The organism is Candidatus Pantoea symbiotica (assembly GCF_056491525.1).
On sequence record NZ_JBSZHR010000002.1, the window covers coordinates 1,836,977 to 1,952,319 of the forward strand.

104 protein-coding genes (2 of these 104 running past the window's edge) are annotated in these 115,343 nt (G+C 54.6%); 52 read left to right on the plus strand and 52 right to left on the minus strand.

Features of this window, described 5'->3' with window-relative positions; genetic code table 11:
• Positions 1–387: the 3' portion of an RES family NAD+ phosphorylase gene (locus tag ACXIZX_RS09130; protein ID WP_179450809.1), read on the plus strand. Its footprint begins 114 nt before the window's first position; 387 of the gene's 501 nt are visible here — the last part of the coding sequence; the start codon falls outside the window, past its left edge; it ends in the stop codon at positions 385–387.
• A gap of 56 nt (positions 388–443) precedes the next feature.
• Here the strand turns inward: ACXIZX_RS09130 and ACXIZX_RS09135 are convergent, their stop codons facing one another.
• Complete coding sequence (locus tag ACXIZX_RS09135; protein ID WP_479404020.1) at positions 444–1,706, minus strand: acid phosphatase; 1,263 nt, start codon at positions 1,704–1,706, stop codon at positions 444–446.
• A gap of 75 nt (positions 1,707–1,781) precedes the next feature.
• A complete protein-coding gene (locus ACXIZX_RS09140; RefSeq protein ID WP_176970470.1) occupies positions 1,782–2,021 on the minus strand; it encodes a hypothetical protein in 240 nt (79 codons plus the stop codon).
• A gap of 250 nt (positions 2,022–2,271) precedes the next feature.
• Between ACXIZX_RS09140 and hpxO the strand changes: the two genes are divergently transcribed.
• Positions 2,272–3,429, plus strand: coding sequence for an FAD-dependent urate hydroxylase HpxO (gene hpxO / locus ACXIZX_RS09145; protein ID WP_008104182.1), 1,158 nt, complete (start codon positions 2,272–2,274; stop codon positions 3,427–3,429).
• Positions 3,430–3,453: 24 nt separating this feature from the next.
• On the opposite strand, the gene dcp is transcribed toward hpxO, so the two are convergent.
• From dcp to guaD, 5 genes are all read right to left on the minus strand, one after another.
• Positions 3,454–5,502 carry a peptidyl-dipeptidase Dcp gene (gene dcp / locus ACXIZX_RS09150; RefSeq protein ID WP_479404021.1) on the minus strand — a complete coding sequence of 683 codons (2,049 nt, stop codon included), beginning with the start codon at positions 5,500–5,502 and terminating at the stop codon, positions 3,454–3,456.
• A 72-nt stretch (positions 5,503–5,574) separates the two neighbouring features.
• Positions 5,575–6,357 carry a xanthine dehydrogenase accessory protein XdhC gene (gene xdhC / locus ACXIZX_RS09155; protein ID WP_479404022.1) on the minus strand — a complete coding sequence of 261 codons (783 nt, stop codon included), beginning with the start codon at positions 6,355–6,357 and terminating at the stop codon, positions 5,575–5,577.
• Positions 6,344–8,710: a xanthine dehydrogenase molybdopterin binding subunit gene (gene xdhB, locus ACXIZX_RS09160; RefSeq protein WP_479404023.1), complete on the minus strand. Its 2,367-nt coding sequence runs from the start codon at positions 8,708–8,710 to the stop codon at positions 6,344–6,346. Before xdhB ends, xdhC begins: the two co-directional genes overlap by 14 nt.
• Complete coding sequence (xdhA, locus tag ACXIZX_RS09165) at positions 8,700–10,142, minus strand: xanthine dehydrogenase small subunit (RefSeq protein WP_479404024.1); 1,443 nt, start codon at positions 10,140–10,142, stop codon at positions 8,700–8,702. Before xdhA ends, xdhB begins: the two co-directional genes overlap by 11 nt.
• The gene (gene guaD, locus ACXIZX_RS09170; RefSeq protein WP_179450801.1) at positions 10,139–11,467 is read right to left on the minus strand and encodes a guanine deaminase; all 1,329 of its coding nucleotides are present in this window, start codon (positions 11,465–11,467) and stop codon (positions 10,139–10,141) included. Before guaD ends, xdhA begins: the two co-directional genes overlap by 4 nt.
• A gap of 385 nt (positions 11,468–11,852) precedes the next feature.
• On the opposite strand from guaD, the gene ydfG reads away from it, so the two are divergent.
• Entirely contained in the window at positions 11,853–12,599 is a 747-nt protein-coding gene (gene ydfG, locus ACXIZX_RS09175) for a bifunctional NADP-dependent 3-hydroxy acid dehydrogenase/3-hydroxypropionate dehydrogenase YdfG (protein WP_008104194.1), read from the plus strand.
• Between the two features lie 82 nt (positions 12,600–12,681).
• Here ydfG and ACXIZX_RS09180 read toward each other — a convergent pair whose 3' ends face one another.
• Positions 12,682–13,008 (minus strand): YnfA family protein, encoded by a 327-nt coding sequence (locus ACXIZX_RS09180; protein ID WP_218889112.1) that lies wholly within the window; start codon positions 13,006–13,008, stop codon positions 12,682–12,684.
• Between the two features lie 133 nt (positions 13,009–13,141).
• On the opposite strand from ACXIZX_RS09180, the gene ACXIZX_RS09185 reads away from it, so the two are divergent.
• Positions 13,142–13,477 carry a DUF1283 family protein gene (locus tag ACXIZX_RS09185; protein WP_179450799.1) on the plus strand — a complete coding sequence of 112 codons (336 nt, stop codon included), beginning with the start codon at positions 13,142–13,144 and terminating at the stop codon, positions 13,475–13,477.
• Between the two features lie 52 nt (positions 13,478–13,529).
• Complete coding sequence (locus ACXIZX_RS09190; RefSeq protein ID WP_179450798.1) at positions 13,530–13,826, plus strand: DUF1161 domain-containing protein; 297 nt, start codon at positions 13,530–13,532, stop codon at positions 13,824–13,826.
• A gap of 31 nt (positions 13,827–13,857) precedes the next feature.
• Here the strand turns inward: ACXIZX_RS09190 and ACXIZX_RS09195 are convergent, their stop codons facing one another.
• Complete coding sequence (locus ACXIZX_RS09195) at positions 13,858–15,318, minus strand: MDR family MFS transporter (RefSeq protein WP_479404025.1); 1,461 nt, start codon at positions 15,316–15,318, stop codon at positions 13,858–13,860.
• Positions 15,319–15,704: 386 nt separating this feature from the next.
• Between ACXIZX_RS09195 and ACXIZX_RS09200 the strand changes: the two genes are divergently transcribed.
• From ACXIZX_RS09200 to osmV, 4 genes are read left to right on the plus strand one after another with little or no spacing between them, the layout of a single operon-like run.
• Positions 15,705–16,421, plus strand: a complete 717-nt coding sequence (locus ACXIZX_RS09200) for an ABC transporter permease (RefSeq protein ID WP_008108907.1) — start codon at positions 15,705–15,707, stop codon at positions 16,419–16,421.
• Positions 16,422–16,437: 16 nt separating this feature from the next.
• Complete coding sequence (locus ACXIZX_RS09205; RefSeq protein WP_479404027.1) at positions 16,438–17,364, plus strand: glycine betaine ABC transporter substrate-binding protein; 927 nt, start codon at positions 16,438–16,440, stop codon at positions 17,362–17,364.
• Positions 17,365–17,373: 9 nt separating this feature from the next.
• Entirely contained in the window at positions 17,374–18,021 is a 648-nt protein-coding gene (gene osmW, locus ACXIZX_RS09210; protein ID WP_008108902.1) for an osmoprotectant ABC transporter permease OsmW, read from the plus strand.
• Positions 18,021–19,157 carry an osmoprotectant ABC transporter ATP-binding protein OsmV gene (gene osmV / locus ACXIZX_RS09215; RefSeq protein WP_061718847.1) on the plus strand — a complete coding sequence of 379 codons (1,137 nt, stop codon included), beginning with the start codon at positions 18,021–18,023 and terminating at the stop codon, positions 19,155–19,157. The genes osmW and osmV overlap by 1 nt, the downstream gene beginning before the upstream one ends.
• A 140-nt stretch (positions 19,158–19,297) precedes the next feature.
• Here osmV and ACXIZX_RS09220 read toward each other — a convergent pair whose 3' ends face one another.
• The 4 genes from ACXIZX_RS09220 to ACXIZX_RS09235 all read right to left on the minus strand — a co-directional run bounded on the left by ACXIZX_RS09220 (position 19,298) and on the right by ACXIZX_RS09235 (position 23,905).
• Positions 19,298–20,671, minus strand: a complete 1,374-nt coding sequence (locus tag ACXIZX_RS09220; protein ID WP_154156195.1) for a nucleobase:cation symporter-2 family protein — start codon at positions 20,669–20,671, stop codon at positions 19,298–19,300.
• Positions 20,672–20,849: 178 nt separating this feature from the next.
• Positions 20,850–21,554: a dethiobiotin synthase gene (gene bioD / locus ACXIZX_RS09225; protein WP_179450796.1), complete on the minus strand. Its 705-nt coding sequence runs from the start codon at positions 21,552–21,554 to the stop codon at positions 20,850–20,852.
• Positions 21,555–21,656: 102 nt separating this feature from the next.
• Positions 21,657–22,874, minus strand: a complete 1,218-nt coding sequence (gene mlc / locus ACXIZX_RS09230) for a sugar metabolism global transcriptional regulator Mlc (protein ID WP_179450794.1) — start codon at positions 22,872–22,874, stop codon at positions 21,657–21,659.
• A gap of 134 nt (positions 22,875–23,008) precedes the next feature.
• The gene (locus ACXIZX_RS09235) at positions 23,009–23,905 is read right to left on the minus strand and encodes a LysR family transcriptional regulator (protein ID WP_061718843.1); all 897 of its coding nucleotides are present in this window, start codon (positions 23,903–23,905) and stop codon (positions 23,009–23,011) included.
• 94 nt (positions 23,906–23,999) lie between these two features.
• Here ACXIZX_RS09235 and ACXIZX_RS09240 point away from each other — a divergent pair, with 94 nt between their 5' ends.
• The 3 genes from ACXIZX_RS09240 to ACXIZX_RS09250 all read left to right on the plus strand — a co-directional run bounded on the left by ACXIZX_RS09240 (position 24,000) and on the right by ACXIZX_RS09250 (position 27,232).
• The gene (locus ACXIZX_RS09240) at positions 24,000–25,256 is read left to right on the plus strand and encodes an MFS transporter (RefSeq protein ID WP_179450792.1); all 1,257 of its coding nucleotides are present in this window, start codon (positions 24,000–24,002) and stop codon (positions 25,254–25,256) included.
• 168 nt (positions 25,257–25,424) lie between these two features.
• Positions 25,425–25,682, plus strand: a complete 258-nt coding sequence (locus ACXIZX_RS09245; protein ID WP_008108886.1) for a hypothetical protein — start codon at positions 25,425–25,427, stop codon at positions 25,680–25,682.
• Between the two features lie 365 nt (positions 25,683–26,047).
• Positions 26,048–27,232 (plus strand): sugar transporter, encoded by a 1,185-nt coding sequence (locus tag ACXIZX_RS09250; protein WP_061718841.1) that lies wholly within the window; start codon positions 26,048–26,050, stop codon positions 27,230–27,232.
• 83 nt (positions 27,233–27,315) lie between these two features.
• Here the strand turns inward: ACXIZX_RS09250 and bhsA are convergent, their stop codons facing one another.
• Complete coding sequence (gene bhsA / locus ACXIZX_RS09255; protein ID WP_479404028.1) at positions 27,316–27,573, minus strand: multiple stress resistance protein BhsA; 258 nt, start codon at positions 27,571–27,573, stop codon at positions 27,316–27,318.
• Positions 27,574–27,868: 295 nt separating this feature from the next.
• Here bhsA and ACXIZX_RS09260 point away from each other — a divergent pair, with 295 nt between their 5' ends.
• A complete protein-coding gene (locus ACXIZX_RS09260; RefSeq protein ID WP_479404029.1) occupies positions 27,869–28,522 on the plus strand; it encodes a TetR/AcrR family transcriptional regulator in 654 nt (217 codons plus the stop codon).
• 67 nt (positions 28,523–28,589) lie between these two features.
• Here the strand turns inward: ACXIZX_RS09260 and rhaM are convergent, their stop codons facing one another.
• The 4 genes from rhaM to rhaB are packed head-to-tail and all read right to left on the minus strand — an operon-like array spanning position 28,590 to position 32,468.
• Entirely contained in the window at positions 28,590–28,904 is a 315-nt protein-coding gene (gene rhaM, locus ACXIZX_RS09265) for an L-rhamnose mutarotase (RefSeq protein ID WP_008108878.1), read from the minus strand.
• A complete protein-coding gene (gene rhaD, locus ACXIZX_RS09270; protein WP_479404030.1) occupies positions 28,894–29,736 on the minus strand; it encodes a rhamnulose-1-phosphate aldolase in 843 nt (280 codons plus the stop codon). Before rhaD ends, rhaM begins: the two co-directional genes overlap by 11 nt.
• Before the next feature lie 10 nt (positions 29,737–29,746).
• Entirely contained in the window at positions 29,747–31,003 is a 1,257-nt protein-coding gene (locus tag ACXIZX_RS09275; protein ID WP_008108874.1) for an L-rhamnose isomerase, read from the minus strand.
• Positions 30,996–32,468 carry a rhamnulokinase gene (gene rhaB, locus ACXIZX_RS09280; RefSeq protein WP_179450784.1) on the minus strand — a complete coding sequence of 491 codons (1,473 nt, stop codon included), beginning with the start codon at positions 32,466–32,468 and terminating at the stop codon, positions 30,996–30,998. Before rhaB ends, ACXIZX_RS09275 begins: the two co-directional genes overlap by 8 nt.
• A 290-nt stretch (positions 32,469–32,758) precedes the next feature.
• On the opposite strand from rhaB, the gene rhaS reads away from it, so the two are divergent.
• Both rhaS and rhaR read left to right on the plus strand, forming a co-directional pair.
• On the plus strand, positions 32,759–33,580 hold the full coding sequence (gene rhaS / locus ACXIZX_RS09285) for an HTH-type transcriptional activator RhaS (RefSeq protein ID WP_008108870.1): 822 nt from the start codon (positions 32,759–32,761) through the stop codon (positions 33,578–33,580).
• Between the two features lie 15 nt (positions 33,581–33,595).
• Entirely contained in the window at positions 33,596–34,462 is an 867-nt protein-coding gene (gene rhaR, locus ACXIZX_RS09290; protein WP_008108868.1) for an HTH-type transcriptional activator RhaR, read from the plus strand.
• 25 nt (positions 34,463–34,487) lie between these two features.
• Here rhaR and rhaT read toward each other — a convergent pair whose 3' ends face one another.
• Complete coding sequence (gene rhaT, locus ACXIZX_RS09295) at positions 34,488–35,522, minus strand: L-rhamnose/proton symporter RhaT (RefSeq protein WP_008108866.1); 1,035 nt, start codon at positions 35,520–35,522, stop codon at positions 34,488–34,490.
• A gap of 366 nt (positions 35,523–35,888) precedes the next feature.
• Between rhaT and ACXIZX_RS09300 the strand changes: the two genes are divergently transcribed.
• The 3 genes from ACXIZX_RS09300 to aldA all read left to right on the plus strand — a co-directional run bounded on the left by ACXIZX_RS09300 (position 35,889) and on the right by aldA (position 37,964).
• Complete coding sequence (locus ACXIZX_RS09300) at positions 35,889–36,212, plus strand: hypothetical protein (protein WP_008108864.1); 324 nt, start codon at positions 35,889–35,891, stop codon at positions 36,210–36,212.
• 14 nt (positions 36,213–36,226) lie between these two features.
• A complete protein-coding gene (locus ACXIZX_RS09305; protein WP_008108862.1) occupies positions 36,227–36,325 on the plus strand; it encodes a YoaK family small membrane protein in 99 nt (32 codons plus the stop codon).
• Between the two features lie 202 nt (positions 36,326–36,527).
• Positions 36,528–37,964, plus strand: a complete 1,437-nt coding sequence (gene aldA, locus ACXIZX_RS09310; protein ID WP_479404031.1) for an aldehyde dehydrogenase — start codon at positions 36,528–36,530, stop codon at positions 37,962–37,964.
• A 41-nt stretch (positions 37,965–38,005) separates the two neighbouring features.
• Here the strand turns inward: aldA and ACXIZX_RS09315 are convergent, their stop codons facing one another.
• Both ACXIZX_RS09315 and ACXIZX_RS09320 read right to left on the minus strand, forming a co-directional pair.
• A complete protein-coding gene (locus ACXIZX_RS09315) occupies positions 38,006–39,280 on the minus strand; it encodes an MFS transporter (protein ID WP_179450777.1) in 1,275 nt (424 codons plus the stop codon).
• Positions 39,277–40,698, minus strand: coding sequence for a M20 family metallopeptidase (locus tag ACXIZX_RS09320; protein ID WP_479404032.1), 1,422 nt, complete (start codon positions 40,696–40,698; stop codon positions 39,277–39,279). Before ACXIZX_RS09320 ends, ACXIZX_RS09315 begins: the two co-directional genes overlap by 4 nt.
• A gap of 148 nt (positions 40,699–40,846) precedes the next feature.
• On the opposite strand from ACXIZX_RS09320, the gene ACXIZX_RS09325 reads away from it, so the two are divergent.
• On the plus strand, positions 40,847–41,773 hold the full coding sequence (locus ACXIZX_RS09325) for a LysR family transcriptional regulator (RefSeq protein ID WP_479404033.1): 927 nt from the start codon (positions 40,847–40,849) through the stop codon (positions 41,771–41,773).
• Position 41,774: 1 nt separating this feature from the next.
• Here ACXIZX_RS09325 and ACXIZX_RS09330 read toward each other — a convergent pair whose 3' ends face one another.
• Positions 41,775–43,370 (minus strand): ABC transporter substrate-binding protein, encoded by a 1,596-nt coding sequence (locus ACXIZX_RS09330; RefSeq protein WP_479404865.1) that lies wholly within the window; start codon positions 43,368–43,370, stop codon positions 41,775–41,777.
• Between the two features lie 126 nt (positions 43,371–43,496).
• Between ACXIZX_RS09330 and pepT the strand changes: the two genes are divergently transcribed.
• Positions 43,497–44,723 carry a peptidase T gene (gene pepT, locus ACXIZX_RS09335; protein WP_479404034.1) on the plus strand — a complete coding sequence of 409 codons (1,227 nt, stop codon included), beginning with the start codon at positions 43,497–43,499 and terminating at the stop codon, positions 44,721–44,723.
• A 403-nt stretch (positions 44,724–45,126) separates the two neighbouring features.
• Here the strand turns inward: pepT and ACXIZX_RS09340 are convergent, their stop codons facing one another.
• Together ACXIZX_RS09340 and ACXIZX_RS09345 are read right to left on the minus strand one after the other, a co-directional pair.
• The gene (locus tag ACXIZX_RS09340) at positions 45,127–45,906 is read right to left on the minus strand and encodes a transporter substrate-binding domain-containing protein (RefSeq protein ID WP_061718829.1); all 780 of its coding nucleotides are present in this window, start codon (positions 45,904–45,906) and stop codon (positions 45,127–45,129) included.
• 16 nt (positions 45,907–45,922) lie between these two features.
• Positions 45,923–47,089 carry a methionine aminotransferase gene (locus ACXIZX_RS09345; protein ID WP_479404035.1) on the minus strand — a complete coding sequence of 389 codons (1,167 nt, stop codon included), beginning with the start codon at positions 47,087–47,089 and terminating at the stop codon, positions 45,923–45,925.
• A gap of 126 nt (positions 47,090–47,215) precedes the next feature.
• On the opposite strand from ACXIZX_RS09345, the gene ACXIZX_RS09350 reads away from it, so the two are divergent.
• Positions 47,216–48,058, plus strand: coding sequence for a LysR substrate-binding domain-containing protein (locus ACXIZX_RS09350; protein WP_179450763.1), 843 nt, complete (start codon positions 47,216–47,218; stop codon positions 48,056–48,058).
• On the opposite strand, the gene ACXIZX_RS09355 is transcribed toward ACXIZX_RS09350, so the two are convergent.
• The gene (locus ACXIZX_RS09355; RefSeq protein ID WP_061718826.1) at positions 48,055–49,722 is read right to left on the minus strand and encodes a methyl-accepting chemotaxis protein; all 1,668 of its coding nucleotides are present in this window, start codon (positions 49,720–49,722) and stop codon (positions 48,055–48,057) included. The two genes, ACXIZX_RS09350 and ACXIZX_RS09355, sit on opposite strands and share 4 nt — an antisense overlap.
• 213 nt (positions 49,723–49,935) lie before the next feature.
• On the minus strand, positions 49,936–51,453 hold the full coding sequence (locus ACXIZX_RS09360; protein WP_479404036.1) for a carboxylesterase/lipase family protein: 1,518 nt from the start codon (positions 51,451–51,453) through the stop codon (positions 49,936–49,938).
• 192 nt (positions 51,454–51,645) lie between these two features.
• On the opposite strand from ACXIZX_RS09360, the gene ACXIZX_RS09365 reads away from it, so the two are divergent.
• A complete protein-coding gene (locus tag ACXIZX_RS09365) occupies positions 51,646–52,080 on the plus strand; it encodes a DoxX family protein (RefSeq protein WP_061718824.1) in 435 nt (144 codons plus the stop codon).
• Between the two features lie 54 nt (positions 52,081–52,134).
• Here the strand turns inward: ACXIZX_RS09365 and hglS are convergent, their stop codons facing one another.
• Together hglS and ACXIZX_RS09375 are read right to left on the minus strand one after the other, a co-directional pair.
• Positions 52,135–53,472 carry a 2-oxoadipate dioxygenase/decarboxylase HglS gene (gene hglS / locus ACXIZX_RS09370; RefSeq protein WP_479404037.1) on the minus strand — a complete coding sequence of 446 codons (1,338 nt, stop codon included), beginning with the start codon at positions 53,470–53,472 and terminating at the stop codon, positions 52,135–52,137.
• Positions 53,473–53,560: 88 nt separating this feature from the next.
• A complete protein-coding gene (locus ACXIZX_RS09375; RefSeq protein ID WP_061718823.1) occupies positions 53,561–54,895 on the minus strand; it encodes an MFS transporter in 1,335 nt (444 codons plus the stop codon).
• A gap of 321 nt (positions 54,896–55,216) precedes the next feature.
• On the opposite strand from ACXIZX_RS09375, the gene ACXIZX_RS09380 reads away from it, so the two are divergent.
• Positions 55,217–56,137 carry a LysR substrate-binding domain-containing protein gene (locus ACXIZX_RS09380; RefSeq protein WP_479404038.1) on the plus strand — a complete coding sequence of 307 codons (921 nt, stop codon included), beginning with the start codon at positions 55,217–55,219 and terminating at the stop codon, positions 56,135–56,137.
• On the opposite strand, the gene smrA is transcribed toward ACXIZX_RS09380, so the two are convergent.
• On the minus strand, positions 56,134–56,700 hold the full coding sequence (gene smrA / locus ACXIZX_RS09385) for a DNA endonuclease SmrA (protein WP_479404039.1): 567 nt from the start codon (positions 56,698–56,700) through the stop codon (positions 56,134–56,136). The genes ACXIZX_RS09380 and smrA overlap by 4 nt on opposite strands.
• A gap of 296 nt (positions 56,701–56,996) precedes the next feature.
• On the opposite strand from smrA, the gene ACXIZX_RS09390 reads away from it, so the two are divergent.
• Together ACXIZX_RS09390 and uspE are read left to right on the plus strand one after the other, a co-directional pair.
• The gene (locus tag ACXIZX_RS09390) at positions 56,997–57,749 is read left to right on the plus strand and encodes an FNR family transcription factor (protein WP_008106391.1); all 753 of its coding nucleotides are present in this window, start codon (positions 56,997–56,999) and stop codon (positions 57,747–57,749) included.
• Between the two features lie 118 nt (positions 57,750–57,867).
• Positions 57,868–58,824, plus strand: coding sequence for a universal stress protein UspE (gene uspE, locus ACXIZX_RS09395; RefSeq protein WP_008106394.1), 957 nt, complete (start codon positions 57,868–57,870; stop codon positions 58,822–58,824).
• A gap of 78 nt (positions 58,825–58,902) precedes the next feature.
• Here uspE and pntB read toward each other — a convergent pair whose 3' ends face one another.
• Entirely contained in the window at positions 58,903–60,291 is a 1,389-nt protein-coding gene (gene pntB, locus ACXIZX_RS09400; RefSeq protein WP_479404040.1) for a Re/Si-specific NAD(P)(+) transhydrogenase subunit beta, read from the minus strand.
• 11 nt (positions 60,292–60,302) lie between these two features.
• Positions 60,303–61,832 (minus strand): Re/Si-specific NAD(P)(+) transhydrogenase subunit alpha, encoded by a 1,530-nt coding sequence (gene pntA / locus ACXIZX_RS09405; RefSeq protein ID WP_479404041.1) that lies wholly within the window; start codon positions 61,830–61,832, stop codon positions 60,303–60,305.
• A gap of 539 nt (positions 61,833–62,371) precedes the next feature.
• On the opposite strand from pntA, the gene ydgH reads away from it, so the two are divergent.
• Together ydgH and ACXIZX_RS09415 are read left to right on the plus strand one after the other, a co-directional pair.
• A complete protein-coding gene (gene ydgH, locus ACXIZX_RS09410; protein WP_008106399.1) occupies positions 62,372–63,328 on the plus strand; it encodes a DUF1471 family protein YdgH in 957 nt (318 codons plus the stop codon).
• A gap of 224 nt (positions 63,329–63,552) precedes the next feature.
• Positions 63,553–64,944 carry an amino acid permease gene (locus ACXIZX_RS09415; RefSeq protein WP_479404042.1) on the plus strand — a complete coding sequence of 464 codons (1,392 nt, stop codon included), beginning with the start codon at positions 63,553–63,555 and terminating at the stop codon, positions 64,942–64,944.
• Here the strand turns inward: ACXIZX_RS09415 and ACXIZX_RS09420 are convergent.
• Positions 64,941–65,354 carry a hypothetical protein gene (locus ACXIZX_RS09420; protein ID WP_008106403.1) on the minus strand — a complete coding sequence of 138 codons (414 nt, stop codon included), beginning with the start codon at positions 65,352–65,354 and terminating at the stop codon, positions 64,941–64,943. The two genes, ACXIZX_RS09415 and ACXIZX_RS09420, sit on opposite strands and share 4 nt — an antisense overlap.
• Before the next feature lie 176 nt (positions 65,355–65,530).
• Between ACXIZX_RS09420 and rstA the strand changes: the two genes are divergently transcribed.
• From rstA to ACXIZX_RS09450, 6 genes are all read left to right on the plus strand, one after another.
• A complete protein-coding gene (gene rstA / locus ACXIZX_RS09425) occupies positions 65,531–66,256 on the plus strand; it encodes a two-component system response regulator RstA (protein WP_008106404.1) in 726 nt (241 codons plus the stop codon).
• Positions 66,253–67,563 carry a two-component system sensor histidine kinase RstB gene (rstB, locus tag ACXIZX_RS09430; RefSeq protein WP_008106406.1) on the plus strand — a complete coding sequence of 437 codons (1,311 nt, stop codon included), beginning with the start codon at positions 66,253–66,255 and terminating at the stop codon, positions 67,561–67,563. The genes rstA and rstB overlap by 4 nt, the downstream gene beginning before the upstream one ends.
• Positions 67,564–67,575: 12 nt before the next feature.
• A complete protein-coding gene (locus ACXIZX_RS09435; RefSeq protein ID WP_479404043.1) occupies positions 67,576–69,063 on the plus strand; it encodes a carboxypeptidase M32 in 1,488 nt (495 codons plus the stop codon).
• Positions 69,064–69,233: 170 nt separating this feature from the next.
• Positions 69,234–69,710 (plus strand): acid resistance repetitive basic protein Asr, encoded by a 477-nt coding sequence (gene asr / locus ACXIZX_RS09440; protein ID WP_008106410.1) that lies wholly within the window; start codon positions 69,234–69,236, stop codon positions 69,708–69,710.
• Between the two features lie 80 nt (positions 69,711–69,790).
• A complete protein-coding gene (ydgU, locus tag ACXIZX_RS09445; protein WP_455843913.1) occupies positions 69,791–69,871 on the plus strand; it encodes a small membrane protein YdgU in 81 nt (26 codons plus the stop codon).
• Positions 69,872–69,987: 116 nt separating this feature from the next.
• Entirely contained in the window at positions 69,988–70,794 is an 807-nt protein-coding gene (locus tag ACXIZX_RS09450) for a trypsin-like serine peptidase (protein WP_061718815.1), read from the plus strand.
• Positions 70,795–70,843: 49 nt separating this feature from the next.
• Here the strand turns inward: ACXIZX_RS09450 and hrpA are convergent, their stop codons facing one another.
• Positions 70,844–74,740 carry an ATP-dependent RNA helicase HrpA gene (gene hrpA / locus ACXIZX_RS09455; RefSeq protein WP_479404044.1) on the minus strand — a complete coding sequence of 1,299 codons (3,897 nt, stop codon included), beginning with the start codon at positions 74,738–74,740 and terminating at the stop codon, positions 70,844–70,846.
• Positions 74,741–74,970: 230 nt separating this feature from the next.
• Here hrpA and azoR point away from each other — a divergent pair, with 230 nt between their 5' ends.
• The 3 genes from azoR (at position 74,971) to ACXIZX_RS09470 (ending at position 77,126) form a co-directional block, all read left to right on the plus strand.
• Entirely contained in the window at positions 74,971–75,570 is a 600-nt protein-coding gene (gene azoR / locus ACXIZX_RS09460) for an FMN-dependent NADH-azoreductase (protein ID WP_008106416.1), read from the plus strand.
• A 146-nt stretch (positions 75,571–75,716) separates the two neighbouring features.
• Positions 75,717–76,418, plus strand: a complete 702-nt coding sequence (locus ACXIZX_RS09465) for a GNAT family N-acetyltransferase (RefSeq protein WP_479404866.1) — start codon at positions 75,717–75,719, stop codon at positions 76,416–76,418.
• Between the two features lie 48 nt (positions 76,419–76,466).
• Positions 76,467–77,126, plus strand: coding sequence for an NAD(P)H-binding protein (locus ACXIZX_RS09470; RefSeq protein WP_479404045.1), 660 nt, complete (start codon positions 76,467–76,469; stop codon positions 77,124–77,126).
• A 5-nt stretch (positions 77,127–77,131) separates the two neighbouring features.
• Here ACXIZX_RS09470 and ACXIZX_RS09475 read toward each other — a convergent pair whose 3' ends face one another.
• From ACXIZX_RS09475 to ACXIZX_RS09490, 4 genes are read right to left on the minus strand one after another with little or no spacing between them, the layout of a single operon-like run.
• A complete protein-coding gene (locus tag ACXIZX_RS09475) occupies positions 77,132–78,445 on the minus strand; it encodes an MFS transporter (protein WP_479404046.1) in 1,314 nt (437 codons plus the stop codon).
• 37 nt (positions 78,446–78,482) lie between these two features.
• A complete protein-coding gene (locus ACXIZX_RS09480) occupies positions 78,483–78,803 on the minus strand; it encodes a YdbL family probable chaperone protein (protein ID WP_008106428.1) in 321 nt (106 codons plus the stop codon).
• Between the two features lie 11 nt (positions 78,804–78,814).
• Positions 78,815–79,003, minus strand: a complete 189-nt coding sequence (locus ACXIZX_RS09485) for a YnbE family lipoprotein (protein WP_008106429.1) — start codon at positions 79,001–79,003, stop codon at positions 78,815–78,817.
• Positions 79,000–81,618: a YdbH family protein gene (locus tag ACXIZX_RS09490; RefSeq protein ID WP_479404047.1), complete on the minus strand. Its 2,619-nt coding sequence runs from the start codon at positions 81,616–81,618 to the stop codon at positions 79,000–79,002. Before ACXIZX_RS09490 ends, ACXIZX_RS09485 begins: the two co-directional genes overlap by 4 nt.
• 171 nt (positions 81,619–81,789) lie before the next feature.
• Between ACXIZX_RS09490 and ACXIZX_RS09495 the strand changes: the two genes are divergently transcribed.
• Positions 81,790–82,782 carry a 2-hydroxyacid dehydrogenase gene (locus ACXIZX_RS09495; RefSeq protein ID WP_258143387.1) on the plus strand — a complete coding sequence of 331 codons (993 nt, stop codon included), beginning with the start codon at positions 81,790–81,792 and terminating at the stop codon, positions 82,780–82,782.
• A 16-nt stretch (positions 82,783–82,798) separates the two neighbouring features.
• Here ACXIZX_RS09495 and ACXIZX_RS09500 read toward each other — a convergent pair whose 3' ends face one another.
• The gene (locus ACXIZX_RS09500; protein ID WP_061718809.1) at positions 82,799–83,071 is read right to left on the minus strand and encodes a putative hemolysin; all 273 of its coding nucleotides are present in this window, start codon (positions 83,069–83,071) and stop codon (positions 82,799–82,801) included.
• A 189-nt stretch (positions 83,072–83,260) separates the two neighbouring features.
• Here ACXIZX_RS09500 and ACXIZX_RS09505 point away from each other — a divergent pair, with 189 nt between their 5' ends.
• Together ACXIZX_RS09505 and nifJ are read left to right on the plus strand one after the other, a co-directional pair.
• Positions 83,261–83,917, plus strand: a complete 657-nt coding sequence (locus ACXIZX_RS09505) for an MgtC/SapB family protein (protein WP_008106437.1) — start codon at positions 83,261–83,263, stop codon at positions 83,915–83,917.
• A gap of 138 nt (positions 83,918–84,055) precedes the next feature.
• Positions 84,056–87,583, plus strand: coding sequence for a pyruvate:ferredoxin (flavodoxin) oxidoreductase (nifJ, locus tag ACXIZX_RS09510; RefSeq protein ID WP_479404048.1), 3,528 nt, complete (start codon positions 84,056–84,058; stop codon positions 87,581–87,583).
• A gap of 183 nt (positions 87,584–87,766) precedes the next feature.
• On the opposite strand, the gene ACXIZX_RS09515 is transcribed toward nifJ, so the two are convergent.
• From ACXIZX_RS09515 to ACXIZX_RS09525, 3 genes are all read right to left on the minus strand, one after another.
• Positions 87,767–87,967 (minus strand): DUF2767 domain-containing protein, encoded by a 201-nt coding sequence (locus tag ACXIZX_RS09515; RefSeq protein WP_479404049.1) that lies wholly within the window; start codon positions 87,965–87,967, stop codon positions 87,767–87,769.
• A gap of 203 nt (positions 87,968–88,170) precedes the next feature.
• Positions 88,171–90,405: a S8 family peptidase gene (locus tag ACXIZX_RS09520; protein WP_479404050.1), complete on the minus strand. Its 2,235-nt coding sequence runs from the start codon at positions 90,403–90,405 to the stop codon at positions 88,171–88,173.
• A gap of 5 nt (positions 90,406–90,410) precedes the next feature.
• Positions 90,411–91,517, minus strand: coding sequence for an AAA family ATPase (locus ACXIZX_RS09525; RefSeq protein WP_479404051.1), 1,107 nt, complete (start codon positions 91,515–91,517; stop codon positions 90,411–90,413).
• A 370-nt stretch (positions 91,518–91,887) separates the two neighbouring features.
• Between ACXIZX_RS09525 and ttcA the strand changes: the two genes are divergently transcribed.
• A complete protein-coding gene (gene ttcA / locus ACXIZX_RS09530) occupies positions 91,888–92,823 on the plus strand; it encodes a tRNA 2-thiocytidine(32) synthetase TtcA (protein ID WP_479404052.1) in 936 nt (311 codons plus the stop codon).
• 51 nt (positions 92,824–92,874) lie between these two features.
• Here ttcA and ACXIZX_RS09535 read toward each other — a convergent pair whose 3' ends face one another.
• The 3 genes from ACXIZX_RS09535 to ACXIZX_RS09545 form a co-directional block, all read right to left on the minus strand.
• Positions 92,875–93,021, minus strand: coding sequence for a hypothetical protein (locus tag ACXIZX_RS09535; protein ID WP_179450727.1), 147 nt, complete (start codon positions 93,019–93,021; stop codon positions 92,875–92,877).
• Between the two features lie 255 nt (positions 93,022–93,276).
• A complete protein-coding gene (zntB, locus tag ACXIZX_RS09540; protein ID WP_008106446.1) occupies positions 93,277–94,260 on the minus strand; it encodes a zinc transporter ZntB in 984 nt (327 codons plus the stop codon).
• Positions 94,261–94,396: 136 nt separating this feature from the next.
• Positions 94,397–96,016, minus strand: a complete 1,620-nt coding sequence (locus ACXIZX_RS09545; RefSeq protein ID WP_061718806.1) for a peptide ABC transporter substrate-binding protein — start codon at positions 96,014–96,016, stop codon at positions 94,397–94,399.
• Between the two features lie 210 nt (positions 96,017–96,226).
• On the opposite strand from ACXIZX_RS09545, the gene mpaA reads away from it, so the two are divergent.
• Positions 96,227–96,940: a murein tripeptide amidase MpaA gene (mpaA, locus tag ACXIZX_RS09550; protein ID WP_479404053.1), complete on the plus strand. Its 714-nt coding sequence runs from the start codon at positions 96,227–96,229 to the stop codon at positions 96,938–96,940.
• Here the strand turns inward: mpaA and ycjG are convergent.
• Positions 96,909–97,895: an L-Ala-D/L-Glu epimerase gene (gene ycjG, locus ACXIZX_RS09555; RefSeq protein ID WP_479404054.1), complete on the minus strand. Its 987-nt coding sequence runs from the start codon at positions 97,893–97,895 to the stop codon at positions 96,909–96,911. The genes mpaA and ycjG overlap by 32 nt on opposite strands.
• Before the next feature lie 143 nt (positions 97,896–98,038).
• Here ycjG and tpx point away from each other — a divergent pair, with 143 nt between their 5' ends.
• The 3 genes from tpx to ACXIZX_RS09570 all read left to right on the plus strand — a co-directional run bounded on the left by tpx (position 98,039) and on the right by ACXIZX_RS09570 (position 102,242).
• Entirely contained in the window at positions 98,039–98,542 is a 504-nt protein-coding gene (gene tpx / locus ACXIZX_RS09560; RefSeq protein WP_008106454.1) for a thiol peroxidase, read from the plus strand.
• 287 nt (positions 98,543–98,829) lie between these two features.
• Positions 98,830–100,209, plus strand: coding sequence for a glycoside-pentoside-hexuronide (GPH):cation symporter (locus ACXIZX_RS09565; protein ID WP_479404055.1), 1,380 nt, complete (start codon positions 98,830–98,832; stop codon positions 100,207–100,209).
• The gene (locus tag ACXIZX_RS09570; protein WP_479404056.1) at positions 100,206–102,242 is read left to right on the plus strand and encodes a glycoside hydrolase family 31 protein; all 2,037 of its coding nucleotides are present in this window, start codon (positions 100,206–100,208) and stop codon (positions 102,240–102,242) included. The genes ACXIZX_RS09565 and ACXIZX_RS09570 overlap by 4 nt, the downstream gene beginning before the upstream one ends.
• Positions 102,243–102,387: 145 nt before the next feature.
• Here ACXIZX_RS09570 and tyrR read toward each other — a convergent pair whose 3' ends face one another.
• The 7 genes from tyrR to pspA all read right to left on the minus strand — a co-directional run bounded on the left by tyrR (position 102,388) and on the right by pspA (position 108,208).
• A complete protein-coding gene (gene tyrR, locus ACXIZX_RS09575; RefSeq protein WP_008106462.1) occupies positions 102,388–103,953 on the minus strand; it encodes a transcriptional regulator TyrR in 1,566 nt (521 codons plus the stop codon).
• A 213-nt stretch (positions 103,954–104,166) separates the two neighbouring features.
• Complete coding sequence (locus tag ACXIZX_RS09580) at positions 104,167–105,240, minus strand: YcjF family protein (RefSeq protein WP_179450721.1); 1,074 nt, start codon at positions 105,238–105,240, stop codon at positions 104,167–104,169.
• Positions 105,237–106,634, minus strand: a complete 1,398-nt coding sequence (locus ACXIZX_RS09585) for a YcjX family GTP-binding protein (protein WP_154193556.1) — start codon at positions 106,632–106,634, stop codon at positions 105,237–105,239. The genes ACXIZX_RS09580 and ACXIZX_RS09585 overlap by 4 nt, the downstream gene beginning before the upstream one ends.
• Positions 106,615–106,863 (minus strand): phage shock protein PspD, encoded by a 249-nt coding sequence (gene pspD / locus ACXIZX_RS09590; protein WP_007888070.1) that lies wholly within the window; start codon positions 106,861–106,863, stop codon positions 106,615–106,617. Before pspD ends, ACXIZX_RS09585 begins: the two co-directional genes overlap by 20 nt.
• 47 nt (positions 106,864–106,910) lie before the next feature.
• Complete coding sequence (gene pspC, locus ACXIZX_RS09595) at positions 106,911–107,258, minus strand: envelope stress response membrane protein PspC (RefSeq protein ID WP_008106469.1); 348 nt, start codon at positions 107,256–107,258, stop codon at positions 106,911–106,913.
• Complete coding sequence (pspB, locus tag ACXIZX_RS09600; RefSeq protein WP_007888081.1) at positions 107,255–107,482, minus strand: envelope stress response membrane protein PspB; 228 nt, start codon at positions 107,480–107,482, stop codon at positions 107,255–107,257. Before pspB ends, pspC begins: the two co-directional genes overlap by 4 nt.
• 60 nt (positions 107,483–107,542) lie before the next feature.
• The gene (pspA, locus tag ACXIZX_RS09605) at positions 107,543–108,208 is read right to left on the minus strand and encodes a phage shock protein PspA (protein WP_008106471.1); all 666 of its coding nucleotides are present in this window, start codon (positions 108,206–108,208) and stop codon (positions 107,543–107,545) included.
• A 164-nt stretch (positions 108,209–108,372) separates the two neighbouring features.
• On the opposite strand from pspA, the gene pspF reads away from it, so the two are divergent.
• The 8 genes from pspF to fabI all read left to right on the plus strand — a co-directional run.
• Positions 108,373–109,371 (plus strand): phage shock protein operon transcriptional activator, encoded by a 999-nt coding sequence (pspF, locus tag ACXIZX_RS09610; protein WP_479404057.1) that lies wholly within the window; start codon positions 108,373–108,375, stop codon positions 109,369–109,371.
• A 136-nt stretch (positions 109,372–109,507) separates the two neighbouring features.
• Complete coding sequence (locus tag ACXIZX_RS09615) at positions 109,508–109,684, plus strand: hypothetical protein (RefSeq protein WP_154156280.1); 177 nt, start codon at positions 109,508–109,510, stop codon at positions 109,682–109,684.
• A gap of 152 nt (positions 109,685–109,836) precedes the next feature.
• Positions 109,837–111,459 carry an ABC transporter substrate-binding protein SapA gene (sapA, locus tag ACXIZX_RS09620; protein ID WP_479404058.1) on the plus strand — a complete coding sequence of 541 codons (1,623 nt, stop codon included), beginning with the start codon at positions 109,837–109,839 and terminating at the stop codon, positions 111,457–111,459.
• Between the two features lie 2 nt (positions 111,460–111,461).
• Positions 111,462–112,427 carry a putrescine export ABC transporter permease SapB gene (sapB, locus tag ACXIZX_RS09625; RefSeq protein WP_008106480.1) on the plus strand — a complete coding sequence of 322 codons (966 nt, stop codon included), beginning with the start codon at positions 111,462–111,464 and terminating at the stop codon, positions 112,425–112,427.
• Positions 112,414–113,304, plus strand: coding sequence for a putrescine export ABC transporter permease SapC (gene sapC / locus ACXIZX_RS09630; protein ID WP_008106482.1), 891 nt, complete (start codon positions 112,414–112,416; stop codon positions 113,302–113,304). The genes sapB and sapC overlap by 14 nt, the downstream gene beginning before the upstream one ends.
• Positions 113,304–114,299 (plus strand): putrescine export ABC transporter ATP-binding protein SapD, encoded by a 996-nt coding sequence (gene sapD, locus ACXIZX_RS09635; RefSeq protein ID WP_479404059.1) that lies wholly within the window; start codon positions 113,304–113,306, stop codon positions 114,297–114,299. The genes sapC and sapD overlap by 1 nt, the downstream gene beginning before the upstream one ends.
• Before the next feature lie 2 nt (positions 114,300–114,301).
• Entirely contained in the window at positions 114,302–115,105 is an 804-nt protein-coding gene (gene sapF, locus ACXIZX_RS09640; RefSeq protein WP_179450717.1) for a putrescine export ABC transporter ATP-binding protein SapF, read from the plus strand.
• Between the two features lie 128 nt (positions 115,106–115,233).
• Positions 115,234–115,343, plus strand: the start of a protein-coding gene (fabI, locus tag ACXIZX_RS09645; RefSeq protein ID WP_007892455.1) for an enoyl-ACP reductase FabI. Its footprint extends 679 nt past the window's final position; 110 of the gene's 789 nt are visible here — the first part of the coding sequence; the start codon lies at positions 115,234–115,236; its stop codon lies beyond the right edge, outside the window.

The window sequence follows — 115,343 nt, forward strand, 5'->3', positions numbered from 1 at the left end:
TGGAATCCGCCCGGCATTAAAACGGTTTACCTCAGCAGCTCAAAGGCACTCGCCACGCTGGAACTGGTGGTGCATGCCGGTAAAGCGATGCTGGAGAAGAGCCGCTTTGTGATTTTTACCCTGCCGATCCCTGAGAGCGAAATCATGGCGCTGGACAGCAGTAAGCTGCCCAGCGATTGGCAAAAGTATCAGCAGCAGGAAGAGACGCAAGCGATTGGCGCCGCGTTCCTTGATTTGCAAGGCGGCTTTCCTTTGCTGTTGACGGTACCCAGCATTTTGACCGGTGAAGACAACGCCATTCTCAATCCCGACCATCCCGCCGCCGCCGCCCTCTTTGCACAAGCCACTTCAGCGCCCTTCGCGCTTGATCGTCGGATTAAAGCGTGACGAGAGTTTTTGTAGGGTGCGCATTCATGCGCATCTGGTCACCATAAATGGCGACCCTACAAAGTCGGTTTCGCTAAAGCAAATGCCGCCGTTAAATCGACACGTTGCCAGAATGACTGATCCGCACTGTTGCCGGACAGCGGATAACCGTTTGGCAGCGCGCTTTTCACCATCAGGCTACGAATCTGCGCATCAGACAGCTGCGGCAACGCGGTCTTCAGCAGGATCTCCGCGCCCTGCGGAACTTTAACTGGCGTGTTCTGCACATTGGCTTTCGGCAGGTTGTAGCTCATGGTGAAACGATAGAACTGCTTCATTGCAGGTGAACGATAAGGATCGTCCTTGCCATCGCTGCGCGCACATTCTGCCAGCGACGTTCCGCACTCTTTCTCTAGCGCGGCACGCAGCTGGTCACGCGCTTCACTAAACAGCGCCTGATAGCGCGCATCGTTGAGATAATTTGCCACGTTGCGTTGCGCCACCATGCGCGAACCCATCACATCCAGCGGGTAATGCACGCCCAATACTAAACGCGAATAACCGTAGCGCGCGCCGCGTGTTACCAATGCTTCAAAACGTTCCGGCACCATTTCGGCCAGTAACAAAGCATCGGTATAACCGGTATTGGTGTGGCCGCTCGGGAAAGCGCCGCCGTCGGCGGTGTAACGCACATTGTCTTTAACCACCACATCGTCCGGCACCAGATGAATGCTGTTGCCCTCACGCAGGAATGGTCGCGGATAGTTAAAGTGTTTCTTAGCTGCGCTGGTGCTGACTTCACTGGCTTTGATCAACGCCGCCGCTTTGCCGATCTCACCTTTATCGTAAGCCGCGAGGAAGGCTTTGCCGAGACGCGGGCCGAGCGCATCAGAGAGGAAATAGAGATAGCTGATCGCTTCCGCATCGGCCAGTGCCTGATGACGCACATTTTGCGTGGCATTCAGGTTGATGTTGGTGACGGTGGCTTGACTGGCATCAAGCACGCTGGCGGGTAACGCGCTAAAGCCCGACAGCAGCGCAATTCCGGCCTGCTGGTTCTCTTTAGTTTTGAAATCGTAGCCGCTGTTTTTCAGCCACTGCTTGTCAGCTTGTTTCGCGTTCTGTTTAGCTTTTTCCAGTTGCTCGCGCGTCAGCTTGCTGCTATCGCCTTGCAGCGCCTGACGTTCAGCTTGCAATGATTGCTGCTCGAGATCGCTATAAGCGGGGGTGGAACCGGTGGAGGTTAAGCCTGCCAGCGCGGCCGCGTCGGGCAGTGAAACCGCATGTGCCTGCTGTGCCAGCAGAAGAACCGTTGCAATCAGTGTGAAGCGGGTTTTCATTATTTTCCCCTGTTATCAAAATATTACCTTGCCGGGGAAACACGCTAGCACTCGGTTATGACAGATTTATTTCACTTAACGACACTGACTGGCACAGTTTTGTACGCAAATTTGTGCTAATGAGCCGCAGCCGCCGTTATTGTCGTTTTTGCACTGTGATTGCTGCACATAACAGTTCTGCTGACAGGCTGAAACATCGCACTTGGCGGCAATCGGCGTCAGTTGGACCACCGGCGCTTTTCGTTCCGGCTGCCATTGTGGTTGTGCCAGCACGCTGACGCTAAACAGCAAGGCAAAAGCCATTATCCATTTCATGATTGAGTCCTCGCAGGAAGAGTGTAAAGAGTATGGCTGCTGCGGCGCCAATTACCATGCTGAAACAATCGATTCATTGCTCTCTACAAATTGCCCTCATTCAGTGCGCGGGCGTGCGCCACCGTAGTGCAGGATTGTAAGAGAGAATGCTTCTGTATCAATTTAAAATCAGAGAGATAGCTTCAATTCGACTTATCCGCGAATCTGGTACAAAAGTTGCAGTCTCTTATGCATAGCAAAGGAGACGGATATGAAAGCGATTGTAATTGGCGCGGGCATTGGCGGTATGAGTGCTGCGATTGCGCTGGAGAAAGCGGGTTTTGACACCGCGGTATTTGAAGCAGTGAAAGAGATGAAGCCGGTGGGTGCGGCGATCTCCATCTGGCCCAACGGCGTGAAATGCCTCAATGCGTTGGGCATGAAAGAGCCGCTACGCGCACTGGGCGGCAACATGGCGTTTATGGCCTATAACGATGCGCACAGCGGCAGCACGCTAACCCGCTTCAGCATGGAACCGCTGGTGCAACAGGTGGGTGAATATCCCTATCCGGTGGCGCGCGCTGAATTGCAGGCGATGCTAATCGATACCTACGGACGTTCGCGCATTAGCTTTGGCAAACGCGTCTCGCAGGTTGAGCAAACTGAACATGGCGTCACCGCCTGGTTTGATGATGGCAGCCAGGCCGAAGGCGATTTCCTGATTGCCGCCGATGGCACGCACTCGGTGATCCGCCACTATGTGCTGGGCGAAAGCGTCGAACGTCGTTACGCCGGTTACGTCAACTGGAACGGCCTGGTGACGATTGATGAAGCGATTGCGCCCGCCGATCAGTGGACCACTTTTGTCGGCGAAGGCAAACGCGTGTCGCTGATGCCGGTCAGCGACAACCGCTTCTACTTCTTCTTTGATGTCCCGCTGCCAAAAGGCTTGTCGGAAGATCGCGCAACGCTGAAAAGTGACCTTAAAGGCTACTTCAGCGGCTGGGCCGAACCGGTGCAGCGCCTGATAGAGCGCCTCAATCCGGAAACCACCAACCGCGTGGAAATCCACGATATCGAACCGTTTAGCCGTTTCGTTAAAGGTCGCGTGGCGTTGCTGGGCGATGCAGCACACAGCACCACGCCGGATATCGGGCAAGGCGGTTGTGCGGCGATGGAAGATGCAGTGGTGCTGGCGCAGACGCTGGCGTCACACTCTTTGGGGATTGAGGATGCGCTGTTGCGCTATGAAAGCCGTCGCGTGGAGCGCACCAAAGACTTGGTGTTGAAGGCCCGTAAGCGCTGTGATGTTACCCATGCGAAAGATGCGGAAGTGACGGCGGCGTGGTATGCGGATTTGAAAAACGAAACCGGCGAGCGGGTGCTGGCCGGTATGTGCGATACGATTGAAGGCGGACCGTTCGGTTGAATCAGGTCGCCATCAATGGCGACCCTACGATTCTAATCCACGGTTTTTCAGCATTGGGCCGATCTCCGGCTCTTTGCCGCGCCACGCCAGCCACAGATGCTGCAAATCGGTGCTGTTACCGCGTGACAGAATATGATCGCGGAACTGCTGACCGTTTTCTCGCGTTAATCCCCCGCGTTCGACAAAGGCTTGATAGCCATCATCGGCTAACATCTGCGTCCAGATATAGGCGTAATAACCGGCTGCATAACCGCCGCCCCAGATATGACGGAAATAGCTGGAGCGATAGCGTGGAGGAACGGCCGCCAGCGCAATGTTTTCGGCAGCCAACGCCTGTAATTCAAAGTGGCTGACGTCCTGCGGATTGTCATGCGTGGTCAGTGAATGCCACTGCAAATCCAGCAGCGCTGCGGCCAGCAGCTCGGTCATGTCGTAGCCTTTGTTGAACTTCGCGGCGCGTACCATTTTGTCGCGCAGCTCGGCAGGCATCGCCTCACCGGTTTTGTAGTGGCGCGCATAGTTGGCAAACACCGCTTCGTTGCTGGCCCAATGCTCATTAATCTGCGACGGGAACTCGACAAAGTCGCGCGGCGTGGCGGTGCCCGACAAGCTCGGATAGCGTTGCGTGGCGAACAAGCCGTGTAGCGCATGACCAAATTCGTGGAACAACGTGATCACTTCATCCCAGCTCAGCAGCGCTGGCTGGCCTGCCTGCGGCTTGGTGTAGTTGCACACGTTGTAGATCACCGGCTTAGTGCCTAGCAGCGTGGTTTGGTCAACGAAATTACTCATCCACGCGCCACCGCTTTTGTTATCACGTTTGAAGAAGTCGGTGTAGAACAGCGCCAGCGGCGTGTCGTCAGCATCGAAAATCTCGTAAACGTTAACGTCCGGATGGTAAACCGGCAGATCGTGGCGTTGGCTAAAACGAATACCAAACAGCTGGCTGGCCGACCAGAACACGCCCTTTTCCAGCACATTATTCAGCTCAAAGTATGGGCGGATTTGACTCTCATCCAGCGCGTATTGGGCTTTACGCACCTGCTCAGCGTAGAAATTCCAGTCCCAGACGCGCAGCGGGAAACTGTGATGTGAGGCTTCAATCGCCTGCTGAATATCGGCGGCTTCGCGTTCGGCGCGGGCCCGCGCGGCAGGAACGATATTGCGCATAAAGGCAAAAGCCGCTTCCGGCGTTTTCGCCATCTGATCCTGCATGCTCCACTCGGCATAGGTTTTGAAGCCGAGCAGACTCGCCTGCTGCGCGCGTAGTTGCGCCATACGTAACACGATGTCGCGCGTGTCGTTATCATCGCCCTGCTCGCTGCGCGTTAGCGCCTGCTGGAACAGCGCTTCACGCGTGGCGCGCACTTCCAGCGCTTGCAGCGCCGGTTGCTGCGTGGTGTTTTGCAGCGCAATCAGCCATTCGCCGTGTAAACCGCGCGCTTCGGCCGCCGCTTTGGCGTGCGCCAGCTCTTCCTCGCTTAATCCGGCCAGCGCCGCAACATTGCTAACTACATAAGCACCGGCTTTGGTGGCGGCCAGCAACTTGTTGCCAAAACGGGTGCTGAGGCTTGCCAGCTCCTGATTGCAGGCACGAAGCTGGGTTTTATCCGCATCGCTGAGGCTGGCACCGGCCAGCTGGAAATGCTGCCAGGTGACTTCCGCCAGACGCATCGCTTCAGCATCCGGACACTGCGATCCGCGATGCTGGTAAACCGCATCGAGGCGAGCAAACAGCTGGCTGTTCAGGCAGATTTCATCATTGAGCGCGGTCAGCTGCGGGGTAATCAATTCATCGATTTCCTGCAAACGATCGCTGGTGTTGGCGGAAGTCATGGCGCCAAACACCAGATTTACGCGCTTCAGTAACTGGCCGCTGCGCTCCAGCGCTTCATAGGTATTGGCAAAGGTTGGCGCGTCAGGATTGCTGGCGATCGCCGCCACTTCGCGCCGTTTCTCTTCAATACCCGCTTCCAGCGCCGGCAGAAAATCCTCTTCCTGAATCTGGTCAAATGGCGGGGTTTGATACGGCAAGGTGCTGGCGGTGAAAAACGGATTGGCTCGTGAATTCATTATCGCTCCTGATAATCAGCAACGCCGCACAGCGGCGGCGGGATGTTTCTATCCTGGCAGTTTCCTCGTCACTCAACAACTTATCGCCTGCTGCTGATAAACGCTGATGATTTCCCCCGCCACCGCCACGGCAATTTCCGCCGGTAACTTGCCCTTCACATCCGCTAAACCAATCGGGCAGCGCAAACGTGCGAGAGAATCTGCCGCAATGCCTTTGCCCTCTAAGCGATAACGAAAACGCTGGGCTTTGGTAGCTGAACCAATCACACCGGCATAGCGAAAATCGCCGCGCCGCAAGATCGCTTCGCTGAGCGCCAGATCGAGCGGATGATCGTGCGTCATCACCACAAAGTAGCTGTCGGGCGCGGCTTCCCGCACGCAGTCGATCGGATCTTCAACCTGGCGCACCGTTACGCCGGGCGGCACGGCACGAAACTGCGCGGCGCGACTATCAATCCACGTAATATGGCACGGCAAGGTCGCAAGCAGATTCACCAGCGCCTGGCCGACGTGGCCTGCGCCGTACACCTGGATTTCCGGCTGCTGCTGCATCAGCGGTTCAAACAGCAAAGTGGCGTGACCACCGCAGCATTGGCCGAGGCGCGCAGCCAGCGCAAACTCTTCACTGCGTGGTTGGCTGCAGCGCTGCTGCAGCATCTCACGCGCCTGCGCAATGCATTGGTACTCAAGATGCCCGCCGCCAATAGTAAGAAAGGTGTCATTGGCGCTGACCACCATTTTGCTGCCGCGATCGCGCGGCACGGAGCCCCGCTCGCTGAGCACGGTGATTAACACGCAGCTTTCGCGTTTCTCCCGCAAGGTGTGTAACACGCTGATCCAGTCATGATAAATCATGGTCCGCTCCTGATAAGCGCTGAATCCCCCAGAACACCCGCTCCGGCGTGGCCGGCGCGTCCAGCTGCGGATGGCGACAATAGTTATCGACGCTGGCAACCGCATCCTGCAACGCACACCACACGGCGATGCCCAACATAAACGGTGGTTCGCCGACGGCTTTGGAGTGGAATACCGTGTCCTGCGGATTCTTGCGATTCTCTACCAGCGTGACGCGCAAATCGCTCGGTACATCGCTGATCGCCGGGATTTTGTAGCTGGCCGGGCCATCGGTGAGCAATTTGCCCTTGTCGTTCCACACCAGCTCTTCGCAGGTGAGCCAGCCCATGCCCTGCACAAAACCGCCCTCAACCTGGCCGATATCAATCGCCGGATTCAGCGATGCGCCCACGTCATGCAAAATGTCGGCGCGCAGCAAACGGTATTCGCCGGTCAGCGTATCCACCAGCACTTCACAGCAGGCCGCGCCGTAAGAGAAGTAATAGAACGGCTTGCCGCGTCCGGCGGCGCGATCGTAATGAATGCCCGGCACTTTGTAGAACCCGGTGGCGGAAAGCGGCACCTGATTGAGCCACGCTTGCTGCGCCACCTGGGCGAAGGTGAAGTGTTTCTCGCCAACGCGCACAATGCCGTTACTGAAATGCACCGCTTCGGCAGCGCATTGATGTTGCTGGCACAGCATCTCGGTTAAGCGATCGCGCAGGATTTGTGCGGCATTCTGCGCCGCTTTGCCGTTGAGATCGGCCCCGCTGGACGCCGCAGTTGGCGAGGTGTTGGGCACTTTGCCGGTATCGGTGGCGGTGACCTGAATCTGACTGATATCAATCTGCAGCACTTCCGCCACAATCTGCGCCACTTTGGTATTTAAGCCCTGACCCATTTCGGTGCCGCCGTGATTGAGCTGCACCGTGCCATCGGTGTAGATCAAAATCAGCGCGCCGGCCTGATTGAGGAAGCTGGAGGTAAATGAGATGCCGAATTTCACCGGCGTCAGCGCCAATCCGCGTTTCATAAAACGGTTGCTGGCGTTAAACGCGCTGATTTCGGCACGGCGCGCGGCGTATTCGCTGCTGGTTTCCAATTGCGCGGTCATCTCATCCAGCAGATTGTCTTCCACATGCTGGTGGTAATGAGTGATGTTGCGATCGGTTTTGCCGTAATAGTTACGTTTGCGCAGCTCAAGTGGATCGAGGCCCACTTCGCGCGCGACGTGATCCATGATCTGCTCAATCGCCACCATGCCTTGCGGCCCGCCGAAGCCACGATACGCAGTGTTCGAAGCGGTATGCGTGCGGCAGCGATAGCCGGTAATCAGCGCATCACCGAGGTAATACGCGTTATCGGCGTGGAACATCGCGCGATCGACAATCGATCCGCTGAGATCGAGCGAATAACCGCAGTTGCCAGCCAGATCGATCTTCACACCGCAGAAGCGACCGTCGTCATCGACGCCGACATCGTAGCGGACAAAAAACGGATGGCGTTTGCCGGTGATCTGCATGTCGTCGCGGCGCGCCAGGCGCATTTTCACCGGTTTACGCAGCTGACGCGCGGCGATGGCACACAAACACGCCACGCCCGCCGCCTGGGTCTCTTTGCCGCCAAAGCCGCCGCCCATACGCCGCATATCAATGGTAACTTTGTTCATGGTGATGCCCATAACTTCCGCCACCAGCTTCTGCACTTCAGTGGGGTTTTGCGTCGAGGAGAACACCTGCAAAGTGTCATCTTCGCCGGGGATCACCAGCGCCGTCTGGGTTTCCAGATAGAAATGTTCCTGACCGCCGATGTGAAATTTACCCTGAATACGCCGCGACGCCCGCGCCAGCGCGGCTTCGGCATCACCGCGTTGGTGAATATGCGGCTGCTGCACAAAGAAGCGTTGTTCCAGCGCTTCACGTACGTCGAGCACTGCGGGCAGCGCTTCATACTCAACAATTGCCGCTGCAGCACCGGCACGCGCTGCTTCCGGTGAATCAGCCGCGACGGCAATCACGATCTGACCGAAATATTCGATTTTGTCCTGCGCCAGCAGCGGATCGCCGGGTTCCAGCGGACCGACATCATTGAGGCCTGGCACATCACGCCAGGTTAGCACGCTGACCACGCCCGGCACCGCGTAGCACGGCTGCACATCCAGTTTGGTGATGCGCGCATGCGCGTGCTCGCTTAGTCGTGGACAGAGATGCAGCAATCCCGGCAGATCGGGCTTGTCGTCGATATACAGCGCCTCACCGGAGACATGTTTGTCGGCACTTTCATGTTTGTTGCTGCGCCCCACGCCCGTTTGCATGCCAGTGGCGAACTGGGTTTTCAGCAGCGTTTCGTTCAGTTCCGGACGGTTATGAGACATAGCGCGACACCTCAGTAATGGTCAGCTCACCAGACGCTTGTGCGTAGTAGCGGCGCAACAGATTGCGCGCCACCTGCAGGCGATAATCGGCGCTGGCGCGGAAATCACTCAGCGGCTGGAAATCAACGCTCAATGCGGCGCAGGCTTTTTCGATGGCGCTGAGATTCAGCGGCTGGCCCAGCAATTGTGCCTCAGCCGCCAGCGCACGCTTCGGCGTGGCGGCCATGCCACCAAAAGCCAGTCGTGCCTCCACAATCAACCCTTCCTTGATTTGCAGATTGATGGCGGCAAACACGGCGGAAATATCATCATCCAGCCGTTTCGCCACCTTCCACGCAGTAAAGTTGGGTGACACCGTCACTTTAGGAATGGTGATGCTGCGAATGAATTCCCCCGGCAACAAAACCGTTTGGCGATACGCGGTAAAGAATTGATCGAGCGGGACTTCTCGCTGCTTGTCGCCCTGCTGCAAAACCAGACGCGCATTCAGTGCCAGCAGCATGGGCGCGCAATCACCAATCGGCGATGCGTTACCAATGTTGCCGCCAAGCGTGCCCTGATTACGGATTTGCAACGAGGCAAAACGCTCCAGCATGCTGCTAAACGCCGGAATGTGCTGCGCTAAAAACTGATAGCAATGATGCAATGAAGCGGCAGCACTGAGATAAAGATGTGTTTCATCTTCGTGGCAGACCTTCAACTCATCGACCTGCTCCAGCGCAATCAATAGCGGCAAGCGCTTATATTGCTGGGTAATTTGCAGCGTTAAATCGGTGCCACCGGCCACCAAACGGGCTTCGGGATGTTGCTGATAGAGATCGGCGAGCTGCGCTAGCGTTTTTGGCAGATAGCAGCGGCTGCCCGCGGCTTCGATAATCTGGACTTCTGTGTTGCTGAGCGCCTGTAAACGCTGCACTAGCGCGGGTGCATTGGCGCTGAAGGCATCCGCAACAGGTTGTTCGCATGCCTGCTGAGCCGCATCCATGATCGGACGATAGCCGGTACAGCGACACAAATTGCCCGCCAGCGCCTGTTCCGCCTGATGACGGTTCCAGCCAGCACTGTTTTTCTGCAGGGTAAACAGCGACATCACAAACCCCGGCGTGCAGTAACCGCATTGTGAACCGTGGCAATCGACCATCGCTTGCTGCACGCTGTGCAGTTCGCGCCCCTGCTTGAGATCTTCCACCGTGATCAGTTGCTTGCCTTGCAGGCTACTTACCAGCGTTAAACAGCTGTTGACCGCCTGATACTGCATCTCTCCATCCACCACTTTACCGAGCGTGACGGTGCAGGCACCACAGTCGCCAGAGGCACAACCCTCTTTGGTGCCGCGACGCTGCTGCTGGCCGCGCAGGTAGTTAAGCACGGTGAGATTGGGATCGATCTCGCGTTCGGTGACTAAACGATCGTTGAGTAAGAACTGGATCATGCGATTTGCTCCTCACTTTCGCGCTGCCAAACCGGCTTGCCGCTCACCCAGGTCTGCGCAATGTTGCGGTCGTCGCCGAGCGTCATCATCACAAACAGCCGCTCCCAGATATCTTTACTGTTGGCGTTACGCAGCTTCTGCAGCGGCGACACGGCCGGATCGAGCACGACAAAATCGGCCTCTTTGCCGGGATTGAAGTTGCCGATAACGTCATCGAGATCGAGCGCGTGCGCGCCGCCTAAGGTGGCGTGATAGAACGCTTCACAGGCGCTGAGTTTGTACTGCTGTAGCTGGCCGACTTTGTACGCTTCGCCCAGCGTTTGCAGCAGATTAAAGGTGGTGCCTGCGCCAACGTCGGTGCCAATGCCCATGCGCACGCCCTGCTGCCAGCAGCGTTTGATGTTGAATAAGCCGCTGCCGAGGAACAGGTTTGACGTCGGGCAGAAGGCTATTGATGAGTCGGTGTCATGCAGGCATTGCCATTCTGTATCTTCCAGATGCAGACAGTGCGCAAACACGCTGCGTTTGCCGGTGAGTTGATGATGATGGTAGACATCAAGGTAGCCCGCCCGCTCCGGGAATAACGCTTTTACCCAGGCGATTTCCTGCTGGTTTTCACTTAAGTGCGTGTGCATCCAGACGTCAGGGAACTCCTCGCGCAGTTGACGCACTTTGTCCAGCAGTTCGGGCGACGAGGTCGGCGCAAAGCGCGGCGTAAGCGCATAGCTCAGGCGACCGCGCTGATGCCAGCGTTCAATCAGTTCACGCGTGTGCTGATAGCTCTCTTCCGGCGTTTCGGTCAGGTATTCCGGTGCGTTGCGATCCATCATCACTTTGCCAGCGATGAGCCGCATATCCAGCTGCTGTGCCGCGCTGAACAGGGAATCCACCGACTGCTTATGCACGGTGCCGAACACCAGCGCTGTTGTCGTGCCGTTCGACAACAGCTGATGCAGGAAGAACGCCGACATTTTTGCCGCGTGATCGGGACAGTGATATTGGCTCTCCACCGGGAAAGTGTACTGGTTGAGCCACTCCAGCAACTGTTCGCCAAAGGCGCCGATCATCTCGGTTTGCGGATAATGGATATGGGTATCGATAAAGCCGGGCACGATCAGTTTGCCGCGCAGATCGGTGACGCGTGTGTGATCGACGCGCCCTTCCGCAATTTGCCAGCTTTCAAGGCTGACCACTTTGCCGTCACGCAGCGTTAATAAGCCATCTTCGAGATAGCGCGCGTTGGCAGCGATGTCGTCTGGCTGCGCGGCCAGAGCGGTGAAATCAAAGAAGCTGGCGCGCAGCAGCGTTTCGGGTGCGTAAGGCATAATGGTTCCTTGGTGCTTTTTTTATTAATGCAGGTGATTGCCTTAAAGATAGTTTGCAAAGCGCATGCCAATGCAAAGAACAAAAAATACTGTTTACTTTCAATATAATAGGTTGATCTTGCAGGTTTGTGTGTCAAGCTTAGCTGGCAAACGTATGCGCAACCGGTTGCCTGGGTTCGCAAACGGTTGCGATTTAACATTGCGGTGAGTTTTGCCTGATATGGCGAATTTATTGCCCGCAAACGTGCGTCTTTGTGGTGCGCTGATGCACTCGCAATGTGCAGGAAAAATCCTGCAACAAGCTGCCTTTGGTTTTCATGAGCATGGGTTCGAGGTTAATGCTAAGGTGTGGCTGATAACCTGAAATCGTTTAAGGAACAGTGAGATGATTATTTTTGTTACTGGCGCAACTGCTGGTTTTGGTCAAAGTATCACCCGCCGCTTCATTGCTACAGGTCATAAAGTGATCGCCAGCGGACGTCGCGCTGAGCGCTTAAAAGAGTTGAAAGATGAGTTGGGCGATAACCTGTATACCGTTCAGCTGGACGTGCGTAATCGCGCCGCCATCGATGAAGTGATTGCCTCCCTGCCCGCTGAATGGCGCAATATTGATGTGCTGGTGAACAATGCTGGCCTGGCGTTGGGTGTTGAACCGGCGCACAAAGCCAATATTGAGGACTGGGAAAATATGATCGACACCAACAACAAAGGTTTGGTGTACATGACGCGTGCGGTGCTGCCTGCCATGGTTGAGCGCAACGTCGGTCATATCGTGAATATCGGTTCGATTGCGGGCAGCTGGCCCTATCTGGGTGGCAACGTGTATGGCGCGACCAAAGCGTTCGTGCGCCAGTTCAGCCTGAATCTGCGTACCGACCTGCACGGCACCGCGCTGCGCGTGACCGATATCGAGCCAGGTTTGGTGGGCGGCACCGAGTTCTCTAACGTGCGCTTCAAGGGCGATGACGATAAAGCGGGCCAGGTTTACGAAGGCACCACCGCGTTAACGGCGGAAGATGTGACCGAAGCGGTCTATTGGGTGACGACGCTGCCGAAACACGTCAACATCAATACGCTGGAGATTATGCCGGTAACGCAAACCACCGCAGGATTGAAAGTGCATAAAGGTTAAGGTGATTTTGTAGGGTGCGCATTCATGCGCACCAGGTCAACCTCAATGCGAGTGAGGTCGCCATTAATGGCGACCCTACGATTTAGGTGCGACCCCAACCTGTCACGATAATCAACATGCCGCTAAAGGCGACCAGCGCGCCAACCCAATCCCATGTACTGAGTTTTACGCCATCCACCACGCGCAGCCAGATCAATGCCGTCAACACGTATACGCCGCCATAGGCCGCATAGACGCGCCCGCTCGCGGCGGGATGCAGCGTCAACAACCAAACAAACAGCGCCAGACTCGCTGCGGCGGGCACCAGCAGCCAGGCCGTCATGCCCTTCTTCAACCATAGCCACGGCAGGAAACAGCCAACAATTTCCGCTATCGCAGTGATAAAAAACAGCAAGGCGGTTTTTACCAGCATAGAAAATCTCTCACTAAGCTAAACAAAGCGCTCACCGCTGGTGAGCAAAGAAGCAGCGATGATATACTAGCGCCCATGGTTGTTACAGCCGCGATCCCGGCTGTGCTGGTGTTAACTGAAGGAAATGACGATGAAAAAACTGTTATCCGCCCTGTTGGCGACCGTGGTGACGTCGAGCCTGTTAATGGCTGCGCCAATTGCGTCGGCCAAAACCGATCGCCTGATCATTGAAGATGGCAGCAGCGCCTCCAGCAATGAAGCCGCTCGCCAGAGTAAAGAGCAGTGGAACGATACTAAAAATCTGCGCAACAAGGTCAATACGCGCGTTGAGAAAGAGTTCGATAAGACGGATAAAGCTTTTGATACCCGCGACTCCTGCGAAAAGAGCTACAACGTTAACGCTTATTGGGAACCGAATACGTTGCGTTGCCTCGACCGCCGCACCGGACGTCCACTTGCACCCTAATCGTTTATCGCTGCTATAGTTTTGACAGGATTTCTGACCAAAGGAGTGAATGATGAAAAAACGTAATGCAGTGCTGCTGATGGCGATGTTGTCGCTGCCGGTTTTGGCGCAGGCTTCTTGTGAAAGTGTCAAAGCGGACATCAGCAAAAAAATCATTAATAACGGCGTCGCCGAATCGGACTTCACGCTGGATATCGTGGCCAATGATCAAGCCGATCAGACTGGCGGCCAGGTTGTGGGTCATTGCGAGAACGACACACAGAAAATCGTCTACAAGAAAAATGGCCGTGATGGCGACAGCAACGTGCCAGACGGCGCAGGCAGCTCTCAGGATGCGCCCGCGCAGTAACCCTTCGGGCGGCTCTCTGGCCGCCCTGCTTTTACTCCACTTCCGGCCTTTGCCGCGGCATCATCCACGCCACCCACAGCGTTAACAGCGCAATCAGCAACGACACCACAAACACCCAATGTAATGAGCTGGCGATTTGTCCGGTCCAGTCATGCAATGTCGCTTCCGGTAGCGCCTGGCGACTTTCGTGCGACATGATTTTCTGCATCGGATCGTCGGCCTGCGGCAAACGCAGCGACAAGTTCAGGTTCAGTACCGCACCCAACAACGCGGTACCAATTGCTGAGCCGATCATGCGGCTGAACATGATTGATGCGGTGCAAATGCCGCGAATGTCGTAATGCGCATGGTTTTGCACCGATACCAAAAACGTGGTGCTGGTCATGCCCATGCCGGTACCAATCACAAAGGCGGTGAAGCCCGCCTGCATAATCGAGCTATCGCTGCGCAGTAACAGCAGCAACGCACTGCCAGCAATTAGCAGCAGCGCTCCCAACTGCGCGGTGAAGCGATAGGAGGTGATAAGCATTAATCTGCCGCTTAAGGTGCTCGCCAGCGGCCAGCCAATCGACATCATCGCCAGTGCGCTGCCGGCCTGCAGCGGCGTGCCGCCGGTGATGCCCTGAATCCACGTTGGCAGAAACGCGCTGATGCCCATCATGCTGGCACCGATAATCAGGTTACCGATGTTACCAGCGACAATGAGCCGACTGCGCCAGATCTCCAGCGGAAACAGCGGTGCATCGGCACGCTGTTCATGATGTTTTAAACGCCAGGCGGCGATGACTGCCAGCAGCAGGAACGGTAGCAACCAGAAGCCGAGCACTTCAGCCTGCAACAACGCGACTAATAATGCCGTCACGCAGATCATCAGCCAGCAGCTGCCGGTGAGATTGAGCGTGGTGGCCTGATTTTGCTCACGCGATGGAAGGAAGCGCGCCAGCAGCAGCATGGCGACCGCGCCAATCGGTACGTTAACCCAGAAAATCACCGACCAGTTAAAGTGCTGCACCAGCCACGCGCCGCTCAATGGGCCAATAATTGCCGCCACGCCCCAGACGCTGGAGAGCCAGCCTTGTACGTTGGCGCGTTCACGCGGCGAATAGACGTCAGCCACAATGGTGGAGGTCAGCGGCATAATTGCGCCGGCACCTAAACCTTGAAAAGCACGAAACAGAATCAGCCACGTCATGCTGTGGGCGAATCCGCACAGAATTGATCCCAGCAGGAACAGCGAAACGCCAATAAACAGCAGCCGCTTGCGGCCCCACATGTCCGCCAGCCGGCCATACAAGGGCACGCTGACCGCTTGTGTCAGTAAATAGATGGAAAATACCCAGCCAAACTGCGAAAAGCCGCCAAGATCGGCAATGATGGTCGGCATCGCGGTGGCCACGATGGTGACTTCAATCGCCGCCATAAACATAGCGAGCATGCAGCCGATGAGAATCCAGTGGCGATGTTCCGTGTTCAATTCTGCAGTTTCAGTCATACGTCTCCCTAATTTCTAACAAGGCTAGCTGAAAATTCACCAGACCAGTTTCCTCTGCGTGCGCCCCATCTGTGACGACGTCACTTATTTCGATGAAAATTTTTTATTGTCGGATGATGCCTTATTCCATGCGGGTTAGATGCGGTTTTTGATTATTTCTATCTGTCTGATTTTGCCGCAGAAACTGGCGCTTATCGACAAGCATTGCTATAAGTCTAAGCGGTGCTTTCCAGTTATTCACTGAAAAAGCATCTGCTAATAGTCATTTTAACTGCAATTTAACGGGGTGAAGGATTTTCGTATGTGTGCGTTTTTGACACTGCGCCGCCATCCTGGGAATGACATCACCACATCGAACGATTTTTTGAATCAGGGAGACACTGGCTATGCAAAATGCATCGCTCGCCCGCCGCGCTGGGCTGGCTCTGCTCGCAATTGTTGCGGTGATTGCCCTGCTTGTTTGGGGGCTGGGGCTGAATACGCTGCGCGACCGCCGGGAGGATTTGATTTATCTCGGGCAGCAGCATCTATTTTTGGTGTTTTGGTCAATGTTCTTTGCGCTGCTGGTGGGGATTCCCAGCGGGATCCTGCTGAGTCGTCCGTTTGCCCGTCGCTGGGCAGAGTACGTGATGCAAATCTTCAACGTGGGTAACACGTTGCCTCCGCTGGCGGTATTGGCGCTGGCGATGGTGATTGTCGGTATCGGCGATCGTCCCGCGCTGATTGCCCTGTTCCTCGCCTCGCTGCTGCCGATTGTGCGTAATACTTTTGCCGGTTTAAGCGCGGTACCGCCGTCGCTAATCGAAGCCGCCAACGGTATAGGTATGACGAAGTTTCAGCGTTTGCGTCAGGTGGAAATTCCTAATGCGCTGCCGGTGATTCTGGCAGGCGTGCGCATCGCCACGGCGATTAACGTCGGCACAGCGCCATTGGCGTTCCTGATCGGCGCCAGCAGCTTTGGTGAACTGATCTTCCCCGGCATCTACCTCAACGACTTCCCTACGCTGATCCTCGGCGCCGTGGCAACCGCGCTGGTTGCGCTGGTGCTCGACATGCTGCTTGCAGCATTGGGACGTTATCTCAGCCCGCACTCTGCGGCTTAACACAAGGAGTTTTGTGATGGCCACTGCCAATAAGCTGGCGCGCTGGGTAAAACGTACTGCGCTGGCACTCACCGCGACGCTGGCAATCAGCCAAAGCGCCGCTGCCGCAACACCAATCACCATGGCAACCAAGAGCTTTACCGAGCAGCACATCCTCTCCGCGATGACGGTGATTTGGTTGCAGAAGAAAGGTTTTCAGGTGATCCCCAAAACCAACATCGCTACCACCATCGGTCGTAACGCGATGATCAATAAACAGATTGATATGACGTGGGAATACACCGGCACCTCGCTGATCATCTTTAACCACATCAATAAGCCGATGTCGACGGAAGACGCCTATAAAACGGTAAAACAGCTGGATGCGAAGTTGGGACTGGTTTGGCTTAATCCGGCACCGATGAACAATACCTATGCGTTTGCTATGCAACGCGATCGTGCGGAGAAAGAAGGCATTAACACCATGTCGCAACTGGTGGCGAAGCTGGAAGAGGTGCGCAAGAACGATCCGGATCATAACTGGAAACTGGGTTTGGACCTGGAGTTCTCAGGCCGTTCCGATGGCCTGAAGCCGTTGCAGAAAGCCTACAACATGCCGCTCGATCGTCCGCAGATTCGCCAGATGGATCCCGGTTTAGTCTACAACGCGATTCGCGATGGCTTTGTTGATGCGGGTTTGATCTACACCACCGATGGCCGTGTGAAAGGGTTTGAACTCAAAGTGTTAGAAGATGATAAGCACTTCTTCCCGAGTTACAACGTCACGCCGGTGTTGCGTCAGGATGTGCTGGAGAGCCATCCAGGCTTGGATACGGCGCTTAATCAGCTTTCCGCATTGATTAATGACGAAGCGATCACCGAGATGAACAAACGTGTCGATATTGATCATCAGTCGCCGCAACAGGTGGCGCGTGATTTCCTTCAATCTAAGAACATGCTGTAAGGAGGCGCTGTGGATACCTTGCATTACATCATGAATAACTGGCACACCTTGATGTCGCTCACCTGGCAACATACCTGGCTGGTGCTGGTCGCGGTGGGTTTCGCCATTATCGTTGGCGTGCCGCTGGGCATTTTGATTGTGCGCTTTAAATGGCTGGCTACGCCGGTGCTCGGCATCGCCACCATTGTGTTAACCATTCCAACCATTGCGTTATTTGGTTTGATGATTCCTCTGTTTTCAATGATTGGTCAGGGCATTGGCGCCCTTCCCGCGATTACTGCGGTGTTTCTCTACTCGCTGCTGCCGATTGTGCGAAACACCCACACCGCGCTGGAAAATCTGTCTCCCGGACTGCGCGAAGCCGGTCGCGGGATTGGCATGACTTTCTGGCAGCGTCTGCGCTGGGTGGAAATTCCGATGGCGCTGCCGGTGATTTTTGGCGGTATCCGTACGGCGGTGGTGATGAACGTCGGTGTGATGGCGATTGCCGCCGTGATTGGTGCGGGCGGTTTGGGCCTGCAACTGCTAGACGGTATCAGCGGCAGCGATGTGCGCATGCTGATTGCCGGTGCCTTGATGATTTGTTTGCTCGCGATTGTGCTTGATTGGCTGCTGCACCGTTTGCAGTCGGCGCTGACTCCTAAGGGGATTCGATAATGATAAAACTGGAAAACCTGACGAAAACCTTTACGCAAAAGAACGGCACGTCTCTCAATGCCGTGGATAACGTCAGCCTGGAAGTGCCTGCCGGAGAAATGTGTGTGCTGCTCGGCCCATCGGGTTGTGGCAAAACCACCACGCTGAAGATGATTAACCGCCTGATTCCCTCCTCAAGCGGCAGAATCTTGATCAATGGTGAAGATACCAGCGGACAAGATACCGTTACCCTGCGCCGCAATATTGGTTACGTAATCCAGCAGATTGGTCTGTTTCCGAACATGACCATCGAGGAGAACATTACCGTGGTGCCGCGCATGCTGGGCTGGGATAAGAAGCGTTGCCGCGAACGCGCTACTGAATTGATGAGCATGGTGGCGCTCGATCCGACCAAGTTCCTGCATCGCTATCCGCGTGAAATGTCCGGCGGTCAGCAGCAGCGTATTGGCGTGATTCGCGCATTGGCAGCTGACCCACCGGTATTACTGATGGATGAACCTTTCGGCGCGGTCGACCCGATTAACCGTGAAGTGATTCAGAACGAATTCCTGGAGATGCAGCGTCAGTTGAAGAAGACCGTGATGCTGGTTAGCCATGATATTGATGAGGCGCTGAAGCTCGGTGACCGCATTGCAGTGTTTGGTCAGGGCAAAATTGTGCAGTGCGCCAGCCCGGATGAGCTGTTAGCCAAACCAGCGAACGACTTTGTTGGCTCCTTTGTCGGGCAAGACCGTACGCTGAAACGTTTGTTGCTGGTGCAAGCTGGCGATGTCACCGATCAGCAGCCGACCATCACCGTGCAGCGTAATACGCCATTGCAGGACGCTTTCGCTACCATGGACGATAACGATATGCGCTCGGTTACGGTGGTCGATGAAGATGGCAAGCCACTGGGATTTGTGAAGCGTCGTGAAGCGCGCGGATCCACGGGCCGCTGCGAAGAGATGCTGCATACCTTTAAAGTGACCGGCAAAGCGGAAGAGAATCTGCGCGTGGTGCTGTCGAAGCTGTATGAGCACAACACGGTGTGGATGCCGATCGTCGATGAGGAAGGTCGTTATAGCGGTGAGATATCGCAGGATTACATTGCCGATTATCTCAGTTCTGGACGTACGCGCCGTCGATTGAATCCATAAACCGCACGATACTTGAAACGCAGGAAGAGGCGGCAGAGGAGTAAAGTGTCCCGCGCCATGGATGGCGCGGGCCAAGCCCCAGGGATGGTTTATGGCGTCTTTACGATCTGCCGCCTCTTCTTGCGTATGCACCCTGCACGTTAATGCGACTCCTCAGCCGTTTTTGCTGCTACCGCTTCGTTACGCTCTGAAGGCAGCACGACATTCAAAATAATCGCCAGCATCCCGCCGGTGGTGACCGCGTGACCAAACAGGTTGCTAATCAGCGTGGGGAACTGTTTCAGCACATCAGGCACTGCTTCAACACCTAAGCCGATACCAAACGACACGGCAACAATCAGCATCTCGCGACGGCCAAGCGGCGTTTGCGTCATCACGCGGATACCGGCCGCCACCACGCTACCAAACATCACGATGGTCGCGCCGCCTAGCACCGGCGGCGGAATCTGCTGCAGCATGGTGCCAATCGCCGGGAACATACCAAGCAGCACCAGCATCACGCCGATAACCATGCCAACGTACCGGCTGGCGACGCCGGTCATCTGGATGACGCCGTTATTTTGCGCAAAGGTGGTGTTGGGAAATGCCGAGAATACGGCGGCGAGCAAACAGCTGATGCCATCGGCAAAAATACCGCCCTGCATGCGGCGCTCAAACGCTTCGCCTTCAATCGGCTGCTGCGACAACATGCAGTTCGCCGTGAGGTCGCCTACCGCTTCAATCACGGCAATCACCGATACCAGCGCGATGGGAATGAAGATGGTCCAGTCAAAGGCAAAACCAAAGCGGAACAGTTCTGGCAACACCAGCCACGGCGTATCGCCCATTGGTTTGAGGGTGAGATGACCGGTTAACGCTGCGGCGATACAGCCCGCAGCAATGCCGGCAACCACGGCAACCAGCCGCGTCCAGCGATTTTGCGAACGGTTAAGTACAATAATCACCAGCAGCGTCAAGGCGCCGAGCGCCAGATTGCCGGGTGCGCCAAAATCGCTGGCGTTATGGCCACCAGCCCAATCGGTGATGCTGACTTTGATCAGGCTGATGCCAATCAATGTGATCACGGTGCCGGTGACCACCGGCGTCAACACTTTGCGCAATGGCGCGATGCAGCGGCTGATTAACATCGGAATCATCGCCGCCACCAGGTTACAGCCAAAGATCATCGCCATGATCTCTTCAGGCGATCCGCCGCGCGCTTTGACCATTAACCCGCCCGACAGAATCACACCAAGAAAGGCAAAACTGGTGCCCTGCAGGCAGATCATACCGGCACCAATGCCCATAAAGCGACGCGCCTGCAGGAAAGTACCCAGACCGGAAACCAACAGCGACATACTGATCAGATAAGGGATCCACGCTTGTAATCCCAAAACGGAACCAATAATCAGCGGCGGCGTAATAATGCCGACGACGCTGGCCAGCACATGTTGCAGTGCGGCACAAAATGCAGGCAATGGACCGATGCGGTCATTCAGCCCATACAACAAACCTTTCTCATCTGATTGCGACATACAGGTGCTCCGGCAAGATATTCATCAGAGCAGCTGATGCATGAATCACGCCAGAGAAGAGTGTTCAATAAAATGCAGGGAGTAAAGGATTGAATAATAGAGGAATTAATTCGTTAAAAGGATGGCTGAATCTGAATCATTAGATTCAGCCATTGATCATTTGCGGCAATTTGTTTCATCAGGCCGCAGGCTTTGCACTGTTGTCGTGCGTAAAATTCTCATTGAGCAGCGAAATATCCAGATAACCGCTCAATTCCCGCTGCTCTGCACGCGGCAGGTAAGGCAACTCGCCTAATAAAGGTGCACCTAGCTTGCCGCTCAAAACATCAATAATTTCAGCGTAATGCGCCAGGCCGGGATTAATACGGTTTGCTACCCAACCCGCCAGTTGCAATCCATCCTGCGCAATGGCTTCGGCGGTCAGTAAAGCATGGCTGATGCAACCTTCCTTAATGCCCACAACCAGCACAACCGGCAAATGCTCCTGCCGCACCCAATCGGATAAAGGCTGCAAGTCGTTCATTAAACTGCGCCAGCCGCCGGTGCCTTCCACCACCACGCGTGCCGCGCGCGCCTGCAAATCTTTCAGACTGCGAGTGAGTAACGGATAATCAATGCGCTGTGTCGGGCTGGTGCTGATTTCATCCTCTTCCAAAGCGATAGGATTAACGGCGGAATAAGTGAGAGTGACGCCCGAAACCTGCTGCAACAGCAGTGCATCTTTATTACGTAAGCCTTCGGGTGTGCGCTGCGCGCTTTTGGCGACAGGTTTGAAACCTGCGGCGCAGATATTCGCCTTGGCAAAGCACTGTAATAACGCGCGAGATACCACGGTTTTACCCACCGCGGTGTCGGTACCGGTGACAAAAAGCGTTTTCACCATTCTCCTCCTTCATTGAAGCGATGTGTAACGTGCGAAGGAGGCAGTTTAAGGAAATGTTTTCGCGGGCAGATTGCGTTAGGACAAACTTAAGGCGAGCTGTAATTATCCCTGCAACAGTTTTACCAATAAATGGCCGCTATAAAGCGCGTCTTTTATCAGGGCTGCACCGCCAAAAGTACCGGGATCGCTGAAAGCCGTTGGTGTGAGCTGGATTTCACTGCTGTAAGCGGGCAACGCCTGCTGACGAATGGTACTGCTCACCGCAGGGAACAGCACATCGGCGGCTTGATTTAGCGGCGAACCGATAAGAATTTGTTGAGGATTAAAGATGTTAACCATCATCGCCAGCATCCTGCCAATATGATGTCCGACGCCAGCAATAACATCACGCGCCAGACGATCGCCCTGCTGTGCGGCGGCGCATAAGCTCTCAATCGTCAGCGGTGCCTGATGCAATAAACTGTCCGGCTGCGATGGCAAGCGCTGGGCAGTGAGAGTAAGCAAGCTTCCGATGCTGGCGACGGTTTCCAGACAACCATTATTGCCGCAATAACATTGCTGGCCGTAAGGATCGATTTGCGTATGACCAATCTCCACTAGCGTACGACCATTTTTATGCAGCAGTTGTCCGCCGCTGATCACGCCCGCGCCGACGGTTTCATCGATCACAATCTGAATCACATGCTGTGCGCCGCTGGAAGCACCAAACAGTGCTTCGGCTAACGTCCAGGCAGAAATATCATGCTGCACGAATACCGGCAAACCGGTGCGTTGCGCCAGCGTTTCTCCCAGCGGCATATCCTGCACGTCGTAACCCGGCATACGATGTACCACGCCAGAAGCCGCGTTGATCAATCCCGGCAAAGTAATGGCGATGGCGGTCAAACGCTCCAGCTTGCTTTGATGACGAATAAAGAAGTCATTCACCAGATCCAGCAAGGTTTGCAGCAGCGGTTTTTCGGCGCTGGCGTGCAGCGGCAAGCGATCTTCCTGCAGCGCGCGGCTGCTGAGATCGCGCAGCGTCAGCGTAATGTATCCGGGCTGAATGCGTACGGCGAGATAGTGCCAGGCAAGCGTATCAAGGATCAAACCAATCGCTGGACGACCGCGACTGCCCGGTTCCTGAAATTCGGTTTCCTGTACCAGATGGGCATCGAGCATTTCACGCACGATTTTGGTAATGCTGGCGGGTGCTAACTGGGCACGTTTAGAAAGCTCAATACGCGAAATCGGGCCGTAAAGGTCAATCAGTCGGTAAACCACACCTGCGTTGGTCTGTTTTATCTGATCAATATGACCAGGTTGACTGTACAGATTCACGCCCTGCTCCCATTATTTTCGCGCTTCTAAATAAACAGCAGCTATGGTGATGCAGATTGACCAGCAGCGTCAAATATTTGATTAGAAATGTGATTTATCGCACATAAAGTTTATGCCCTGCTTCACCCGCTGGTTCAATTCTCCGCGTTTTGGAGCATCAGCGACATCATATTGGTCATTTGTGCCGTCGGTTCTCGCGTCGCCGACCAGACCAGCCAAACTTCAGAAATCGCGTCGCTTTCCTGCAAAGGGATCCACACCACATCGGCCAAACGCGCACGGCGGAACGATGCCGGCAGAATCGACACGCCGAGTCCGGTCGCCACCAACCCCAGAATGGTCATCGCCTCGCCCACTTCCTGAGTAATAAAAGGTTTGATTTGATACCGATGCAGCAGCGCCAGGATCTCACCGTACAACGCGGTGCCGCCTTGCGGATCGAAAAATACAAACGGCTCGTTGGCTAACGCCTGAATGGAAATCGACTCCGCATCGGCCAGCGGATGCGCCCAATGCACTACCGCGCACAGCGGCTCACGCAGTAACACGCGATGCTGCAGATCGCTAGGCAGCGGCGTATTGCGCATCACACCGAGATCCAGCCGGTCGTCATGAAGGGGCGCAAGCTGCTGGCGCGTGTTGTTTTCCTGCATATGAATGTGCACTTGCGGCCAACGCTGGCGGAATTGATACAACGCATCTGAAACCAAACCAGTAAACGGCGCTGACGAGGTAAAGCCAATGCGCAACTCGCCTTCCTGACCGGTGTGCACGCGTGCGGCGCGGCGCGCTGCCTGTTCAACCTGCAACAAAATGCCACGCGCATCCTGCAAAAACAGCGCGCCAGCAGGCGTGATCTGTACGCTGCGATTGGTGCGGGTAAACAGCTGCGCGCCAATTTCCTGTTCCAGCTGCTGAATCTGCTGGCTCAACGGCGGTTGCGAAATATTCAGGCGCTGCGCAGCGCGGCCAAAATGCAGCTCCTCCGCGACAGCAATGAAATAGCGTAGATGTCGTAATTCGACATTCATATTTTAAACGTCTCATTTGAGATTATTAATATATTGTACAACCTATTAACCCTTTCCTACAGTAACGCCATAATGGTTCAAACGAGGATGTTCCGTGAGTCGCTCTTCCCAGGCGGTGATACTCGATGAAGACGAGTTGTCCGTAAAGCCTGCTTCAGCTGCAACCCCTTCAGAATGGATTGAACGCGGATCGCCGCAGTTTATGCGCGTGACGCTAGCGCTGTTCTCCGCTGGTCTTGCCACTTTCGCCTTGCTGTATTGCGTACAGCCGATTCTGCCGGTGCTTTCGCAGCAGTTTGGCGTTTCTCCGGCGCAAAGCAGTATTTCTCTCTCGCTCTCCACCGGCTTAATGGCGTTAGGATTGCTGTTTACTGGGCCGCTGTCGGATGCAATTGGCCGTAAATCGGTGATGGTTACCGCGCTGTTGCTCGCCGCCATCTGCACCTTGATTTCCGCTACCATGAGCAGCTGGCAAGGCATTTTGCTGATGCGCGCGCTGATAGGTTTATCTCTGAGCGGGGTTGCGGCGGTTGGTATGACCTATCTGAGTGAAGAGATTCACCCACGCGTTATCGCCTTTTCCATGGGGCTGTATATCAGCGGTAACTCGATTGGTGGCATGAGCGGACGCCTGTTAACTGGCGTATTGACCGATTTCTTCTCGTGGCGTGTTGCGGTGGGTGTTATTGGTTGCTTCGCGTTGGCGGGCGCGCTGATGTTCTGGAAAATTCTGCCTGCATCTCGTCATTTCCGCCCGGCGTCGCTGCGCCCGCGCAGTTTATTAATCAACTTCCGTCTGCACTGGCGCGATAAAGGTCTGCCGCTGCTGTTCGCAGAAGGCTTCCTGCTGATGGGCGCGTTCGTCACGCTGTTCAACTACATCGGGTATCGCCTGTTAAGTTCGCCGTGGTCACTGAGCCAGGCGGTGGTCGGATTGCTGTCGGTGGTGTATCTGACTGGTTCATGGAGTTCACCAAAAGCGGGCGCGATGACCAGCCGCTTTGGGCGCGGTCCGGTGATGATCGGTGCAACAGCAATAATGCTGGCGGGATTGCTGCTGACGGCGTTTAACTCGCTGTGGCTGATTTTGCCTGGCATGATGCTGTTCACCGCCGGATTCTTTGCGGCACACTCGGTTGCCAGCGGCTGGATTGGCCCGCGCGCGCGCCGTGCTAAAGGCCAGGCATCGTCACTTTATCTGTTCAGTTATTACGTCGGTTCCAGCGTGGCCGGTACCTTGGGCGGCGTGTTCTGGCACAGCTACGGCTGGATGGGCGTAACACTATTCATTAGCCTGCTATTATTAATGGCTTTGCTGGTCGGCTGGCGTTTGCAGTGCCGGAAACTGTAATACCTTTCATCTGTCAAACGGGGCTAATGCGCCCCGTTCTCATCTCAAGTGTATGCCATACGGCGATCTCACAGTCCCAGATAAAACAAAACGGCTATTCGTCGCTATAATTCATTCCATTCCAACAATAGTTAGACTTTTTTTATTTCACAGCAATGAGGTCGTTAGATGGGACTCTATTATTACGTCGATAAGCACGCCGGCTATAACGACAACCATGTAGTACATGCAACGGGATGCCCGTTTTTACCCACTGATGAGGCACGCCGTTTTCTTGGTACATTCTACACGCCAAATGCCGCCATCCAGCAAGCACGTAAATTTTATGCCAGCGCGCTGGGCTGCGAGCACTGTTGTCCGGTTGGGGTAAAAAAAAACATGACGACTCAAAATAGCGTGGCACTAAAACACATGGTGAGACTCTGATAATCATGATTTGAGAGTGGTAAGGTGCCCCCGCTATTTTGTTAAGCACCGCTGAGGCGTTTCATAATAACTATAAATTTAAGTGTAATAATAACTGGACCTTAAGACGTTCATTGCGGCGTCAGGTCCAGTCGCCTCTTCCCTGATTTCATCACTCCTGATTACTCTCGCCTTCATACCAGAAAGCGTAATAACCTCAGGCTATTAACAACGCCTTCCACGATAAAAAATAATCAGTAATAAAAGCCCGACAAACGGTTTCCCTTCGCTCATTAATGCTCCACAATAGCGGCAATTTGTGACTCCGGTCACTTTCTGGGGTGCCTTTTCGCCCTTTCACTCGCCGTCTGACAGATTTGAACTCCATGCAATCTACTACTGTTTCCCGTAAAACGGCCTGGCTACGCGTTGTTCTGCTGGCTATTGCTGCTTTTGTCTTTAACACCACAGAATTCGTGCCTGTCGGTCTGCTGTCAGATATCGCCGCCAGCTATGACATGAAGACTGCCGATGTTGGCATCATGTTGACCATCTATGCGTGGGTCGTCGCACTATTGTCGCTGCCGTTGATGCTACTGACGCGCAATATCGAGCGTCGCCTGCTGTTGGCCGTGTTGTTCATCGTGTTTGTCGCCAGCCATGTGCTCTCGTCTGTGGCATGGGATTTCACCTCGCTGGTGATCTCGCGCATTGGTATTGCCTTAGCGCACGCGGTGTTCTGGTCAATTACTGCTTCGCTGGCCATTCGCGTGGCGCCTGCGGGTAAGAAAACTCAGGCGTTGAGTATGCTGGCAACCGGTACCGCGCTGGCAATGGTGCTGGGCGTACCAATTGGGCGCATCGTCGGTCAATATCTTGGCTGGCGCACCACCTTCGGCATGATAGGTTTGTCTGCATTGGTGTTGCTGATTTTGCTGATGCGCATCCTGCCGCGTCTGCCAAGCGAACATACCGGTTCACTGAGCAGCGTGCCGATGCTCTTCCGTCGTCCGGCGCTGGTAGCAATGTACGTTCTGGTTACAGTGGTGGTGACGGCGCATTACACCGCTTATAGCTACATCGAACCGTTCATGCAGGTGGTTGCCAATGCGGATGATAATTTCACCACCCTGCTTTTACTGCTGTTCGGATCGGCGGGCATCATCGGCAGCGTGTTGTTCAGTACGCTGGGCAATAAATTCCCGTCGGCGATGCTGATCGCCGCGATTGCGATGATCACGCTAAGCATGGGCTTGCTGGTGTTTGCCGCCGTACGTCCCGCTGCGATCACCGTACTGTGCATCGTTTGGGGCATGGCAATGATGATGATTGGTCTGGCGATGCAGGTGCGCGTGCTGGCGCTGGCGCCGGATGCTACCGACGTCGCAATGTCGCTGTTCTCTGGTATCTACAACATCGGAATCGGCGCAGGTGCGCTGCTGGGTAACCAGGTCAGTTTGCATATGCAAATGTCGGACGTCGGTAACGTCGGCGGCATTATTGGCCTTGTTGCACTGTTCTGGTGTATCGCTATCTTCCGCCGCTATCCTCAGTTGCGTTCCAACGGATAAGAAAAAAGGCTTCAGAAGGGTTATCTTCTGAAGCCTTTTATTCACTTCTTACAGAATGCTTAATCGCACTCCGCTCAATTCTCTTAGTTATAAATTACTGCTGTGCCATTTAGCTTGTTGTTGCCAGAGGTCGAAGTGATGCGGAATGACTTTGCTCCGGCAGCATTGGCCTTTTCCGATAGCTGATTCTCCAGCGATGTCAGGTTGGTGCTACCTGATGCGCTAACCACACCAATTTGCTGTTGATCGAGTGGCGCTTCGTTTACCAGGTCTGCAGCCATGCTACCAAACGCGATTGAGGATAATGCTACAGCGGCCAGGGTCAGTTTGATGCTTTTCATAATTTTGCTCTCTTAAACAGATGAATTAGGTTCGGTCGCGATTAAGTTAACAACCGTTAATTAAATGCTACTGCCGAAAGGGTGCGCGCGTCAATCATTTTATTAACGGTCATTATTTTAATCGGAAGTGGCGTGATTATGGGCTTCCCAGCCCTTTTCGACTTATCCATTTGGGTGCTTTCGACAGTTAAAAGCACAAACGGGCAAAGACGAACAGGCTCATTCCGGGCTGCGCTTGCATATTTATTTAATGATCGGTAATTTAATTGGGTGTTTCTAAGCTTTGAGGTGCCCAATGACAGAATTGATCGATGTAGTGAACAGGAAAACGCGCGGTCGCCCGAAAGTGTTTGATCGCAATGATGCCCTGGACAAGGCATTGATGTTGTTCTGGGCGCATGGTTATGAAGGCACGTCCTTGTCCGAATTGGTTAACGCAACCGGCGCGAAAGCCCCAACCCTTTATGCTGAGTTTGAGAATAAAGAGGGTTTATTCCGTGCGGCGATGCAGCGATACATTGAAACCTTCAGCGCACAACGCAACGCAGTGCTGAACGATGATGCATCAGACGTGAAAACGGCAATTGAAGCCTATTTTCGGGCAACCGCCGCGTGCTTCACAGAATGTGATAAGCCAGCAGGCTGTTTCTTCATTTGTACGTCGAGCGCGCTCTCTTCCGGCTCGGAAGAAGTGGCGCAAATGCTGGCGCAGCAGCATCATGCGCAGGAATCAGCGTTAAAAGCTTTCCTTGATACCCGGCAGCAGCGCGGCGAGTTACCGCAATGTGCCAATAGTGCAACCTTAGCTAGCTATCTGGCGTGCTTACTTCAGGGAATGTCGGTACGTGCTCGTGAAGGAGCTAATCGTGAGGATCTTGACCAGATTGTGGATACGCAGATGGCAATCTGGCCCGCTCTGGCGGGATATTGTGAGTTGAGCACCAAATAAATTTCAGGCCGACTTCCCTTTCGGCCTGAAATTATTGCCTCAATACGAATAGTGAGACGAGCGAGCGTTAAGGCAGGAAAAACATCGGTTTTAACGCCGCGCTCACCGGACTGTTATCCGGATTCGATGGCATTAAATCCTTCATGGATGCCCACCAACGCTGACACACTTCCGTTTTTGCCACGGCTTCCCAGCGCGCTTCAGACTCAATTTCTACACTGGCAAACAGCAGATTGCGTTCAGCATCAAGCCAGATAGCGTAATTGTGCGCGCCATGCGCTTTTAACGTCTCGGCCAGCTCCGGCCAAATTGGCGTGTGACGGCGCAGATACTCATCGTGGCAGTGTGCATGCACCTGCATCACAAAGGCTTTACGCAACATCGCTGCGCTCCGCCTGCAGAGCGGCTTGCCACGGCTTAACGTTGAAGCGTTCACCCAGCGCGATCAGTTGCTCAGTGGTGATGCTTTGACGAATGCCACCCATCGACAGCGCTTTCACCACCACTTCGGAGGATTTCTCCGCAGTGTCGATCAGGCCAAAGGTCTCATCGAGGTTTGGACCGGCGCCAAAGATGCCATGGAACGGCCACATCACAATGCTGTGGTTTGCCATCGCGTCTGCTGTTGCCTGGCCGATTCCGTCAGTGCCTGGCACCATCCACGGCAGAATACCGACGCCATCCGGGAACACCACCAGACACTCGGTACTGCCTTCCCACAGCAGGCGTGTAAAGCGTGCGGAATCCAGATCGACCACATAGCTCAGCGCCATAAAGTTGGTGGCGTGACAGTGCATGATCACGCGATCAATGCCGTTTGAGACCTGCTTGCGCACGCTGTGTGACTGGAAGTGAGCTGCCAGCTCTGACGTTGGCAGGCCACCGTTACTCAAGCCCCAGTGGATTTTGTATGACAAGCCTTTGTCATCGACCTGCAACAGAGCCAGACAATCAGCCGGGTCGATCTGTACATTACGGAAAAACTTACCCGATCCGGTGACCAGGAACCAATCATTGGCCAGTGCTGGAGCAGGTTTGGTCAGCTCAATACAGCGCGGCTCAGCATAGAAATCACCGGCGAAATCTTTAACTTCTTCCGGCAGTAAACGTAAGCTGACGTTGCCGCCGTTACGCTCATCCCAGCCCTTCAACCACATGTCGCTGGTCGCTTTAACCATTCCCTGAACAAAAGCGGAAGAGAGAATATTTTGCATGGTGTGTCCCTTAACGTTGACGCAGTGTTTGTTGTTCATAATGACGGACTTCGCTCAGCCAGCTGGCATCAGCAGGGACATCGTGGCGCAGACACCAGGCTTCCCACACCGCTTGCCACGGCAACGATTTTTGTTCTTCCAGCATCGCCAGGCGACCGGTGTAATCCCCTTCGTTCTCTAGCTTGCGTAACTGATCGGTAGGTTCCAGCAGCGCACGCAGCAACGCTTTTTTGGCATTGCGTGTACCAATCACCCACGCTGCGATGCGGTTGATAGACGCATCAAAGAAGTCGAGACCGATATGCACCTTGTCGAACAGCTTGTGGCGCGCGATCTCGGTGGCGATAGCCTGGGTTTCATCGTCGAGAATCACCACGTGATCACTGTCCCAGCGCACCGGACGGCTTACGTGCAGCAGCAGACGCGGCACATAAAGCATCGCCGTGGAGATCTTGTCGGAAATTACTTCGGTTGGATGGAAGTGGCCGGCATCGAGAGTTAGTGCGGTCTGGCGGCTGCTGGCATAACCCAGGCAGAATTCATTGGAGCCCACGGTGTAGCTTTCTGCACCGATACCAAAAAGTTTGCTCTCTACCGCATCGATGTGATGCGCAGGGTTGAGCTTTTCACTGATTACTTCATCAAGCGCACTTGCCAGGCGTTGACGCGGTGCAAGGCGATCGACGGTGAGATCTTTCATTCCATCCGGCACCCAGATGTTCATAACAGATGCAGTACCCAGTTGCTCACCAAAGTGTGCCGAGATGCGACGGCTGGCCTTGCAATGATCGATCCAGAACTGGCGAATCCCTTTATCGGCGTGTGACAAGGTAAAGCCATCGGCGCTCAGTGGATGGGAGAAGCAGCTTGGATTAAAGTCGAGGCCCAACTTGTGCGTCTTAGCCCATTCCACCCAGTTGCTGAAGTGCTTCGGTTCAATCGCATCGCGATCAACCGGCTTATCGCTCTCCAGGTAAATTGCATGCAGGTTAAGGCGTTTTGCCCCCGGAATGAGTGACATCGCTTTTTCAACATCAGAACGCAGCTCATCAGCATTACGGGCGCGGCCCGGATAGTTACCGGTGGCCTGAATACCGCCGGTCAGTTCACCGTTTGGATTTTCGAAGCCTCGCACGTCATCGCCTTGCCAACAGTGCATCGAGACCGGAATGCCATCCAGCTGTGCCATTACCTGTTCCACATCCACACCGATGGCGGCGTAGCGTTGTTTGGCCAGTTCGAAGGCCTGTTCAATCAGCTTAGTCATATGCAAGTTCCTTAGCAGGTTGGCTGAGCGCGGCAAAGCGTGCCTGATGGGCAGCGAAGGCGCTGTTGTTCAACGGTTCAAATTTTTCTAACGGGAAGTTTTGGCTAATGCAGCGGCGTAAATCGCTGACGTCTCGCAGTTCGCCTAAGGCAATGAGCTGGCAGCCGACGTTACCGAGCGTTGAGGCTTCAATTGGCCCGGCTAATACCGGCAACTCGCAGGCATCGGCACACAATTGGTTTAACAGTGGGTTCTGACTGCCACCGCCCACCACATGCAGCTGACGCAGCGGTGCAGCGCGCAATGTGCCGAGTTCGCCAATCACCTGGCGATAGAGCAAGGCCAGACTGTCAAAGATGGTGCGGGCCAGCGCGGCAGGCGTCTGAGGAACGGGCATGTTCTGTTCGGCGCAGGCGTTCTGAATCTCCTGAACCATGCTGTCTGGATTGATAAAACGGCTGTGATTTGGGTTAACCAGCGCACGACAGGCAGGTTCATTTTCAGCGTCTTTGATCAGCGAGCAGAGATCGGTAATGTGCAACTCGGTGCAGACACGTTGCAGCAGCCACAAACCCATAATGTTTTTCAGAACACGGTAGCCTTCAGCACCACCTTCATTGGTTATGTTGGCATTGAGCGCCGCCGTGCTGACACAAGGCTGCAAGCTCTCAATCCCCATCAGCGACCAGGTTCCCGAGCTGAGATAAGCGGCATCATCCTGCATTAACGGCGTGGCCAAAACCGCACTCGCTGTATCGTGTGTCGCCACCGCGATCACCGGAATGTTGTTGCCGCTGGCGCTGGTCCAATAACCAACGGTATTGCCTGGCGAGGTTGGTTTACCGAACCATTTAGCCGGTACGCCAGCCCAGCCGAGTAAATCGCTGTCCCATTCACCGCTGTGAATATTGAGCAGTTGTGTGGTGGTGGCGTTGGTGTATTCCCAGTTCATCTGGCCCGTAAGGCGATAGTGCAGATAGTCTGGAATCATCAGCGCATGCTGCACTGTTTCCTGCCAATCTGGCTGCTGTTGATGCAGCGCGTGCAATTGATAGAGCGTGTTGAAAGGCAAGAACTGAATACCGGTGCGCTGATAGATCGCACCTTTGCCGAGATCATTAATGGCCTGAGCCATATGCCCTTCCGTGCGCTTGTCGCGATAGCTTACCGCCTCGCCGACGCGCTCACCGTTGGCATCCAGTAACACCAAATCAACGCCCCAGGTATCGATGCCGATGCTGTCCGGCACAATACCTTCATCATCTAGCTGGGTCAGCCCTAAACGAATCTCCTGCTCCAGTCGATCCAAATCCCAACAATCATAATCTGCACGGCGCACACGCTGATTGGTGAAGCGACGGACTTCGCGCAGGCTGATCTGCTGATTCGCTGAACTCCATTGTGCGAGCATCACGCGCCCGCTGGATGCGCCTAAATCAATGGCAACAATGTTACGCATACTCATGGCGTGTTCTTCCTGTGATGAGATGACTACAGATTAGAAATCTCTGCTTTTTGCCACCTTCCCCTTACTGCCAGTGCGTAATAGTCGCTGGCACGCTAACAAAGAAGTTCGTGAGAAAGCTCACAGAACCACACAAGAAGAGAGATGTGAGCCTTGCCGCATTTCCGTCAATCACTGGTGAGATCTTGAAAAATTAGCCATTTTCCTGCGCCACTAAGTTGAAAATTCAAGGTAAGGTGCGGGGCGCCTGCGTAGACTCGGCAACAGTTGAGCAAATAAAGAGGCGAATCATGACCGTTCTACATAGCGCAGATTTCTTCCCGGAAGGGAATTACGCCATCGCCATTGAGCCGCGCGTGCCGCAGCAGGCATTTCCGGAGCACCATCATGATTTCCATGAAATTGTGTTAGTGGAACAAGGTTCTGGCATTCATGTGTTTAATGGTCAACCACAGGCTTTATCCGCAGGATGCGTGTGCTTCGTGCGCGATCACGATCGCCATCTTTATGAGCAAACGGAGAATTTATGTCTGACCAACGTGCTGTATCGCAGTCCGGCGGCATTCCGTTTTCTCTCGGGTTTGCAGGAACTCCTGCCGCGCGAAGAAGAGGACCACTACGCGTCGCACTGGCGCATTAATCACAAGGTAATGGCGCAGGCCCTGCAAATCGTTACGCAGATGAAGCAGCAAGATGCATGGTCGTTGGAACGGCACGCACGTCAGGAACAACTTTTTCTGCAACTGTTGGTGTTGTTGCGCGAAGCGGCTCACAACGATCAATCACAGGATCAGGAAGCCCGCTTACATCGGTTGCTCGACTGGCTCAATGAGCACTACAGTGAAGAGATTGTGTGGGATGCCTTAGCCGATCGTTTTTCATTGTCGCTGCGCACCCTGCACCGCCAGATGAAGCAGCAAACCGGCAATACACCGCAGCGTTACCTGAATCGGCTTCGCCTGTTACAGGCGCGGCATTTACTGCGTCATAGCGATATGCGCATAACAGACATTGCCTACCAGTGCGGATTTGGTGACAGCAACCACTTCTCCACGCTGTTCCGGCGAGAATTTGGCTGCGCGCCCAGAGCGGAGCGCCAGCAGATGCTATAACTGGAGCGTTTCCTCATGTCGCTGATCTTAACGCGCGAAGACTATTTTCCGGCCACCAATCTGCCGATTGCCGTGGCCGAGCGCATGCCGCAGCCCTCCTTCCCTCCGCACCGTCATGAATTCAGTGAAATTGTAATCGTCTGGCGCGGCAATGGCCTGCATGTGTTGAACGATCGTCCATGGTTGATAACCTGCGGCGACGTTTTTTACATTCACGATAACGACTGTCACAGCTACGACAGCGTCAACGATCTGGCGCTGGATAACATTCTTTACTGCCGCGATCGCTTTCGTCTTGGCCTTGACTGGAGCCAGTTGCTGCCGCCGCAAGAAGAAGATTCGCCGGGCTGCTGGCGTTTGACCACGCGCGGGATGGCGTTAGCGCGCGGCGTGATTAGCCAGCTAGAGCGCGAGAGCCGCAAAAGTGATTCGCTATCGATTCAACTCTCCGAAGCGCTGTTTTTGCAACTCGCGCTGATTTTGCGTCGTCACGGTTATGCTGCCGATCGGCCCTGGGCATTGCCTGAAGGTGAACAACTTGATCTGCTGATGTCGGCGCTGCAAGGTGCCATCAGTCGTCCATTCGATTTGGCGGTGTTTTGCCAGCAGAATCAGTTAAGCGAGCGTGCGTTAAAACAGCTGTTTCGCCAGCAGACCGGTATGACCGTGGGACATTATTTGCGGCAGCTCCAGCTGTGCCAGGCGAAGTATCTGCTGCGGACGCAGGATTGCTTAATCAGTGAAGTGGCCGCACGTTGCGGCTTCGATGACAGTAACTACTTTTCGGTGGTGTTTACGCGGGAAACCGGTTTAACGCCGAGTGCGTGGCGGCAGCGCTTCCTGCCGCATCGCGAACTCTCATCTGAGAAAGTTAAAGCCTGACGCGAGGTGTGCGTCAGGCCTTTTATTAGTTTGCTAACCCTAATCCGACAATGTTGGCGGCAATGATGATCACCACACAACCCAGTGACAGCACGCGCACCGGACGTTGACCCGCTGACTTCCACTCTTTCAGCACCAGACCAACCAAGCCACCGCACAGCACGTAGAGACTCATATGCAGCATCCAGCTGACAAAGTCATACTGTGCTGGGATTTTGGCGTGGCCCCAGGCGTAGAAGAAGAACTGCAGATACCACATGGTGCCGCCCAGCACGGCAAACGCGATATTGGCCAGCAGCATCGGTTTGGCGACGGAGAAATCACGGCGAACAGAGAGATCGGTTTTTACTGCCAGACGGATGAAGCAATAAGCCAGATTGACTAATGCACCGCCGCCCATGATTACCACATAGCTTGGCAACGCCACATATAACGGATTGATACCCAGATTGGCTGCGGCTTCATGCATCGGCTTTGCGGCATCCATCGCAAATGACATGCCAGCGGAGAAGATGCCGCACATCACCGCCAGAATCAGCCCTTTCTTCAAATTGAACTCTTCGGCGTTGATGCCAAGCGCCCGCTCTTTTAACAGACCGGCACGTGAAACAATCGCCACACCAATCAACGCAACAAACACGCCGAGCAGCGTCATACGTCCACCGGTAGAGTTAAATAGCTCAACAAAGCGTCCCTGCAGCAGCGGCGTCATTAAGGTACCCACCACTAAGGTGATACCGATGGCAATCCCGATGCCCATCGACATACCGAGGTAGCGCATGGTCAACCCGTAGTTGATGTTTCCGATGCCCCACATAGCACCAAACAGAAACACCGGCATCAGTTGAGAGAAACTAAAGCTGCCGTAATACGCCCAGAAGTTCGGCAGTAATACCGCACTCACTGCCCAGGGAAGAATCAGCCACGACATTATGCCGCCTACCGACCACATCGTTTCCCAGGACCATTTTTTCACCTGCTTAAATGGAGCATAAAAACAGGCGGCACTGGCGGCACCCACCAGATGCCAGAAAATACCTGCAATGATGGCACTGTTCATTGTTATTCCTTCGTAAGGTTGAGGCCAACAGGAAACCGGCGGTCTCCCGATTACCGGCAGTCTACGGTGGGCAGCTTTTCCTCAGCCTTTGGATGGCTGCCGGAAAGCGGAGGTTGCTGGCAAAATTCGGTGGGTCGTCAACATAAGGATCACAAAATCGCATTTGCAGGTAGATCACGAGGTGTTTTTTATAAGTCGCTTATTATTCAGCATATTTTTCTATTGTGCTGTGTCGATCAGCACAGTTTTTGATTCACTGCCACTGCAACAGTTAACATGGCAGTCACACAAAGCCGCGCACCAGACTTTCCCCGCAGGCGTTTAATCCGTATAACGTTGGGAAAATCATCAGGACGAAGGATTGAGATGAATACCAAAAGATTGCGGCTACTGCTGTCACAATCGGTGAGCCGCGTGATGCTGGATGACATCCGCGCCATCGTGCCGGCGCAGGCGCTTAACGTCTTTATTAATGGATTAGATGAGACGCACTACGCCACGCTGGATTGCGTACAGAGCGAAGAGAATTGCGCCCTGCTGGCGTCGGTGATTGTGGTGTGGCGCCAGTTGGGTCACATTCATGCGATTCATTATCAGAAAGGTGAGCATCTGCGTCAGGTCGATGACGCCACACAATTCCAGCTGTTCAGTATGATGAAAACCCATCGCGCGATCGTGCAGATCGCTTAACTCTCGGGATGACTATGAAAATCGGACTGCTTTTTCCTATTGCCATCATCATTGCTGGCGTCAGTTTTTTGGCGTGGTTTATTGCCAGCGGCGCGGCGATGCCGGGTTCCTGACATTTATTTAACATACGTTGAATCGCCTCTAACTCGCTGAAAGCGCGGCATTTCGCCAGGAATGCTGCGTCTGTCGTGCTGTTCTTCCCTCCTTTGCCATTCCTCAAGTCGCATTGGCAATAGCAAAAAGGTGCCACACCGCGATCTGTTTCACTCTGCACTTCACAAATCTTTAACGAAACCGATCGCGGAGAACCTGCACATGACAACACACCATCAACATTACATTAATGGCGCGTTTGTTGCCGATCACAACGACAAGTGGATAGAAGTGATTAACCCGGCAACCGAGGCGTTACTGTCGCGCGTGCCGGAAGGCAGTAAACACGATGCCGCGCAAGCCATCGACGCTGCTGAAGTGGCGCAGCCGGGTTGGGAAGCACTTCCTGCCGTGGAACGCGGCAACTGGCTGCGCAAAATTGCCGTCGCTATTCGTCAGCGTGAGCCGGAACTCACCGCCACTATCGTCGCCGAAGGCGGAAAAACCCAGGGGCTGGCGCAAACTGAAGTGCTGTTTACCGCCGATTATCTTGAGTACATGGCCGAATGGGCACGTCGTTATGATGGCGAGATCATTAACAGCGATCGTCCTAACGAAAACATCTTCGTGTTCAAGAAAGCCATTGGCGTCACCACCGGCATTCTGCCGTGGAACTTCCCCTTCTTCCTGATTGCACGTAAAGCCGCGCCCGCGCTGGTAACCGGCAATACCATTGTTATCAAGCCCAGTGAGCTGACACCTAATAATGCGGCGATTTTTTCGCAAATCATCCATGAAATTGGTCTGCCAAAAGGCGTGATCAACTTTGTTTACGGCTATGGCCCAGAGATTGGTCAGGAGCTGGCAGGCAACCCGAAAGTCGGTCTGGTCAGTTTGACCGGCAGCGTCAACGCCGGTATCGCCACTATGGAAGCTGCGGCGAAAAACGTCACCAAAGTCTCGCTTGAGTTGGGCGGCAAAGCGCCGGCTATCGTGATGGATGATGCTGACCTCGATCTGGCGGTCAAAGCAATCGTCAGCTCCCGCGTGATCAACACCGGACAGGTGTGTAACTGTGCTGAGCGCGTTTACGTGCAGGAAGGCATTTACGACCGCTTTATCAGCGCCCTGACCACCGCCATGCAGCAGGTAAAGTTCGGTAATCCGGCCGAGCAGAATGATATTGATATGGGTCCGCTGATCACGGCGGCCGCGCTGGAGCGCGTTGAGCAGAAAGTGGCGAACGCGGTCGCGGATGGCGGCAAAGTGGTGCTGGGCGGCAAGCGTGCAGGCAGCAAAGGATTCTATTTTGAGCCAACTGTCATCACGGGCGTGCGTCAGGATATGGAGATCATGCAGCAAGAGATTTTTGGTCCGGTGCTGCCAGTGATGACCTTTAAAACTCTTGATGAAGCCGTAGCGCTGGCGAATGACTGTGAATACGGTCTGACTTCATCGATTTTCACCCAGAACCTCAACACTGCAATGGTTGCCCTGCGTAAGTTGAAGTTTGGCGAAACCTACATCAACCGCGAGAATTTCGAGGCGATGCAAGGTTTCCATGCGGGCTGGCGTAAATCGGGCATTGGCGGTGCCGATGGCCGTCACGGTTTGGAAGAGTTTTTGCAGACACACGTGGCGTATTTGCAGTTCTCGTAATGATCCATGTTCAGGTGCGCATCCCTGCGCACCTGAAATCGTTAAGAAACCCGCTTCTGGCTGCGCAGCAGCGCCAGGCCGCTTAACACCGACATCGCCATCAGATAATAGCCGGGTGCCAGGCTGGTACCCGTCGCGCTAATCAGCAGTGTACAAATCAGCGGTGCAAAGCCACCAAACACCGTCACCGCCACGTTATAGCTGATCGCCATGCCACTGGCTCGCGTACCAATCGGGAACAGATCCGCCATCACTGATGGCACCGTCGAGAAATAAATCGACTTAAGCAGCGCCATCCAGCACACCAGCAAAATCAAGGTAGTTGGCGTGGTGTGATCAACCACCAGCTTAAATGCCGGATAGATGGTGACGATCAGCAGAATCAACGATCCCCACATCAGCGGCACGCGCCCTACGCGCTCTGCCCATAACCCCATGATTGGCGTGACCACCGTCAGAATCACGCCCGCCAACAAGGTGGCGGTAAACGCTACGCTGCCTGACAAGTGCAGGTTTTTAGTGGCGTAAGTCGGCACATAATTGAGCATGTAGTTCACCGCAGTCGAGATCACCATCAGGCCGATTGCTAACAGCATCAACTCCTTCTGACGACCAAACAGACTTTTCAGCGGTGCGGCTTCCGGTTTATGCTCAGCAAAGCTCGCCGGTTCATGTACATGACGTCGAATATAAATCCCCAGCGGACCAATCAGCAGGCCGAAGGCGAACGGAATGCGCCATCCCCAATCCTGAATCTGGCTTTCGGTGAGAATCTGCGTCAATCCAAGGCCAAACGCTGATGCCATCAATGTACTGGCGCCCTGCGTGGCGAACTGCCAGCTGGCGATAAAGGCTTTACGCTCCGGGAAATGCTCAACCAGGAACGCCGTCGAGCTGCCAAATTCACCGCCGGCAGAGAAACCCTGCACCAGACGCGCCAGCAAAATCAACAGCGGCGCCATCAGGCCAATGCTGCTGTAGCTCGGCATAAAGGTAATGACCGCACCGCCGAGCATCATCAGGTTAATCGATAACAGCAGCGCTTTTTTACGTCCGTGACGATCGGCATAGTTGCCCAGCACAATCGCGCCGAGCGGACGAATCAGGAATGACACGCCAAAACTACCAAAGGTCAGCAACATCGAGACCGACGGATCGCTGGTAGGAAAGAAGGCATGCGCAATGTAGCTGGCAAAAAAGCCGTACACAGCGATATCAAACCACTCCAGCGCATTGCCGATACAGGTGGCGAACAGCGTTTTGTGCAGATTGGGTTTAGCCGCGCTCAACGGCATCGCCGTATTCAATGTACTCATTGGCCACCTCCAACGTGCGCACGATGCCGCGCCACCAGTTCTGTTCCCTGCTCACCGAGGTCCCACAGCAGACGCGTCATAATCTGCAAACCTTCGCGGGCAATCGATTTCAACATATGCTCGTTAACGCCATGCTGGCCGCAGGCGGGATACGAATGCGGCACCCACAAGGTGGGCAAACCGAGAATGTCAGAGAACACTTCATTGGGCAGCGAGCCGCCGAGGTTAGGCAGCAGCGCTGGCTTCTTGCCGCTGGTTTCCGCCATGCTGGTCAGCACCCAATTGACCAGTGGATCGGTGGGATCAAGGCGTGTCGCGGGCGATCCGCGCATAAACTCCACGTCCACATAGTCAAAATCGTGCTGCTGCAGATGGGCGCGCACATGCTGGGCGAGGCTCTCCCAATCGGTGCCCACCACAAAACGCAGCTGACAAACCGCCGTAGCACTGCCCGGAATGGCATTCATTGGACGTGCCGGATTGCCGGTGAGGAATGACAACACTTCCAGCGTGTTCCAGCCATACAGGCGTTCGGTCGGCGTCAGTCCCGGCTCGCCCCAGTTCACGTCAATGTCGGGATCGCCCGGCATGCCGCCGACTTCGATATCGCTCAGAATATCGCGCACCTGCGGCGTCAGAGAGTTAGGTTTCAGCGCCTCAACCTGCAACACGCCCTGTGCGTTGACCAGCGAGGCGATGGCGTTGGCCAACTGCGTACCCGGATTGCTCAACAAGCCGCCCCAGTTGCCGGAGTGATAGGCGTTGTCACGCGCGTTAACGGTCAGACGGAAATTAACCGCGCCGCGTGAGCCCAGGAACAGCGTGGGACGAATCGCGTTGAGGCGCGGACCGTCTGAGGCAATAAACAGATCGGCTTGCAGCAATTCGCCATGCTGCTGGCACAACTGCGCCAGTCCCGGCGAGCTGATCTCCTCGCCCATCTCGAACAGCATTTTGCAGTTAAAGCCCAGGCTGCCGCCGCGCAACTGAAACACCTGCTCCAGCGCCGCCAGATTGACGCAGTGCTGGCCCTTGTTATCGGCGCTGCCGCGCGCATACCAGCGATCGCCCTCTTCAACCATCTGCCACGGCGATAAGCCGTCGCGCCAGTTTTCATCGTCGCCAAACACCACATCGCCGTGACCATAGCTGAGCAAGGTTGGCAGCTGCGGATTTTCAATGCGTACCGCCACGAGGAACGGCCGATTAGCGGCTTCCGGGTTGTCGATGAAGTGCAAAGTAAAGCCCAGTGCAATCAGCTGCGGGCCGATCTCATCCTGCAAATAACGCTGTAGCTCGCTGTCACGATCCTCGCGCTGGCTTTCGGTGCGTTGCGCCACGCGACGCGCCAAAATACGTTGAAACTCCCCGCTGTCAAAATAAGCGGTGGCCTGTTTAACCGCCTGTTGTGCTGTCATGTTTGCCCTGTCTTTTATTGTTTTGTCGTTAATTCATCTTTGCGGAAACGCTGCTTTGCCACAATTATCAATTTATCGAGTAAGATTTGCTTTTATGGCAAAGCTAGCCTGCCCGATTTCGAGGCATGCACCACCATGAGGCACCCGCATGTTAAGCAGTCAAATCCGCTATTTTCTCGCCGTCGCCAATACCGGCTCGCTCAGCGCCGCCAGCGAGCAGCTGTATGTGGCGGTGTCGGCGATCAGCAGGCAAATTCAGCGACTGGAGAATCAGGTTGGCGTGCCGCTGTTTGCACGTCATGCGCGCGGCATGGTGTTGAATGAAGCGGGCGAGATTTTCGCGCATCACGTACGTAAGAACCTGCTTGATATGGAGTACGCGCTGGCGGAGATTAAGGGGCTAAAAGCGGTGCGCCGCACGCTGATCCGCGTGGCCTGCACCGATGGGCTGGCGTTTACGCTGCTACCCCGTTTGATCGCGGATTTCCGCAATGACAATCCGGGCGTGCTGTTTGATGTGAAAGTCGCCAGCACCCAAGGCGTGGCGGAAGCGCTGCGCAACGGCGAGTGTGACGTAGCGCTGCAGTTTAGTCTGCACGCTGAACGCGGCGTCGAAGTGATGGGTTCGTGGCCGGCACCGGTATTAATCGTTATGCATCAAACGCATCCACTGGCGACTGCGCCGCAGGTCACGCTCGCTGATCTTAGCCACTATCCGCTGGCCTTGCCGCAGCAAAACACCACCGTGCGACAACTGTTTGAGCTTGCCAGCCATATGAACGGCAGTCTGGTCGAGCCAGTGATGACCTGCGATACCTTTTCGATGCTGTTTCAATTCCTGCTGCGCACGCCCCAGGCGGTGACGATTTGCAGCGCCTTCACCGTGTTGCAGGAGGCTGAAACGCACGGTTTGATTTTGCGCTCGGTAGGCATCGATCAGCTGAGCCAGCGCACTTTGCAGCTGCAGACGCAATCAGGGCGACCTCGCAGTGCCGCCCTGAATGTGTTTCTCTCCTTTTTGCTGCAACAGCTGGACGCGTTAGAGGAACCGCTGCGCCAGCGCTGGAAGCCGTAACTTAGTTCTTGATATCCACCGGATAGAAGATGTGTTTACCGAACGGATCGACCTGATAACCGCTGACTGATTTGCGCACCGGCTCGAAGATGGTTGAGTGAGCAATCATCACCGCGGGCATTTGGTCATGCATGATCTGCTGCGCTTGCTGATACAGCGCCACGCGTTTGTCGTGATTCTGCTCGGCACGCGCTTCGGTGATGATCTTCTCAAACGGCTGATAACACCATTTCGATGAGTTGGAGCCGCCATTCGCTGAGGTGCAACTGTAGAGCGGACCGAAGAAGTTATCCGGATCGCCGGTCGCGGTGGTCCAGCCCATCAGCGCCGCCTGATGCTCGCCGCCTTTCACGCGCTTAAGGTATTCGCCCCACTCATAGCTGACGATATTGGCTTTAATGCCCACTTTGGCCCAGTCCGCCTGGATCATCTCCGCCATACGTCGCGCGTTCGGATTGTACGGTCGCTGAACTGGCATCGCCCACAAGGCGATTTCGGTGCCTGGCTTAATTCCCGCTTCCTGCAGCAGCGCTTTGGCTTTCTGCGGATCGTAGTCGTAATCCTTCAGATCTTTATCCGCACTCCACACGTCCGGTGGCAGGATATTTTTCGCCACCGTGCCGGTGCCCTTAAAAATGGCATCGATGATTGCCTGCTTGTTGATCGCCATCGCCAGCGCCTGACGCACCTTCACGTTATCCAGCGGCGCTTTGGTAGTGTTGAACGACAGGAAACCGGTATTCAATCCTGATTTCTGTTCTAGCGTTAAATCGGGATTGGTGCGCATCTTCTCCAGATCGGCCGGATTGGGGAACGGCATAATCTGGCATTCGTTTTTCTCCAGCTTGGCGTAACGCACCGAGGCGTCCGGCGTGATGGAGAAGACAATGCGATCGAGTTTCGCCTTGCCTTGCCAGTATTCCGGGAAGGCTTTGTAGAGGATGCGCGAATCTTTTTGATACTGCACCAGCTCAAACGGTCCGGTGCCAATCGGCTCCATATCGACCTTCTCCGGCGTTCCTGCTTTTAACATCTGGTCGGCGTATTCTGCCGAATGGATCGAGGCAAAATACCACGCCAAATCGGCGAGGAATGGTGCTTCAGCGTGAGCTAAGGTGATGCGCACAGTATTGTCATCGACCTTCTCAATGCTGGTGATCAGCTTGGCCAGCTCAAGGCTTTCAAAGTTGGCGTAGTTACCGCCGGAGACATTGTGGTACGGGTTTTTGGGGTCCATCTGGCGCATAAACGAGAAGATTACGTCGTCGGCGTTGAAATCGCGCGATGGCTTAAACAGTTTGTTGCTCTGGAATTTCACCCCTTTGCGCAGATGGAAGGTGTAGACCTTACCATCCGGGCTGATATCCCAGCTCTCGGCGAGGCTGGGCACCAGTTCGGTGGTGCCGGGCGTAAAGTCCACCAGGCGGTTAAAAATCGGTACTGCGCTGGCATCGACGCTGGTTCCCGAGGTGTACAACTGCGGGTTGAAGTTCTCTGGCGATCCTTCAGAACAGTAAACCAGCGTTTTTGCCGAAACCCCGCCCGCGACCGCCAAGCCGATTGCCGTGAGAGTGAGATTTGCCATCATTTTTTTCATCATGATCCTCGCTTTTTATTGACTTCCATGAGTCTGCTTCGTTATTTAATGTTCATCTGATTAATAAATAACATGATTTAACCAGCACGCGTACTACAGACGCCGCAATGCTAATAAGGAATTGTGATGACAGACCAACTTGCCAGCCAATTGACCCAGCGTTTCTACCGTTATCTGGCGGTTTCCAGCCAGAGCGATGCCAAATCAACCACGCTGCCGAGTACGCCGTCCCAACATGCGATGGCGGAGTTACTGGCAAAGGAGCTGGGCGAACTGGGATTACAGGAGATTGTGATTGACCAGCACGCCACGGTCACGGCGGTGAAACCTGGCAATCGTCCAGATGCGCCGCGCATCGGTTTTATCACCCACATCGATACCGTGGATGTTGGCCTGTCACCGGACATCCATCCGCAAACGCTCACGTTCACCGGCGAAGATTTGTGCCTTAACAGCACGCAGGACATCTGGCTGCGCGTGGCGGAACATCCAGAGATCAAACCCTATCTTGGTCAGGAGATTATCTTCAGCGACGGTACCAGCGTGCTGGGCGCCGACAACAAAGCCGCCGTAACGGTGGTGATGACGTTGCTGGAGAACCTGCGTGGCGATCACGGTGATATCGTGGTGGCGTTTGTGCCCGATGAAGAGATTGGCCTGCGCGGTGCCAAAGCGCTCGATCTGGAGCAGCGCTTCAACGTCGATTTCGCCTGGACTATCGACTGCTGCGAATTGGGTGAAGTGGTGTATGAAAACTTCAATGCTGCTGCAGCGGAGTTGGTGTTTACCGGCGTGCCGGCGCATCCGATGTCGGGCAAAGGCGTGTTAGTCAATCCGCTGCTGATGGCGCATGACTTCATCTCGCGCTTTGATCGCTTAAAAACCCCTGAACATACCGAAGGCCGCGAAGGTTATATCTGGTTCAACGATATGAATGCCAACGCCAGCCGCGCGGTGCTGAAAGCCTCAATTCGTGATTTTGATTTGCAGGGTTTTGACGCGAAGAAACAGCAATTAGTGGAAGTGGCCGATGAAATCGCCGCGCGTTATCCCACTGGCCATGTATCGCTGACGATTAACGACACTTACAGCAATATCAGTAATGCGATTGGTGAGGATCGTCGGGCGATTGATTTGATTTTTGCCGCGCTGCAGCAGGTGGGCGTGGAGCCGAAAGTGATCCCGATGCGCGGCGGCACCGACGGTGCAGCGCTGTCAGCAAAAGGATTACTGACGCCGAACTTCTTCACCGGCGCGCACAATTTCCATTCGCGCTTTGAGTTTTTGCCGGTTCCCTCGTTTGTGAAGTCGTATCAGGTGGCAGAAGCGCTGTGTTATTTAGCCGCGAAATAATGCAGAAAGCTCGCGACGACCTCAATCCACCCGTAGGGTCGCCATTCATGGCGACCTGATTGCATTTTTCTTTAGGATTGCTATTCGTGCGGGCCCTGACACATCTGCTGCGTCACGGGCCGTCCTCGCGCCGCTAGCGCGGTGCCTTCGGCTTCCGCGTCGTGCCAACGGACCGTTCGCGGATCGGCCGTCCTGGCCGGCCCCGAACTGCCTCACGCATCCATGCGTGAGGCTCCTGGCCCAACGTAAAAGCCTCAGCGCTGCGAATAGCCGTTTTGCCACAGCAGACGTGCCAGCGCCTTTGGAAAATGTGCCCCTTTCAACAAAACGCACTGAAGCTTCATCCCCGGCCTGCGCAAACACCGTTGGTTAATCCGGCAAGCATTACGCGACCTGTTTTACGTTATTTGCTGGCTGAAACATCAATCCCAGGGAAGAATTTCGCCGCCAGTTTGGTAACGGTGCCATCGGTTTGCACTTTGGTGATTGCCGCATCCAGCTCTTGTTTCAGTTTGGCATCGCCTTTACGCAGGCCAAAACCAATACCGGTACCGAGAATGGTGTCATCTTCCACCGGCTTGCCGACAAAGGCGAAACCTTTACCCTGCGGCTTTTCGAGGAAGCCTGATTGACCCGCCGCAGACATCACCAGCGTGCCATCAAGACGACCCGCAACCATGTCGTTGTAAACCTGGTTCTGATCCTGATAAGAAGTCACTGTAACGCCCTGCGCTTCCCAGTGCTTCTTGGCATAGGTTTCCTGAATCGAACCCTGTAGCACACCGATGTTTTTGCCTTTCAGTGATTCGGCGGTTGGCAGCAGCTTCTCGCCCTCTTTCACGATCAGCATGGTTGGAATACGGTAGATCGGCTTAGTGAAGTCGATGCTTTTCGCACGCGCTTCGGTGATGTTCATCGCGGAGTTGATGGCATCAAATTTTTTCGCCTGCAGAGCCGGAATCAGCGCATCGAAGCTGCTTTCCACCCATTTACAGTCGAAGTTACCTACCTGGCAAATCGCTTTACCCAGTTCGATATCGAAACCTTCCAGTTCGCCCTGCGCGTTGCGGCTCTCAAATGGCGGATACTGCGATTCCAGACCATAGCGTAAGGTTTCCTGCGCCAGCGCGTGCGCCGAGGTCAGCATGCCCAGAGCGACAAACAGTGCGTTCAATTTTTTCATTATATTTACCCCTAAGTTACCCTTTGACCTGGCAGAGCGCTTCTGCACCGGCCTGAAGTGTTGCGTCGTCTTTTGCGAATGACAGGCGAATTAATTTATTGTCAGTGCCGTCCATATAAAACGCCGACAACGGAATGGTGGCCACACCGTGATCGACGATGAGACGTTTTACCATTTCGCTATCACTTTCGTCACTGAAATGTCCGTAGCTGGCCAACATAAAGAACGAACCGGCGCTCGGTAGCAGCTTAAATGGCGAATCCTGCATCAACGTCAGCAGGCGATCGCGTTTTTCCTGATAGAACGGTGACAGCTGCAGATAGTTCTGCGGGTTTTGCAGATAGTGAGCAAAACCGACCTGCATCGGCGTATCGGCGGCGTACATCATGAACTGATGCACTTTGACAATCTCTTCCATCAGCGCTGCCGGTGCCAGCGCATAACCCACACGCCAGCCGGTAACGTGGAAGGTTTTGCCGAAGGATGAAACCACCACGCTGCGCTGCGCCAGTTCCGGATGCGTTGCCATGCCGCAGTGCTTACGGCCATCAAACAGAATATGTTCGTAGACTTCGTCAGACAGCACCACGATATCGGTGTTGCGCGTCAACGCGGCTAACTGATCCAGATCCGCAGCTGACAGCACCTGCGCGCTAGGATTGTGGGGCGTATTGATGATGATCATGCGGGTGCGCGGCGTAATGGTGGCACGCAGTTCGTCCCAGTTGATGGCGAAATCAGGTACCTGCAACTTCAGACCAATCGGCGTAGCGCCTTGCAGACGGACCACCGGCGCGTAGCTGTCAAAAGCCGGTTCGAAGAAGATTACTTCATCGCCCGCATGTACCAGCGCGGAAATCGCCATGTAAATACCCTGGCTGGCGCTGCCGGTGATCAGCACTTCGCTGCCGGCATCATATTGCTGGCCATACAGCGTGTGCACTTTCTCCGCCAGCGCTTCACGCAGTGACGGCAGTCCGGTCATCGAGGCGTATTGGTTATGACCGTCGCGCATCGCCTTACTCACCAGCTCAACCAGATACGGATCGCATGGGAAGTTCGGTGCGCCTTGCGACAGGTTGATGGCTTTATGTTGCGCCGACAGCTGGCCGATGACGCTAAAAATCGTCGTGCCGACATCGGGCTGTTTGGAAGAGATGTTAACACTGCTATTCAGGGTCATCGGTGCCTCGTGAGGTTGCATAACCACGTATCGAAAGTAGATTTCTATTCAACGGCGTGTGGCTTGAGTCGACAAGCGAATTGTTGTCATAATAGCCATGATTAAAAATCATAGCTTGAGGTTGTTATGTCCCGCTCTGCTCTGCCGCTCAATGCCATTCACGCGTTTCTGGTGACCGCGCGCCATCTCAACCTGACGCGAGCCGCCAGCGAACTGTGCATCACCCAAGGCGCAGTGAGCCGTAAAATCGCCACGCTAGAAAGCTGGCTGGGATTCGCGCTGTTTACCCGTCACGCCCGTGGCCTGCATCTCACCGAACAAGGTGCCGCGCTGCTGCCGGAACTGCAGCAAGGTTTTGCCATGCTGGTGAATGCCACAGAAAAAGCTAGCCGCAGCAACGCCGCCATTCGCCTGAAAGCGCCCACCTGCGCCATGCGCTGGCTGGTGCCGCGTCTGGTGGCGCTGGAACAACAGCGTCCGGATATTCACGTGGCGTTAACCACAACGCTCGATCATGGATCGCAGCTGGATAATTTTGACGCGGCGATTGTGTTTGGCCCAACGCCAGCCGGATCGATTTGCCTGTTTGAGGAGCGTTTAACGCCGGTGATGGCCAGCAGCGTCACGCCGCCCAGCCAGATTGATGAACTGGCGAAGTTTACTTTTTTGCATCCGACACCGGATTCACGCGACTGGCAGCTGTGGCTGGCCGGGCTCGATGCCGCATTGCCGATGGCGCGCAATCAGCATTTCGCCACCATGGATCTGGCGATCAGCGCCGCGATTCAGGGATTTGGCGTCACGGTGGCGGACGTCACCTTGGTGCAGAACGATGTGTTAAATGGGCGATTGATTGCGCCGTTTGCCGAGAGTGTGGGGACTGGCGCAAGCTACAGCCTGTTACAACGGGCGGAAAAAGATGCGCCACCGTTCCTGCCGGAACTGGTGGCGTGGTTATCTGAGGTTTAGAAAGAGACCCATTCGTCAGAGGCTGGTTTCGGCTGCGCGAGACCGGCGCCTGACAATACCGGACGACGTAGCGCGGTTGTCGAAACCACGGCCTTGTTCACCGGCGCGCTGTCCGACAGACGGAATTTCGCCACCGAAGCTTGCAGCTCCTGCGTTTGGCGCTCCAGCGCGCTGGCGGCGGCAGAAACCTCTTCAACCAGCGAGGCGTTCTGCTGGGTGACGCTGTCCATTTCGGTGACGGCGGTGCCGACCTGCGAAATGCCTTTGCTCTGCTCTTCTGACGCTGCGGCGATGTGCTTCATAATCTCATTCACATCCTGCACCGATTTAAGAATGTCGTGCATGGTGCTGCCCGCGCTGCTCACCAGTTCCGAACCTTTTTCCACGCGCTGCACGGAATCTTCAATCAGTGTGGCGATCTCTTTCGCCGCACCGGCACTGCGCTGCGCCAGATTGCGCACTTCGCTGGCCACCACGGCAAAACCTCGGCCCTGTTCACCGGCGCGTGCGGCTTCCACTGCGGCATTCAACGCCAGAATGTTGGTCTGGAAGGCGATACTGTTAATCACGCTGGTGATTTCCGCGATCTTCTTCGAGCTGCCGGAAATACCTTGCATGGTGGTAACCACTTCGCCCACCAACTTGCCGCCCTGCTGCGCGGTGCCGGTGGCAGTTTCTGCCAGCGAACTGGCCTGACGCGCGTTGTCGGCGTTGAACTTCACGGTGGCGGTTAACTGCTCCATGCTGGCCGCCGTTTGCTCCAGCGCGGCCGCCTGCTCTTCGGTGCGCGAAGAGAGATCGTTGTTGCCGGAGGAGATCTCCGCCGCACCGCGATAGATGTTTTCAGTTCCACTGCGAATCGCGCTTACTGCTTCGCGCAGGCTATCCTGCATGGCACGCAGCAGCGGCACCAGCTTGCCGACGCAGTTACGGCCAAAATCTTCCACCGGCTGACTGAGATCGCCCTGCGCAATAATAGAGAAATGGTTGCGGATGCGTTCCAGCGGTTTCACCAGCATCGCCACCAAATAGCGATCGGTAAACAGCAGGATGAACAAGCCAATCACTACCGCCACCAGAATGATCACTTTGGTGATGCTGGTGAGCTTATCGACGGTGACGCGCGTCTCATCCAGCTTGCTGCCTGCGGCTTTATTGAAGGCTTCAGCGCTGGCACCAAACGCACGACTGAGCGGCGGCGTGACATTATTGGCTTGCGCGCGATAGGCTTCAACGGTGCCCTGCTGCGCCAGCGAAACCTGCGGGGCGATACCTTCATCCAGCAGCTTTTGCCAGTTGGCGATAACGCTATTGGCGGTCTCGGCATCCATCGGACCCGGCGCCATAGTTTTAAACTGCGCCAGCAGATTTTTCATATTGTCGAGCGCTTGCTGTACCGGCGTGAACGCATCAGCACTGACTGCATTGCCTGAAGCACGGCCTTCCATCACACGCGAGAGACGCGTAACCACACGAAAATATTGATCGTTTCCTTTGCTCAAAACCGTCATTTGATTGACCAACTGGCGGTCAATCTCGTTGCCCTCGCCGAGGGCGTTCAGTGAGTGGACGCTAAACAGCCCAACGGCACACCACAGCAGGCAAAACAGCCCAAGAATGGTGAGCAATACGGCGCGGATGGTGAAATTTTTTAAGATACCCATACATAATCCCGTGGTGTGAAACGCGAAGGAGGCCCGATAAAATCGGGCATATTGCGTTTATCGGCATCGGATGGGGAAAATGTAACGGTTTTGAAAGCTAATTAATTGCTTACTGACGCAGGTGAGGAAAAGGCGCTTTCATGATTAATCAGTAAGATAGGCGTGAATTTGTCTTAAGAATTCATTTACCTGCTTAAACCATTAGCAGGCTCATTAAAGCTTAACGTGGCTGCGCATCATCAAACGGAACAAACGCAGCCGTCCACGCATAAAGCGCGCCTTCACCACCGCCTGGGCTTTGCCCTGATCGCCTAACGCCAGCGTCAGATCTTCGCCCGGTCGCCAGGCGGGCCAATCAACCTCGCCGGGTAAGTGCGCGCTGAACTCGCTGACTTCCCGTGCGAAGGTGACCCAATAGGCGCTGACTGCACCGGCGAACGCTTTATCCTGCTCGCTGTAGCTGCGTTCCGCCGGCGGCGTTAGCGTATCCAGCGTGTTAAAGACATAAGGAATTTCATTGCCGTGCCAGGTGCCGTGCGGATAGAGATCGCGCGCGTTTTCGGAGACGTAATCGAACCAGTAACGCCATGCGGGCATCCCGATATTATGCTGCGCCTGAGCGACCATCAACGGTAACACCGTGAACGCCATATCGCGCGCCACCGCACGCCCCAGCAGCGCATCATCATGAATATCGTACAGCCATTTCATCAGACGATAACTGACGCGGTTCTTGCTGCGCATCTGCCGCAACACCGCCGTGGCATCCACGCCAAAATAGTCCAGCACGCTGGCTTCATCGCTGTTGCTGCCAATCATTAACGGGATGCGATGCTGTTTACCGCTCATAAAGGTGGTTAACATCGGCTTCGGCAGCACCGCATCGCCGCTAATTGGCACCGGGCCAAGCGCTAGCGGGCGTTCTAACGGCCAGAATTGTTCAGCCGGCAGCTCGCGCAGTTGCTCGGCGCTGGCATCTTCGGGTAATGAAAAATGCGCCGCCACCTGCAAACCAATCTGTTGTGCCTGCTTTTGCGGGATGTCGGGCAAGCTGTAGGCGCTTTGTACAATGCCTTTGTGAAACAGCGCCTCGGAGAGCGGCGAGCAGCACAGCGATAACACGCTGCGCGCACCGGAGGATTCACCAAACAGCGTCACGTTATGACGATCGCCGCCAAAGGCAGGAATGTTGCGCTGAATCCACTGCAAGGCGGCAATTTGATCGAGTAAGGCAAAGTTGTTGATCACGCGCCCGGCGGGATATTGCGCATCCAGCGCCGGATGAGAGAAGAAACCGAAGTGGCCAAGGCGATAGTTGAGCGTTACGACCACCACGCCTTGCGCCGCCAGCGCTTTGCCGCGATAGGGATCGAGATTGCCCGCGCCGATGGCAAAACCGCCGCCGTGCAACCACACCATCACCGGCAACGGCCGCGATGGCTCAACATCCGGTGTCCAGATATTGAGGTAGAGACAATCTTCACTGAAGTGACCGGGATCGCCACCGCCAGCGGCCACGCAATAGTCACGGTTCTGCCAGCTTGCCGCGCCCCATTCGGTCGCGTCACGCACATCTTGCCACGGCTGAACCGGCTGCGGCGGTCGCCAGCGTAAAGCGCCAGTGGGTGCGGCTGCGTACGGTATTCCTTTGAAGACAAAAAGATCTTCGTCCATCAGGCCTCTGAGTTCACCTTCTGCGGTCATGATCCTCAGACGTCGTTCATTTTTCATCTCGGGTTCCCTGATAATGCATCGTTCCATTATTTGCAGGCCTTGGACGAATGTCCATGTTCTGAAAGCATTTGCAGATTATGCCGAACCGTGGCGCGATTCTTTGAACAACTCCATCAAATATTTTGGCTAACCCCATTGAGACCATTTGTTTTAAGGTTGCAAGTTAACCTGGCGCGACGGAGAAATACCATGTTTGGTGGCATTAACCAGATGTTCAACCGGATGTGCGATCACCCGGACTTCGGCAAACTGCTGTTACGCCTGACTTTTGGCGGATTGCTGCTGTTTCATGGGGCGTTCAAGGTAGTGCATGGCGTGGGCTGGATTGCGCATATGCTCGCCGTCAAAGGGATGCCAGGTTTCATCGCTTACGGTGCTTACATCGGGGAAATAGCGGCACCGGTAATGGTGATCATCGGATTACTGACGCGCCCTGCGGCGTTCATTATTGCGGTGAACATGATTGTTGCGACACTGCTGGTAAAAATGGGCGCTGTCTGGCATCGCACAGATGTCGGTGCCTGGGCGCTGGAGACAGAAGCTCTCTACCTGCTGGGTGCGCTCGCCATTATGTTTTTGGGTGCCGGGAAGTACACGCTGGTGCGTGACTCGCGCTTGCAATAACGAGAAGAAAAGCAGCCGGTCTGCTGAATTTCAGACCGGCTGTAAATTTTCTCCTTACGCTACACTACAGCGTTCAAGACTGCGCTGCTGCATCTGTTGATATAACGCCATCTCATCCTGAACCGCTGTCCCTAACGCAGTTTCAAAATCCGCCCGGCTGGCGTTACCTGCGCTGCGCGTTTGCGCCACATCGCCCAGATTCGACTGAAAAATCCCCGCTGCGCTCACCGGCAGGAAATCCTCGTAAACGATAGGTTCGGCGCTCAATCGCCCTTCTGCCAGCAACTGCGTCACGCTTTCGCCCGCGCGTGGCGGCAGATGCTCGCCTTTGTCAGTCAGGCGATAGCGGAACCACGCCAGCTGCTGCTCGCGCAAGCTCTCTTCGTCATCGGGGAAATCACTAAACACCGCGCTGAGATGTTGCTGGTGATGTTGGTTATCGCTGCCGGTACCGGCTTCGGCTAGCAAACGATCGTAGAGTTCGCGCCCTTTCGGCGTGAGCGCTGCGCCGCGCTGTTCAATCTCACCAAAGCGCGCGGTATGCGTGCCCGGCGTGCCATCATTAAAGTGCACCGCTTCTTCCAGGGCTTTGAAGCTGGTCTGGCGCAGCAGAATCGGCACCTTGCGCTGCGGCGGGCCTTCAATCAAGGTTTTGGGATCGATACCGCGCGAAGGCATCAGCGATTGCACGCGGTCAATATCCAGCGTGCGCGGCGTCAAATGGTTAATGTGGCAACCGCGGAAACACACCACATCGGCAATCAGACGATGCTGTTGACTCAACGCACGATAAGTGGCGCTGTCCACGGTGGTGTGCGCATGCCAGCGGAAAGTTTCCAGCGCTTCCAGCACGAAAGTCGCCGCATCCACTGCGTTTAAGCCGCCCTGCTGTTGATGCTTAGCGATTAACGCGCGGCAACCCGGCGTAAAGATATCGCGCGCGGCGAGAATCGCAGCGGCCTTCTCGCGCAGCGCCGCATCATCAATCAGTTCGAGACGCAGCAGCGAGGTGAACACGCGGAACGGATTGTGGCGCAATGCGCGGTCGCTAACCGGTCGAAACGCCGTGGAGTGCACCGGCACACCGGCTTGCGACAGGTCGTAATATCCCACCGCTTCCATGCCCATCACGGCAAACATCTGGCGCAACGTGCTGAGTTCTTCAGCTTTGCCGACGCGAATCGCACCGTGACGCTCGACGCTGAGTCGGCTCAGTTCATCGGCGGCTGACAGACGGTTTTTTAACTCGGGATTGGCTTCCAGCGTACGTTCATTAACGGCGGTGACCAACTGCGTCAGCGTGCCGTATTGCGGCACTTCCTGCTGATACATGGCCGACATTGCCTGAGAGAACAGCGTGCGGATGGCATCGCTGCTGAGAAAGTTTGGCATCATCATCACCTTGGGCTTACGGGTTGTTGCTACTGTAGATCAACCCTTTAGCGGCGGGTAACAATTTCGTGGAACTGTGATCGCCTTGTCACTCGGTAAGGTTTGACTGGTCACCAAAGCGACATTTCAGCACCAGCATGATGGTGGTTAATACCGCAGGAATCGCCAGCAGCAGGAAGATCTGACTGAACGTCCAGCCGAGCGTTAACAACTCGGCACCCACAAACGCGCTGAGGATAGCGCCGATGCGGCCTACCCCATGCATCCAGCTGGAGCCGGTGGCTCGAGCGTGTGTTGGATAATAACTGGCAGAAAGCGCATTCATGCCGGTGTTGGCACCGTTAAAACAGAAGCCGCTGCAGAAAGCGATAGCGCTCATTAAGCCAACCTGCGCAGGAGAAAAACCCAGCGCCACAATGGCAATGCCGCCGCAGAAATAGATCACCGCCAGCGCCAGATTGGCGTTGATGCGATCCATCAACCAACCAGCAAACAACGAGCCAATGGTTCCACCGGCCTGATACATCGCCGTAACAATCGCTGCTTCCGTCACCGACATGCCAAGCGTGCTGATCAGCGAAGGCATCCAGCTGCCAATCAGATAAACGAGGAACAGCCCCATAAAGTAGCCGCCCCACAACATCAAACTGCCAAACAGATAGCGGCGCGACACCACGGTTGCAACCGAACCTTTGCGCGCTGTGGGCAGCTCAGTGCTTTGGAAATGGCTACCCGGCTGCACGGTGCCGGGCAGCATACGTTCGAGGATGGCGTGAATATGTGCGGCAGGCGCGCGGCGGCTAATCAGAAATCGTACCGATTCCGGTAAGCCGCGCACTAAAAAGGGCAGCACCAGCAGCGGCAGTACGCCGCCCATCAGCATGACCGAGTGCCAGTCATAGCGCGGCAACAGCCACGAAGCGGCAAAACCACCGGTTGCGGCACCAAAGGTAAAGCCGCAAAACACCACGGTAATAATGAAGGAGCGACGACGTTCGGGCGCATATTCGGCTACCAGAGTGCCAACGTTAGGCATGGCGGCACCAAGCCCTAAACCGGTGAGAAAGCGGAAAAGCATCATCTGTTCGATGTTCTGCGCCATCGCCGTGGCCAGCGTCCACAGGCCGAAAAACAGTACGCTGATCAGGATCATCACGCGGCGACCATAGCGATCGGCCAGCGGTCCAGCGACCATCGCACCTAATGCCAGACCAATCAACGCCGCGCTGATCACCAGGCCGAGTTGATGATTAGTCACGCCCCAACTGGCTTTCAAGGTGGGCGCAATAAATCCCATTAGCGCAATGTCCATGCCGTCCAGCGCCACTACCACGAAGCACAGCGCGATTAAGCGCTTCTGCCAGCTGCTAAGCGCACTCTTATTGATAAGCTGGCGAACGTCTACTGCTTCAACGCTGGTCACGTAACGACTCCTGCACTTTTACCGTTTAGGGCATCAGTTTTAGTAAAAAAAACGGCGCTTATCATAGCTCATCGTTAACAATATCGGGCACTGTTTTTGGATGTAATTGAGAATTATTCAACTTTTACCGAATTATGTTGTTGATTTTACGTGACCTGAATATTCGGCAAAAAGTGTCATTTGCAGCATTACGCTTAAATTCAGCAGGTTACGCATAAAGGTTGTGTCGCGGCATTTTTGTTAATATAAATTTGCAGGCAAGTTAACATAATTAACGTTTCCTCATTGCTGCTTCTCGTCATAACTCATTATGTTGGGCGTATGGACAAAAATATCCTTTTCAATCAGCGCATTCGCTTGCGTCATTTACATACCTTTGTGGCGGTGGCGCAGCAAGGCACGCTCGGTCGTGCCGCTGAAACGCTCAATCTGAGCCAGCCTGCTTTGTCGAAAACACTGAATGAGCTGGAAGAGATGGCCGGCGCGCGGCTGTTTGAACGCGGACGGCTCGGCGCGCAGCTCACCACGCTGGGCGAACAGTTTCTGATTCATGCGGTGAAAGTGCTGGATGCGCTCAATCATGCGGGTCAGAGCTTTAACGCACAGCAGCCGGGCCGGCCGGTGGTGATTCGGCTTGGCGCGCTAACAACCGCGGCGATGGGCATGCTGCCGCAAATTCTTGATCGCTTCCATGAACAGCAACCCAATACTACGGTGCAGGTCGCAACGTTGCACAATAACGTGCTGTTGGCCGGTTTACGTGCCGGTGAGTTTGATGTTGGCATTGGTCGGATGGCGGATAGCGACATGATGGCCGGGCTGACCTATGAATTGCTGTTTCTGGAATCACTCAAACTGGTGGTGCGCCCGGATCATCCGCTATTAAGCGAGAACGTTATGCTGTCGCGCGCGATGCAATGGCCAGTGGTGATTTCGCCGGAAGGCACCGCGCCACGCCGTATCGCGCAGCATATGCTGAATGAGCAAGGTTGTACGTTACCGGCAAATTGTGTCGAGACTTCATCAACTTCGCTGGCGCGCCAGCTGGCGCTGCGTTACGACTATGTGTGGTTTGTGCCTTCCGGCGCCATTAAAGAAGATTTAAATCACGATGCGTTGTGTGCGCTACCGATTGCCTCGCCGGGACCAGGCGAACCGGTTGGCATTATTACGCGCAGCGGCAGCCCGCTAAGCCTAAGCGCCGAAGTGTTGATGGCGACCATCCGCAAATTCCACAGCTAACGACTGTGTTTGGCATGACGTTCACGGTTCTCGAGGCGCGCCTGTTCGGTTTTACGTAAACCGACATAGAGCGCGCCCGCCCCGCCATCTTTCGGCTGCGCCGTGCAAAAGGTCTGCACCTCTGCAAACTCCTGCAACCATCGCGCCACATAGCTGCGCACAATATTGGCGTGCGACTCATCGTCACGCCCTTTGCCATGAATGATCAGCAGATTGCGCAATCCATGCTTGTTGGCTTGTTGCATAAAGCTGAACAGCGCCTGACGACAGGTTTCCACCGGCTGACGCAGCAGATAAAGGCTGGCTTCGGGCGGATATTTGCCCAGCCGCAGCTTATCCAGCACGCCTTGCTGTACGCCCTCAACCTTAAACTCCAGTGGTGTTGTCAGCGGAACGATGTCGAGAAACCCACGCGTGAGGAAATTTTCCTGCTCGTCACTTTCCTGCGGCGCGCGTGGCGCTTTAGGCGAAGGGGCGCGTAGCCATTGGGTGTTAGCGCAGTTTTTTAATGGTGTCACATCACCCATGGCATCGCGGAAAAGGTCTTCATCATCAAGGTTCATGGTGTTTCCTCTCGCCTGGTATTTACCTGAGCGTCCAATTCGACGCCAAAGCAAAAGAGTAGCAAAGGATTATTGGCAAAACATCTGTCACTTTTTGCGCTGTATTAAGCTGTGTCTAACTGTAAATCTGGCAACAAAACGTTCCAGATCAATAAATGCCCTTGAGCCAGACCAGCGCAAACCGTGTAATACCTGACATTTGTGGGGTTTTAAGGACATTTACTGCTCGGATGAGTTCCCTTCGCTTAGAAAAATGTTAAAATTGACCGCAGTCAATAATCATCGAGCGTAACTATATGATCCAGGAAAAACGCAGCATTCGACGTATTCAGTCTGGCGGTTGTGCCATCCATTGTCAGGATTGCAGTATCAGCCAATTGTGTATTCCCTTCACGCTGAACGAGCACGAACTGGATCAGCTGGATAACATCATTGAGCGCAAAAAGCCGATTCAAAAAGGCCAGACGCTGTTCAAAGCCGGTGATGAACTGAAATCGCTTTACGCAATCCGCTCCGGCACCATCAAAAGCTACACCATCACTGAACAAGGCGACGAGCAAATTACTGGCTTCCATCTGGCAGGCGATTTGGTCGGTTTTGACGCCATTGTCGGTGCAAAACATCCAAGCTTTGCGCAAGCGCTGGAAACCGCGATGGTGTGCGAAATCCCGTTTGAAACCCTCGACGATCTCTCCGGTAAAATGCCGGCGCTGCGTCAGCAAATGATGCGTTTGATGAGCGGTGAAATCAAAGGCGATCAGGATATGATTCTGCTGCTGTCGAAGAAAAACGCGGAAGAGCGTCTGGCGGCGTTTGTCTGGAATCTGTCGCGCCGTTTCGGACAGCGCGGTTTCTCACAGCGTGAATTCCGTCTGACCATGACGCGTGGCGACATTGGTAACTATTTGGGACTAACCGTAGAAACCATTAGCCGTCTGCTGGGTCGCTTCCAGAAAAGTGGCATGCTGGCCGTTAAAGGCAAATATATCACCATCGAGAACCACGCTTTGCTGGCAGAATTAGCTGGCCAGACCGAACAAGCCGCGTGATTCTGTGCCGGGTTAATAAAAGTTATTTTATTGATCCGGCAACAACTTTTCCGCTTCTGCCCTGTCCAAACTTAGGCTATCTTTAATCCAACTTGCTTTGGTTTTAGGAGATCGGCCTATGTCCCGGTACCAAAATATTCTGGTGGCTATTGATGCCCAGCAGGACGATCAGCCCGCGCTGCGTCGTGCGGTTTATCTCAATCAACGTATCGGCGGAAAAATCAAAGCTTTCCTGCCTATTTACGACTTCTCATATGAAATGACCACGCTGCTGTCGCCCGACGAGCGCTCAAATATGCGCAAAGGGGTGATTAGCCAACGTACCGAATGGATCCGCCAACAGGCCCAGGCATATATTGAGGCTGGCGTTGAAATTGAAATCAAAGTGGTTTGGCATAACCGTCCGTATGAAGCCATCATTCAGGAAATTATGGCGCATCAGCATGATTTAGTGCTGAAAATGGCGCACCAACACGATCGCCTGGAAGCAGTGATATTTACTCCGACGGATTGGCATCTGCTGCGCAAATGCCCTTGCCCGGTGTGGATGGTGAAAGATCAGGCATGGCCTGAAGGCGGCAAAGCGGTGGTGGCGGTCAATCTGGCCAGCGAAGAACCGCATCACGATGAGCTTAATCAGAAGCTGATTCGTGAAACCACGCTGCTGGCCGAGATGGTGAATCACACCGAAGTGCATTTGGTCGGTGCTTATCCCATCACGCCAATCAACATTGCTATCGAACTGCCGGACTTTGATCCGAGCGTTTATAACGACGCAATTCGCGGCCAGCATTTAGTGGCGATGAAAGCGCTGCGACAAAAATTCTCAATCGGTGAAGAGTTCACTCATGTGGCAAAAGGTTTGCCCGAGGAAGTGATTCCGGATATCGCTTCGCATCTGGATGCTGGCATTGTGGTGCTCGGCACCATCGGCCGTACCGGTTTGTCAGCTGCGTTCCTGGGTAACACCGCGGAACAAGTGATCGATCATCTGCGCTGTGATTTGCTGGCAATCAAGCCAGACGATTTCAAATCGCCGATTGATTACGATGACGAAGAAGATGAAGACGATTGATTAAAAAAAGGGCGGCTCGCAATGGCCGCCCTTTCTATATTTACTCAGGGCGGTGAGTCACATCATCGCCCTTCTTTTTTACAGCGCGCGCAGAATACCTTCCACGCTCGCTTTCGCATCACCAAACAGCATCTGCGTATTGTCTTTAAAGAACAGCGGATTCTGTACGCCCGCGTATCCAGTGCTCATCGAGCGTTTAAACACAATCACGTTCTGCGCTTTCCACACTTCCAGCACTGGCATGCCAGCGATTGGACTGCGCGGATCTTCCAGTGCGGCTGGGTTAACGGTGTCATTCGCGCCGATTACCAACACGGTATCGGTATCGCTGAAGTCATCGTTAATCTCGTCCATTTCCAGCACCACATCGTAAGGTACTTTCGCTTCCGCCAGCAGCACGTTCATGTGACCAGGCAGACGACCAGCAACCGGGTGAATACCAAAGCGAACCTTGATACCGCGTGCGCGCAGCTTTTCGGTAATCTCAGCCACCGGATACTGCGCCTGTGCCACCGCCATGCCATAACCAGGCGTGATCACCACAGAAGAAGAGGCTTTCAGCATTTCTGCGGTCTCTTCTGCGGTAATTTCGCGGTGCTCGCCGACTTCATCGCTTTCGCCGCCCACGCTTACGTCGGTACCAAAACCACCGGCGATTACGCTGATAAAGGAGCGGTTCATCGCTTTACACATGATGTAAGAGAGGATGGCACCGGAAGAACCGACCAGCGCACCGGTAACGATCAGCAAGTCATTGCTCAGCATGAAGCCCGCCGCCGCCGCTGCCCAACCGGAGTAAGAGTTCAGCATCGAAACCACAACCGGCATATCCGCACCGCCGATCGACGCCACCAGATGCCAGCCAAACACCAGCGCAATGATGGTCATCAGCAGCAGCGCAAACACCTGCGCGCCAATACTATCGGTTTGCACGAACCACAGCATCAGCAGGAAGGAAACCACCAGCGCCGCGAGGTTCATCTTATGACGATGCGGCAGCATCAGCGCTGAAGAGGAGATCTTGCCGCGCAGTTTGCCAAACGCCACCAGTGAACCGGTGAAGGTCACCGCACCGATGAAGATGCCGAGGAACACTTCGGTCAGATGGATATTTTCCATCACCGGCGCGAGGCCCGGCGCGTGATCGATGTAGCTGTTGAAGCCCACTAACACCGCCGCCAAACCTACAAAGCTGTGCAGAATGGCAACCAGCTCCGGCATTTCGGTCATTTCGACTTTCTTCGCCAGACGCAAGCCAATCGCACCACCAATCACCATCGCCACCAGAATCCAGGCAACGTTACCGGTGTTCGGGCCAAAAATGGTGGCAAGCAGCGCAATCGCCATGCCGCTCATGCCAAAAATATTACCCTGCTTAGAGGTCTCGTGTTTCGAGAGACCGGCAAGGCTGCAAATAAACAGAATCGCGGCAACAATATATGCTGCAGTAACTAATCCGCCAGACATGTTGCTACCCCTTAATTCTTACGAAACATTTTCAGCATGCGCTGGGTGACGGTGAAACCACCGAAGATATTGATGCTGGCGATCAGCACGGCGATAAACGACAGAATCGTTACCCAACCGCCGTGCCCCATCTGCAGCACCGCACCCACCACAATAATGCCGGAAATGGCGTTGGTGACGGCCATCAACGGCGTGTGCAAAGCGTGACTCACGTTCCACACCACGTAATAGCCGACCACGCAAGAGAGCGCGAAGACGGTAAAGTGCGACAGGAAGTCCGCTGGCGCCACGTTTGCCAGGCAGGCAAACAGCACCACCGCCAACGCCAGCAGCAGATACTTGCGCCACGGTGAAACCGGCTTGGCTTCAGCCTTTGGCAGCGGCTGTGCGGCAGGTTGCGCTTTCGGCGCGGCGGAAACCTGAATCGGCGGCGCTGGCCATGTCACTTCGCCATCACGAATCACCGTCACGCCACGCACTACGACGTCTTCGAAATCAACGGTGATTTCGCCGTTTTTCTCTTTGCACAGCAGTTTCAGCAGGTTGACAAGGTTGGTGCCGTAAAGCTGTGAGGATTGGGTTGGCAGACGGCTTGGCAAATCGGTGTAACCGATAATCTTCACGCCGTTGGGGGTTAAGGTCACCTGATCGGCAACCGTCAATTCACAGTTACCGCCGGTTTGCGCGGCCAGATCGACGATCACGCTGCCCGGCTTCATGCTGGCAACCATCTCAGCAGTAATCAGCTTCGGTGCCGGGCGACCAGGAATCAGCGCTGTGGTAACAATAATGTCGACGTCTTTCGCCTGCGCGGCAAACAGCTCCATCTCCGCCTTGATAAAGGCTTCAGACATCACTTTGGCATAACCATCGCCACTGCCCGCTTCTTCTTCGAAGTCCAGCTCAAGGAACTCGGCGCCCATACTCTGCACCTGCTCTTTCACTTCCGGACGCGTGTCGAACGCACGCACGATGGCACCCAAACTGCCTGCCGCACCGATTGCCGCTAATCCCGCGACGCCCGCACCAATCACCAGCACTTTTGCTGGCGGTACTTTACCGGCAGCGGTGATTTGACCAGTGAAGAAGCGGCCGAATTCATGCGCGGCTTCAACGATGGCACGATAGCCCGCGATGTTCGCCATTGAGCTCAACGCATCCAGCGCCTGCGCACGTGAAATACGCGGCACCGAATCCATCGCCATCACGGTGACGTTGCGTGCTGCCAGTTTCTCAAGCAGCGCTGGATTCTGTGCAGGCCAGATAAAGCTCACCAGCGTGCTACCGGCGCGCGTCAGTTCGATCTCCTGATCGTCAGGCGCATTCACTTTTAACACGATGTCTGACTGCCAGACGTCGTGAGTGTTGGTGATTGTGGCGCCGACGGCGATAAAGCTTTCATCATCAAAGCTGGCGCGAAGTCCTGCGCTCTGTTCAACGGTGACGCTAAATCCCAGCTTGATCAGTTGCTCAACGGTCTTTGGCGTGGCGGCCACGCGCGACTCATTAGCTAACCGTTCTTTGGGTATCCCAATTAACATACTGTTTCCTTTCAACAATTAAAGGATGAGGTTCTGTAAGTGGCAAAAAGCTCAAAAGCCGAAACAGTGTTTCAGCTTTTTATGAGCAAAATGCACAATGTAACAAAGTCTTTATAACCTACTGAAAATATGAAGAGTGATCCACAGCGATAACGCCTACTTATGACATTCACACAAATATTCAGACGCAAAGATTGAATGCCACGTTTTGCCACTGCATTTGGTGTTTATTAAAAAATATTCTGCTGCGCAAAATCGTGTCATGTCGAATTAAGTATTATAAAAAACCTTTATTTAACAATGCGATAACTATTATGGCACTAAGTGTTACCAGAATAAGTGGTTATCTGTGCAAAAAAGAGCCGTATCAGAAGTCAATGACAGGTCGATGAATAAATGGCAGAGATTGTCAATGTTATGCGCTTAAATTGGCTGAGACAGGCCGATTATTACATGCAATAATCAGCGGCTAATCTGTTATACATCAAGAGTCCAGCACGTTTTCGTACTCATTTTGCGTAAGGCGAAGGATCATTTTTATGAAGCTGAAGAACACCATTCTGGCGTCAACCTTGTTATCACTGCTGGCGGCAAATGCGTTTGCTGCTAAAGAGTTAACGCCAGAGCAAGCGGCCGCGTTGAAACCATTCGAACGTATTAATATCAGCGGCCGTTTCAATGCCATTGGCGATGCAACTGATGCCATCTCCAAACAAGCCGATGCCAAAGGCGCTGACTCTTTCTATGTTCAGGGTATTAATGATAGCAACGGCAACGGCGGTAACTGGCGCGTAACGGCTGATTTGTATAAAGCCAACGCACCAAAAGCGGATGACTCCACTAAATACCGCACCTTCTCCGGCGTGAAAGAGCTGCCGAAAGCAGAAGCGTATCGCCTTGAGCCTTACGATACCGTATCGGTTAATGGTTTCTTCTCAAGCCAGCCAGATGTTAATGAAGCGATTGCCAAGGCAGCTAAAAATAAAGGTGCGGCATCCTTCTTTATCGTGCGTCAGGTTGATGCCAACAACGGCGGCAACCAATACGTGACCGCTTATGTTTACAAGGCAGATGCGCCAGAACGTAAAGTTCAGAACACCTCTGATTCGATCCCAGCGGATTCTGAAGCCGGTAAAGCAGCTCTGGCTGCTGGCGGTGCGGCGGCAGCGAAAGTGGCGATCCCAGGCGTGGCCTCTTCTGAGACGCCAAGCCGTAACGTAGGTCGTTTCTTCGAAACGCAAAGCTCAACCGGTCAACGTTACACGGTAAAAACCGCCGATGGCCGCAGCGTGCAGGAAGTGAACGCGATTACTGCTGCGCAGATGCAGCCGTTTGATACCATCACCTTCTCCGATCACTTCGGTACCCCAACCGAAATCTCTGAAGCGGTTGGTAAACGTGCCGTAGAAAAAGGCGCTAAGTACTATCACATCACGCGTCAATGGCAGAACCAGAGCGGCGGTAACCTGACCGTCACTGCAGATCTGTTCAAGTAATTCCGATTAAGGGCGACGTCCGTCGCCCTTTTCAAAATCTCCTTCATACTGACTGCATAATCTGTGCGCAGATTTGCATAGTCTTGCATTGCCTTCCCCCTTTGCACTCCGTAAAATCTGCCGCCTATTTTTAGGGGATTCCGTTTCAAAGTTGGCTAACTGCCACGCGAGACTCCAGCGGAATCGCCACCACCCAGCATACTCTGCTGCTTAGGATGGGCGTTTTGGATAAAAAATTAGGTCTTAGTGCGCTCACCGCGTTGGTACTCAGCTCAATGCTGGGCGCTGGCGTGTTCAGCCTGCCGCAAAACATGGCGGCGGTTGCCGGCCCGGCGGCGCTGCTGATCGGCTGGCTGATCACCGGCGTTGGCATCATCTTCCTGTCGCTTGCCATGCTGTTACTGACGCGGCTGAAACCCGAGTTGGATGGCGGAATCTTTACCTATGCGCGCGCCGGCTTTGGTGAGCTGATGGGCTTCTGCTCGGCGTGGGGATATTGGCTGTGTGCGGTAATCGCCAACGTCTCTTATCTGGTGATTGTCTTTTCGGCGCTGAGCTTCTTTACCGACACGCCGGATCGCGTGGTGTTTGGCGATGGCAATACGTGGCAAGCAATGCTTGGCGCGTCGGTGCTGCTGTGGCTGGTGCATTGCCTGGTGCTGCGCGGCGTGCAAACTGCGGCCAGCATTAATTTGCTGGCGACGCTGGGCAAGCTGGTGCCGCTGCTGCTGTTTGTGGTGCTGGCGCTGCTGGCGTTCAACTACGATGGCTTCCGCTTTGATTTCAGCGGTGTCGAACTCGGTCAGCCGCTATGGCAGCAAGTGAAGCAAACCATGCTGATCACCTTATGGGTGTTTATTGGTGTCGAAGGCGCGGTGGTGGTTTCCGCGCGTGCGCGAAATAAGCAAGATGTCGGACGCGCTACGCTTATGGCGGTGCTGGCCGCGCTGTTGGTTTATTTGCTGGTTACGCTGCTGTCGTTAGGCGTGATTCCGCGAGCCGAACTGGCACAGATGCGCAATCCTTCCATGGCTGGTTTGATGAAGCATCTACTCGGTCATTGGGGCGATGCGGTGATTGCGGTCGGATTGATTATTTCGGTGTGCGGCGCCTATCTGAGCTGGACGATTATGGCCGCTGAAGTGCCGTTCCTTGCCGCGCAGCAAGGTGCCTTCCCGCGCAGCATCGCGCGCCAGAATCGCCACAACTCTCCTTCTGCCTCGTTATGGCTGACCAACGGCAGCGTGCAGGTTTGCCTGATCTTGATCGCCTTAACCGGCGCGGATTACAACACGCTGCTGACCATCGCTTCAGAAATGATTTTGGTGCCCTATCTGCTGGTGGGTCTGTATCTGATTAAGGTGGTGCGCGGGCAGAACAAACCCTGGGCGATGTTTACCGGCGTCGGCGCCAGCGCGTACGGCATTTGGCTGCTGTATGCGTCGGGTCCCTTGCATCTGCTGCTCTCTGTTGTGCTCTATGCGCCTGGATTGCTGCTGTTCCTGTACGCACGACGCGGAGGCCGTGGCGACAAGATGTTGTCACAGTTGGAGCGCATTGCGATTGTGTTGTTGATGGCGGCGTCACTGCCCGCGTTGTGGCAGCTAACGAATTAGTGCGGCTGGACCGGAATGGAAACACACAGCAGGTCATCCTGCTGTGTCAGATTGAGCGGTTTACGGTATTCCTGATGAATAGCGTCAAGCTGCTCGGCTGACAGCGGATATGGCAGCTGAATATCAAAGCGGCTGATGTGCTGTTGCTCGGCCAACGTGATAAGGCGCGCGATATTAATCTCATCGCTCACCTGCGTTGAAATGATTTGTAATGCTAATTCTTTCAGATGATCGTCGCTGGCCTGAAGGTTGTGCGCCGATTTACGCGTCACCATGCCAAAGATAGGCATCACGCCATAAATGGCATCGACAAAACTCCAGCGTTTTTTGCAGGAAGCGGAGAGAAAATCACTGTAATTGAAGCAGATGCGATCACTGTATCCGGCTGAAGCCAGCTCTTTATCAGACACTCTCGCACTCCTCCTGTTTTTCGTTACGGTTCCGAACCTTGCGCTACAACGCGCCGCTAATGATGGCACATTTCACGGTATACATACCAGTAACGCAGGGATATTTCGTGCGGTAACGTAGAGCTCAGGACCAGGAAAAGCTATGCTGCTGGCATTCTCATCCGTCACAGTGAATTATGAACAAAATCGTCTATGTGGAAGATGAGCCAGAAGTAGGCGAATTGATCGCCGCTTACCTTGGCCGCCACGATATTGAAGTTATTGTTGAAACGCGCGGTGACCGCGCCGAAGCCACCATCGCCCTGCACGATCCCGATTTAGTGATGCTGGATATCATGTTACCTGGTAAAGATGGCATGACATTGTGCCGCGATCTGCGTGCCAGCTGGCAAGGTCCGATTGTGTTGCTCACCTCACTCGACAGCGACATGAACCATATTCTGTCACTGGAAATGGGCGCTAACGATTACATCCTTAAAACCACGCCGCCAGCGGTGTTGCTGGCGCGCCTGCGTTTGCATCTGCGTCAGGCGCACGTCGGTCAGCCGGAAGTGACGCCCGCCATTCAAAGTTCGCAGCGCGTGCTGCGATTCGGTTCACTGACCATCGACTCGCTCAATCGTCAGGTGACGCTGTTCGAGGAAAATATTGTACTGTCCACCGCCGATTTCGATCTGCTGTGGGAACTGGCTAATCACGCCGGGCAAATCCTCAATCGCGATGCGCTGCTGAAAACCCTGCGCGGCGTCACCTACGATGGCATGGATCGCAGCATTGATGTGGCGATTTCTCGCCTGCGCAAAAAACTGTACGACAGCGCCACCGAGCCGTTCCGCATCAAAACCATCCGTAACAAAGGCTATCTGTTCGCGCCTCAGGCCTGGGATACCCGTTCCGCATGAGAAAGCTCTTCATTCAGTTCTATTTGCTGCTGTTCGTCTGTTTTCTGGTGATGACGTTGCTGGTTGGGCTGGTGTACAAATTCACCGCCGAACGCGCCGGACGCCAGTCAATGAACGATTTGATGGCCAGTTCGCTGTTTTTGATGCGCAGCGAACTGCGCGAGATCCCGCCGCGCGACTGGAGCAAAACCATTCGCAGCCTCGATCTCGATCTGTCATTTGACCTGAATATTGAGCCGATGAGCAAATATCAGCTGGGTGACGCGGACATGAAGCGCCTGCGCGCCGGCGAAATCGTGGCGATTGACGATCAGTACACCTTCTTACAGCATATTCCGCGCAGCCATTATGTGCTTTCCGTTGGCCCGATCCCTTACCTTTTCTACCTGCACCAGATGCGCATTCTGGATATCGCGCTGCTGGCGTTTATTGGTATGTCGCTGGCGCTGCCGGTATTTATCTGGCTGCGTCCGCACTGGCAAGAGATGCAGCGGCTGGAGAAAGCCGCCGAGCGTTTTGGCCGTGGCGAACTCGACGTGCGCACCCATTTTGAAAGCACCTCCAGCCTGCACAGTCTTGGCGTGGCGTTTAATCAGATGGCGGAGAACATCAACACGCTGGTTGCCAGCAAGAAACAGCTGATTGACGGCATCGCGCACGAGTTGCGAACGCCGCTGGTGCGGCTGCGTTACCGGCTGGAGATGAGCGATAACCTCACCGATGCGGAATCCGCCGCGCTGAACCGCGATGTGGGTCAGCTGGAGAGTTTGATTGAGGAGTTGCTGACGTATGCACGCCTCGATCGTCCGCGCGTTGATCTCCATCTGCAATCTTTCGATCTGGCGCAATGGCTGCGTGTGCATATCGAAGATGTGCAAACCATGAATCCGCAGACGCAGATTGCGCTAGATATCCCGCAGCTGGAGAACGTCGGCAGTGCCGATACGCGCCTGATGGAGCGCGTACTGGATAACCTGGTGAATAACGCCCTGCGCTATGCGCAACAGCGTTTACGCGTCAGCTTATGGTTTGATGGCGCGCTAGGCTGTTTGCAGGTGGAAGACGACGGTCCGGGCATTCCGCAGGAAGAGCGCGCTCGCGTGTTTGAACCTTTTGTCCGCCTCGATCCGAGCCGCGATCGCGCCACCGGCGGCTGTGGTTTGGGTCTGGCGATCGTCCACTCTATTGCGCTGGCGATGCAGGGAAATGTCTCGATTGAGAGCAGCCCGCTCGGCGGCGCCAGCGTTCGCTTTTGCTGGCCGGTTGATCTACCCTTGCGGGACATTGCGCCACGCTTACCGTCATAAGGAGCTTTTTACGTGACTTCAGCTTATCAAGAACTTAGCCGCACTTTTCAGCGTCTCTCCCGCTTTGGCCATTTAGGCGCCATTGCCGGTGTCGATATGCAAACCACCATGCCGCCGGGCGGCAGCCAGGCACGCGGTGAAGCGATGGCCGAACTGAGCGTGTTCATGCACGAAGTGCTGACCGATAAACGCCTCGGCGGGCTGTTTGATGCCGCGCAGCAGGAATCTCTAAATGATGTCGAGCAGGTTAACCTGAGCGAGATGCAGCGCGCCTGGCAGCAAGCCACGCTGCTGCCTGCGTCACTGGTGGAAGCCAAGTCGCTGGCCGGTTCGCGCTGTGAGCACGCCTGGCGTCAGCAGCGTCCAGCGAACGACTGGCAAGGTTTCTCCGCCAATCTGAAAGAAGTGGTGAAGCTGAGCCGTGAAGAGGCGCAGCTGCGTGCCGATGCGCTTGGCGTATCGCGCTACGATGCGCTGCTGGATGTGTTTGAGCCGGGCATGACCAGCGCGCAGCTGGAGCAAACCTTTGGCGATTTGAAAAGCTGGTTGCCCGACCTATTGCAAAAAGCAGTGGCGAAGCAGCAGCAAACGCCGATCGCGCAGCCGGTCGGTCCGTTTGCCATCGAATCACAGAAACAGCTGGGCCTGAGCGTGATGAAAACGCTGGGCTTCGATTTCAATCACGGCCGGTTAGATGTGAGTGCGCATCCGTTCTGCGGCGGCGTGCCGGAAGATGTGCGCATTACCACGCGTTACAACGAGAATGACTTCCTCAGCGCCATGATGGGCGTGATACATGAAACCGGCCATGCGCGTTACGAGCAGAATTTGCCAAAACAGTGGCGCGGTCAGCCAGTGGCGCAGGCGCGTTCTACCGCGATTCATGAGTCGCAAAGCCTGTTTATGGAGATGCAGCTGGGGCGCAGTAAAGCCTTCCTGCAGCATATACATCCGCAGGTGGTGGCGCTGATGGGCGATCAGCCTGCGCTGGAGTTAAACAACTTCATTCGTCAGACGCAGCGCGTGAAGCCGGGCTTTATTCGCGTCGACGCCGACGAGTTGAGCTATCCGGCGCACGTGATTTTACGTTACGAGATTGAGCGCGCGCTGATTGAGGGCGAGATTGAGGTTGATGATATCCCGGCGTTGTGGGACGAGAAGATGCAGCAGTCATTAGGCATTGATACGCGCGGTAATTATCGCGATGGCTGCATGCAGGATATTCACTGGACCGACGGCGCGTTTGGCTATTTCCCAACTTACACCTTGGGCGCGATGTACGCGGCCCAGCTGTTCCAGGCAGTGAAGCGCGCGATTCCGCAGGTCGAGACGCTGATCCAACAAGGTGATTTGCAGCCGGTGTTTGACTGGTTACAGCAGAACATCTGGCAGCACGGTAGCCGTTTCCCGACGCAGCAGCTGCTGGTCAATGCCACCGGCGAAGCGCTGAATCCGCACTATTTCCGTCAGCACCTTGAACAACGTTATCTCTCTGAGTAAACTGCGCGGCGGCCCATGCGGCCGCCCTTTTCACTTCCTTTACGCCGCTTTGTACAATCCGTTACACGCCGATACCAATGCCTCACGGAAAGCCTGAATTGTTTTTCATATAGTGTTTTCACCGGCCCCGCAGTGGGCTACACATGAAAAAATAGTTCGAGGATTTTGCAATGAAAAAATTATTTGCACTGGTGATCGCCGCTGCTATGGGTATGTCTTCTGTTGCTTTCGCTGCTGAAACAACTGCTGCTCCAGCTGCTGCTGCAACCACAACTGCTGCGCCAGTTAAACACAAAATGGCTCATCACAAAAAACCAGCTGCTCAGAAAGCGCAGGCTGCTAAGAAACACAAGAAAGTAGAGAAGAAAGCGCCAGCTGCACAGAAAGCTCAGGCAGCTAAAAAGCATCACAAAAAAGCAACCAAGCCAGCTGCACAGAAAGCCCAGGCTGCTAAAAAGCACCACAAAAAAGCAACCAAACCAGCTGCACAGAAAGCCCAGGCTGCTAAAAAGCACCATAAAGCAACCAAGCCAGCTGCACAGAAAGCTCAGGCTGCTAAAAAGCACCACAAAAAAGTAACTAAACCAGCTGCGCAGAAAGCTCAGGCAGCTAAAAAGCATCACAAAGTGAAAAAAGCAGCTAAATAAGATTCTCTTAGCGCCAACACCGTATTGATGATTGAAAACACCCGGTTATGCCGGGTGTTTATTTACTGGAGTAGCGAAAAATGGTGCGTCGCTATCGCTTCGAAATTATTCTGATTGTGATGATCCTCTGTGGCATAGTTGCAGCCAGCTTTTTTATCTAGTCGTTGTAGCGTGCTGATTACTCCAATATTTCTCCCTTTTTCACCGCTCACCGACTATAGTTATCGCTCAAGCGTGATGACAACAACTTCTATTTATTCTCGCCATTGAGAGAACTATGCGCCTGGCTATCCTGTTACTTGTTGGTCTTTTCAGTTTTAACCACACAGCACATGCCGATGATGAAGATGGGCCAAGCCCGGAAGACATCAAAACGTTGTTCTTTGGCAAAGATCATCGCCAGGCGATTAGCGACGTGAGCGCCGCGCCCTGGGATGCCATCGGTCAGTTAGAGACCGAAAGCGGTAACCTCTGCACCGCCACCCTGATTTCTGCCCATCTGGCATTGACCGCCGGACACTGTTTATTGGCTCCGCCCGGCAAGTTTGATAAGCCGGTGGCGCTGCGTTTTATGGCCAGCGCCAAAGGCTGGCGTTACGAGATTCATGATATTGATGCGCGCGTTGAACCCTCTTTAGCGCGCCGGTTGCAGGCAGACGGCGAAGGCTGGATCGTGCCGCCGGGCGCCGCGCCCTACGATTATGGGCTGGTTATTCTGCATAATCCGCCATCCGGTATTGTGCCGATTCCGTTGTTTGACGGTTCGCGTGGCGATTTAACCACCGCGTTGAAAACCACTCAACGTAAAGTGACACAAGCCGGTTATCCGGCCGATCATCTTGATACGCTCTATTCGCACAGCGATTGTCTGGTGACCGGTTGGGCACAACGCGCAGTGCTGTCGCACCAGTGCGATACCTTGCCAGGCGACAGCGGTTCGCCTCTGCTGTTGAAGAACGGTGATGAGTGGCAGTTGATTGCGGTGCAGAGTTCAGCACCCGCGCCGGCCGATCGTTACCGTGCCGATAACCGCGCCATCGCAGTGCCGTCCTTTAAAGATAAGCTGGAAGAGCTAGCGCAATAATCACGTAGGGTCGCCATTCATGGCGACCTCCATCACATCACTCTCTTGATTAACTCAACTGCTCCATCGCCTGCAGAATACGCTTATCCGAAATCGGATAAGGCGTGCCCAGTTGCTGCGCGAAATAGCTAATCCGCAACTCCTCCAGCATCCAGCGAATCGCCTGTACTTCGGCATCATCCTGACGTTGCGGCGGCAATTTATTGCGCCACGTCTGCCAGGCCTGCTCCACCGCCTGCACTTTCAGCATGCGCGCACGATCGCTGTGTGGATCCACCGGAAGTTTCTCGAGGCGGCGCTCAATACCTTGCAGATAGCGCAGCGTATCACCGAGACGCGACCAGCCATTGCCGGTCACGAAACCGCGATACACCAGGCCATTCAGCTGCGCTTTGATATCGCCTAATGCCAGCGCCAGCGACATATCCACGCGACCCTTAAGGAACTTGTTGATATTGAACACGCAGGTCAGGATCTGTTCGACCTGTTTGGCGATGGTGACCACGGTTTCATTCAAATCGGCACGCACTTTGTCGCGTAGCTGTTCGAAGTTCTCCTGTTGCCATGCCGGACCGCCCGCCTCCGCCATCAACTTATCCACACCGCAGGCGATGCAGTCATCGATCAGTTCCAGCACTTTGCCGTACGGATTGAAGTACAAACCGAGTTTGGCTTTGTTTGGCAGCTTCTCGTGCAGATACTTGGTCGGCGACGGAATGTTGAGCAGCAGCAAGCGACGCTGACCGCGCCACATCATTTTCTGCTGTTCCACTTCGTTATCGAACAGGCGAATTGCTACGCTGTCCTTTTCATCCACCAGCGCCGGCCAGGCTTTGACCTGATAGCTGCCACGCTTCTGCTCGTAGCTTTGCGGCAAATCGCCAAAGCTCCAGATGTGCAAACCGCTCTGCTCGAGGCCATCGTCTGCCACTTTCGACAGCGTTTCCTGCACTTTGCCTTTCAGCAGCAGCCGCAGTTGATGCAAATTCTTGCCTTCCTGCAGCTTACGGTTGTGCTCGTCTACCACGCGGAAAGTCATTTTCAGGTGATCGGGCACCTGATCCCACTGCCAGGCTTCACGGTCAATGATCACGCCGGTCATACGGCGGAATTCGCGTTCCAGCGCATCCAGCAACGGCAGCTCCATCGCAGTGACGCGACCAAGAAACGCTTCGGCGTAGTTCGGCGCAGGCACCAGATTGCGGCGCACCGGCTTGGGCAGCGATTTGATCAGCGCGATAACCAACTCGCGACGCACGCCAGGAATTTGCCACTCAAATCCGGTCTCTTCGATTTGATTCAGCAGCGGTAGCGGAATATGCACTGTCACGCCATCGGCATCCGCGCCCGGTTCAAACTGATAGCTCAGCTTGAGTTTCAGGTTGCCCTGATGCCAGAAGTTGGGGTAATCGAGCTGGCTGACTTTGTCCGCGCCATCTTTGATCAGCATCTGCTTATCAAAGCTCAGCAGGTCCGGATTCTCTTTGCTGGCTTGCTTCCACCATGCATCGAAATGGCGCGCAGACACCACATCGCTGCCGATGCGGCGATCGTAGAAAGCGAACAGCGTTTCGTCATCGACCAGAATGTCGCGACGACGCGATTTGTGTTCCAGATCTTCAATTTCGTTACGCAGTTTCAGGTTATTGCGGAAGAACGCGTGACGCGTCTGCCAATCGCCCTCCACCAGCGCATGACGGATAAACAGCTCGCGGCTGAGCTGGGGATCGATGCGGCTGTAATTGACCTTGCGCGCCTGCACAATCGCCAGGCCGTAAAGCGTCACTTTTTCTGTCGCCATCACCGCGCCCTGCGCTTTTTCCCAGTGCGGTTCGCTGTAGCTGCGTTTGATCAGATGCTGCGCCAGCGGTTCGATCCATTCCGGATCGATACGTGCGGCAACGCGGCCCCACAAACGGCTGGTTTCCACCAGTTCCGCCACCATGGTCCACTTCGGCGGCTTCTTAAACAGGCCTGAACCGGGGAAGATGGAGAAGCGCGCGTTGCGAGCGCCGGTAAATTCCTGCTTGTCGTTATCTTTCTGCCCAATGTGCGACAGCAAACCGGTGAGCAAAGCGCAGTGCAATTCACGATACGGCGCAGGTTCACTGTTGACCGGCATACCTTGTTCCCGCACCACCTGACGCAGTTGGGTGTAGATATCCTGCCATTCACGCACGCGCAGATAGTTAAGGAACTCGGTTTTACACAAGCGGCGGAAGTGATTACTGGAGAGCGCTTTTTGCTGCTCCTGCAGGTAATTCCACAGATTCACGAAGGCAAGGAAATCGGACTCTTTATCCTCAAAACGACGATGCTTTTCGTCAGATGCCTGCTTTTTATCAGCGGGACGCTCACGCGGATCCTGAATTGATAGTGCCGCGGTGATGATCATCGCTTCGCGCACGCAGCCAAACTTTTGCGCTTCCAGCACCATGCGAGCCATACGCGGATCGACCGGCAACTGGGCGAGCTGGCGACCCGAAGGCGTCAGCTTGTAGGTTTCGTCTTCACTCAGCGTGATGGCACCAAGCTCTTCCAGCAGGCGCACGCCGTCCTGAATGTTGCGCTTGTCCGGCGCTTCGACAAACGGGAAGGCAGCAATATCGCCCAGCCCCAGCGCCGTCATCTGTAAAATGACCGAGGCGAGATTGGTGCGCAGAATTTCGGGATCGGTAAATTCCGGGCGGCTGAGGAAATCGTCCTCGGAATAGAGGCGAATACAGATACCTTCCGAAACGCGTCCGCAGCGCCCTTTGCGCTGGTTAGCGGAAGCCTGCGAAATCGGCTCAATCGGCAGGCGCTGCACTTTGGTACGGAAGCTGTAGCGGCTGATACGTGCGGTGCCGGGATCGATAACGTATTTGATGCCAGGCACGGTCAGCGAGGTTTCTGCTACGTTGGTTGCCAGCACGATGCGGCGTCCGCTGTGCGACTGGAACACGCGGTTTTGCTCGGCGTTCGACAGGCGCGCATACAGCGGCAGAATCTCGGTGTGCGCAATATCTCGCTTCATCAGCGCATCGGCGGTATCGCGGATTTCGCGCTCGCCGCTCATAAAGATCAGAATGTCGCCGCGGCTCTCTTGTCCCAGCTCATCGACCGCATCAAAAATCGCCTGCAGCTGATCGCGATCGGTATCGTCAGCGTCCTCGACCATCGGACGATAACGCACTTCCACCGGATAAGTACGGCCCGAAACTTCAATCACCGGCGCATTGTGGAAATGGCGTGAGAAGCGCTGCGGATCGATGGTGGCTGACGTGATGATGACTTTTAAGTCAGGACGACGTGGCAACAGTTCGCGCAGATAACCAAGCAAGAAATCGATATTCAGGCTGCGTTCGTGCGCTTCATCGATAATGATGGTGTCGTACTGCAGCAACAGGCGATCCTGCTGGATTTCCGCCAGCAGGATACCGTCGGTCATCAGCTTAACCTGGGTGGTTTCGCTCACCTGATCGTTGAAGCGCACCTTGTAACCGATGGTGCCGCCGAGCGAGGTTTCCAGCTCATCGGCAATGCGGTTCGCCACGGTGCGCGCCGCCAGACGACGCGGCTGAGTGTGACCAATCAGCCCTTTCACTCCGCGCCCCAGCGCCAGACAGATTTTTGGCAGCTGCGTGGTTTTACCCGATCCGGTTTCACCCGCAACGATCACCACCTGATGCTGACTGATCGCATCGGCAATGTCCTGCTGCTTCTGACTGACCGGCAGGTTGTCCGGGAAAGTGATGCGCGGTGTCGCCGCCGTGCGCTGCGCAAGGCGCTGCTCCGCCGCGACAAATTCCGGCTCCAGCTCAGCCATAATGCCCTGCTGCGCCGCAGGATTTTTCACCTTGGCAGCGCCCAGCAATCGACGTCGCAGACGCTGACTGTCGCGCAGCGTCAGATTATCGAGCCGCGGCCAAAGGGAGGCTAAAGATGAAGAGTCGGATGATGACATAGCGATGCGTACCTGTTGTTGCAGCGGGCAGATGATTTCCCGGCGGATTCAAGCAATTAATGGTCGGCATCATAGCACAATTTGGAACACCTGCCTGAACGGGACGTGCGAGGTTATTCAATTATTTCGAACATAGATCTCGAAATATTGCGCTTTTACCTCGCGGGCTAACTCCGTACAGTGTAAAGCATTGAGCGGTAAGCCAACCGCGTAACGCACAGGAAAATACCATGAGCAAAGTTTTAGTTCTGAAATCAAGCATCCTCGCTGGTTACTCTCAGTCAAATCAACTGGCTGACTTCTACGCTGACGAAGCACGCGCTAAAGGTGATTCAGTTACCGTGCGTGATTTAGCCGCGCAGCCGATTCCGGTGCTGGATGGTGAGCTGGTTGGCGCACTGCGTCCATCCGACGCACCGCTGTCTCCACGTCAGCAGGAAGCGCTGTCTCTCTCCGATGAGCTGATTGCTGAACTGCAAGCCCATGACACCGTGGTTATCGCCGCGCCAATGTACAACTTCAACATTCCAACTCAGTTGAAAAATTACTTCGACCTGATTGCCCGCGCTGGCGTGACCTTCCGTTACACCGAAGCAGGCCCAGAAGGTCTGGTGACCGGTAAACGTGCGGTGATTCTCTCCAGCCGTGGCGGCATCCACAAAGATACGGCCAGCGACCTGCTGACGCCATACGTGAAACTGTTCCTCGGCTTCATCGGTATCACTGACGTGAACTTCGTGTTCGCAGAAGGCATCGCTTATGGTCCAGAAGTGGCGACCAAAGCGGCTAACGATGCAAAAGACGCCATCAAGCAAATTGTTGCTGCGTAATCATTTTTCACTATGATGCATGCCCGTCAGGCTTATCTGACGGGCATTTTTTTTGCTGTTGTTTTCTAAGCGCTTAAAGCTCCATACTGCACTTCTTTGCCAGCCCCTGAATGGTCGATTTCAGCACAGCGAAAGGAGATGAAGTGATACACCACAATCAATATGGTCAGCCCATCGGTTTTGCGTTACCCGACTGGCAGCCCGCCACCTTCCCGCCCGCCGTTATTCTCACTGGCCGTTTTTGCCATCTCGCACCGCTTCAACTCAGTCACGCGCCCGCCCTTTTTGCCGCCTTTTCACTGGCAGCCGACGATCGCGACTGGACCTGGCTCGGCGCATCGCAGCCGCAATCGTTAGCTGAAATGACCGACTGGGTCGCCAACAAAATCGGCGACAGTGGATTAGTCAGTTATGCGGTGATCGATCAGGTTAAGCAGCAAGCGGTTGGCGCGGTCTGTTTCGCCAATATCGAGATGCAGAATGGCGCGATTGAGATTGGTCATGTTACCTGGTCGCCGCTGATGCAGCGCAACGTGTTGGGCAGTGAAGCAATATATCTGCTGTTGCAGCAGGCTTTTGCGCTCGGTTATCGCCGCGTGGCGTGGCGTTGTGATTCCCTTAATCTGGCTTCACGACGCGCAGCAGAGCGTATCGGCTTTACCTTTGAAGGCCGCTTTCGTCAGGCCATGACGCGTAAACAGCGCAATCGCGATACCGATTGGTTGTCGATCATTGATAGCGAATGGCCAGCGATTCAGCAGGCCTTACGCGAATGGCTGGCGGTAGAGAATATGGATCAGCACGGGCGCGAAACGCAAAAACTGCGCAGCTTTTTCCCCGCAGATTGACGTTGTCTATACTGACTAGCTTTTATCTACGCAATTGCAGAGGTACTCATGTCCAACGTATTTATCATTGGCGGCGCAGGCAACATTGGCCGTCGTCTGGCATCACTGCTGGCCGCAAACGGGCACGTTGCGCGCCCGCTGTTTCGCAAAGCGGAACAGGAGCAGTCTTTGCGTGAAATGGGTGCTGAGCCGGTTAACAGCGATTTAACCGCGCTGGACGCAACATCCCTGGCCGCGCTAATGGCGGGCAGCGATGTGGTGGTGTTTACCGCTGGTGCCGGTGGCAAAGGTGGTGAAGAGATGACAAACGCCATTGATGGTAAAGGATTAACCACCGCGGTTGCTGCCGCGCAGCAGGCCGGCATCTCGCGCTTTTTGCTGGTCTCGGCCTTCCCCGAAGCTGGCAGAAACAAAAACCTCTCCGCCACCTTCGAGAACTACATGCGCGTGAAGAAAGCAGCCGATGTCGAGCTGGCGCAAAGCGATCTGGATTGGGTAATTTTACGCCCCGGAACGCTAACGGATGAGGAAGGCCAAGGCAAGGTGCGTGCCGGTTTGGCCATCCCGTATGGCGACATTCCTCGCGATGACGTAGCGGCGACACTGGCTGAACTCATCGCACAACCGGCTGTCAGCCGCGTGATCATTGAGTTGACCGGCGGTGAAATGCCGGTGCGCGAAGCGATTAAACCACTGGCATCACGCTAGCGCCTTCAACTCTCGGCTTCATCCAATGAACGCAAATGATCCTTTTTATTCAGCGTCATCAGCGCCGGAATACTGATCGCAGCCGTAACCATGATGTACCAGGCGGGGATATCGAGATTCCCCGTTTGCTTAATCAGGGAGGTGATAATCAATCCGGCACAACCTGAGAAAAGCGCGTTAGAGAGTGAATAAGCCAGACCCAGCCCGGTATAGCGAACGCGCGTCGGGAACATTTCAGCTAGCATCGCCGGGCCTGGTCCTGCCAGCAATCCAACAATTCCACCCGCAACAAACACCACCAGCGCCTTGATCAACAGCGTTGAAGAGTCGGCCTGCAACACTTTCAGTAACGGTAATGCCAGCACCAGCAACAAGCATGCCGCGAGAACCATCACGCTGCGGCGTCCAATTTTATCGCTAAGAATACCTGCAGGGATGATGGTCGCAGCAAAGCCAAGGTTAGAAATCACCGCAATCAACAGCGCCTGGTTAAAGCCGGTGTGCAGCGAAGATTGCAGATAGGTTGGCATGATCACCAGATAGGTATAACCCGCCGCTGACCACACCATCACGCGGCAGATTGCCAGCAGGATAATCCTGAGCGTTGCGGCAAAACTGGCGCTCACCGCCGCTGGCTGATGCGCATTTTTCGTTTGTTGCTGACGCACAAAACTGGGCGTTTCTTCCATGCTGTAGCGCAGCCACAGCGCCACAATCCCCATCGGCAAGGCGAGGAAGAAAGGAATGCGCCAGCCCCAACTGTGCATCTCATCTGCACTCAGCACCGCCGACAGCAATGCGACAATGCCAGCGCCCGCCAGCAGGCCCAACGCCACGGTGAATGATTGCCATGCCCCGTAACGCCCACGCTGCCCCTTGGGGGCAAATTCCGTCATTAATGACACCGCGCCGCCGTATTCACCTCCGGCAAACAATCCTTGCAGAATACGCAGCCCGGTAATGATCAGCGGCGCCGCCACGCCAATGCTGGCATAGGTGGGAATAACGCCGATCGCAGTTGTCACCAGCGTCATCATGATCAAGACAAAAATCAGCGTAGGCTTGCGCCCTATGCGATCGCCCATGCGACCAAAAAATATCGCGCCCAACGGACGGAAGAAAAAGGCGATGGCGAAGGAGGCGTAGGTCAGAATAATGCCGGTCAGCTCGGCTTCACCCTGCAGGCGAAAGAAGTTCTGCGCGATCACCGTCGCGAGGAAGCCATAGACCGCAAACTCGTACCATTCAATGAAATTGCCCACTGAACCGGCGATTAAGGCGCGCTTCTGTGCATCCGTTGTAGTTTGAGGCATTGGCATTTAACGCTCCCAGAAAAAGATTATCCGCTGATAAATCTTACTTACGCAGCCACTGCCCATTGATGCCGCGCACATACTCGCCGCTACCCGCGCGATTCACCAGCTTCTCGCCGGCAATGCGCGCCACTTCACTGGCGCTCAGGTTATTTTGCTGTGCCACGCGCTGATATTGCTGCAGGCGGCCATCGTTGATGCGTTTGACCAGCGCCAGCGTCTCTTCGTCCTGCTGACGCGCCGCCACATAGCCGCTGAGCGTTTCGCCCACACGCCCTTGTTGACGCGCCTCATCCAGCGTGAGCGCCCAGGCAGAAGGCATCAGCAGCAGCGCCGCAAGCAGCGCTATCCCCTTGCGTTTCATCATGCTTCTCCTCAAAACAGTCCGCTCTGGTTCTTCAGCAGCGCTTCCACATCTTTATCCACCTTGATGTGAATCTCATGCTCAATTTTGACGTTCATATTGATGGTGATTGGCTCCTTCGGCGCCGCAACTTCAATGCGCGGCACGCAGCCAATCAGTGGCAGCCAGGCTGCCAGCACCAGTAATGCCCTGAGGCTCATGGTTGGGGATCCTTCTTCGAGGGTAAGGTGGCATTTTGCTCCACCCAGGATTGCAAATTATCGCCAAAGCGCAGGCTGCGCCACAGCTGGAACAAATTTTCCTGATGCCGGTAGTTCAGATCAACGGTCTGTCGGCGGTTGCTGAACTGACTCACGCCTTTCACTTCCGACTGCATGATCAGATTGCCGAAGTTATCCAGATCGAGGGTGGCCCATGAACGCGAGATCTCCATGTAGCGTAGCCAATCCAGCGCCGCTCCGGCCGCAAAGTTATTGCTGACAATGGCATCCGCCATATCTTTATCCAGCCGGAAGGTCAGCGGGCCGCTGTTGGCGATCCAGCCCTTTTCAATCAGCCATTGCGGATTGTTTACCCATAGCGGCAACTCGCCATTCACCTTGCCGGACATGGCAAATTGCTTGGGTTTAATCGCAGTAACCAGCTTGCTGAGATTGATCTCTTTCAGCGAGACGCGCGCCGCTTCATGCTGCGGCATACGCAGCTCGGGCATGCTGACGTGTCCGCCTAACAAATCAAGATTGACGTTGCTAAGCGTTAACGGCTGGCGCTCCTGCCACGGATAGTGACCTTGCAAATCGGCGGTGATGTTTTGCAGCGAGAACTGATTTTTCACTTCGGCGATACGCAGTGAAACCGGACCGCGCCGCCCAAGCTGCCATTGATGATCCTTCAGGCGGAACGGCAGCGAGAAATCGATACCGTTGATTTCACTGTCCGGCATCCACAGGCTGCCGTTTTTCACCGTCCAGTGACCGCCCGCTTCGAAGCCCTGCTCGCTGGCCGCCGAGAATGCTACCTGCGCGCGCAGTTCGCCCGACTGAATACGCATCTTCAAATCACTGCTGAGCAGCGGCTGGAACACCGTCAATGATTGCGCTGGCCACCAGGCTTCGCCACGCAGACGTTCGCCGTCCCAGCGGCCATGCACACGTACCGGACCAATATCCTGCGCCGTCAGCTGACCGCGCCAGATAAACTGGCTGGGATCGCTGCCTTTGGCTTCAAAATTGAGTTCTGATGGCGGCAGCCAGCCGCCGTAGCTGAACTGGGTTTGACCCGACTTTAGCGTGAAGCCGCCGTTAAACGCCGGATGATCCGGATCACGCTGCCAGCGCACCGGCGCGTTGAGCGTCAGGCGCGGTTTAGCCACTTGCACCATGCCGTACGCCAGCTGATCGAAACCGGTATTCAGCGTGTCGAGGCTGATCAAGGTGTCCTGCCAGCTGCCGGTGCCCTTCACGTCCCATTTGGCGGTGAGCGGCTCGATCTGACCGTCACCCCAATAACGCCAGTTCCACACGCCGCTGTCCGGCCAGAAATCGCTGGCGCGCCCATCGAGATGCAACCTGAAGCGACCAAAGCTGGGATCGTGTGCCTTAAGGATCGCCTGCAGGCGACCATTAATGCCGCGCGACGCCACCGTTACGCCCGCCAACGGCCAGCGCGCTTCATCCACTTCCAGCGTTGAGAGCAAGCGCCCGCGCAAACGCAGCAGCGCGCCCTGCTTCAGGCTCAACTGCGGATCGGTGAGCACGCCGTGCAGCAAGCCGGGCATACTGCCAAACAGCTGCAGATCGGCGAATTTGCTCTCACCGGTCAACTGGAACGGCAAAGCGCTGTCGACCATGCTCAGTTTGCCGGGGCCGACGCTCAATACCAGATTGCCTTTGCCACCGCGCCCTTGCGTCAGCAGATTGAATCGCCCGCTGACCAGCGTGTTTTCCAGCCCTTGCTGCCAGTTTTCCAGCGTCACTGCCATGCCGCCCGATAGCGGCTGATCGGCCTGTGGCCAGCGCCATTGGCCTTTCGTAATACGAATCTGCCGCTCGTCGACCTGCCACGGCAGCTGCAGCAGCGGCTGATCGTCATCCTGCTGTTTCACCGTCAATGTGCCTTGCTGTTGCTGCCAGTTAAGCGTCAGCGCCAGCGGCTGCGGCCACTGCACAACATTGAGGTCGGCACTGAGTTCGCCCGCCACCGGCAAGCCATCGGCAAAGGTTGGCAAGGTAACATCGCCGTGCAGATTGAGCGGTTTTGGCAGTAGAGGATGACTGAGCTGCAGCTGGGCAATCTGCAGCAACTGACCTTGCAAACGCGCATCCACATTGAGGTTGTCGCCCTGATAATGCAGCCGCTGTACATCTTTATCTAAGGTGAGATCGAAACGACCGGCATATTGTTGCCACGGCAGAATGGTGATTTTTTGCAGATGCACATCGGCGCCAGGCAACATCTTCTGCCAGTCGGCCAGGCTGCGCGGCGCACCGCTGGCTTCGCTGTGCGGCAGCGATTGCAGGCAGTCGCTGTTAAGTTGCACTTCACCGGCGCTGAGCTGCCAGCGCTTTTGCTGCCAGCCAAGCGCCGCATCGCTGACGTTTGCCAGTTCACAATCGCCCGCCAGATAACGCACCGCCGGGAAATGCAGCGCACCTTGCTGCCAGCGCGGCGTGCCGTTGAGTTCTACGCGGGTATTTTCGGGCAGCCAGATACCGGCCAGACGCGGCAACCATTGCGTGAGCGTCAGCAGCAATCCCAATAGCAGCAGTATCAGCGCCAGCAGCGCAGCAAGTGTTCGGCGAAGGCCACGCGTCATGGCAGTTAACGTTCCTGTTCTTTACACAATCCTGACGAGGAGCCAAATGATGGCATGTTACGTCCGGCAAATGAAGGTGTTAGCGACATAGTCTGGCTGAAGAACAGCAAAATGACGCGGAAAACGTTATCCTGTTGTGATACCGACGTTGCATTTTTCAGGAGCGAAACAATGAAAGTTGCGGTTTACAGCACCAAGCATTACGACCAGAAATACCTTGAACACGTCAACAGCAGCTACGGATTTGAGCTGCAGTTTTTTGACTTCCTGCTGACACCGGCGACGGCGAAAAACGCCGCGGGCTGTGATGCAGTGTGTATTTTCGTCAACGATGATGCCAGCAAAGAGGTACTGGAAGAGTTGGCGGCGCTGGGCGTGAAGCACATTGCGCTGCGCTGTGCCGGTTTCAATAACGTTGATCTCGCGGCAGCGAAAGCGCTGGGCTTGAACGTGGTGCGCGTCCCGGCGTATTCCCCGGAAGCGGTGGCCGAACATGCGGTTGGCCTGATGATGACGCTGAACCGTCGCATTCATCGCGCTTATCAACGCACGCGCGATGCCAACTTCTCGCTGGATGGCTTAACCGGTTTCAACATGCACAACAAAACTGCGGGCGTGGTCGGAACCGGCAAGATTGGTATCGCAGCGATGCGAATCCTTAAGGGATTTGGCATGCGCCTGCTGGCGTTCGATCCCTATCCAAGCCAGGCGGCGCTGGAGCTGGGCGCGGAGTATGTCGATCTCAAAACACTGTTCGCTGAAGCCGATGTGATTACATTGCACTGCCCGCTTACGCCGGAAAATCACCATCTGCTTAACGCACAGGCGTTCAGCCAAATGAAAGATGGCGTGATGATCATCAACACCAGCCGTGGCGGTTTGATTGATTCACAGGCAGCGATCGATGCGCTTAAACAGCAGAAGATTGGTTCGTTGGGGATGGATGTATACGAAAACGAGCGCGATCTGTTCTTTGAAGACAAATCGAATGACGTGATTCAGGATGATGTGTTCCGTCGTCTGTCGGCCTGTCACAACGTGCTGTTCACCGGCCATCAGGCTTTCCTGACCGCCGAAGCATTGACAGCGATTTCAGAAACCACGCTCAGCAACTTGCAGCAGTTGGAACGCGGCGAAACCAGCCCGAATCAGGTCACTGCTTAATCTTTCTGCGCCTGCCTTAGCGGGCGCAGCTTCCACCCATCAGCGCCTGCTCGTCACAGCGACGACCATTAGCCAACTGGCACATACCGATGCGTGAGCCGTCTAACTGACGCGAAAACGCCAGCGATCCCCCGGCATTACTACAATTCACTTCAGCCATTGATGACATCACAACGCGCGGTTGTACGTGGGCGGCAGTAGCTTGTTGCGGCGGTTCGTTGTCACTGTTGCTGCTGCAGGCAGAAAGTAACAAGGTAGCGCCAGCCAGCAGGAAGAGAGCGGCTTTCATCGATGGGGCTCCGGGGATTGAGCGAAAAAGTCGCACCAGAATATGTCAGGTGCGGTGAGGGATCGATAGGCGACACAGCTTTTTACAAAATTTAATTTCATTGTTTACAAGCAGAATTATCCTGTTTGAGATATTTCCGCCCTTTTCACCCGGCGGATTGTTTGTTTATCAACCACTAAGGAGAGAACGATGTTGACGGATATGCTTATCCGCATCGCGCTGGCCGGGATTCTCGGCGGACTGATTGGCCTGGAACGGCAGCTGCGCGCCAAAGAGGCCGGTTTGCGCACCCATATTCTGGTCGGTATCGGCAGCGCGATGTTTATGCTGGTATCGAAATATGGCTTTGCCGATATGTTAGTCAGCGATCATGTGGCGCTCGATCCCAGCCGTATTGCAGCGCAGGTGGTGAGCGGCATGGGCTTTCTTGGTGCCGGCACCATCATTATTCAGAAGCAAGTGGTGAAAGGTCTCACCACCGCCGCCGGTTTATGGGTTACTGCGGCGATTGGTCTGGTGATCGGTAGCGGCATGTATGAGATCGGCATTTATGGCACCGTGCTGGCGCTGGTGGTGCTGGAAACGTTTCGTCGCATCAGTCACTGGCTGATTGGCCGTCATCATACGCTGCTGGTGCATCTCAAACCGAAAAGCGTGCCGCTGGTGCTACTGGTGCTGCAGCGCGAGAATGTGCGCTACGGCCATATCGCCGTGGTGAACCGTGATGAAGAGATTGGCCTATGCGAATTAAGCGTAGAGGTGACATTGTCACGACGCACGCCGATGCACAACATCTATGACAAAGTGATGGAAATCAAAGGCGTTCAGTCGCTGGAGATGATGTAAAAATCAGCAATGTTAGATTCCGGTGCGCTGCCATCTCGCAAGCACACAGATGAAAAAGTCGCGTCAGAGCCCTTTGCTAAACTGAACTGATAACCCCCGTAAATTTTGCGGGTTTCTCAGCGTAGCAAAGGACGATTTATGATTACCGTCGACGGTAACGGTGCAGTGGCTTCAGTCGCCTTCCGCACCAGCGAAGTGATTGCCATTTATCCCATCACGCCCAGCTCGACCATGGCCGAGCTGGCGGATAGTTGGTCAGGCGAAGGCCGCCGTAATATCTGGGGCGATGTGCCGCGCGTGGTTGAGATGCAATCGGAAGGCGGCGCGATCGCCACCGTGCACGGCGCGCTGCAAACCGGCGCACTCTCAACTACATTCACCTCGTCGCAGGGATTGCTGTTGATGATCCCGACGCTCTACAAACTGGCGGGCCAGCTGACGCCGTTTGTTCTGCACGTCGCGGCGCGTACCGTGGCGACGCACGCGCTGTCGATTTTTGGCGATCACTCCGATGTTATGGCGGTGCGACAAACCGGCTGCGCGCAGCTCTGCGCCTCGAGCGTGCAGGAAGCGCAGGATTTTGCCCTGATTTCACAAATCGCCTCACTAAATAGCCGCATCCCTTTTATCCACTTCTTCGATGGCTTCCGCACCTCGCATGAGATCAATAAAATCGTGCCGATCAGCGATGAAACCTTACAGGCGCTGATGCCCGCCGAAGCGATTAACGCCCATCGTGCCCGTGCGTTAACACCGGATCGCCCGACGATTCGCGGCACATCCGCCAATCCTGATACCTATTTCCAGTCACGCGAAGCCACTAACCGCTGGTATGACGATTGCACCCAGCACGTAGAAGCCGCGATGACTGCGTTTGGCGAAAATACCGGCCGCCACTATCAGCCGTTTGAGTATTACGGCCATCCGCAGGCCGAGCGCGTCATTGTGATGATGGGATCCGGCTGCGGCACCGCCGAAGAAGCGATTGATGAGATGCTGCAGCGCGGCGAGAAAGTCGGGCTGGTGAAAGTACGCCTCTATCGCCCATTTTCGGCAGCGCATTTGCTGCAAAAGATCCCCGCTTCCGCCAAACGTATTGCGGTGCTTGATCGCACCAAGGAGCCCGGCGCGCTCGGCGAACCGCTGTTCCTGGATGTGATGACCGCGCTGGCTGAAGCCTACAGCCGTGGCGATCGCGCGTCGCTGCCGAAGGTGATCGGCGGTCGCTATGGTTTGTCGTCGAAAGAGTTCGCACCCGATGCGGTGCTGGCAGTGTTTCGTGCCTTGTTGCGTGATCAACCGCCGGCGCGTTTTACCGTCGGCATTTATGACGACGTCACCCATCTTTCGTTGCCGATCGAAGCCAATATCGTGCCGAATCGCGCGCGGCTCGAAGCGCTGTTTTATGGTTTGGGCAGCGACGGCAGCGTCAGCGCCAGCAAAAACAACCTGAAGATAATCGGCAACGCCACGCCGTGGCACGTGCAGGGTTATTTCGTCTACGACTCGAAGAAAGCTGGCGGCCTGACGGTTTCCCATCTGCGCGTCAGTGAATATCCGATTCAATCCGCCTATCTGATTCAGCAAGCCGACTTCATTGGCTGCCATCAGCTGCAGTTTATCGATAAGTATTCCATGCTCGATCAGCTTAAGCCGGGCGGGATTTTTCTGCTCAATACGCCTTACAGCGCTGATGAAGTGTGGTCGCGCCTGCCGCAGGAAGTGCAGAGCCAGCTCAACGATAAACAGGCGCGATTCTATGCGATAAACGCGGCGCGTATCGCCCGCGAATGCCAGCTGGGCGCGCGCATCAACACCGTGATGCAGATGGCCTTTTTCCATCTGACCCAGATTTTGCCTGGCGATAGCGCGTTAACCGAACTGCAAAACGCCATTGCCCGCAGCTACAGCAGCAAAGGCGAAGAGCTGGTGCAGCGCAACTGGCAAGCGCTGGCGATGGCACAACAAGCGCTCCAGGCGGTGCCGCTGCAGCCGGTAGACGATCGCAGTCCGCATCGCCCGCCGGTGGTCTCGGATAGCGCACCCGATTTTGTCAAAACCGTCACCGCCGCGATGCTGGCCGGCCTTGGCGATAAACTGCCGGTTTCGGCGCTGCCGCCGGATGGAACCTGGCCGGTTGGCACCACTAAGTGGGAAAAACGTAATATCGCCGAAGCCGTGCCGATCTGGCAGCCCGATCTCTGTACCCAGTGCAATCATTGCGTTGCCGCCTGCCCACACTCGGCGATTCGCGCCAAAGTGGTTGATCCTGCAGCGCTAGCAGATGCGCCAGCTTCGCTCGCTTCACTGGATGTAAAATCGCGCGATATGCGCGGACAGAAATACGTGTTGCAGGTGGCGCCGGAAGATTGCACCGGCTGTAATCTGTGCGTGGAAGTGTGCCCGGCCAGCGATCGCCAGCATCCGGAAATCAAAGCCATCAACATGAAATCACGCCTCGAGCATGTTGAGACGGAAAAGGTCAATTACGATGCCTTCCTCGCGCTGCCAGAGATCACCGCCGAGCAGCTGGAACGTATTGATATCCGCACCTCGCAGCTTATCACGCCGCTGTTTGAGTATTCCGGTGCCTGTTCGGGCTGCGGGGAAACGCCCTATATCAAACTGCTGACGCAGCTGTATGGCGATCGCCTGCTGATTGCCAATGCCACCGGCTGCTCCTCCATTTACGGCGGCAATCTGCCTTCTACACCTTACACAACCAATGCCGAAGGTCGCGGTCCCGCGTGGGCGAATTCGCTGTTTGAAGATAACGCCGAATTTGGCCTGGGCTTCCGTTTAAGCGTCGACCAGCAGAAACAGCGCGCGCTCAGATTACTGGATCAATGCGCGGCGCAGTTACCGGCGGAATTGGTTGACGCGCTAAAAGGTGACAATGTCACGATATCGCAACGACGCGAGCAAATTGAACAGCTGCGCGCCCTGCTTGCTGCGTCATCGCAACCGGAAGCTAAAGCGTTAAACGAAGCAGCCGATGCGCTGGTAGAGAAATCGGTCTGGCTGATTGGTGGCGATGGCTGGGCGTACGACATTGGTTACGGCGGACTCGATCACGTAATGAGCCTGAGCGAAAACGTCAATGTGCTGGTACTGGATACGCAGTGCTACTCGAATACTGGCGGACAGGCATCAAAAGCGACGCCGCTCGGCGCGGTGACCAAGTTCGGCGAACAAGGTAAACGTAAGGCGCGGAAGGATCTTGGCATGTCGACGCTGCTGTACGGGCATGTGTATGTGGCGCAGATTTCACTGGGCGCACAACTCAATCAAACCGTAAAAGCTATTCAGGAAGCGGAAGCCTGGCCGGGGCCGTCACTGATCATCGCTTACAGCCCGTGCGAAGAGCATGGCTACGATCTTGCTTATAGTCACGAACAGATGCGCCTGCTGACCACCAGCGGTTTCTGGCCGCTGTATCGCTTTGATCCACGACGCGCCGAGCAAGGTAAAGCCGCGCTGGCGCTGGATTCGCGTCCGCCAAATTCCGAACTGGAACAGGCATTGATGAATGAGCAGCGTTTCCGCCAGTTGCAAACCCAGCGGCCTGAAGAAGCGTCGCAGTTGTGGCGTGATGCAACCGAAGCCGCCAGTCAGCGTTATCAGCGGCTGGCGGAGTTAGCAGGTAAAACGGAGAAAAGCGAGTAGATTAAAAAGCCCGACGCTTAAGCAGTAAATTGCCTATGTATGAAGGTGCGCATGAATGCGCACCCTACGAAAACCTCGCCAAACCGCTGTAGGGTCGCCATTCATGGTGACCGATTAACGCATAACTGACGAGCACTACGGCGCGATGGCCGGGCGTTTCTTTGCTGGGTTAACGTTGATGGATTAACAAGGCTTGAGCTGAACGATTGCCATCTCCACCGCCCGATTCGGTGAACCGGTGAGTTCACGATAGCGCAGCTGCAGATTGCGCAACTCGCTGGCTAACACCTCTTTTTCGGTTGCTGCGCCACGCTGAACAAGCTCCAAATAACATTGCCCCACCAGCCGACACGCCTCTTCAAAAACCATATCGTACGTTTGCATTTGCCACTCCTCACCTTAAGAAAGTAAAAAAAGCACTTCGGCCATCCTGTCAGGCCCAGATGAGGTAAATATTTGCCCAGATCAAAAAATAGCCAGATTGTTCAGGCAAAGTGTGCGCTTTTGTTTCAAACGCACAAGCAACTCGTATTCTTAAATTTTAAGAATAACAAACACTTCTATATTTCAAAATAATTAAATTTACATTAAATTTTATTTTGAATGTCGATGCTTCTTTCAATAATCCCAACTTCAACATCGGCTCCTAAATTTTTAACCATAGAGTTATAAACCCCTGAGTCTTTGTTCTCACTTTTAAAAGTTAGAACAAAAGAAACATTTTGCTCATCCATTTCATGGTGAGAGGCCATACCAAATTGATAAAGGTCACGTGCATAAATTCTAGCATGTAAACGCAACACTTTATTATCTACTGACACTCCTGAAAAAACTTTCCCATGATGCCTTACAGGACTCCACTTTGCTAATTCTTTACGAGATTGAATTTCTTTTTCTTTGGACTCTTTCATAGAGCCTAGAATATTCTTTACCTTTCCATCATTTCCAACTGACTGTAAAGCACATTGTAGTCTCGTTGAAAAGTAATTATCACCGCCCAGTTCTGACACCAAAGGTTGAAGTATCGCAGTCAAAACAATCTCACCTTTTATTTGCCCATTATCAAGCATTTCAGAGGGTAAAGGGATATCATTCCAATAATATGCAAACCCGGCTTTTATTTTAGCATTCCACGCAAGCGTTACGGTGCCCGGCTCGCATAGCCAAGGTAAATTTTTACCCCTAAGCCATGGAGATCCCCAGCCTAAACGGAAATCATGATAATGACTTTCACCTTTATTAATAAGTAATGCTTTTACCAAGTCTGGGGTGGGGCTTTTTAGGTTATCAAAGGTATGTGCCGCAACAGATGATATTAACGGCGTACTAAAACTTGTACCAGTATCAATAGAACCACCTATCATTCTGAGAGTGGAGAACCATGATAACTCTGGTTTTTTCATACCTCCAGGCGCTGGGCCTCTTAAGCTAAATGGGCATGGAGAATCTGGCAAGCCTTGATCATCAGCTACGCGTCCAGAGACTGTAAGCGCAGCCTCGCAATCCGCAGGAGGACATAGCCTTGAGTTATTTTCTTTACTTACATTACCAATAGCTATCACCGGAAGGATATCAAACTCTCGCGCTATTTTATTTATCTCATGCCCTAAGTAACTTATCTCATTGCTACTGAAAGAAGGACTTCCTTCATTGAAAGAGAGGTTCCACACAGAAGATACTTGCTTGGTTTTTTCTGCAACATCTCTTAAGTAATTTACGAATTGTTCTGACGTTGGCTGTACTGGAATGTTCTTTTTATTAATTGCCTGAACACTAACAAACTTGCACTCTAAGTCAGGCAAAGCCAAGTTATTATTCCATGCAGCCCCCTGACAAATAACTGAGGTAACTTGATTGCCATGTTTTAAATCGGCATCGACATCTCTGACTAAAGGCTTAATATTTAAGACATTCAACGGCAAGTAAGAGCCGGCGGAGCAGCCACCATCAATAATTACGACAGTTGGCATTGAATCTAAATTGATTAATTTGGGAGCTGGTTCAGCGCCATCACCCGGAGGAACAGATTTAACACTCACTTGAGCTACGGGATCAACTCTGTACACCACTCCGGACGCTAACAGCTTTCCGAGTTTTTCTTTACTTTCAATAGTGGCGGTGAATGAAAGTGAACCTTCAACAAGATATTTTTTTATTTTTTCACTAAAAGAATCCAAATCAGATTTGTTTACACCTGAGATTCCAAGAACATTATTAAACCTTGCATCCCCAAATCCAATTACTTTACTATTTACTAATTTTTCAATTTCATTATAAACGGACAATCGTGATCCATTATCAAAAAATGGCAATAACCACAAATTAAACTGATATCCCGAAGATTTCCCTTTTTCAAAAACTTCGTCAATGTCTCTGTGGCGTAATGCCTCTTCACGATTAAAAGGAGAAATGCTTTCTAACCTTGAAATATCAACCTTAACTGTAGCTGATTTGGGATTCACAACCTTATTAATTATTTCATTTATTTTGTCTTTTTTTATCTCAACAAGAAAGCCGTTATAGGCTGGAGCTACAATACGGACATAATGATTGCTCTCAAACAAATCATCTGGTGTCCATGACGGTGCATACGAATCTGAGAACATTTTAACTATCAGATGCAAACGTCCGGCCAAGGAAATTAGACCATCATCCTTTTGAATGCTTTTTAACTCTGCAGACAATTTTTCCTGTTGTATGCCGAGTCGAGAAGTTACTATTCCTTTAGCACTTTTACCTCCCCCACTAACAGAATTAGGGGTTGGTTGCATCAAGAGTGAAAGAATTGGATTCAATACTGGGGTATTATTTCCTTCGGCCATCGCTCTTACTCCTTAAGATATGTTGAAATGGTTTGTCTACTAAGATGTAACAATTGACCTAATTCTGACTGCGTAAATAGTTTTGTGTTTGTAAGCAATTTCAATATCTGCTTTTTGAGATCGATATCCATTTTATCAGAGGCAACCGAACCTGAGCTTTCTTGACTAGTACTCATTACAGATTTAATTACCGCTGCTAAATTAATTGGCGTATCACTTAGAACAGATTGTCTTCTAATCGAGATGGCAACAGTTTCAATGTCAGCACCACTTAACCCTTCAGATATAACAGACAAAGCTTTTATATGCTTATGCTCACCTTTATCCTGATATAAAAAATGATTCCATAGTGTTTCTCTAACATCAATATCTGGAAGGCCAAACTTTATTTTGAAAGGGAATCTCCGCCATATAGCCGGATCTAAAAGACCTGCATGGTTAGTTGCAGCAATAACAACGGCATTGTCATCCAATGAATCCAGCCCCTGGATCAAAGTATTGACCACTCTCTTTAGTTCACCGACTTCATGCCGGTCATCCCTTAGCTTTGCAACTGCATCTACTTCATCCAGGAAAATGATCCCATTTTTCGAGGGAACAAAGTCAAATATTTGCCGTAAATTTTTAGCCGTATCTCCTAAAAGGGATGAAATAACTGAATCAAGTCGAACAACGTATAATGGTCGATTAAGTCTGGACGCAACATGCCCAGCGATTAACGTTTTACCGGTTCCCGGTGGCCCAGATAATAGAAGACCCAATCTACCAGACAATCCGTTTTCAATTAATTTATCCTGATGTTTTACACTATCTACAAATTGTTCAAAAATGCAACCTTCTTCTTCGCCAAGGAATAAAGGCGTGACTGGCCATTGATGCTCTTCAAGTAGTGGAATTCGTGATTTCGGATCAATTGGCAAATTATCGCTATATCCTGAACTACGTAAAGGCACACCTTTACGACGGACAACAGACTTAATTTTTTTTGCGAGTTCCATATCATCGGCACTAATGGACTTCGCAATCCTATTACTAACGCTTCGTACTTCTGTGTAGTTAGCATCCAGGGATGCTTCAATGAGGGCAATAATGTCCTCGACAACGATGTTCATACACTTCCTCTATAACAAATGACAATGGAAAACCGATTTTTGTCATGCCGACAGCCATGAATGTCATCGCTATGAGGATAAATGTCAAACCATTTCATGCTCAATGCATTTAATTTGATCAGGCTATCAAAATTCAGTACCAGCTTGACCAAGCTTAGACATTGAGGGGGCCTACCACTCCATAAGTCTGTGCATATGCTTGATGATAGATATTGGAAATCGAGCAAGTAATACGTACCATACGCGACATCCCTGTGCTCATCGGCTGGGCACACAAATTATCAAATCAACGATCAGATGGAGAGCGGGTGCAGTCTTAAAAGAAATTATGCCCCCTATATGCCCCTTTTGATTACAGAGATAGTAAATAATGCAAGAAAATCAATCTACTGCTAAAAAAGAACAATACAACCTCAACAAACTGCAGAAGCGTTTACGTCGCAACGTGGGCGAAGCCATTGCTGACTTCAATATGATTGAAGAAGGCGATCGCATCATGGTTTGTCTGTCTGGTGGTAAAGACAGCTACACCATGCTGGAAATCCTGCGTAATTTGCAGCAGAGCGCGCCGGTCAACTTCTCGCTGGTGGCGGTAAATCTCGACCAGAAACAGCCCGGTTTTCCAGAGCATATTTTGCCGGCTTATCTGGAACAACAGGGCGTTGAATACCACATCGTTAACGAAGACACTTATTCCATCGTTAAAGATAAAATTCCTGAAGGCAAAACCACCTGCTCGCTCTGTTCGCGTCTGCGCCGCGGTATTCTGTATCGCACTGCCACCGAGTTGGGCTGTACCAAGATCGCCTTAGGTCACCACCGCGACGATATCCTGCAGACCATGTTCCTCAACATGTTCTACGGCGGCAAGATGAAAGGCATGCCACCAAAACTGATGAGCGATGACGGTAAACATATCGTGATTCGTCCGTTGGCTTACTGCCGTGAGAAAGACATTATTCGTTTTGCAGAAGCGCGCCAGTTCCCAATCATTCCTTGCAACCTGTGCGGTTCGCAGCCGAATCTGCAACGTCAGGTGGTTGCCGACATGCTGCGCGACTGGGATAAACGTTATCCGGGCCGTATCGAAACCATGTTCACCGCGATGCAGAATGTGGTGCCATCACATATGGCCGACATCAATCTGTTCGATTTCAAAGGCATCAAACACGGTGATGCCGTGGTAGATGGCGGTGATTTGGCGTTTGATCGCGAAAGCTTACCGGTGCAGCCTGCGGGCTGGCAGCCAGAAGAGGACGACGCGCCCAATCTCAGCGTGCGTCTTGATGTGCTGGAAATTAAATAATCGGATTTGCTGTGAAATTAGGCGCGTCGCTTCGGCTACGCGCCTTTTTTATTAGCGGTGCGGTGGTGGATCCTGGATCGGTGGAAATTCGGGATCGTACGGCGGCTGTACGGGTGGTATCGGCTGCGGTTGTGGAATCGGTTCGGGAATCGGTGGTGGATCGGTAGGAATTGGTTCGCTGGCAATGATCGCTTGCATGCCCTTCTCCTTGTCACTGAATGTCCTTTAAGCATAGGAAAGGATGAGTATTCAAGCCAAGCGGGCAAAAAAAAGCCGGCGGATAGGCCGGCGTCGTACGAATCAAATGTGCTATGCAGTAATTCAAAAAAGGAAGTAAGACAATATGGAGCGCAACGCCCATCGCTTGACGTTGCATTCACCTGCGGGAAAGAGTTTGCCCCGATTGCCCTGGCGGGATATTGATATCGATCAGGTTTATTCCGCTTTTATGCCTTACAACCATTTGCGCCGTTTCAGCCATATCGCCACACCGCCCACCATCGCCAGCAGCAGCACGCAGAAGGCGGTGAAGCCCAGCGCCCAATTGCCGCCGGGAATGCCGCCGAGGTTGACGCCGAATAAACCGGTAAGAAACGTGGCCGGCAGGAAGATCATCGCCATCAACGACATAGTATAAGTGCGGCGGTTCATCGATTCCGCAAGGATTGACGCCACTTCATCCGCCAGAATTGAGGTTCGCGCCACGCCCGCATTGAGATCGTCCAGTCCACGTCCGAGACGATCGGCAACTTCTTGCATGCGGCGGCGGTCGTCGTCATTCATCCACGCCATCTTTTCGATAGCCAGCCGCGCATAGACATCGCGCTGCGGTGCCATATAACGACGCATCACAATCAATTGCTTACGCAGCAGCGCCAAATCGCCGCGCGCAGGCACTTCCTGATTCATCAACGCATCTTCCAGTTCGATAATTTTATCGTGCATCTCTTCGATAAATTCACTGGCGTGATCGGTTAACGCATCGCACACATCCACCAGCCAGCTGCCGCCATCAACCGGACCATTACCGTTTTGCAGATCGGTCAGCACGGCATCAATGGCGTACACCTTGCGACGGCGCGTCGAGACAATCAGCTTGTCGTTGATAAACACGCGCATTGCCACCAGCTGATCGGGACGCGAATCGGCATTGTGGTTTACGCTACGCAGCACAATCATGAAGCCGTCGCCAAGGCGTGTCACGCGCGGACGCATGCTGTCGCCCGCCAGCGCGTCACGCACAGAATCGGGGATCAGCGGCGTGTTTTGCAGCCATTCCGCACTTTGCCGTTGGGTGTAATTGAGGTGCAACCAGCAGGGACGTTCGCAGTTGATGACATCTTTATCTTCGATGGGGATCATGCCGCCTGCGCCATCCAGCTGACAGGACACAATAGCATCGGATACTTGTAACGCTTTTCCTTCAATGACGTTCACGAACTCGCCTCACTATCAAAATCAATACGATACAGTCTAGCGTGGCGCAGACCAGTTGCAATCATCAGGCTGTGAGCAAAGATGACAGGCGGTCACAATCATTTGTAGGGTCGCCATTTATGGCGACCGATTAGACTCAGTGCTTCTCAATCCACAGTTCGCGGCTGTACGCCACGTCTTCAGGATTGGTGATCGGATATCCTTTCACCCACGGCTTGATCAAGCGGCCGTTGGTATATTGATAGATCGGCGCGATCGGTGCCTGATCGGCGATGATCTGCTCGGCTTTGTTGTAATCGGTGTTACGCGCTGCCACGCTAGTTTCGGTGCTGGCTTTGGTAATCACCGCATCGTAATCGGCACTGCGGAAGCGCGCGATATTGCCGGTGTGGGTCGAGGTCAGCAGACTAAGGAAGGTTGAAGGCTCATTATAATCGCCGATCCACGAGGCGCGGATCACATCGAAATTGCCGCTGTTACGGCTGTCGATATAGGTTTTCCACTCCTGATTTTGCAAGGTGACATCCACGCCGAGATTCTTCTTCCACATTGAAGCTACCGCGATAGCGATTTTCTGATGGCTTTCCGAGGTGTTGTAGAGCAGCGACAAATGCAGCGGTTTGCCGGGTCCATAACCTGCCGCCGTCAGCAACGCTTTGGCCTGCGCGTTCAGCTCCTGTTGGCTATGTTGCTGCAGATAGCTTTTCATCGGAGTGAAACCGGCGGTAACGTCCGGCGTAAAGTGCCAGGCCGGTTTCTCGCCGGTGCCCAATACTTTCTCCGCGATAATACGACGATCGATGCTCCACGACAGCGCCTTACGCACGCGCACATCGGCAGTTGGCCCTTTCTCGGTATTGAATGCGTAGTAATAGGTGCCAAGCTGATCCGGCGTATACACCTGGCCCGGCAACTCTTTCTTCAGCAGCGCGTACATGTTTTTCGGGAAGGATTCGGTGATATCGATGTCATTGGCGCGGTAACGCTTAGTAGCGCTGGACTCTTCATTAATCGGGATAAAGGTGACTTTGGTCAGCACCGATTTTTTGTCATCCCAATAGTTGGCGTTGCGCACCAGCACGATTTTTTCGTTTACTACGCGATCTTGCAACTGATAAGCGCCATTGCCGACCAGCTTGCCCGGTGACGTCCAGCTATCACCCTCTTTTTCAATCACTTTCTGAGATACCGGATACATCGCGGCATTGGCAACCATACTCGGGAACCACGGCACAGGGCGTGACAATGTCACCTTGAGGTGTGTTGCATCGGTCGCCGTCACGCCCAGTTTATCGGCGCTCATCTGCCCTTTGGTGATCGCTTCCGCGTTTTCAATGCCGCTCAGCGCAGCAAACCAGGCAAACGGCGAACTGTTCTTCGGTTCAACTAAACGTTGCCAGCTATAGACAAAATCCTGCGCGGTAACCGGCTCGCCATTCGACCAGCGCGCATCTTTGCGCAGGGTAAAGATCCAGGTTTTGTTGTCGTTGCTGCTCCAGCTTTGCGCCACGCCGGGAACGATCTTTCCGTGGGCATCCTGATTGGTCAGCCCTTCAAACAGATCGCGCATCACCTGAATTTCCGGCAGGCCAACCGCCTTCATCGGATCGAGTGAAGCGGGCTCATCTTTGATATGGCGAACGATTTCCTGGGTGCTGGCCAGCTGTGCGCCCGACGGCACGTTGGCGGCGAATGCGGGTGAGACTGCACTGGCTACAATTAACGCAGTCAGCGTCTTGCGGAACGTTAGTTTCATCACCACTCCTTTACGCGAAAAAAATGGCGACCGCGAAGAGATTGTGTCGCCAGCAACGTTTGGCACTTTATCGCAAATTGCTGATTGATATATAGCTATTTCCCCGCAGGCTATTTACCGTTATGTTGAGGCTGGATTCCCGGTCACATTTTTTACCTTGAGCGCCAGAAGGTTTTTGGCGGTGTTGGAAGCATTTCAGAGAGGAACGTCATGTCGTCATACCATCCACGTCCGCTGCGCGGCAAGCTGGACGCTGTCTGGCAACAATACGGGCAATCGGTGCTGGGCGCGCCGCTGCTGTGGTTTCCGGCACCCGCCGCCGATGCCGAAAGCGGGCTGATTATTGCTGGCACGCACGGCGACGAGAATGCTGCGATTGCCACTTTATCCGGTGCGATGCGCACCTTGCCGGAGGCGCTGCGGCGTCATCACGTTGTTCTGGCCGTCAATCCCGATGGTTGTCAGTTGGGGCTGCGCGCCAACGCCAACGGCGTCGATCTCAACCGTAATTTCCCCGCCGCTAACTGGCAGAATGGCGACACGGTGTATCGCTGGAACAGTGAAGCGGATGAGCGCGATGTGGTGCTTTCAACCGGATCAGGTCCCTCTTCCGAACCGGAAACCCGCGAGCTGTGCCAGCTGATTCATCAGATTAAACCGCGCTGGGTGGTTTCGTGGCATGAACCGCTGGCCTGCATTGACGATCCGCACCACAGCGATTTAGCAAAGTGGCTGGCGCAGCAGACCGCGCTGCCGGTGGTGAGTAGCGTGGGTTATGCCACGCCGGGTTCGTTTGGCAGCTGGTGTGACGATCTCGGCCTGTTATGCATTACCGCCGAGATGCCGCCGATTTCAGTCGACGAAGCCACCGAAGTCTATCTGGAAGCGATGATCAATCTGCTGCGCTGGCAGCCAGCGGCTTGAGTACGCCGTGAGAGAAGTGCAGCGACGGTTCAACATCGGCCGCAAGCCAGGTTGGACCGTCGAGATCCGCGAAGGTCGCCTGCGCCGTCAGCGGTAATGCCGCACGAATCGCCCGCGAGGTGCAGAGCATGCAGCCAAGCATAATGGCGAATCCCTGTTGCTGTGCCGCCTCTGCGAGCGCCAGCGCTTCGGTTAATCCCCCGGTTTTATCCAGCTTGATATTCACCATCTCATAGCGCCCTTTCAGCTGCGCCAGGCTTTCACGCGTGTGACAGCTTTCATCGGCGCAGATCGGCAGCGGATGAATAAAATTGCCCAGCGCGCTGTCTTCTGCGGCAGGCAGCGGCTGTTCAAGCATGGCGACATTGAGATCGGCCAGTAGCTGACAGCGCGCCGCCAGGCCTTCGGCATGCCAGGATTCATTGGCATCAACAATCAAGGTGGCGTCCGGTACCGCGCTGCGTATCGCCACTAAACGTTCGCTGATCAGGTGATCGTCCATTTTGATCTTCAATAAACGCGCGCCATGCTGCCACAACGCCTGCGCGCTGCTGGCCATCGCATCTGGCGTATCGATGCTGATGGTGTGCGCGGTGACAATCTCATCGGCCAGTTGCACAGCACACAATTGCACCAGACTTTCACCTTGCTGCTGACGTGCCAAATCCCACAGTGCGCAGTCAATGGCGTTACGTGCCGCGCCCGCCGGTAACGCCTGTTGCAGCGCTTCACGCGTCATGCCGCTTTGCAACGCACTCAGCTGCGAGGCGATCTGCTTGAGTACCGATTCCTCGCTTTCACCGTAGCGCGCGTACGGCGTGGCTTCCCCGACGCCTTTAACGCCATCCTGCTCGATCTCTACCACCACAACATGCGCCTCAGTGCGGCTGCCGCGTGAAATAACAAACGGCGAATGTAACGGCCAGGCTTCCGGATAACTCTTCACTGTTCTCATTATTTCTCCTTAAATCCGTCGCTTAAATGCGAGCCGGCTCGATTATCGCCAGGAAATGCGCTCGTAAACCCTTAAAAATTATGTCATAAACACACGCTATATCTTAAAAGTCAGATATTTCATCGTTAAAAAAAGGAAATCACATGTCTCAGACTGTTCACTTTCAGGGCAATCCGGTGCCGGTTGCAGGCCAGTTCCCACAAGTTGGCGAGCAAGCTAAACCTTTCAGCCTGGTCGCCAAAGATCTTGCTGACGTATCCCTGGCTAATTATGCAGGCAAACGCAAAGTTCTGAACATTTTCCCAAGTATTGATACTGGCGTGTGTGCGGCATCGGTGCGTAAGTTTAATGAGCGCTCAGGTGAAGCGGACAACACGGTCGTACTGTGCATCTCTTCCGATCTGCCTTTCGCTCAGTCACGCTTCTGCGGCGCAGAGAACGTCAGCAACGTAATCACGCTCTCTTCCCTGCGTGGCGCTGAGTTCAAAGAAAACTATGGCGTGGCGATTGCGGATGGCCCGCTGAAAGGCCTGACCGCGCGTGCCGTGGTGGTGCTGGATGAAAACGATAAAGTGATTTACAGCGAGCTGGTGAATGAAATCACCGAAGAGCCAAACTACGATGCGGCGCTGGCTGCGCTGAAGTAACGTTAGTTCACTATTAATGTGAAACAGAAAGCACCGAATGATTAATTCTTCGGTGCTTTTTTTATGCCCGCCTTCAACTCAGTTCCCTTTTTAACCCGTTGATTTATCGTGATACGTAGCACTTCTTCCTGCCTTGTTGCATTTTTGCTGTGATTCTTGTTACCCGTATCACATTAATCAAAAAACATAAAACCCGTAACAGATCCCGCAATTGTTCCCATCCGCTTCGCTACCTATAACTAACCGTCAATTGCCCTTAAGCGATTCAAAGACAGGCGGGAATCTCTATGCAAGCAAGCTTATCCATTAAAGAAAAAATCAGTTACGGCCTTGGTGATATGGCCAGCCATATCGCCATCGATAACGTCATTATTTTTCTCACCTTTTACTACACCGATGTGGTGGGTTTGCCCGCGATCTTTGTCGGCACGCTGTTTTTACTGGCGCGCGTTGCCGATGCGGTGATCGATCCCGCGATGGGAATGGTCGCTGACCGAACCCGTTCACGCTGGGGCAAATTCCGTCCCTGGTTATTGATGCTGGCAGTACCGTTCGGCGTGAGTTGTATGCTGATTTATGCGGTGCCGGAAAGCCTGTCGCTCACCGGAAAGATGATCTACGCCGCCGTGACCTACAGCCTGATGATGCTGATGTACACCGCCATCAATATTCCTTACTGCTCAATGGGGGCGATCATCACCGCCGATGATAATCAGCGCATCTCCCTGCAATCATGGCGTTTCTTCCTGGCTACGCTAGGTGGCGCGATGTCCACTTTCCTGATGATCCCGCTCGCCACCTGGCTGGGCGGCGGTAACAAACTGGACGGTTACTTCGCGGCGATGTCGATTATGGCGACACTGGCAACCCTGCTGTTCTTTATCTGCTTCCTCAACACCCGCGAACGTATCAATGCGCCCGCCAACCACGGCAACTTTCTCGCTGATTTACGCGATTTGCTGCGTAACGATCAGTGGCGCGTGGTTGCATTACTGGTGTTCTGCAATATCTCGTTCGGCGTGGTGCGGCTTGGCGCGATGATGTACTACGTCACCTATTTTCTGGGTAACGCCAGTCTCTTCATGTGGCTGCTGGCCGCGCATATCGTCGGCAAAAGCGTCGGTAGCGTGCTGGCAAAACTGCTGACGCGCCGCCTAAACAAAATCACCGCTTTTATCCTCAGCGCCATCACTGCCGGTGTGTTAAGTATCAGCATCGTGTTCCTGCCGGGATCGCTGGCGCTGTTAGTCGGCATGACGTTCATCGTTTCCAGCTTCTATCAGGTCACCACCACGCTGATGTGGGTGATGATGGCCGATGTGGTGGATTACGGTGAATATCGTCAGGGCAAGCGCCTCGATGGCACCGTCTTCTCCACGCTGCTCGCCGTATTGAAAATGGGCATGGCGATCAGCGGCGCGATTGTTGGCTGGACGCTGGGTCTGAGCGGTTACGTTGCTCAGGCACCGCATCAGCAGCCTGCCGCGATGATGGCCATCGTCGCACTGTTTTCAGTGGTTCCCGGCCTGCTGTCGCTGTTGAGCGCGCTGGCGATGCGCGGCTACAAACTTAACGATGCCACCATGCGCACCATCAATCAGAACAAAGTGTCAGCCCAACCGGCTGCAACGGCTTCCACCCTTTTACAACCACAGGAGTTGTCATGAGTGAATTACGCGCCGAATCCCAGCGTATTATCTGGACATTTGACCGTCAGACGCTGGTTATCGAACCCTGGGGCGCGCATAGCCTGCGAGTACGAGCCACCTGTCAGCCTGAACTGATCGACCATGACTGGGCGTTGTTAGCGCCTACGGCTTGCGAGGTGGAGATCCACCAGGAGCATGAATCCCTGAGCCTGCGTAACGGCAATATCATCGCCACGTTGAATATTCGCGGCCAGCTGGCTTTTTACAATCAACATGGAGAACTGCTGCTGGAGGAGTTCTGGCGTCAGCGCAGCACCGTGGGCATCGGTGCCAGCGAAAAGAGTCAGGACAAATACATCAGCGCCCTGAAGCTGGATGCGCGCGCCTTTCGACCAATTCCGGGAGGGAAATATCAGCTCAGCGTGCGCTTTGAAGCGCGTGCGGAGGAGAAAATTTATGGCATGGGCCAGTATCAGCAGGATTGTCTCGATCTAAAAGGCTGCACGCTGGAGCTGGCACAGCGCAACTCGCAGGCCAGCGTGCCGTTTATGGTGTCCAACCTCGGCTATGGCTTGCTGTGGCATAACCCGGCCATCGGCGAAGTGACCTTTGGTAAAAATGGCACACGCTGGCAGGCCGAAGTAACCGATCAGATGGATTACTGGATCACCGCAGCCGATACACCGGCTGAGATCGTGCGTCAGTATGGCCGCGCCACCGGCACAGCACCGATGATGCCCAGCTTTGCAACCGGCTTCTGGCAATGCAAACTGCGCTATCGCACTCAGCAGGAAGTGCTGGAGGTAGCACGCGAATATCGCCGCCTGCAATTGCCGCTCTCGGTAATTGTCATCGACTTTTTCCACTGGCCAAATCAGGGAACCTGGTGTTTCGATGTGCGCGATTGGCCGGATCCGCGAGCCATGGTGCAGGAGCTGAAAGAGATGGGCATCGAAACTATGATTTCGGTGTGGCCCACGGTAGACAGCCGCAGTGATAACTATCGTCTGATGAAATCCAAAGGCTTGCTGGTCAACAGCGAACGCGGCGTATCCGTAAATCTCGATTTCATGGGCAACACTACCTTTTTTGACGCCACGCATCCCTCCGCCCGCGAGTTCGTCTGGCAGGAAGTTAAGCGCAACTATTATGACCACGGCATACGCACCTTCTGGCTCGATGAAGCGGAACCGGAATATCGCGCGTACGATTTTGATAATTACCGCTATCATCTCGGTCCGGTTCAGGAAGTGGGCAATATCTATCCGCAGCTGTTTGCCCGCGGATTTTATGAAGGTCTGCAACAACAAGGCGAGAGCGAGATCGTCAACCTGGTGCGCTGCGCCTGGGCGGGCAGCCAGCGTTATGGCGTGCTTGCCTGGTCGGGCGACGTTCACTCCTCGTTCCATGCCTTACGTAATCAGTTCACAGCCGGGCTGAATATGGCAATGGCGGGAATTCCGTGGTGGACCACCGACATCGGCGGTTTTCAGGGCGGAAATATTCATGACCCGGCGTTTCATGAACTGCTAATCCGTTGGTTCCAGTGGGCGGTATTCTGTCCAGTGATGCGTCTGCATGGTTACCGCGAGCCACAGATTGCACCTGAAGAATCCTGGCGTGATGGTATTGCGCAGTGTAACAGCGGCTCACCAAACGAGGTTTGGAGCTATGGTGAGGAGAATTACGCGCTGATGAAAAGTTGCCTGCTGCAACGTGAGCAGATTCGTCCCTATATTGATGGCCTGATGCGCGAAGCGCATGAGCTCGGCGATCCGGTGATGCGCCCGCTGTTCTATCACTACCCGCAGCAGCCAGAGAGCTGGCAAGTGGAAGATCAGTATCTGCTGGGCCGTGACCTGCTGGTAGCGCCGGTGCTGCACGCCGGGCAGCGTGAACGTGAAGTATGGTTGCCTGCTGGTGAGCAATGGATTGCGCGTAACGGCGAGTGCTATCAAGGCGGACAACGCATTAGCGTCGCCGCGCCATTGAGTGAGATTCCGGTGTTTAAGCGGGAAGGAAGTCAGGTAGATATTCGTGCACCCGACTAAAACCAGCTAAATAAACGTAGGGTCGCCATTCATGGCGACCAATGACAAGACATCCGCTTGCCAAGGTTGATGCACGTTAGCGGACCAGGTCGCCATGAATGGCGACCCTACGGGCGGAACGACGTTACGGGATGTACGCGCTTTATTACTCGCTCTCGTTGCGCTTCTGCCCTAATCCATATTCACGCAGCTTATTGGCAATGGCGGTATGCGAGACGCCGAGGCGTTTCGCCAGTTTGCGCGTGCTGGGATAAGAGAGATAAAGACGTGTCAGCACTGAACGTTCGAAGCGGCTGGTGATGTCATCCAGCGAACCTTCCATCGCCTCTTCGCCCAATGACACATCCAGCGCCTGCTCTGGCAACACAATATCTTGTGGTCCCAGTTCATAACCTTCCAGCTGCGTCAGCGCACGGTACAGCGCATTTTTCAGCTGGCGCACGTTACCCGGCCAGTTGTAGCGCGTCAGGAACGGCGTCAGTTGCGATGAAAGGCGCGGACGCGGCAAGCCTTGTTCGTCTGCGAAACGGGCGACAAACATTTCGGTCAGCGGCAGAATATCCAGCGGACGTTCACGCAGCGGCGGCAGATTGAGCGTCAACACATTCAGGCGATAAAACAGATCTTCACGGAATTCACCGCGCTGTACCAGCTCAATCAAATTCTTCTGCGTGGCGCAAATCACACGCACATCAACGTGCACTTCATGCTCTTCGCCCACGCGGCGGAACGTGCCGTCGTTGAGGAAACGCAGCAGTTTGGTCTGCATGCGTGGCGACATTTCGCCAATCTCATCCAGCAATACCGAGCCGCCGTTAGCCTGCTCGAAGAAGCCTTTTTTGCCTTCCAGTGCATTGGGATAAGCACCGGCGGCGTGACCAAACAGCTCGCTCTCGGCCACATCATCCGGCAGTGAGGCGCAGTTCAGCGCCAGGAACGGTTTTTTGCCGCGTGCGCTGCGTAAATGACAGGCGCGCGCCAGCATATCTTTGCCGGTGCCGGTATCGCCCACGATCAACAGCGGCGCATCGTGCATCGCCAGCTTGCGCGCCTGATCGATCACCTGACGCATTTTTGGCGTAACCGCCACGATGTGATCGAACTCCGATTCATCGGTAACGGTAAGATTCTGCAGCTGTCGGCCCATACGCGCCGTCGATTTCAGGGTGATCATTGCACCGACCGGCAGATCGCTCTGGCCCTCTTCTTCTGCCAGATAAATCGGCCGCGCTTCCATCAGGAAATCGCGCCCCTGAATCACCACATGCTGCGCCTGTGCGTCAACGCGTTCATTCTCCAGCCAGCGCTGGAAATTAAAGCCGGTGATTAAGGTGCCAACGTTTTGGTTGCGCAGCTTCTGTTCATCAAGGGTAAACAGATTTTGTGCTGCCGGATTGGCCAACTCGACCTTACATTTTAGATCGATGGATAACACCGGTTCCGGCATCGCCACCAGCAGTGCACTCAATGCGCGATGCTCACGCTCGGAGGGCATAAACGAAACGGTACGCACATCTGTCACGCCAGGTGTACGGCGAATTTCCGCCATCAGATTGCTGAAGGGTTCAAACTCCAGCGCGGTAAAATTGAGATAAATGCGACCGAGTGGCGCAATTTCGATGCCGCGCAGGTCGATATTGCGGGCAACCAGCAGGTCGAGCAACTCGCGCGCCAGACCGATTCGGTCCTGGCAGAAAACTTCCAAACGCATTGCGATGAGCCTTAGTCAGGTTTTGATTTTAGTGATAATACGCTAACTTGCAGCGCCTCAGAAGAGGCCTGTCAGGAAAAGTTGACAGCCAGAGGCAGGTGATAGAGGGAAGTGTAGCGGAGCGACCAACAAAAATCCCGCCGAATATGCGTGGTAACACAGATAATTTTACCTTTCACGCCAGTTGCAGCGTGAAAGGTAAGCAAGTGCTGATTATTTAGCAGCCTGCCCTGCTTTATCCCCACTTTTTACCAGGGATTCTTTCAGCTGACCAATTAACTCACGACGGAAATCACCGAGACGCGGCTTATCATCTTCCAGCCACGGTAATGGACGACACAATTCCATCGCTTTAATGCCGAGGCGCGCGGTGAGCAAACCGGCACCGATCCCTTGCGCGGCGCGGGTTGACAAGCGCGCGGCAAGATCCTGCGACATCCAGTCCATTCCGACTTCACGCACCAGTTCGGAAGCACCGGCAAACGCCATGTTGAGCAGCACTAAACGGAACAAGCGGATGCGGCTAAAGTAGCCCAGCTCAATGCCATAAATCGCTGCGATGCGATTCACCAGCCGCAGATTGCGCCAGGCGATAAACGCCATATCCACTAAAGCTAGCGGGCTGACGGCGATCATCAGCGTCGATTCGGCGGCGTGACGGCTGATTTCCCGGCGTGCCTGACGATCCAGCACCGGCTGCACCAGTTGGGCATATAAGGTGACGATTTCACGATCGTTGTGGGTTTCATGTAGCGCCGCATGCCAGCGCTGCAGTGCAGGATGCGCCTGATCGAGCTGAGCCTGCTGCGCCAGCTTTTCACAGAACGCGCGACCTTTGCCCACGCCGTGACTGTGCAGCAGTTCGCGGCCAATATCGCGCTCTTCAGCCCGCTGACGCAGACGATATAAACGACGCCATTCGCCAATCAGCGCGCCTGCACCCGCAGCGACAATCAATGTGCCGGCCACGCCAGTGCCGAGGGTAAACCAGTCGCGCACCATCCACGCATCGTGCAGCGTCTGCGCGCCCTGCGCCATCACGCTGACGCCGAAAATGGCGAGGCCAACGCCCACCATTTTGCGCCACAGGCTGCGTTTTGGCCTCAGCGCAGCTTCCACCACTTTTTCGCCTTCGCCCTCCTCCAGCGGCTCGGCTTCTGCCGTGGCGAGAAAGGCCTTCTCGCTATCCGCGCTAAAGGTTTGTGCTGCGCGCAGCGGTTTTTCCGCTTCCACCGTCAGCGGCCTGGCGAAATCAATGCGTCCTTTTAAAGGTGTTTCGTCGCTCATCGCAATTTATCTCCCAGTAAAAATTCCAGCGCGGCATCCATGCGAATGTGCGGCAGCGGACGATCGACATCCAGCTGCTGTGGCCGGAACTGTTCAAACTGAAATCCCTGCTGCTGCCAGAAATTGTGGCCCGGCAAGCGCGGCGGTACTTCGCCGGGATAGAACGTCAGCGCTTCATTATCGGCTAAACGATGACCGCGTAACGCCGGTAACTTCTCGCCGCGATGATCAACCAGCCCACTTTCCGTTGCCTGCACCGAGGCCAAACCGAGGCAATCCATGTTGATGCCTTCGAACGCCGCGTTTTGCCACGCGTCCTGCACCAGCTGCTGCAACAGCGACACCATATTGGCGTGCTGATCGGAAGTCACATGATCGGCCTTAGTGGCGGCAAACAGCAGCTTATCGATGACCGGAGAAAACAGGCGGCGGAACAGCGTACGCTGACCGTAATGGAAACTCTGCATCAGTTGCGTCAACGCGAGGCGCATATCGTTGAACGCTTGCGGCCCGCTGTTCAGCGGTTGCAGACAATCGACCAGCACGATTTGGCGGTCGAAGCGCAAGAAATGATTTTTGTAGAATCCTTTCACCACGTGCTGGCAGTAATAGTTAAAACGCTGCTGCAGCATAGCGAAGTTACTGCCCGCTGGCGCCTGCGCCAGCTTGCTAACCTGCATCTCATCGACCTGCGGCCACGGGAAGAACTGCAGCGCCGGCGCGCCAGCCATATCGCCCGGCAACACAAAGCGGCCCGGCTGGATAAAGTGCAAGCCTTCGCTTTTGCATTGGTGCAGGTAATCGGTCCAGGCTGCGGCAATCGCTGCCAGACGATTTTCATCGGCGGGTGCAAAAGGATCGAGATCGGCGCACAGGCTGCGCCATTGCGCTGACCATTCGGCGCGATCGCCCTGCAACAAGCCCACCATCTGGCGTGACCAACTGAGATAATCCTGCGCCAGCATCGGCAGATCCAGCAGCCATTCGCCGGGATAATCGACGATTTCGAGGTAGAGCGTGGCGGTATCTTTGAAATGGCGCAGCAACGATTCATCCGGACGATAGCGCAGCGCCAGGCGCATTTCGCTTACGCCACGCGTGGGCGTCGGCCACATCGGCGGCGTGCCGTAAAGCTGCGCCAGACCTTCATCGTAGGTGAAACGCGGCGTGCCGAGTTCGCGCTGCGGTACGCGCTTGACGCCCAGCAGGCGATCTTCGCGCACCACGGAAAACAGCGGCAATCGTGCGCCGCTGTGGACATTGAGAAGCTGGTTAACCAGCGAAGTGATAAACGCGGTTTTGCCGCTGCGGCTCAAACCGGTTACAGCCAGGCGCAGATGGCGGTCAACACCGCGGTTCATCAACGCCACGAATTCATTTTGCAGTCTTTTCATCGTTCTCCCTGATGAATCGTGCCGATAAGCGTTTAAACGCTTTGCTCAGCAACGGTTCCAGGGCGGCCGCCAGCAACAGGCGCAGCGGACGGCGCGCCACCGATTTCACTGCCCAGCCAGCGATCCCGCCGGGCCCGTAAGTTACTGCGCTAATAATGATAAATTTCCCCGCCGACATCAACGCAGGTGTCGCGCGACGGCGCAGAGCAGTAAAACGTTGAGTTTGCATAGAGCCTCTTATCACAATAGAAGAAGTGGGCCCGAAAGCCCGGGGATTTAGATCTGGCGGAAGCGGCTGCGTACGCTGAACGTTTCAGAGGTCACGTAACGTTCCACCTCGCGCACCTTGCGCTCATCGCTTTGCAGCGTTGTTTCCAGCTCGTCGAGCAGTTCACGTGCGCTGGGTGCCCGTTCAGATGAAGCATCAACGGGTTTCTCGTCCAGCACAAAGCCCAGGATAAAATAGGCGACGATGGTGAACATAAACAGCCCAAGGAACAGCGACAGCACCACAATCACACGCAGCAAGCGCACCGGGATATCGAGGTACTCAGCAATACCCGCACATACGCCGCGCACTTTGCCTTGCTGCGGAATGCGCCACAGTTTACGGCCATTCATCATGGTTGCCTCCAGTTTGGATGTTCGGCATCCAAAATGGCCTCCAGCGCTTCCACACGCTCACGCATGCGGCGCGCATCCTGAGTGATTTGTTGCAAACGCTGCAGGTCACTCGACGATAAATCGGCGCCGCCGTTGCGTTTGTTGCTGTAATGCAGCCATAACCAGATTGGTGCGACAAACAGCACGAAAATCGTTAAGGGTATGGCTAAAAAAAGTGCGCTCATTGACTCTCCTTAATCACTAACACCATTTTTAACTCGGGCCCGCAATCAGGCCCGTGGCGATCACTCAGGGCGATTCATTTTGGCTTTCAGCGCGGCCAGCTGCTGGCTGATTTCATCATCGGCTTTCAGCTCGGCGAACTCCTGATCCAGACCTTTTGGCTTACCAAAACGCTGGCTTTCTGCTTCCGCTTCCATGTGATCGATGCGACGTTCAAAGGATTCGAAACGTGCCATTGCATCATCAATCTTGCCGCTGTCGAGCTGACGACGCACATCACGTGATGACGATGCCGCCTGATGACGCAGCGTTAACGCTTGCTGACGTGCACGGGTTTCAGTGAGTTTTTTCTCCAGCTCACCAATCTCGCCTTTCATGCGGTCCAGCGTCTCTTCAACCTGGGTAGATTCCTGCTGCAGTGCAGCAATCAAATCAGTCAGCTTCTGCTTCTCAATTAAAGCAGCACGCGCCAGATCTTCTTTACCTTTGTTGATTGCCAGCTCCGCTTTTTCCTGCCATTCGGCCTGCTGAATTTCAGCCTGCTCGCTGCGGCGCAGCAGCTGTTTCTTTTCGGCCAGCGCGCGGGCTGAGGTTGAACGGACTTCTACCAGCGTGTCTTCCATTTCCTGAATCATCAGGCGTACCAGTTTCTGCGGATCTTCGGCGCGCTCCAGCAGAGAGTTGATGTTAGCGTTCACGATGTCGGCGAAACGAGAAAAAATACCCATAATGATGTTCCTCAAATTTTGTGTGTAGGTGCGCGAGGCGCTCATCACTAATACAATTCGCGTGCCAACTTTTAATTCATTGATTTTATACCATTTGTTTATTTTACATCCGCCAGAACATCCCTTAAGGTAGTGAAATTGATTAATCAGTGGCGAATTTCATCATGGCGAATAGTTCTGACAACCTTTTGGGTGAATCGAATAACTTTCTGGAAGTACTGGAACAGGTTTCGCGCCTGGCACCGCTGGAAAAACCGGTGCTGGTGATTGGCGAACGCGGGACAGGGAAAGAGCTGATCGCCAGCCGCCTGCATTATCTGTCGAACCGTTGGGAAGGTCCGTTTGTTTCGCTGAACTGCGCCGCGCTGAATGAAAACCTGCTTGATTCCGAACTGTTCGGTCATGAGGCCGGCGCGTTTACCGGGGCGCAAAAACGCCATCTGGGACGCTTCGAACGCGCCGATGGCGGCACGCTGTTTCTCGATGAACTCGCCACCGCACCGATGCTGGTGCAGGAGAAATTGCTGCGCGTGATTGAATATGGCCAGCTTGAGCGCGTGGGCGGCAATCAATCTTTGCAGGTCAATGTGCGGCTGGTGTGCGCCACCAATGAAGATCTGCCCGCGCTTGCCGCCGCCGGAAAATTCCGCGCCGACCTGCTCGATCGCCTCGCCTTTGATGTGGTGCAGCTGCCGCCGCTGCGTGAACGCCGCAGCGACATATTGGTGATGGCCAACCATTTCGCTATTCAGATGTGCCGCGAGTTGGGCTTGCCGCTGTTCCCAGGCTTCAGCGATCGCGCCCAGCTGACACTGCTGAATCACAGCTGGCCCGGCAACGTGCGCGAGCTAAAGAACGTGGTCGAGCGTTCGGTCTATCGCCACCACAGCGCCGACGAGGAGCTGGATAACATCATCATTAACCCGTTTGCACCACGCACTCCGCCCGCCGACGTCACAGCCGAACCTGCCTCATCTGCTTTGCCTTCCCTGCCGCTAGATTTACGTCAGTGGCAAAATCAGCAGGAACGCGAGTTAGTAGAAGCGAGTTTGCATCAAGCCAAATACAACCAGCGCCGCGCCGCCGAACTGTTGCGTGTTACCTATCACCAATTACGCGCCATGATGAAAAAGCACGGGATTCAAGCGCGAGACGAGGATTAGCCAGGTCGCCATAAATGGCGACCCTACGTTTTATCGCACAGGTGTGTGGCGCTTTTCCCAAAAGCTTTTACGCTGATGCAAGGCGGCAAGTGCGATAATCCCCGGGAGCATACATCAGTATGTGACCGGGGTTAGCGTGCGCAGCCAACGCAGCAGCGGCGTAAAAGATGACGGGAAAAACGTCACACAAAAAAAAGCCCGCGAGACGCGGGCAACTAATACTGGAAGCAATGTGAGCAATGTCGTGCTCTTCTTCGGTAGAGCCACCGTCGAAGCGCAGAAGAATAATAATCATTCTTATTATCATCTGTAAACCCCTAATTGAGAATTTTTCTCATTTCCACACAGAGATTGTGATTACCCCATCGCCATTTTGGCGAAAAACTCAGCAGAAATGTCGCGAATTTGGGGAGTACGTGACGTTTAAGATACACTCACGCTATTGCCTCAGAATCGTTGAGTTCTATGCCAAAATTATTCCCCTCTCTGCTGCTTGGTCTCAGCATGATGAGCGCGTCAGCGTGGGCCGCGCCAACGGACAACATCCGCAACAGCGGCTTTGTCTATTGCGTTAACGGCACGGTTAATACCTTCAACCCACAAATGGTCAGCAGCGGCTTAGTCGTCGATACGCTGGCGGCGCAGCTGTATGACCGGCTGCTGGACGTGGATCCTTATACTTATCGATTGATTCCCGACCTCGCCCAGAGCTGGGAAGTGCGGGATAACGGCGCAACCTACCGTTTCCACCTGCGCAAAGATGTCGCCTTCCAGCACACCAACTGGTTTAAACCGACGCGTAAAATGAACGCCGATGATGTGGTGTTCAGCTTTGCGCGCATGTTTGATCGCAAACATCCGTGGCATAACGTCAACGGCGGCAGCTATCCCTATTTTGACAGCCTGCAGTTTGCCGATTCAGTGCAGAGCGTGAAAAAGCTCGATAGCGATACGGTTGAAATCCGCCTTAACAGCCCGGACGCCTCATTCCTGTGGCACATCGCGACGCATTACGCGCCGATTCTGTCGCAGGAGTACGCCAATAATCTCAGCGCCAAAGGCCAGCAGGAACAGCTGGATCGCGAACCGGTCGGCACCGGCCCGTTCCAACTGAGCGAATACCGCACCGGACAATATCTGCGCCTCGCGCGCAATCCACAATACTGGAATGGCGTGCCGCGTCTGCAGCAGGTGGTGATTGATTTGGGCGTTGGCGGCACCGGACGTTTGTCCAAACTGCTGACCGGCGAATGCGATGTGCTGGCCTATCCTGCCGCCAGCCAGTTGAGCATTTTGCGCGACGATCCGCGTCTGCGCATGACGCTGCGTCCCGGCATGAACATCGCCTATCTGGCGTTCAACACCCGCAAGCCGCCGCTCGATCGCCCGGAAGTTCGCCACGCGCTGGCGCTAGCGATCAATAACGAACGCCTGATGGAGTCGATCTATTACGGCACCGCCGAAACTGCCGCCTCGATTCTGCCGCGTGCGTCATGGGCTTATGACAACGATGCGCGCGTCACCGAATACAACCCGGCCAAAGCGCGTGAAGAGTTGAAAGCGCTGGGGCTGGAAAATCTGCATTTACGTTTAGTGGTGCCCTCTTCCTCACAGTCGTGGAATCCCAGCCCGCTGAAAACCGCCGAGCTGTTGCAGGCGGATTTGGCGCAGATTGGCGTGCGCGTCACCATCGCGCCGGTGGAAGGCCGCTTCCAGGAAGCGCAGTTAATGGAGATGAATCACGATCTCACGCTTACCGGCTGGGCGACCGACAGTAACGATCCCGACAGTTTCTTCCGCCCACTATTAAGCTGCGCGGCGATCCGTTCGCAGACCAACTACGCACACTGGTGCTCGCCCGCCTTTGATGAGGCGTTGCAGCACGCGCTATTGTCCCAGCAGCTGTCGGCGCGCATTGATAGCTACGACAAGGCGCAGCAGATTTTGGCGCAAGAGTTGCCGGTGCTGCCGCTGGCCTCGTCGCTGCGTTTGCAGGCCTATCGGCATGACATTAAAGGTTTGGTGTTGAGCCCGTTTGGTAACGCCTCGTTCGCCGGCGTTTACCGCGATGAGAGCAGCGAGGAGTAGGCATGATTATCTATATTCTGCGTCGCGTGGTGCTGCTGCTGATCACCCTGTTTTTGCTGTCGCTGGTGAGCTTTAGCCTGAGCTACTTCACGCCAAACGCCCCGCTCGAAGGCGCGTCGCTGTTTGATGCGTGGTGGTTCTGGTTTAAAGGATTACTGCAGTTTGATTTCGGCGTCTCCAGCACCAACGGCCAGCCGATTGATCTTCAGCTGCGCGAAGTGTTCCCCGCCACGCTGGAGCTGTGCGTGATGGCGTTTATTCTGGCGCTGCTGGTGGGCATTCCGCTGGGAATTTGCGCCGGCGTGATGCGCAAAAAATGGCAGGATAAAGCCATCAGCGCGCTGGCGTTGCTCGGCTTCTCGATGCCGGTGTTTTGGCTGGCGCTGCTGTTCACGCTGTTCTTCTCATTAACGCTTGGCTGGTTGCCGGTTTCCGGGCGTTTCGACCTGCTCTATCCGGTGCAAAACGTTACCGGCTTTGCATTAATTGATGCCTGGCTAAGCCCGTCACCTTGGCGGCATGAAATGCTGATCAGCGCCTTGACGCACATGATTCTGCCGGTCGTAGTTTTAGCAGTTGCGCCCGCTACCGAGATGATTCGCTTGCTGCGCAGCAGCACCAGCGATGTGATGGACAAGAACTACGTTAAAGCCGCCGCCACACGCGGGCTGTCACGCTTCACGGTGATCCGCCGCCACGTGCTGCACAACGCGCTGCCGCCGGTGATTCCGCGCCTTGGCCTGCAATTTTCCACCATGTTGACGTTGGCGATGATCACCGAAGTGGTGTTCAACTGGCCGGGAATTGGCCGCTGGTTGATTAACGCCATTCGCCAGCAGGATTACGCGGCGATTTCCGCTGGCGTGATGGTGGTGGGCGGTCTGGTGATTCTGGTCAGCGTGTTGTCCGATATTCTCGGTGCGGCACTTAACCCGCTGAAACATAAGGAATGGTATGCCCTTAGATAATGTCTACGACGAAAAGCGGCTGCCCAGCACGCTGCGTCGCAGCTGGCAGCGCTTGTACCGCGATACCAGCGGCATGGTCGGCTTGTACGGCTTTGGCCTGCTGCTGTTCCTGTGCCTGTTTGGCGGCTTGCTGGCGCCGTATGGCATCGATCAGCAATTCCTCGGTTATCAGCTGCTGCCGCCGTCGTGGTCACGCTATGGCGATGTCTCCTTCTTCCTCGGCACCGACGATTTAGGTCGCGATGTGCTGAGCCGCCTGCTGAGCGGCGTAGCGCCGACCGTCGGCTCGGCGATTCTGGTGACGGTGCTGGCGGCGATTTGCGCGCTGGTGCTTGGTGTGTTTGCCGGTATCACGCACGGCGTGCGCTCGGCGGTAATGAATCACGTGCTGGATACCTTACTGTCGATTCCCTCGCTGCTGCTGGCAATTATCGTGGTGGCGTTTCTCGGCCCGCGTCTGGAACACGCGATGCTGGCGGTGTTTCTGGCGCTGATCCCACGTCTGGTGCGCGAGATCTATACTGCTGTGCATGATGAGATGGAAAAAGAGTATGTGGTGGCGCTGCGTCTTGATGGCGCGCGCAACCTGAATATTTTGTGGAATGCGGTGCTGCCTAACGTGCTGCCGCTGCTGGTGAGCGAATTTACCCGCTCGCTGTCGATGGCAATTCTCGACATCGCCGCACTCGGTTTCCTCGATCTTGGCGCGCAGCTGCCCTCACCCGAATGGGGTGCGATGCTCGGTGACGCGCTGGAGCTGATCTACGTTGCGCCCTGGACGGTGATGCTACCGGGCGTGGCGCTGATGGTCAGCGTATTGATCGTTAACCTGCTGGGCGACGGCATTCGCCGCGCAGTAGAAGCGGGAGTTGAATAATGCCGCTACTGGATATCCGTAACCTGACCATCGAATTTATGACCGCTGATGGTCCGGTCAAAGCGGTTGATCGCATCAACCTGACGCTCACCGAAGGTGAAATCCGTGGTTTAGTAGGTGAATCAGGTTCAGGCAAAAGTCTGATTGCCAAAGCGATCTGCGGCGTCACCAAAGACAACTGGCGCGTCACCGCCGATCGCATGGTGTTCGACGATATCGATCTGCTGCGCCTGTCACCGCGCGAACGCCGTCGGATTGTCGGTTATAACGTGTCGATGATTTTCCAGGAGCCGCAATCCTGTCTTGATCCGTCGGAAAGTATCGGTCGCCAGTTGATGCAGGCGATTCCGCGCTGGACGCATAAAGGCCGCTGGTTTAAACGGCTGTGGTTCTGGCGCAAAGTGCGCGCCATTGAGCTGCTGCACCGCGTCGGTATCAAAGATCATAAAGACATCATGCGCAGTTTCCCGTACGAACTCACCGACGGCGAATGCCAGAAAGTGATGATCGCCATCGCGCTGGCCAATCAGCCGCGTTTGCTGATTGCCGATGAACCGACCAATGCGATGGAGCCGACCACGCAGGCGCAGATTTTCCGTCTGCTGAGTCGCCTCAACCAGAATAACAACACCACTATTTTGCTGATCAGCCACGATCTGCGCACCATGAGCCACTGGGCCGACCGCATCAATGTGATGTATTGCGGTCAGACGGTGGAAAGTGCACAAAGCGAAGATTTGATGGAGTCGCCGCATCATCCTTACACTCAGGCGTTGATCCGTGCGATGCCCGATTTCGGTAGCGCGCTGCCGCACAAAAGCCGCCTGAACACGCTGTCTGGCGCGATTCCTTCGCTCGAACATCTGCCGATTGGCTGTCGTTTGGGGCCGCGTTGCCCGTATGCGCAACGTAAGTGCATCGAAACGCCGCGCCTGACCGGCAACAAAGCGCATCTGTTTGCCTGCCACTTCCCGCTGAATATGGAGAGCCAGTAAACATGGAAACGCTGCTGGAAGTGCGCAACCTGAGTAAAACCTACCGCTATCGCACCGGCCTGTTTCGTCGTCAGCACGTTGAGGCGGTGAAAGGCGTCAGTTTTACCCTGCGTGAGAAACAGACGCTGGCGGTGATTGGTGAAAACGGTTCGGGGAAATCGACGCTGGCGAAGATGCTGAGCGGCATGGTCGAGCCGAGCGAGGGCGAAATGCTGATTGACGATCATCCGCTGGAGTACGGTGATTACGGCTATCGCAGCCAGCGCATTCGCATGATTTTTCAGGATCCTTCAACCTCGCTCAATCCGCGTCAGCGCATCAGCCAGATTCTCGATTTCCCGCTGCGCCTGAATACCGAGTTGGATGATGTAGCGCGCGAAAAACGCATTATTGCCACGCTGCGTCAGGTCGGCTTATTGCGCGATCACGCCGGATACTATCCGCACATGCTGGCGCCCGGCCAGAAGCAGCGTCTGGCGCTGGCGCGTGCGCTGATTCTGCAGCCGAAAGTGATCGTCGCCGATGAAGCCCTCGCCTCGCTGGATATGACCATGCGTTCGCAGTTGGTGAACCTGATGCTGGAACTGCAGGAGAAGCACGGCATCGCCTATATTTATGTCACGCAGCATCTCGGCATGATGAAGCACATCAGCGATCAGGTGCTGGTGATGCATCAGGGCGAAGTGGTTGAGCGCGGCGGCACCGCCGATGTCCTGGCCTCGCCGCTGCACGATCTCACCAAACGCCTGATCACCAGCCACTTTGGTGAAGCCTTAACCGCCGAAGCCTGGCGCCGCGAGCGTTAAGGCGCGGAAAACGCGGTGCGATTTACCGCATTTATACAGACGTGCTAGACTTCGCACGAGATTAACGTCGGTCGCCTAATTTTCAACCATCGCGACCGCCAACAACAATGACCAAAAGGATTACAGCTATGGGTTTTCTTTCCGGTAAGCGCATTCTGATTACTGGCGTTGCCAGTAAACTCTCAATCGCCTACGGTATTGCGCAGGCGATGCACAAACAGGGCGCAGAACTGGCTTT

What these genes read in the sequence shown, in the direction of transcription:
- hglS (WP_479404037.1), bottom strand. Translation starts at nt 53,472, where the DNA reads ATGCCAAACTTTCTCAGCAGCGATGCCATCCGCACGCTGTTCTCTCAG.
- ACXIZX_RS09365 (WP_061718824.1), top strand. Translation starts at nt 51,646, where the DNA reads ATGTTTGGTGGCATTAACCAGATGTTCAACCGGATGTGCGATCACCCG.
- sapB (WP_008106480.1), top strand. Translation starts at nt 111,462, where the DNA reads ATGATTATCTATATTCTGCGTCGCGTGGTGCTGCTGCTGATCACCCTG.
- pspF (WP_479404057.1), top strand. Translation starts at nt 108,373, where the DNA reads ATGGCGAATAGTTCTGACAACCTTTTGGGTGAATCGAATAACTTTCTG.
- rhaD (WP_479404030.1), bottom strand. Translation starts at nt 29,736, where the DNA reads ATGCAAAATATTCTCTCTTCCGCTTTTGTTCAGGGAATGGTTAAAGCG.
- mpaA (WP_479404053.1), top strand. Translation starts at nt 96,227, where the DNA reads ATGTCGTCATACCATCCACGTCCGCTGCGCGGCAAGCTGGACGCTGTC.
- smrA (WP_479404039.1), bottom strand. Translation starts at nt 56,700, where the DNA reads ATGAACCTTGATGATGAAGACCTTTTCCGCGATGCCATGGGTGATGTG.
- rhaB (WP_179450784.1), bottom strand. Translation starts at nt 32,468, where the DNA reads ATGAGTATGCGTAACATTGTTGCCATTGATTTAGGCGCATCCAGCGGG.
- ACXIZX_RS09495 (WP_258143387.1), top strand. Translation starts at nt 81,790, where the DNA reads ATGAAAGTTGCGGTTTACAGCACCAAGCATTACGACCAGAAATACCTT.
- ACXIZX_RS09315 (WP_179450777.1), bottom strand. Translation starts at nt 39,280, where the DNA reads ATGAGTACATTGAATACGGCGATGCCGTTGAGCGCGGCTAAACCCAAT.
- ACXIZX_RS09300 (WP_008108864.1), top strand. Translation starts at nt 35,889, where the DNA reads ATGAATACCAAAAGATTGCGGCTACTGCTGTCACAATCGGTGAGCCGC.
- ACXIZX_RS09140 (WP_176970470.1), bottom strand. Translation starts at nt 2,021, where the DNA reads ATGAAATGGATAATGGCTTTTGCCTTGCTGTTTAGCGTCAGCGTGCTG.
- uspE (WP_008106394.1), top strand. Translation starts at nt 57,868, where the DNA reads ATGTCCCGGTACCAAAATATTCTGGTGGCTATTGATGCCCAGCAGGAC.
- pntA (WP_479404041.1), bottom strand. Translation starts at nt 61,832, where the DNA reads ATGTTAATTGGGATACCCAAAGAACGGTTAGCTAATGAGTCGCGCGTG.
- ACXIZX_RS09475 (WP_479404046.1), bottom strand. Translation starts at nt 78,445, where the DNA reads ATGCCAATGCCTCAAACTACAACGGATGCACAGAAGCGCGCCTTAATC.
- sapD (WP_479404059.1), top strand. Translation starts at nt 113,304, where the DNA reads ATGCCGCTACTGGATATCCGTAACCTGACCATCGAATTTATGACCGCT.
- ACXIZX_RS09545 (WP_061718806.1), bottom strand. Translation starts at nt 96,016, where the DNA reads ATGAAACTAACGTTCCGCAAGACGCTGACTGCGTTAATTGTAGCCAGT.
- ACXIZX_RS09380 (WP_479404038.1), top strand. Translation starts at nt 55,217, where the DNA reads ATGGACAAAAATATCCTTTTCAATCAGCGCATTCGCTTGCGTCATTTA.
- rhaT (WP_008108866.1), bottom strand. Translation starts at nt 35,522, where the DNA reads ATGAACAGTGCCATCATTGCAGGTATTTTCTGGCATCTGGTGGGTGCC.
- ACXIZX_RS09205 (WP_479404027.1), top strand. Translation starts at nt 16,438, where the DNA reads ATGGCCACTGCCAATAAGCTGGCGCGCTGGGTAAAACGTACTGCGCTG.
- ttcA (WP_479404052.1), top strand. Translation starts at nt 91,888, where the DNA reads ATGCAAGAAAATCAATCTACTGCTAAAAAAGAACAATACAACCTCAAC.
- ACXIZX_RS09490 (WP_479404047.1), bottom strand. Translation starts at nt 81,618, where the DNA reads ATGACGCGTGGCCTTCGCCGAACACTTGCTGCGCTGCTGGCGCTGATA.
- ACXIZX_RS09345 (WP_479404035.1), bottom strand. Translation starts at nt 47,089, where the DNA reads ATGACCCTGAATAGCAGTGTTAACATCTCTTCCAAACAGCCCGATGTC.
- ACXIZX_RS09585 (WP_154193556.1), bottom strand. Translation starts at nt 106,634, where the DNA reads ATGAAAAGACTGCAAAATGAATTCGTGGCGTTGATGAACCGCGGTGTT.
- tpx (WP_008106454.1), top strand. Translation starts at nt 98,039, where the DNA reads ATGTCTCAGACTGTTCACTTTCAGGGCAATCCGGTGCCGGTTGCAGGC.
- pntB (WP_479404040.1), bottom strand. Translation starts at nt 60,291, where the DNA reads ATGTCTGGCGGATTAGTTACTGCAGCATATATTGTTGCCGCGATTCTG.
- ACXIZX_RS09485 (WP_008106429.1), bottom strand. Translation starts at nt 79,003, where the DNA reads ATGAGCCTCAGGGCATTACTGGTGCTGGCAGCCTGGCTGCCACTGATT.
- ACXIZX_RS09480 (WP_008106428.1), bottom strand. Translation starts at nt 78,803, where the DNA reads ATGAAACGCAAGGGGATAGCGCTGCTTGCGGCGCTGCTGCTGATGCCT.
- ACXIZX_RS09185 (WP_179450799.1), top strand. Translation starts at nt 13,142, where the DNA reads ATGAAAAAACTGTTATCCGCCCTGTTGGCGACCGTGGTGACGTCGAGC.
- pspB (WP_007888081.1), bottom strand. Translation starts at nt 107,482, where the DNA reads ATGAGCGCACTTTTTTTAGCCATACCCTTAACGATTTTCGTGCTGTTT.
- ACXIZX_RS09500 (WP_061718809.1), bottom strand. Translation starts at nt 83,071, where the DNA reads ATGAAAGCCGCTCTCTTCCTGCTGGCTGGCGCTACCTTGTTACTTTCT.
- ACXIZX_RS09190 (WP_179450798.1), top strand. Translation starts at nt 13,530, where the DNA reads ATGAAAAAACGTAATGCAGTGCTGCTGATGGCGATGTTGTCGCTGCCG.
- aldA (WP_479404031.1), top strand. Translation starts at nt 36,528, where the DNA reads ATGACAACACACCATCAACATTACATTAATGGCGCGTTTGTTGCCGAT.
- ACXIZX_RS09250 (WP_061718841.1), top strand. Translation starts at nt 26,048, where the DNA reads ATGCAATCTACTACTGTTTCCCGTAAAACGGCCTGGCTACGCGTTGTT.
- ACXIZX_RS09390 (WP_008106391.1), top strand. Translation starts at nt 56,997, where the DNA reads ATGATCCAGGAAAAACGCAGCATTCGACGTATTCAGTCTGGCGGTTGT.
- bhsA (WP_479404028.1), bottom strand. Translation starts at nt 27,573, where the DNA reads ATGAAAAGCATCAAACTGACCCTGGCCGCTGTAGCATTATCCTCAATC.
- ACXIZX_RS09505 (WP_008106437.1), top strand. Translation starts at nt 83,261, where the DNA reads ATGTTGACGGATATGCTTATCCGCATCGCGCTGGCCGGGATTCTCGGC.
- tyrR (WP_008106462.1), bottom strand. Translation starts at nt 103,953, where the DNA reads ATGCGTTTGGAAGTTTTCTGCCAGGACCGAATCGGTCTGGCGCGCGAG.
- ACXIZX_RS09220 (WP_154156195.1), bottom strand. Translation starts at nt 20,671, where the DNA reads ATGTCGCAATCAGATGAGAAAGGTTTGTTGTATGGGCTGAATGACCGC.
- asr (WP_008106410.1), top strand. Translation starts at nt 69,234, where the DNA reads ATGAAAAAATTATTTGCACTGGTGATCGCCGCTGCTATGGGTATGTCT.
- ACXIZX_RS09520 (WP_479404050.1), bottom strand. Translation starts at nt 90,405, where the DNA reads ATGGCCGAAGGAAATAATACCCCAGTATTGAATCCAATTCTTTCACTC.
- azoR (WP_008106416.1), top strand. Translation starts at nt 74,971, where the DNA reads ATGAGCAAAGTTTTAGTTCTGAAATCAAGCATCCTCGCTGGTTACTCT.
- rhaR (WP_008108868.1), top strand. Translation starts at nt 33,596, where the DNA reads ATGTCGCTGATCTTAACGCGCGAAGACTATTTTCCGGCCACCAATCTG.
- ycjG (WP_479404054.1), bottom strand. Translation starts at nt 97,895, where the DNA reads ATGAGAACAGTGAAGAGTTATCCGGAAGCCTGGCCGTTACATTCGCCG.
- ACXIZX_RS09360 (WP_479404036.1), bottom strand. Translation starts at nt 51,453, where the DNA reads ATGAAAAATGAACGACGTCTGAGGATCATGACCGCAGAAGGTGAACTC.
- ACXIZX_RS09350 (WP_179450763.1), top strand. Translation starts at nt 47,216, where the DNA reads ATGTCCCGCTCTGCTCTGCCGCTCAATGCCATTCACGCGTTTCTGGTG.
- ydgU (WP_455843913.1), top strand. Translation starts at nt 69,791, where the DNA reads ATGGTGCGTCGCTATCGCTTCGAAATTATTCTGATTGTGATGATCCTC.
- dcp (WP_479404021.1), bottom strand. Translation starts at nt 5,502, where the DNA reads ATGAATTCACGAGCCAATCCGTTTTTCACCGCCAGCACCTTGCCGTAT.
- hpxO (WP_008104182.1), top strand. Translation starts at nt 2,272, where the DNA reads ATGAAAGCGATTGTAATTGGCGCGGGCATTGGCGGTATGAGTGCTGCG.
- osmV (WP_061718847.1), top strand. Translation starts at nt 18,021, where the DNA reads ATGATAAAACTGGAAAACCTGACGAAAACCTTTACGCAAAAGAACGGC.
- ACXIZX_RS09195 (WP_479404025.1), bottom strand. Translation starts at nt 15,318, where the DNA reads ATGACTGAAACTGCAGAATTGAACACGGAACATCGCCACTGGATTCTC.
- pspA (WP_008106471.1), bottom strand. Translation starts at nt 108,208, where the DNA reads ATGGGTATTTTTTCTCGTTTCGCCGACATCGTGAACGCTAACATCAAC.
- ydgH (WP_008106399.1), top strand. Translation starts at nt 62,372, where the DNA reads ATGAAGCTGAAGAACACCATTCTGGCGTCAACCTTGTTATCACTGCTG.
- ACXIZX_RS09320 (WP_479404032.1), bottom strand. Translation starts at nt 40,698, where the DNA reads ATGACAGCACAACAGGCGGTTAAACAGGCCACCGCTTATTTTGACAGC.
- ACXIZX_RS09470 (WP_479404045.1), top strand. Translation starts at nt 76,467, where the DNA reads ATGTCCAACGTATTTATCATTGGCGGCGCAGGCAACATTGGCCGTCGT.
- rhaM (WP_008108878.1), bottom strand. Translation starts at nt 28,904, where the DNA reads ATGTTGCGTAAAGCCTTTGTGATGCAGGTGCATGCACACTGCCACGAT.
- rstA (WP_008106404.1), top strand. Translation starts at nt 65,531, where the DNA reads ATGAACAAAATCGTCTATGTGGAAGATGAGCCAGAAGTAGGCGAATTG.
- ACXIZX_RS09565 (WP_479404055.1), top strand. Translation starts at nt 98,830, where the DNA reads ATGCAAGCAAGCTTATCCATTAAAGAAAAAATCAGTTACGGCCTTGGT.
- ACXIZX_RS09325 (WP_479404033.1), top strand. Translation starts at nt 40,847, where the DNA reads ATGTTAAGCAGTCAAATCCGCTATTTTCTCGCCGTCGCCAATACCGGC.
- ACXIZX_RS09260 (WP_479404029.1), top strand. Translation starts at nt 27,869, where the DNA reads ATGACAGAATTGATCGATGTAGTGAACAGGAAAACGCGCGGTCGCCCG.
- pepT (WP_479404034.1), top strand. Translation starts at nt 43,497, where the DNA reads ATGACAGACCAACTTGCCAGCCAATTGACCCAGCGTTTCTACCGTTAT.
- ACXIZX_RS09200 (WP_008108907.1), top strand. Translation starts at nt 15,705, where the DNA reads ATGCAAAATGCATCGCTCGCCCGCCGCGCTGGGCTGGCTCTGCTCGCA.
- ACXIZX_RS09135 (WP_479404020.1), bottom strand. Translation starts at nt 1,706, where the DNA reads ATGAAAACCCGCTTCACACTGATTGCAACGGTTCTTCTGCTGGCACAG.
- ACXIZX_RS09515 (WP_479404049.1), bottom strand. Translation starts at nt 87,967, where the DNA reads ATGCAAACGTACGATATGGTTTTTGAAGAGGCGTGTCGGCTGGTGGGG.
- ACXIZX_RS09305 (WP_008108862.1), top strand. Translation starts at nt 36,227, where the DNA reads ATGAAAATCGGACTGCTTTTTCCTATTGCCATCATCATTGCTGGCGTC.
- pspD (WP_007888070.1), bottom strand. Translation starts at nt 106,863, where the DNA reads ATGCAAACTCAACGTTTTACTGCTCTGCGCCGTCGCGCGACACCTGCG.
- xdhB (WP_479404023.1), bottom strand. Translation starts at nt 8,710, where the DNA reads ATGTCTCATAACCGTCCGGAACTGAACGAAACGCTGCTGAAAACCCAG.
- bioD (WP_179450796.1), bottom strand. Translation starts at nt 21,554, where the DNA reads ATGGTGAAAACGCTTTTTGTCACCGGTACCGACACCGCGGTGGGTAAA.
- ACXIZX_RS09340 (WP_061718829.1), bottom strand. Translation starts at nt 45,906, where the DNA reads ATGAAAAAATTGAACGCACTGTTTGTCGCTCTGGGCATGCTGACCTCG.
- xdhA (WP_479404024.1), bottom strand. Translation starts at nt 10,142, where the DNA reads ATGATCCAGTTCTTACTCAACGATCGTTTAGTCACCGAACGCGAGATC.
- rstB (WP_008106406.1), top strand. Translation starts at nt 66,253, where the DNA reads ATGAGAAAGCTCTTCATTCAGTTCTATTTGCTGCTGTTCGTCTGTTTT.
- ACXIZX_RS09235 (WP_061718843.1), bottom strand. Translation starts at nt 23,905, where the DNA reads ATGAATGTCGAATTACGACATCTACGCTATTTCATTGCTGTCGCGGAG.
- rhaS (WP_008108870.1), top strand. Translation starts at nt 32,759, where the DNA reads ATGACCGTTCTACATAGCGCAGATTTCTTCCCGGAAGGGAATTACGCC.
- pspC (WP_008106469.1), bottom strand. Translation starts at nt 107,258, where the DNA reads ATGATGAATGGCCGTAAACTGTGGCGCATTCCGCAGCAAGGCAAAGTG.
- sapA (WP_479404058.1), top strand. Translation starts at nt 109,837, where the DNA reads ATGCCAAAATTATTCCCCTCTCTGCTGCTTGGTCTCAGCATGATGAGC.
- guaD (WP_179450801.1), bottom strand. Translation starts at nt 11,467, where the DNA reads ATGCCTTACGCACCCGAAACGCTGCTGCGCGCCAGCTTCTTTGATTTC.
- sapF (WP_179450717.1), top strand. Translation starts at nt 114,302, where the DNA reads ATGGAAACGCTGCTGGAAGTGCGCAACCTGAGTAAAACCTACCGCTAT.
- nifJ (WP_479404048.1), top strand. Translation starts at nt 84,056, where the DNA reads ATGATTACCGTCGACGGTAACGGTGCAGTGGCTTCAGTCGCCTTCCGC.
- ACXIZX_RS09245 (WP_008108886.1), top strand. Translation starts at nt 25,425, where the DNA reads ATGGGACTCTATTATTACGTCGATAAGCACGCCGGCTATAACGACAAC.
- ydfG (WP_008104194.1), top strand. Translation starts at nt 11,853, where the DNA reads ATGATTATTTTTGTTACTGGCGCAACTGCTGGTTTTGGTCAAAGTATC.
- ACXIZX_RS09570 (WP_479404056.1), top strand. Translation starts at nt 100,206, where the DNA reads ATGAGTGAATTACGCGCCGAATCCCAGCGTATTATCTGGACATTTGAC.
- ACXIZX_RS09535 (WP_179450727.1), bottom strand. Translation starts at nt 93,021, where the DNA reads ATGCAAGCGATCATTGCCAGCGAACCAATTCCTACCGATCCACCACCG.
- ACXIZX_RS09355 (WP_061718826.1), bottom strand. Translation starts at nt 49,722, where the DNA reads ATGGGTATCTTAAAAAATTTCACCATCCGCGCCGTATTGCTCACCATT.
- sapC (WP_008106482.1), top strand. Translation starts at nt 112,414, where the DNA reads ATGCCCTTAGATAATGTCTACGACGAAAAGCGGCTGCCCAGCACGCTG.
- ACXIZX_RS09275 (WP_008108874.1), bottom strand. Translation starts at nt 31,003, where the DNA reads ATGACTAAGCTGATTGAACAGGCCTTCGAACTGGCCAAACAACGCTAC.
- ACXIZX_RS09580 (WP_179450721.1), bottom strand. Translation starts at nt 105,240, where the DNA reads ATGAGCGACGAAACACCTTTAAAAGGACGCATTGATTTCGCCAGGCCG.
- ACXIZX_RS09330 (WP_479404865.1), bottom strand. Translation starts at nt 43,370, where the DNA reads ATGAAAAAAATGATGGCAAATCTCACTCTCACGGCAATCGGCTTGGCG.
- hrpA (WP_479404044.1), bottom strand. Translation starts at nt 74,740, where the DNA reads ATGTCATCATCCGACTCTTCATCTTTAGCCTCCCTTTGGCCGCGGCTC.
- ACXIZX_RS09450 (WP_061718815.1), top strand. Translation starts at nt 69,988, where the DNA reads ATGCGCCTGGCTATCCTGTTACTTGTTGGTCTTTTCAGTTTTAACCAC.
- ACXIZX_RS09525 (WP_479404051.1), bottom strand. Translation starts at nt 91,517, where the DNA reads ATGAACATCGTTGTCGAGGACATTATTGCCCTCATTGAAGCATCCCTG.
- xdhC (WP_479404022.1), bottom strand. Translation starts at nt 6,357, where the DNA reads ATGATTTATCATGACTGGATCAGCGTGTTACACACCTTGCGGGAGAAA.